Source organism: Nonomuraea sp. NPDC049419, assembly GCF_040676995.1.
Taxonomy (GTDB): Bacteria; Actinomycetota; Actinomycetes; order Streptosporangiales; family Streptosporangiaceae; genus Nonomuraea; species Nonomuraea salmonea.
Map to the genome: position 1 here is coordinate 1 of NZ_JBFAQB010000031.1, position 85,164 is coordinate 85,164.

An 85,164-nucleotide genomic window follows, 5' to 3' on the forward strand; every position below is an offset into this window, starting at 1 on the left:
ATCTTTTCAGCCGCTCAAGTCCCTGTCAAATTGACCGGACCGGCTCGACTTTCCAAGAATTAAGCCGCGCCCCCTTTCGGAGACAACCCCTCTAACTTACCAGCCCGTCGAGCGATCTGCGAATCGATCTGCGAACCGGCGCGTCACAAGGGATTGCCGACGATCAGTGACACAACACATCGCAGTCACCTGAGTGAAGGATGTGGGTTGTGCCGCTCCGCGTCGGCTCTTAAAGATTAGCAGCGCCCTTCCACCGCTCGTGCCGGTTCTCCTGCTTCGACGGCAACAGAACGATCACAACCGAACATAGACTCCCCACGTGAGCAGCAACACGCCGCCAGTGGCGAAGAAGATCCCTACGGAGCGCACTCACCACGGCGACACCGTCATCGACGAGTACGCCTGGCTGAGCAACAAGGACGATCCCGACACCACCGCCTATCTGGAGGCGGAGAACGACTTTCTGAAGAAGGAGACCGCTCACCTTGCCGACCTCCAGGAGCAGGTGTTCCAGGAGATCAAGGGCCGCACCCAGGAGACCGACCTGTCGGTGCCGAGCCGCAAGGGCTCGTGGTGGTACTTCTCGCGGACGGAGGAGGGCAAGCAGTATCCGGTGTCGTGCCGGGTGCCCGCCGACAGCGAGACCCCACCCGAGATCACCACCGGCGAGCGGCTCGACCAGGAGCAGGTCGTCCTCGACGGCAACGAGCTCGCCGGCGACAGCCCGTTCTTCTCGGTGGGCACCAGCGCGATCTCCCCCGACGGGAAGATGCTGGCCTTCTCGACCGACTTCACGGGCAACGAGCGGTTCACACTCAAGTTCAAGAACCTCGAGACGGGCGAGGTCCTGCCCGACGAGGTCACCGACATCTTCTACGGCGGCGCCTGGTCGGCCGACGCCTCAGCGTTCTTCTACACGCGCGTGGACGACGCCTGGCGTCCCCACCAGGTCTACCGGCACACCCTGGGCACCCAGGAGGACGTGCTCGTCTATGAGGAGAGCGACGAGCGCTACTGGGTGGGCATCGGGCTGACCCGCAGCGAGCAGTACCTCGTGCTGGGCGCGGGCAGCAAGATCACCAGCGAGGTCCGCATCCTCGACGCGAACGACCCGGGCGGCGAGTTCAAGCTCGTCCGGCCCAGGAAGACCGGCGTCGAGTACGGCGTCGAGCACGCGGGCGACTTCTTCTACGTCCTGCACAACGAGAACGCCGCGAACTTCGAGCTGTCCACGGCCCCCCTCGACGACCCCGGCACGTGGACCCCGCTCATTCCCCACCGCACCGACACCAGGCTGCTGGAGATCGACGCGTTCTCCGACCACGCCGTGGTGCACTTCCGCCGCGACGGCCTGACCGGCCTGCGGGTGCTCCCCTATCCGGCCGGCGGGGGCGGCTGGCGCGAGCGGGTGGAGGCGGCGGAGCGCAACGCGTACGAGATCGACTTCCCCGAGCCGCTGTACGACGTCGGCCCGGCCGGCAACGCGCAGTTCACCACGCGGCGGCTGCGCCTGGGCTACACGAGCATGGTCACCCCGGCCAGCGTGTACGACTACGACCTGGACACCCACGACCTGATCCTGCTCAAGCAGCGCCCGGTGCTCGGCGGCTTCGACGCGGCCGACTACGAGCAGGTGCGCGAGTGGGCCACGGCCGAGGACGGCACGAGGATCCCCATCTCCCTCGTCAAGCGCAAGGGCACCGAGACCCCCGCCCCCACCGTCCTGTACGGCTACGGCAGCTACGAGACCTCGATCGACCCGGGCTTCTCGGTGCCCAGGCTGTCGCTGCTCGACCGCGGGTTCGTGTTCGCGATCGCCCATGTGCGGGGCGGCGGCGAGATGGGCAGGCACTGGTACGAGCAGGGCAAGCTGACCAGCAAGCGCAACACGTTCACCGACTTCGTGGCGGCGGCCAGGCACATGAGGGCGGCGGGCTGGAGCAGCAGGATCGTGGCGAGGGGCGGCTCGGCGGGCGGGCTGCTGATGGGCGCGGCGACGAACCTCGCCCCCGAGGAGTTCGCCGGCATCGTGGCCGAGGTGCCGTTCGTGGACGCGCTCAACACCATCCTCGATCCGTCGCTTCCGCTGACCGTGATCGAATGGGACGAGTGGGGCGACCCGCTGCACAACCCTGACGTATACGCCTACATGAAGAGCTACTCGCCGTACGAGAACGTGGACGGCAGGCCGTACCCGCCGATTCTGGCGATCACCAGCCTGAACGACACGCGCGTGCTCTACCACGAGCCGGCGAAGTGGATCGCGAGGCTGCGCGCCACGGCGAGCGGCGGGCCGTTCCTGCTGAAGACGGAGATGGGCGCGGGGCACGGCGGGCGCAGCGGACGTTACGACGCCTGGCGGGAAGAGGCGTTCGCGCTGTCCTGGATCATTGAGAAAGGCACGTCATGACATATCAGGCCGACGAGCAGCGCTACGAGCGGCAGCCGTACAACCGCAGCGGGCGCAGCGGGCTCAAGCTGCCGGTGGTGTCGCTGGGGCTGTGGCACAACTTCGGCGACAACCGGCCGATCGAGAACTCCCGGGCGATCCTGCGGCGGGCGTTCGACCTCGGGGTGACGCACTTCGACCTGGCCAACAACTACGGGGTGCCGTACGGATCGGCGGAGAGCAACTTCGGCCGCATCCTGCGCGAGGACTTCCTGCCGTACCGGGACGAGCTGATCATCTCGACGAAGGCGGGCTACGACATGTGGCCGGGCCCGTACGGCGAGTGGGGTTCGCGCAAATACGTGCTGGCCAGCCTCGACCAGTCGCTCAAGCGCATGGGCCTCGACTACGTCGACATCTTCTACAGCCACCGTCCCGACCCGGAGACGCCGCTGGAGGAGACGATGGGCGCGCTCGACCGTGCGGTGCGCTCGGGCAAGGCGCTGTACGCGGGCATCTCCAACTACTCGGCGGAGCAGACGGCGCAGGCCGCGCGGATCATGCGCGAGCTGGGCACGCCGCTGCTCATCCACCAGCCGTCCTACTCGATGATCAACCGGTGGATCGAGGACGGCCTGCTGGACGCGCTGGAGGAGGCGGGCATGGGCTGCATCGTCTACTCGCCGCTGGCGCAGGGCCTGCTGACCGACCGCTACCTCGACGGGGTGCCGGCCGACTCGCGGGCGGCGACCAGCCGGTTCCTGAGCGCCGACAGGATCGACCGCGATCTCGCCCGCGACCTCAACGAGATCGCGCGCACGCGCGGGCAGACGCTGGCGCAGATGGCGCTGTCGTGGACGCTGCGCGACTCACGGGTGACGAGCGTGCTGATCGGCGCCAGCAGCGTCAAGCAGCTGGAGGACAACGTGGCGTGCGTGGACGGGCCCGCGTTCACGGAGGACGAGCTGGAGGCGATCGACAAGATCACCGCCGGGCGCCGCTGAGCCGGCCGTCAAAGGGCCTCGTGGCGCTGCAGGTAGGTGAACGAGGCCCAGCCGGGCAGCACCGGCAGCCAGAACGTGAGCAGCCGGTAGAGCAGCACGGCCGAGGTGGCCAGCTCCTTCGGCACCCCGGCCAGCACGAGCCCGCCGACCAGCGCCAGCTCGACCGCGCCCAGACCGCCGGGGGTGGGCGCGGCCGAGCCGATCGCGTTGGCGGTGAGGTAGACGACGGCGACGGCGGTGAAGCTGATGTCGTGGCCGAACGCGGCGATGCAGGCGTCGAGGCAGAGCACGAACATGAGGGTGATCATGAGCGTGCCGACCGCCGCCTCGATCATCTTGCGCGGCGACTGGAGCACGTCGAGCAGCCGCGGCAGCACGTTCGAGAACAGCTTGGAGAGCCGGCCGGTGATCAGGCGGCGCAGCGGCGGCACGCCGAGCACGGCGACGACCAGCACGGCGACGGCGAGCAGCGCCAGCACGAGCCCGCGTGACGGCGTGAACGAGGTGGCGGTGTTGGAGCCGGTGATGTAGGCGAACAGCGCCAGCAGCCCGATGTGGAAGATCAGCATGATGAGCTGCGACGCGCCCACGCTGGCCACCGCGCTGGCCGGAGGGATGCCGCGCTTTTGCAGGTAGCGGGTGTTGATCGCGACGCCGCCCACCGCGGCGGGTGCGACGAGCTTGACGAACGAGGACGCGAACTGCACGAGCACCGTGCGCCAGAGCGGGAGGCGCTCGGGCACGAACCCGCGCAGCATGAGCGCGGCGGCCACGAAGCTGGCGAACGAGGCCACCAGCGCCAGCCCCGACCAGGCCCAGTTGGCCGTGGTCACGACGTGGTAGACGTCGACCTGGCTGAGCTGGTAGAGCACGATGTAGGCGGCGATCGTGCTGGCGATGATCGTGATGAGCGTGCGGGGGCGGAAGCGCTCTAGGCGGATCTCCTCGACCTTGCTCTGCGGCTTGAGCGCGACGATCTGGTCGCGGATGCCGGGCAGCACGTGTTTGGCCTTGGCGAGCGCGGCGCGGGTCTCTCTGGTCAGCGCGATCTGCTGGAGCAGCGGCATGGCGGCGGCCAGCGCGTCGGGGCCCACGACGGCGGCCGCGGTGCGCACCGAGCGCTCGGGGCCGACGCGCAGCGCGAGGTAGGTGAGGAGCTGGGCGACGTCGAGCCGGAGCAGCAGGTCACCGGCGGCGACCTCGCCGCTGCGGGCGTCGGTGAGCACGACCCGGCCGGCGCCGTCGACGTGGATGCTGTCGCCGGTGAGCCTCCGGTGGGCGAGGCGCTGGATCTGCAGCAGCTCGACCTGCTCCCAGATCTGGGCGAGCAGCTCGTCGTCGATCTCGTCGTCGGACAGCTCGTCGAGTGAGCGGGTCTCGATGTGCTCGTAGGCGAGCAGGGCGGCCTCGGTGCCGATCTCGCTGGTGCCGAGCAGGCGGGGGGTGCTGGCGCCGGCGGCCTGGGCGGCGTACGCCATGAGGGCTTCGCGTTCGAGCTCGGCGCGCAGCGACCTGATGGCGCGGCGCCTGGTCTCGGAGTTGAGCCTGATGCGCCGCCACAGGCGGTAGGGCAGGCCGGCGACCTGCCGGTCGCGGTCGAGGACGGTGACGTCGAGGCTGCTGCCGTCTTTGAGTCCGACGGCGTAGCGGCGGCTGCCCTGGTGGTCGTCCTCGACGCGGCGGGCGGAGACCGGGGAGAACGAGAGCTTGCGCAGGGCGGCCACGACGGCGCTGCCCGGCGGGCGGGTGTTGGGGCTGCCGACGCCGTAGAGGGTGGCGTAGCCGATGGCCATGCCGACCAGGACGGTGACGATGGCGCTCGGGATGGTGATCTGGCGGCCGGAGAAGAAGGCCAGGACGTAGAGGGCGATGGTGGTCCACATCAGCATCCGCCAGGTGGGGCGGCGGGAGATGCGGACGGCGGTCGCGTACGCGACGACCGAGGTGAGCAGGGTGTTGAGCGGCTCCATCTCACGGCCGCCGGTGAGCAGCACGCGCAGGTCGTTCATGTTGCCCGCGACCAGCCACTGGCCGAGCAGGAACGAGCCGGCCATGCCGACGATGGCGGCGATCAGCCCCTCGGCGACGCGCAGGCCGTCGCGGTGGAAGACGCGCTCGACCGCGAACGCGACGGGCACGATGAGCACGGCCGCGCCGCCGAGGAAGGCGGCGATCCTGCTCAGCAGCGGCACCAGCTCGGCGCCCTCCTTGACGTCGGCCTCCAGCCCGATGAGGGTCTGCTTGGCGACGAGGGCGAGCAGGATGACCGCGCCGAGCACGAGCAGCGTGGCGATGAAGCGCAGCAGGTCGGAGGGGCGGCGCAAGCGCTGGGGCAGCAGCGGCTCTACGACGTAGACGTCGGTTTCCGCGCGTGACTCAGCCACGGCTGGATCCCCCTCCGCGAGGTCCTCCGTGTCATCTCGTTCCCTGATATCGGCCACCGACAGCGATTCTGCACCTTCCCGTGGCGGACTGTACGATCTCCAGGCGTTCAATGTGCCCGACCGTCCCCCCGCAGTCGTCGCAGGGGGCAGGCTACACGGTGGGCTTCCCCGGGTTCACCTTTGAATTCCTGTCCACGTGGCGACATAGGCTGTGTCGCATGTCGGGTGCATTGAGAGTTCTGGGGGCTTGTCCGCTTGACTGCCCGGACACCTGCTCGTGGGTGGTCGGTGTGGAGAACGGTCAGGCCGTCTCGTTGCGCGGCAATCCCGATCAGCCCTACACCAGGGGCGCGCTGTGCGTGAAGGTCAACCGTTACCTGGAGCACACACGGGCCGCCGACCGCATCCTGCACCCGCTGCGCAGGGTCGGGCCGAAGGGGTCCGGTCAGTTCGAGCGGATCACGTGGGACGAGGCGCTCGACGAGATCGCCGTACGGCTGCGCGCCATCGTGGACGAGCACGGCGGCGAGGCCATCTGGCCGTACGTGGGCACCGGCACGCTCGGCTATCTCCAGGGCTGCGAGGGCGTGGCGGGCCGGCGGTTCTGGAACGTGCTGGGCGCCGGCAAGCACTGGCTGAACATCTGCTCGGGGGCGGGCAACAGCGGCCTGCGCCGTACGAACGGCACGGCGGCCGGCATGGACCCCGAGGACTTCGCGCTGTCGAAACTCATCCTGCTCTGGGGCACGAACACGCTGACCAGCGGCCACCACCTGTGGAAGTTCATCCAGGAGGCGCGCGCGAACGGCGCCCACGTCGTGGCGATCGACCCCATCCGCACCAGGACGGCGGACCAGGCGGACGAGTGGCTGGCGATCAGGCCGGGCACGGACGCGGCGCTGGCGCTGGGCCTGCTCAACGTGGTGCTGGCGGAGAACGCCCAGGACGAGGAGTTTCTCGCCGCGCACACCGAGGGCTGGGCCGGCTTCCGTGAGGAGATCATGAGCCACCCGGTGGAGAAGGTGGCGGAGATCACGGGGATCCCGGCCGAGGCCGTCCACAGGCTGGGGATGAGGCTCGCGCACACGCGCCCGACGGGGCTGCGCGCCACGCACGGGCTGCAGCGGCACGCGGGCGGCGGCACGGCGCTGCGGACGATCTCCGCTATCCCGGCGGTGACCGGCGACTGGCGGCATCCCGGCGGCGGCATGGCCTTCTCGACCAGCGATCACGTGCACCTCGACATCGACACCCGGGAGGACCTGCTGCCTGGCCCGGTGCGCACGCGGGTGATGACCAAGCTGGCCTCGCAGCTGGACGAGTCGGTGAAGTGCCTGTTCGTGTACGCGGCCAACCCGGTGGGCTCCTCCCCCGACTCCAACGCGATCAGGCGCGGCCTCATGCGCGAGGACCTGTTCACGGTCGTCATGGAGCACTTCCCCACCGACACGGCGGACTACGCCGACATCGTGCTGCCCGCGACCATGCAGACCGAACATCACGATCTGCACGCCGGCTACGGGCACCTCTATCTGATGTGGAACGAGCAGGCCGTGCAGCCGCCCGGCGAGTGCCTGTCGACGACGGAGACGTTCCGTCGGCTGGCGGCCCACATGGGGCTGACCGAGCCCTCGCTGTACGACTCCGACCTGGAGCTGGCCGAGCAGCTGCTGAACAGCGGGCATCCGTCGCTGGAGGGCGTCACCCTCGACCGGCTGCGCAAGGAGGGCTGGGTGCGGATGAACTATCCCAAGCCCTTCACGCCGTTCGCCGCCGGCTTCCCGACGCGGTCGGGCCGGCTGCGCTTCCCGCCGAAGGGCCAGGCGTACGTGCCGCCGCACACGGCCGTGGCGGACGGCTCGCCGTACCGGCTGCGGCTGGTGACGCCGGCCGCGCACACGTTCCTCAACACGACGTTCGGCAACAACCCCGAGCTGCGGCGGCGGGCCAAGGACCCGGTGGTGCTGGTCAACAGGGCCGACGCCGAGGCCAGGGGGCTGACGGACGGGCAGCGCGTACGGGTGCACAACGACGGCGGCGCGTTCGTCGCGGACGTGGAGATCAGTGACCGGGTCTCGCCCGGCGTGGTCGCCTCGACGAAGGGCCGCTGGCCCAAGCTCAGCCCGGGCGGCGCGAACCCGAACGCCGTCGTGGCCGAGCGGGACGCCGACATGGGCCGCGGCGCCGGGTTCCACGACAACTGGGTGGAGATCAGTCCAGCTTGAGCTTGTAGCCGACGTGGGAGTCGGTGAAGCCGAGCGAGTCGTAGAAGCGGTGCGCGTCCGTACGGGTCTTGTCGGAGGTGAGCTGCACCATGGCGCAGCCGCGGGCCCTGGCCCGGTCGATCGCCCAGGTGATCATCTTGCGGCCGAGGCCCTGGCCGCGGACGGCGGCGGAGACCCTGACGGCCTCGATCTGGCAGCGTTCGGCGCCCAGGCGGGACAGGCCGGCGAGGTAGGTGAGCTGCATCGTGCCCACGACCTTGCCCTCCTGCTCGGCCACGATCAGCTCGTCGTGCGGGTTGGCGTCGATGCGCTCGAAGGCGGCGAGGTAGCGCGCGTCGGCGGGGTCGCCCTCGCGCTGCGCGCCGAGCGGGTCGTCGGCCAGCATCGCGACGACGGCGGGCACATCGTCCCTGCGGGCGGCGCGGAAGATCAAGGACAGCACGTAGTGGGACTCCATGAGCGCGGGGTTGGAGGGCAGGGCCATGACCTTGCCACTCGGGGTGAAGCCCTTGCGAGCGTACAGGGCGCGGGCGGCCTGGTTGGCGTCCACCGCCCACAGGCCCATCTCCTCGGCGCCGGTGCTCCGCGCCCACTCCACGGCCGCGTCCACCAGGCGGGACGCCGCGCCGTGCCGCCTGGCCTCGGGGGCGACCCACATGGACAGCAGGTGGGCGTGCCTGCCCTCGTCCTCCAGCAGCACGCACACCAGGCCGACGTCCGCCGCTGCTGACGTCGCCACCCAGTAGCGGGCGCCGGGGTTGGCCAGTCGCTCGGCCCACTGCTGCGGGGTGAACGCGACCTCGCGCTCGTACGAGGAGCCGAACGCGCCGGGCGCGTCCTGGAGTGCGCGCAGGCGCAGCGCGCGCAGCCGCTCGCCGTCATCGGGGCCGAGGGTCACAAGCTGGATGTCCGTCATGGCGGCATCATGTCAGGGACAGCTCAGGGTCCGCCCCCGATGCCCCCGGGGATGGACAAAGGGCAGCATTGGTGACATGAACGAAATAACTCGACGCGACGAGGTCTCGCTGTCGGCCGCCGCGCTGCGCGGCGCCCCTTGGAAGACCGCCGCCATCACCGGCGGCGCCGTCGCCGCCGGCGGTTTCGGCCTGAGCCTGCTCACCGGCGGCGGCGACCTGGTGTGGGCACTGGGGCTGGGCACCGCCCTGTTCTCCCTGATCGCCGCCATCGGCGCGGTGTCCAAGCCCGACGTGGGCGACCGGGTGACCCGGCAGGCCAGGCTCTGGTCGCTGCAGCACCCGTGGCGGTTCTCGCTGCTGCCCGCCGGCATCGCCGCCGTGCTGAACTACCCCGTGCAGCTCGTGCTCGACGGCGAGGGCGTCTTCGGCGCCGGCTGGGACGCCCTGTGGCACGGCGCGCTGGTCTACCTGGTCTCCGGTGTCCTGACGCTCGCGATGCGGGGGCGTGCCCGATCTGCCCGTTGACCTTTTTGATCAGCCCTGAGTGGCGGCCCGCTCCTCAGGAGACCTGCACACGCAGAACTCGTTGCCCTCGGGGTCGAGCAGGGTGACCCACCCGGTGCCGTCGGGATTGCGCAGATCCTCGTGAACGGTCGCCCCCAGCTCGATCAGCCGCTCGACCTCCTGGTCACGAGTCCTGCCCTCGGTCGCGTTGACGTCGAGGTGCAGCCGGTTCTTCACCGTCTTGCCCTCGGGCACGCGGATGAACAGCACGTACGGGTCCTGCTTGGTGCGCAGCATCACCTCGTCGTCGCCCGGCTCGTCGCCCTCGCCCAGGGGCAGCCCGGTGGCCTTGCTCCACCAGCTCGCGATCTCGTACGGGTCGGCCGCGTCGAACGTGACGGCGTGGATTTCGATCATGATGTCACCCAATCCGACACCACCGAAGACGTCAAGCCAGTGTTCGCAGCCCGATGACGCCGGCCAGGATCAGGGCGATGGAGATCAGCCGCGCGGGTGACACCTCGTCCCCCATGGCGATCATGCCGAGGATGGCCGTGCCGGCCGCGCCGACGCCGGTCCAGACGGCGTACGCGGTGCCCACTTCCAGGCTTTTGAGCGCGTACGAGAGCAGCCCGAAGCTGAGCACGGCGGTGACGGCGAACGACAGCGTCCACCACAGATTGCTGAACCCGTTGCTGAGCTTGAGCGACAGGGCCATGACGATTTCGAACAGGCCCGCGAGCACCAAAAAGACCCACGCCACGATGACGGCTCCCTCGATGACGATGACTGACTCGGGTGCGTCGTCTTGGCGTACCGGGTACGGCGCGTCTCGTCCGGGAGCCTCATGGGCTCATCGAGGACAACGTGCCCGCGACCCCGTTATTCCCACCAGATGGTGACCCAGCGGTCGCGAGGCATCGGCCACATGCCCAGCTCCATCACGGTCGCGGCGACCTCCTCGGCCCGCGAAGGGTCGAGGCACACCCGGCGGCAGGCGCTCTGGGCCAGCTCCTCCAGCGAGGTGAAACGTTCCAGGGGGGATTCCCGCTCCTCCACCTGCACGGGAAAGCCCATCGCCGCCGCCAGCGCCACGCAGTCTTCGGCGATCGGGCGCACCGGGCGGTCGACGCCGTGGAAGTGCTGCCACAGCGGGGTCAGCCAGCTCATGGGGTGGCGGTGCGGCAGCTCGATCACCACCCGCCCCTGCGTGTGGTCGTCGAGCGCGCGCAGAAAAGGGGCCAGGTCCGGCACGTTGTAGACCACGTGGGCGGACACGGTGACGTCGGCGACCGGCACCCGCCCCGCCACGTCGGGCCAGCGGCCCTCGACCGTGGTGACCGGTACGCCGAGCTTGTCCGCCCTGGACGTCAGCCCTTCGAGCATGGAGGCCGAGGTGTCGACGGCATAGAGGTGGCCGATCCGCTCGTGCAGCGGCAGCGACGAGGCCCCGGGGCCGGAGCCGACGTCGAGCAGCGTGCCCTTGTCGGGCAGCGCCTCGGCCAGGCGGGTCATGGTGGGACCGTCGTCCGGCTCGGCCAGCGCCCGGTCCGTACGGGTGCCGAACCGCTCGGGCGAATGACTCCACGGGTCCGCGACGGCCTTGGCCAGAATCTCGTCCGGAATCGCCCAGGATTCGAGTCGCTCTCGCCAGCGTGCGGCGAGTTCTTCGGCGTCCATGGAGACGAGCATGCCATGCATGGCCTGGGTTACCCGCGGGTAGCATTTCAGAGTAAGGTTACTCACCAGTACAGCCACCTCGGTTCAAGGAGATCGACGCCCATGGGCCACTACAAGAGCAACGTGCGTGACCTGGAATTCAACCTCTTCGAGGTCTTCGGGAGACGCGAGATCCTCGGCGCCGGGCCCTTCGCGGAGATCGACGAGGACGTCGCCCGCTCCGTCCTGGACGAGATGAACCGCCTTGCGACCGGCGTGCTCGCCGACTCCTTCGAAGAGGGCGACAGGACCCCGCCCGTGTTCGACGCGGCCACCGCCACCGTGAAGGTCCCCGAGGGGTTCAAGAAGTCGTACAAGGCGTTGGTCGAGGGCGGCTGGGCGCACCTCGACCTGCCCTCCGACCTGGGCGGCCCCGGCATCCCGCGCAGCCTCGCGTGGGCCACCGCCGAGATGGTGCTGGGCGCCAACCCGGCGCTCTACATGTACGCCGCGGGGCCGAACTTCGCGTACACGCTGTGGCGGCTCGGCACCCCCGAGCAGAAGCGCTTCGCCGAGCTGGCCATCGAGCGCAACTGGGGCGCCACCATGGTGCTCACCGAGCCGGACGCCGGCTCCGACGTGGGCGCCGGGCGGACGAAGGCGGTGCGGCAGTCCGACGGCACCTGGCACATCGAGGGCGTCAAGCGCTTCATCACCAGCGCCGAGCATGACATGTCGGAGAACATCTTCCACCTCGTGCTGGCCCGCCCCGAGGGCCACGGCCCCGGCACCAAGGGCCTGTCGATGTTCCTGGTGCCGAAGTACCACGTGGACCTCGACAGCGGCGAGCTCGGCGAGCGCAACGGCGTCTACGTCACCAACGTCGAGAAGAAGATGGGCCTGAAGGTCTCCACGACCTGCGAGCTGACCTTCGGCGACAAGCACCCGGCGATCGGCTTCCTGGTCGGCGAGGTGCACGAGGGCATCAAGCAGATGTTCATGGTCATCGAGCACGCCCGCATGATGGTCGGCACCAAGGCCATCGCGACGCTGTCCACCGGCTACCTCAACGCCCTCGACTACGCCAAGGCCCGCGTCCAGGGCGCCGACCTCACCAGGTCGGGCGACAAGACCGCGCCCCGCGTCACCATCACCCACCACCCCGACGTGCGGCGCGAGCTCATGCTGCAGAAGGCGTACGTGGAGGGCATGCGCGCCCTGGTGCTCTACACCGCGACCTTCCAGGACGCCCTGCTCATCGACCCCGACGACCGCCACGCCTCCGAGATGAACGACCTGCTGCTGCCGGTCGTGAAGGGTGTCGGGTCGGAGCGGTCGTACGAGCTGCTGTCGCGCTCGCTGCAGACCCTCGGCGGCTCCGGCTACCTGCAGGAGTACCCGATCGAGCAGTACATCCGCGACGCCAAGATCGACTCCCTGTACGAGGGCACCACCGCGATCCAGGGCCAGGACCTGTTCTTCAGGAAGATCCTGCGCAACCAGGGCTCGGCCGTCGGCTCGCTGCTGGCCGAGATCAACGCGTTCGCCGGCTCCGAGGCGGGCAACGGCCGGCTCAAGGAGGAGCGCGAGCTGCTCGCCGAGGCCGCCGCCGAGGTCAAGGCGATGGGCGACACCATGGCGGCCTGGGCGCTCGGCTCGCTGGAGAAGCCGGAGGAGGTCTACAAGGTCGGCCTGAACACCACCAGGTTCCTGCTCGCGCTGGGCGACCTGGTAATCGGCTGGCTGCTGCAGCGCCAGGCCGAGGTGGCGCTGGCCCGGCTGGCCGAGGGCGAGGACCCGTTCTACCTCGGTAAGGTCGCGGCGGCCTCGTTCTTCGCCAAGACCGTGCTGCCCCGCCTCGCGGCCGAGCGCCGCACGCTGGAGTCCACCGGCCAGGAGCTCATGGAGCTGCCGGAGGACGCCTTCTGACAACGGGTGCGCCCCTGGTCGAAGTGTCGTGAACGGCACAGACCGGGGGCGCCGCCGGGAGTACCTTGCCCGGCATGAGCTCCTCACCGCACGACCACCCGCTACCGCCGCCTCGCGTCGAGGAGGTGTCGGACGGTGTGTACGCCTACGTCCAGCCCGACGGCAGCTGGTGGATCAACAACACCGGCTTCCTCGCCGGGCGGCGCGGCGTCGTCGTCATCGACGCCTGCTCGACCGAGCGCCGCACCCGCGCCTTCCGGGCGGCCATCGGCAAGGTCACCGACCGGCCGATCACCACGCTGGTCAACACCCACCACCACGGCGACCACACGTTCGGCAACTGGCTCTTCCCCGAGGCCACGATCGTCGGGCACGAGGGCGTGCGCGAGCAGATCATCGCCGACGGCGTGCCCGCGTACCGGGCGGCGTGGTCGCCTGAGGTCGAATGGGGACGGATGGAGCCGGCACCGCCGTTCCTGACCTTCACCGACCGCGTCACGCTCCACTCCGACGACCTGCGCTGCGAGGTCAGGCACGTCGGCCACGCCGCCCACACCGCCAACGACTCCTACGTGTGGATCCCGGAGCGGCGGCTGCTGTTCGCCGGTGACCTGGTCTTCAACGGGGGCACGCCGTTCGTGCTGATGGGCTCGGTGCCGGGGGCGCTGCGGGCGCTGGAGCAGCTCAGGGAGCTGGGCGCGGAGACCGTCGTGCCGGGGCACGGGGAGGTGTGCGGGCCTGAGGCGTACGAGCCGGTCGAGAGGTACCTGCGGTTCGTGCAGGCGACCGCCGAGAAGGGGCTGGCGGCCGGGCTGACGCCGCTGGAGGCGGCCAGGGAGACCGATCTCGGCGAGTGGGCCGGCCTGCTCGACGCCGAGCGCATCGTGGGGAACCTGCACCGCGCGTACGCCGATCTCGGCGGGCCGCCGATGGACCTGGTGGCGGCGATCCTCGACATGATCACGTACAACGGCGGGGAGCCGCTGTCCTGCTTGGCGTGATGATCGGCTTTAGCCGGGTATGACGGTGCCTGTACGCGTTCTTTGCCGGGAGGTCGCCATGGGTGTCGGGGTCAGCATCTTCTTCCTCACGCTTGGCGCCATCCTCAGGTTCGCGATCGAGCCCGACGTCTTCGGCAAGAGCGTGCACATGGACATCATCGGCCTGATCTTCATGATCGTCGGCGGCGTGGGGATCGTGCTGAGCATCGTGCTGGCCCCTCGGCGGGGCCAGACGTCGGAAGGCCGGCTGATGCACCGGGAGAACCGTCCGCCCGAGGTCTGAGACCTACAGGCTCAGCTGGACGGCGGCGCGCGAGGCCACGATCGGCTTGATGCGCTCGGCGATGACCGCCTGGTGGTCGGGGTGGTCGCGGTAGACCAGGTAGTCGTCCACGCTGTCGAAGTCCGCCACCACCCCGAAGTCGTGGTTGCCCTGGTTGATGCCCGCGTCCTGGCCGAACGTGTACGACCGCAGCTGCGGGATCAGGCCGGGCAGCGTGCCCAGCGCCTCGGCCACGGCGGCCTTCTGCTCGTCGGTGGCGTCGTCGGTCCAGGTGAACAACACGATGTGGCGAATCATGCAAGTCACTTTATCCATGTATCAACGGGACATCCTGGAGGCTCTGACGTCGTGGGTGCGGGTGTCCCCCGCCGTACGGCGGTCGCCGGGAGAGGGGTCCTCCCGGCGGCCGTCGTACCGGTGCGTCAGCTCCAGGCGAGCATCCTGATGGGGTCCTCCAGCATCGCGCCCACGTCGCGCAGGAACAGCGAGCCCAGCTCGCCGTCCACGATGCGGTGGTCGAACGACAGCGACAGCGTCGCCACCTTGCGCACCGCGAGCGCGCCGTCCACCACCCACGGCATGTCCCTGATCTGACCGAAGGCGAGGATCGCCGCCTCGCCCGGGTTGATGATCGGGGTGCCGCCGTCGACGCCGAAGACGCCGACGTTCGTGATCGTGAACGTGCCTCCGGCCATCTCCGCCGGCTGCGTGCGGCCCGCCCTGGCGACCTCCGTCAGCTCCGCCAGCCGCCCGGCCAGCGCGGGCAGCGACAGCTCATGGGCGTCCTTGATGTTCGGCACCACCAGGCCGCGCGGGGTGGCGGCGGCGATGCCCAGGTTCACGTAGTGCTTGACCACGATCTCCTGGGCCTCCTCGTCCCATGAGGAGTTGATCATCGGGTGCCTGGCGATCGCCGTCAGCACCGCCTTCGCCACCAGGAGCAGCGGCGAGACCTTGACCTCGCCGAACTCCGGGAGCGTGCGCAGGCCGCGCACGGCGTCCATGGTGGCCGTCATGTCCACCTGGAGGAACTCGGTGGCGTGGGGGGCGGTGAAGGCGCTGGTCACCATGGCCTGGGCGGTCATCTTGCGTACGCCCTTGACCGGGACGCGCTCCTCCCTCTCCCGCCGCTCGCCCGTCGTGACGGGCCGCTCCTGTGTCCTCGCCGCCGCCGCGTGGACGTCGTCGCGGGTGATCGAGCCCTGGGGGCCCGTGCCCGTGAGCGCGGCGAGGTCCACGCCCAGGTCCTTGGCGAGCTTGCGTACGGGGGGCTTGGCCAGCGCCCGCGCCGCCCCAGGACCCTGCGCTCCGGCCGGAGCCGCAGGCGCCGAGGCCGGGGCTGGCGCTGGCGCTGGGGCTGGGGCTGGGGTCTGCGGCGGGGCGTCCAGGCCGACGCGGGCCGGGTTCGCCACCGGGTTGGTCGGGTGGCCGGGAGCGGCCTGGCGGCGCGGGCGGCGCTTGGTGGCGCCGGTCTTGACGCCGTAACCGACCAGGACCGCCTGGCGCTCCTCCTTGGGGGCCGGGCTGCCGTGCGCGCCCGGCTCCACCGCGCCCTCCGCGGGCGGCCTCGGCACCATGTCGTCGGCCAGCGCCTCGATCCCGGACGCCGGCGCCGTCCCGCCGTTGGCGGGCGCGGCCGCAGCGGGGGCAGTGGGAGGGGCCGCAGAGGGCGCGGCGGCCTTCTCAGTCGCCGCGCCGGTCGCTCCCGGTGAAGGAGCCTCGCCCTCGCCGTCGGTGTCCACCGCGATGATCGGGACGCCCACGTCGACCGTCTCGCCCTCGCCGGCCATCAGCCCGGCCACCACGCCGTCCCACGGGATCGGCAGCTCGACGATCGACTTGGCGGTCTCGATCTCCACCACGATCTGGTTGACCTTGACGTCGTCGCCCGGCTTGACGTGCCAGCGGACGATCTCCGCCTCCGTCAGCCCCTCGCCGACGTCGGGCAGCTTGAACTCGCGTCGCATCGTCTGCCCCCTCAGTATCCGAAGGTCCGGTCGACGGCGTCGAGCACGCGGTCAAGGTCGGGCAGGTAGTGCTCCTCCAGCTTCGACGGCGGGTAGGGGGTGGAGAAGCCGCCGACACGCAGCACGGGCGACTCCAGGTGGTAGAAGCACTGCTCGGTGATCCTGGCCGCCAGCTCCGCGCCGAAGCCGCTGTTGACGGGCGCCTCGTGCACGACCACGGCCCGGCCCGTGCGGCGTACCGACTCCATGACCAGCGGCTCGTCCAGCGGGTTGAGCGAGCGCAGGTCCACGACCTCCAGCGAGCGCCCGTCCTCCTCGGCCGCCGCGGCGGCCTCCAGGCAGGTCTTGACCATGGGGCCGTAGGCCAGCAACGTCACATCGGCGCCAGGACGTACGAGCTTGGCGGCGTGCAGCGGCGGCCACCAGTCGGTGGAGCCGGTGTCGATCTCGGCCTTCTCCCAGTAGCGCCGCTTGGGCTCGAAGAAGATCACCGGGTCGTCGCTGCGGATGGCCTGCTGGATCATCGTGTACGCGTCCGCCGGGTTGGAGCAGGCCACCACCCGCAGCCCCGCGGTGTGCGTGAAGTACGCCTCCGGCGACTCGCTGTGGTGCTCGACCGCGCCGATGCCGCCGCCGCACGGGATGCGGACGACGACCGGCAGCTTGATCGCGCCGAGCGAGCGCATCGGCATCTTGGCGAGCTGGGTGATGATCTGGTCGGCCGCCGGGAAGACGAACCCGTCGAACTGGATCTCGCACACCGGCCGGTAGCCGCGCAGCGCCAGCCCGATCGCGGTGCCGATGATGCCGGACTCGGCGAGCGGCGTGTCGATGACGCGGTCCTCGCCGAAGTCCTTCTGCAGCCCGTCGGTGACCCGGAAGACCCCGCCCAGCTTGCCGACGTCCTCACCCATGATGAGGACCTTGGGGTCGTCCTCCATGGCCTTGCGCATGCCCTCGTTGAGCGCCTTGGACAGGCTGAGTACGGTCACGACGCCTCCTTCGCCCCGAACCGGCCGCTGCGGTCGCCTCGCTCAGTCACGGAACCCCTCCAAGTACGCGGCGAACTGGGCGCGCTCCTGGTCGATCAGGGCGTGGGGCTCGCTGTAGACGTGGTCGAAGATGTCGAGCGGCTCGGGGTCCGGCATGGCCAGACAGCGTCTGCGCAGGTCGGCGCCGAGCTGGTCGGCCTCGGCCTCGATCGCGTCGAAGAACGCCTGGTCGGCGTGCTCGTTCTTGAACAGGTACGACTTGACCCGCTCGATCGGGTCCTTCAGCTTCCAGGCCTCCAGCTCGCTGGCCACCCGGTAGCGGGTCGGGTCGTCGGTGGTGGTGTGGGCGCCCATCCGGTACGTGAACGCCTCGATCAGCGTGGGGCCCTGGCCCGTACGCGCGGCCTCCAGCGCCTTGCGTGTGACGGCGAGGCAGGCGAAGACGTCGTTGCCGTCGACCCTGATGCCGGGGAAGCCGAATCCGGAGGCGCGCCGGTAGAGCGGGATGCGGGTCTGCTTCTCCAGCGGCTCGGAGATCGCCCACTGGTTGTTCTGGCAGAAGAACACGATCGGCGCGTTGAACACGCTGGCCCAGATGAACGACTCGTTGACGTCGCCCTGCGAGGTGGCGCCGTCGCCGAAGTAGACGATGGTGGCCGCGTTGGCGTCGTCGCGCTGGATGCCCATGGCGTAGCCGACCGCGTGGAGCGTCTGGCTGCCGATGACGATCGTGTAGAGGTGGAAGTTGTGCTCCTTGGGGTCCCACCCGCCGTGGTTGACCCCCCTGAACAGGCCGAGCAGCTTCACCGGGTCGACGTCGCGGCACCACGCCACGCCGTGCTCGCGGTAGGTGGGGAAGGCCATGTCGGAGTCGGTCAGCGCGCGCCCCGACCCGATCTGGGCGGCCTCCTGGCCGAGCAGCGAGGCCCAGATGCCCAGCTCGCCCTGGCGCTGCAGCGCGACGGCCTCGAGGTCGACGCGCCGGACGAGCACCAGGTCGCGGTAGAGCGACCGGACGTCCTCCGGGGTCAGATCGATGTCGTAGTCGGGATGCTCGACCCGCTCTCCCTCGGGGGTGAGCAGCTGGACGAGCTCAGGAGGTGCGTCAGCACCACGAGAGGCGTCTTGTGTCACGTGCCACTCCTGTGGTCGGGGCCGGTCCGAGATGGGGTTGCCACCTTAGGCCAGCCTTCGTAGCGCCGAACCGGGAGGTGGAGGTTCGTACGCTTTTGGGGCCATCGTGGCAGACGTCACAGCCCTGTGCGCAAGCCCCATGTCCTCCCCGTTCCCGTTGTGTCGGCGGCCACACGCGCCGGTAGGCTGTGCTTCCCACCACCCACCGCACCCAGGAGGAACGCAGTGGCCCGCGTCATCGTGGACGTCATGTTGAAGCCCGAGATCCTCGATCCGCAGGGCCAGGCCATCGCCAGGGCGCTGCCCAGGCTCGGCTTCTCCGGCGTCTCCGCCGTGCGCCAGGGAAAGCGGTTCGAGCTGGAGATCGAGGGCGAGGCCGACGAGGCCGCGCTCGCCGAGGTGCGCAAGATGGCCGAGACCCTGCTCGCCAACACCGTGATCGAGGACTACGTCGTCCGGGTTGAGGGGTAGAAGGCACTTTTGGGGGCTGGATTTCCCCTCGGGTGGTTAAAGCCGGGTTCGGTCATGCCACAATGCCACGGGCTTGCCAACACTAAATAACAACAACGTGATTTTGCGGTTAGCCCCGTTTTCTCAGGGAAACCTACTCCAGGTGACATTCCGGAGCCCGGAGGAGTCCGGTGGATATTGAGTTCTCGTTGGCACTGCCTCGGGATGCGATCGGCATACCGATGGTCAGGCGAGTGCTGGGCGATGCGATGCGTTCACTCAACGTGAGCGAGACGTGCATCGCCGACATGCTGCTCGCCGTGTCCGAGGCGTGCTCCAACGCGGTCCGGCACGGAGGGCCGGCCAACCGCTACGAGGTGACGGCGGCCATCGGGGCCGGCCAGTGCGACGTCCGCGTGGCCGACAACGGCGATGGCGTGCCGACCATGCCTCCGCACTTTCCTCCTCCCGACACCGAGAACGGCCGCGGCCTGCTGATCATGCGATCCGTCGTCGACGAGATCTCGTTCGGCGTCACGCCGGGCCGGGGCACCACGGTCCACCTGCGCAAGCTGCTCGACTGGGACGACGACGCCGCCGAGGCCCGTCCCCGCGAGCTCGCCGCCGTGTAAGCGCCGCGTGAGCCGCCGCGTGAGCCGCCGCGTGAGCCCGCGCCAGTCCCGCGTTCCCGAGCCGATGCGGACCACCGGAGCGCACCCGATAACCTGGTGATACCGCCGTCCACCCCGATCGGACGGTGGCGCGCGCATTCACCCGGAGGGGACGACTGTCATGAGCGCTGCCCGTGTGGGCGTTGTCACGTTTCCAGGAACTCTCGACGACCAGGACGCAGCCAGAGCCGTGCGCCTCGTGGGCGCGGAGGCGGTCCCGCTGTGGCACGCCGACCACGACCTGAAGGGAGTCGACGCCGTCTTCCTGCCCGGCGGCTTCTCCTACGGCGACTACCTGCGCTGCGGCGCCATCTCCCGCTTCGCGCCGATCATGGACGAGCTGGTCCCCGCCGCGAAGGCGGGCCTGCCGGTCATCGGCACCTGCAACGGGTTCCAGATCCTCTGCGAGGCGCACCTGCTGCCCGGCGCGCTCACCCGCAACGCCTCGCTCCACTACGTCTGCCGTGACCAGCGGCTCAAGGTCGAGCAGACCGCGACGGCGTGGACCAACGGCTTCACCGCCGGCCAGGAGATCGTGCTGCCGATCAAGCACGGCGAGGGCCGCTACGTCGCCTCCGACGACACGCTCGCCGCGCTGGAGTCGGGCGGCCACGTGGTCTTCCGCTACGTCGGCAACCCCAACGGCTCGCTCAACGACATCGCCGGCATCCGCAACGAGGCCGGCAACGTCGTCGGCCTCATGCCGCACCCCGAGCACGCCGTCGAGGAGCTGGTCGGCGCCCCGAGCACCGACGGCCTCGGCATCTTCACCTCCATCCTGAAGAACCTGGTGAACGCATGACAGACAGTGTCCAGCGGGCGGCGGAGACTCCCGACGAGCCGATGCCCTTCGCCGAGCTGGGGATGAAGCAGGACGAGTACGACCGGGTCAAGGAGATCCTGGGCCGCCGTCCGACCGGCTCCGAGCTGGCCATCTACAGCGTCATGTGGTCCGAGCACTGCTCGTACAAGTCGTCCAAGGTGCACCTGCGGCAGTTCGCCACCAAGGCGCCCAAGTCCGAGGCGCTGCTGGTCGGCATGGGCGAGAACGCCGGCGTGGTCGACATCGGCGACGGGTGGGCGGCCACGTTCAAGATCGAGTCGCACAACCACCCCTCCTACGTCGAGCCGCACCAGGGCGCGGCCACCGGCGTCGGCGGCATCGTGCGCGACATCATGTCGATGGGCGCCCGCCCGATCGCGGTCATGGACGCGCTGCGCTTCGGCGCCGCCGACGCGGTCGACACCCGGCGGGTGCTGCCCGGCGTGGTCGAGGGCATCAGCAGCTACGGCAACTGCCTCGGCCTGCCCAACATCGGCGGCGAGGTCTCCTTCGACCCCTGCTACATCGGCAACCCGCTGGTCAACGCGCTGTGCGTGGGCCTGCTGCGCAAAGACCAGATCAAGCTGGCCACCGCGCCCGGGCCGGGCAACAAGGTCGTGCTGTTCGGCGCCTCCACCGGCCCCGACGGCATCGGCGGCGCGTCGGTGCTGGCCAGCGCCACGTTCGAGGACGAGTCGCAGGCCAAGCGGCCCGCCGTGCAGGTCGGCGACCCGTTCATGGAGAAGCTGCTCATCGAGTGCTGCCTTGAGCTGTACGCCGCCGACGTCGTCGTCGGCATCCAGGACCTCGGCGCGGCCGGCGTCTCCTGCGCCACCACCGAGCTGGCCGCCAAGGGCACCGGCGGCATGACCGTCGACCTCAACCTCGTCCCGCTCCGCGACCCCTCGCTCAGGCCCGAGGAGATCCTGATGAGCGAGTCGCAGGAGCGCATGATGGCCGTGGTCCGGCCCGACGACATCCCCGCGTTCATGGCGATCTGCCAGAAGTGGGACGTCCCCGCCACCGTCATCGGCGAGGTCACCGACACCGGCCGCCTCGTGATGACGTGGGACGGCGAGGTCATCGTGGACATCCCGCCGGGCACCGCCGCCGACGACGGGCCCGTCTACGAGCGGCCCTACCACGAGCCCGCCGGGCAGGCCGCGCTCAACGCCGACACCCCCGACCGGCTCGAGCGGCCCGCCGACCTGCGGCAGACGCTGCTCAAGCTGCTCGGCTCGCCCAACCTCGCCTCCAAGGAGTGGGTGACCGGCCAGTACGACCGCTACGTGCGCTCCAACACCGTGCTGGCCCAGCCGGCCGACGCGGGCATGCTGCGCATCTCCGAGGCCATCGCGGGCGCCGAGCCGACCACCCGGGGCATCGCGCTGTCCACCGACGGCAACGGCCGCTACGCCAAGCTCGACCCCTACGCCGGGGCGCAGCTCGCGCTGGCCGAGGCGTACCGCAACGTCGCCGTCACCGGCGCCAAGCCGCTGGCCGTCACCAACTGCCTCAACTTCGGCTCCCCCGAGGACCCCGAGGTCATGTGGCAGTTCGCCGAGGCCACGCGCGGGCTCGCCGACGCCTGCAGGACCCTCGGCGTGCCGGTGACCGGCGGCAACGTCTCCTTCTACAACCAGACCGGCTCCACCGCCATCCACCCGACGCCGGTGGTGGGCGTGCTCGGCGTCATCGACGACGTCGCCCAGCGGGTGCCGACCGGGTTCGTCGCCGAGGGGCTGCGCGTCGTGCTGCTCGGTGACACCCGCGAGGAGCTGGGCGGCTCGGAGTGGGCTCACGTCGTCCACGGTCACCTGGGCGGGCTGCCGCCGCAGGCCGACCTGGAGGCGGAGCAGGCGCTCGGCACCGTCCTCGTCGAGGCGGCGCGGCGCGGGCTGCTCGCGGGCTCCCACGACCTGTCCGACGGCGGGCTCGCCATCGCGCTCGCCGAGTCGTGCCTGGCCAAGGGCGTCGGGGCGACCGTCGAGCTGACCGGCGACGCCTTCACCGACCTGTTCAGCGAGTCGGCGGCGCGGGCGCTCGTGGTGGTCCGGCCCGAGGCGTACGACGAGCTGGCCTCCCTGTGCGGCCGCCACGACGTCCCCTGCTACGGCCTGGGCACGACCGGCGGCTCGTCCCTGGTCGTCAAGGACGTCTTCGAGGTCCCGGTGGAAGAACTCCGCACCACGCACACGGCGGCCCTGCCGGCGCTGTTCGGCTGACGCGAGTTTCTCAGGGCCGGTGCGAGCTCCCTCGCACCGGCCCCTTTTCCACACGATCGCCGCGCCGGCGCTGTTCTGCGCGCTGTCCGCGGTGCGCCCGGAATCGCCGTAGCCGTTAACCGGCACGTGGCTTGCACGTGCCGGCCCCTTCCTTCCTGCCGTGGTTCTCCGGGCGCTCGGCGTTGTGCGGAAGCCTTACTTCTTCAGGCAGACGGCGTAGACCGTGCCGCCGCTGCCGCTGCCGCCGCCGAGGCCCTGGCTGGAGACCTCGGCGGTCTTCATGTCGTTCTTGGTGACGCTGACCGACCAGCCGTTGCCGGACGGCATGCTGCTCGTCACCTGGGAGCGGGAGTCCACCTGGAAGCCGCCGCCGGTCACCAGGTCGCCCGCCTTGCACTTCGCGGTGCCGCTGGAGCCGGAGAAGCGCTCGGAGACGGTGTAGGTGCTCAGGTTCGCGCCGGTGCCGGGCTCGCCCTTCGGGCCCTGGGGCCCCGCGGGGCCGCGCGGTCCGGTGTCGCCCTTCGGGCCCTGGGGGCCAGGGGTGCCGGGCTTGCCGGGAGCGCCCTGCTCGCCCTTGGGGCCCTGCTCACCCTTCGGACCCTGCTCACCCTTCGGGCCCTGTTCCCCCTGCTCGCCCTTCGGGCCCTGGGGGCCGGCGGGGCCGGGCGCGCCCTGCTTGCCCTGGATGCCGTGGCGGCCCTGCGGACCGCGGTCGCCCTTCGGGCCCTGGGGACCGGCAGGGCCGGCCGGACCCGCGGGCCCCTGCGGGCCGGTCTCGACGGTGGTGGTGGACGTGCCGCCGCCCCCGATGACCATCCGCTGCTCGCTCTTACGGCACTTGGCCGTGACGTTGACGATGCGGACGTACCGCGACTTCTCGTGGACGCAGGCGTGCACCGTTCCCGCCGCGGCGCCGGCCGAGACGGCGGAGGCCGCGGACGATGCGGTGGCGACGCCGCCCGCGGCCAGGAGCGAGGCGGCCAGCGCCCCGACGGTGGCGAGTGTCAGCGTGCCCCCACGACGAACCTTGATGGCCACGATGCCCTCCAGAGGGTCGAGTGTTGCGCGTGTGATGCAAGAGATTCACGCCTCAAACGTTCCAAAGGATGACCGTGATTACGTAACGCATTTATCTCGAAACAGAGGGTTACTGACGGCGATGACGGATTGTCGATGACGTGGGTGAGTAAAACGACGCAGTCGCGACAGCGATCGCCCGTGGATAATCGGTCTGTGTCAACCCCTGGTCCCACGTACCTCCCACCGGCCACCCAGCCCGTTCGCGGCGTTGTCTGGGGGATCCACCTGGCGCTGCCCATGCTGGGCCTCTGGCTGCTGCTGGCCAACGACCACATCAACATCCCGTGGCAGCACAACCCGAGCCACTTCTGGCTGATCATCCTGGTCGCCGGCGTCAACCTCGTGCTCGGCGTGCTCATCAGCGAGGCGTCGCGGCGGCGCGCCGACGCCCGCCTGTTCCTCGTCTCCATGGTCTTCGTGACCAACGCCGGCTTCTTCTTCCTGCACGGCCTGGCCACCCCCAAGGTCATCCTGCCCGGCGGCTCGGTGGGCTTCGACGCGGGCCAGCAGGTCGGGCTGTCGATCGCGGCGGTGTTCGCGTTCGTCTCGGCGCTGCCGCTGGGCGAGCGGGTGGCGAAGGTCGTGCTGTCGTGGCAGCACTTCATCAGGGGCGCGCTGCTCGGCGCCATGGTGCTGTGGGGCATGGTGTCGCTGGTGCCCGGCCTGACCGCGCTGAGCGAGCCGCCCGAGGTCTCGCCGATCGACTGGCTGGTCTGGGCGTCGATCCCGGGCCTGCTGCTGTACGGCGCGGCCGGCGTGATGATGTTCCTGCTGCACAGGCGCCGCCCGTCGGCGATGCTGATCAGCCTGCTCACCGCGTACGCGCTGCTGGCCGAGTCGATGGTGGCCGGCATGTCGCAGCTCAACTGGCACCTGTCGTGGTGGGAGTGGCACCTGCTGCTGACCCTGGCCTTCATGTTCGTCGCCTACAGCGCCTACCTGCAGTTCAGGCGCGAGGGGTCGAGCGCGGGGCTGTTCGACTCGGTGGCGCTGTCGGCGACCGTGGCCCGCATCAAGCGCGACTACGACCAAGCGCTGGAGGAGCTGGTCGAGCACGTACGCAAGGGCGAGCCGCTGGCCGCGACCCGGATGTCGGGCAAGTTCCGGCTCAACGAGGGCCAGGCGGCGGTGCTCGACCGGGCAGGACGGGCGCTGGCCGAGGAGCGCGAGCTGTCGGAGCGGCTGTCGGCGCTGGTGGCGGTGAGCGTGCAGACGCGGGTGGGCCTGCCGGAGGACCAGCTGCTGACGACGTCTCTTGAGCGGGTGCGGCAGGCGTACGGGGATGTGAAGATCGCGCTGGTGTCCGAGGGCAAGACGCAGGTGGGCTCGCGCGACTACGCGTTCATGGGTGACGACCCGATCAGGCGTGACGGGCTGCTGGCCTTCCCGCTGACCGTCAAGGGCAACCTGGCGGGCGTGCTGGAGGTGCCGATCGGGCGGACGAGCCAGGACGAGGCGCTGGCCGCGACGCTGGCCGGGCAGCTGTCGATCTCGCTGGAGAACGCCCGGCTCTACCAGGAGCTGCACACGCTCTTCCACCAGTACATGTCGCCGGACGTGGCGCACGCGCTGCTCGCCGACCCGGGGCAGGCGGCGCTGGGCGGCGAGGTGAAGGAACTGACGGCGCTCTTCGCCGACCTCAAGGGCTTCACGACGTTCTCGGAGAAGGTGACGCCGGGCGAGATCGTCGAGATGCTCAACCGCTACCACACGGCGGCCGTCCCCTGCATCCTGAACAACGGCGGCACGATCGTGCAGTTCGTCGGCGACGCGCTGCTGGCGCTGTTCAACGCGCCTGCCACGCAGGCGGGGCACGCGCGGGCGGCCTGCAAGGCGGCGCTGGAGATGCAACGGGCCGCCGCCGAGGTGGCCGAGGAGATGGCCTGGCAGCGCTCCGACGAGGTGGAGTGGCCGACGTTCCGGGTGGGCGTCAACACCGGGCCCGCGCTGGTGGGCAACATCGGCAGCCCCGAGCTGCGCGGCTTCAACGCGATGGGCGACTGCGTCAACGTGGCCGCCCGCCTCCAGGCGATCGCCGAGCCCGGCACGGTGGTCATCGGCGAGACGACGTACCGGCAGCTCGGGGATGACGTGACAGTGAATTCCCTGGGCGCGCTCAACCTCAAGGGCAAGGAGGAGCCGGTCACCGCGTACGTTCTGACGGATTTGGAATAGAACCAGGGTTCCGTTTGCCGCCATAATCGGGCGCATGGCCCCAGAACCTGGCGAGTTTCTCACCCTGCTGACCAACGAGGAGGTCGAGTCGCTGAAAGCGGCCGGCCGCCTGCGGCGGTGGGATCGCGGCACGACCATCATGACCGAGGGCGACACGTCCGACTGGGTCCTGGTGCTGCTGGACGGCCGGGTCAAGTGCTCGTCCCACACGAGCGCGGGCACCGAGGTGGTGCTCGCCGTACGCGGTCCCGGCGCGCTCATCGGCGAGCTGTCGGCCATCGACGGCTCGCCCCGCTCGACCACGGTCACCGCGCTGGAGCCGATCTCCGGCATCGTGGTCCGCGACTTCGCCACGTTCCTGGAGTCGCACGGCCGCATCGCGGTGCTGCTCATGCAGCAGGTCAGCGCCAAGCTGCGCGACTCCGACAGGAAGCGCATCGAGTACGGCGCCTTCGACACCACCGGCCGGGTCGCCACCCGCCTGCTGGAGCTGGCCGAGCGCTACGGCGAGAAGACCACCACGGGCGTCCGGGTGGCGCTGCCGCTCTCGCAGGACGAGCTGGCCGGCTGGACCGGCGCCTCCCGCGAGGCCGTCAGCAAGGCGCTGCGCACGCTGCGCGACCGCGGGCTCATCGAGACCGGCCGGCGGCGCGTGGTCATCCATGACCTGGAGGGACTGCGCAAGCGCGCCAGGTGACCACATTCCGTGACGTACGTCGTACGTCATGATGGAGGTCATGGTCGCGGTCACCCCCCACGACGCCACCCGCCTGCGCTACGCCTGGCGGGTCTGCGCGGTCACCAGCCTGGGCCTGGTCCTCATCGGCATCGCCGGCAGCACGCTGAACGTGGCGCTGCCCGCGGTCGTGCGGCACTTCCAGGCGGGCCCGCTGGAGTCGGGCTGGATCCTGCTGGCGTTCCTGCTGGTCAACACCGCGAGTCTGGTGTTCTTCGGCCGGGTGGCCGATCTGCTGGGCCGGCGCGAGGTCTATCTGGCCGGGTTCGCGCTGTTCACGCTGGCCTCGCTGCTGGCGGGGCTGTCGCCGAGCGTCGGGTTCCTGATCGCGATGCGGGTGTTACAGGCGGTCGGCGCGGCCATGATCCTGGCGAACGGCACGGTGATCATCACTGACGCGTTCCCGCCCGAGCGGCTCAGCCAGGGCATGGGCGTCTACATCGGCACGATGTCGGTCGCCCAGCTCGCCGGGCCGACCGTGGGCGGCCTCATCGCGGAGACGGCCGGCTGGCAGTGGATCTTCTGGGTGAACGTGCCCGCCGGGCTGCTCGCGCTCGGCGTCGGCGCGGCGATCTTACGCAAGATGCCGCGGCGGCCCAGGCAGCCGGTGGACGCGCTGGGCAACGTGCTGGTGTTCGCCGCCCTGTCGGCGCTGCTGCTGGCGCTGTCGGAGGCCGGGTCGCGGGGGCCCGGCAGCCCCGTCGTGATCGCCGGGGTGGCCGTGTTCGTCGTGGCGGCGCCGCTGGTCGTGGTGGCCGAGCGGCGCTCCGCGAACCCGGTGCTGGACCTGCGGTTGTTCGGCGGGCGGCTGCTGGCGTGCGCGAACCTGGCCTCGTTCTGCAACGCGCTGGCCCGCTCCGCGCTGATCCTGGTCGTGGCGCTGTACTTCCAGGCGGCGCGCGGCGTGGGCGCGTTCGAGGCGGGGCTGAGCGTGCTGCCCGTGCCGGTGGGGATCGGGCTGGCCTCGCCGATCGTGGGCATGCTGGGGCGGCGGGTGTCGCCGTACGCGCTGTCCATCGGGGGCGCGCTGCTGAGCGCGGCCGGGCTCGGCACGCTGATGGTGACGGCGGAGGCGGGCACGCCGTACTGGGTGATCGGCATCGGGCTCTTCGTGGCCGGCTGCGGCAGCGGAACGTTCCTCACCGGCAACACCACGCAGGTGATGACCGCGCTGCCGGCCGGGAGCCTGGGCGTGGTCAACGGGCTGCGGGTGATGGTGATGAACGTCGGCATCGTGATCAGCGTCGGCCTGTCGCTCACCGTGCTGACCGCGTCGGTGGGGCCGGAGCTGCGTGCCCAGGTCTACGCGGGCACGCTCTCCACGCTCTCACCGGTGGCCGTGGGGCAGCTCATGGACGGCTTCCAGCGGGCGTATGCGGTGCTCTTCGCCGTGGCCCTGGCGGGCGCGGTGCTGGCGGCTCTGGCGCGGCCTCAGAGCGCGCCGGCCAGCCGCGCCTCGACCTGACGGTAACGGGCGACCGGGATGAGGTGCACCCCGGCGAACGCCCCGCTGTCGCGCAGCGCCAGCACCTGCTCGCACGCGGCCTCGACGCCCGCCGCCCGGTCGGCGGCCACCGCGGCCACGAGCTCGTCGGGGATCGCGATGTCGGGGATGGCCGCGCCCAGCGTGCGGGCGTGCCGCTCGCTGGCGAGGACCATCACGCCGGCATAGACCGGCACGTCGGCCGGGTGCTCCTCGCGCCAGCGCAGCTGGGCCTCCACCGAGAAGCTGACCTGGGAGAACAGGAAGTCGGCTGTACGCTTCCAGGCCGGCAGCGGGCGCAGCGCGGCGGCGGCGCCCACGTGGAAGTCGGGCGAGAACGCCCGCGCCTCCTCGATCATCGAGCGCACGGTCAGGTCGCTCGTGCGGTTGCCGCTGGTGGGCTTGTCGCCGTAGACGAACAGGAACCGCTCGACCCCGTACGCGGCGGCCGTCAGCAGGTCGCGGCGGAAGCCGAGCAGGTTGCGGTCGCGCGAGTTGAGGCACGCGATGCCCCGCCCGCCCATCGCCTCGACCTCGTGCGCCACGGCCACGCTCGACACGGTGGCCCGGCCGATGTGGTTGTCGGGGATGAGGAAGGCGCTCGCGATGGTGCTCAACGTGCCGATCTGGTGCCTGACGCGCTTCAGATCGGGCCGGGTGGGTGGTTCGATCTCACAGATCAGTTCGAAGGCCATGATCGTGACTGTAGCCTCCGGCCGCCGCCCCGAGGAGGGGTCAGGCGGCCGCCTCCGCCGCCGTCGGGTCCTCGAACTGGGTGCGGTAGAGCTCCTCGTAGCGGCCGCCCGCCGCGAGCAGCTCGGCGTGCGTGCCGCGCTCGACCACCCGGCCGTCCTCGATGACCAGGATCAGGTCGGCCGCCCGCACGGTGGACAGCCGGTGCGCGATCACCACGGCGGTCCTGCCCTCCAGCGCCTCGCCCAGTGCCGCCTGCACCGCCGCCTCCGAGGTCGAGTCGAGCGCCGCCGTGGCCTCGTCCAGGATCACCACGCGCGGCCTGGCCAGCAGCAATCTGGCGATCGTGAGCCGCTGGCGCTCGCCGCCCGACAGGCGGTAGCCGCGCTCGCCCACCACCGTGTCGAGGCCGTCGGGCAGCGACTGGATGAGCGTGGCCAGGCGGGCGCGGGTGAGCGCGTCCCACAGCTCGTCCTCGCTCGCCTCCGGCCTGGCCAGCAGCAGGTTGGCGCGGATGGTCTCGTGGAAGAGGTGGCCGTCCTGGGTGACCATGCCGAGCGTGTCGCGGATCGTGTCGGCGGTCAGGTCGCGCACGTCCACCCCGCCGAGCCGTACGGCGCCCGAGTCGACGTCGTACAGGCGGGGCAGCAGCTGCGCGATCGTGGACTTGCCCGCGCCGGACGAGCCGACCAGCGCCACCATCTGCCCTGGCTCGGCGCGGAACGACACCCCGTGCAGCACCTCCTCGCCGCCGCGCGAGTCGAGCACGGCCACCTCCTCAAGAGAGGCCAGCGAGACCTTGTCGGCCGAGGGGTAGGAGAAGCGCACGTCGTCGAACTCCACCGAGACCGGCCCCTCGGGCACCTCGCGGGCGCCGGGGCGCTCCTGGATGAGCGGCTTGAGGTCGAGCACCTCGAAGACGCGCTCGAAGCTGACGACCGCGCTCATGACGTCCACGCGGGCGCTGGCCAGCGCGGTCAGGGGGGCGTACAGGCGGGTGAGGAGCATGGCCATCGCCACGAGCGCGCCGGGGGCGAGCTGGCCGCGCAGGGCGTAGAAGCCGCCGAGGCCGTACACGAGGGCCAGGGCCAGCGCCGAGACCAGGGTCAGCGCGGTGACGAACGCGGTCTGCGTCATGGCGGTGCGCACGCCGATGTCGCGCACCCTGCGGGCCCTGCCCGCGAACTCGGCCGACTCGTGCGCGGGCCGGCCGAACAGCTTGATCAGCGTCGCGCCCGGGGCCGAGAACCGCTCGGTCATCTGCGTGCCCATGGCGGCGTTGTGGTCGGCAGCCTCGCGCCGCAGCCGGGCGATCCTGCCGCCCATCCGCCGGGCCGGCAGCATGAAGACGGGCAGGAGCACCAGTGCGAGCAGGGTGATCTGCCACGAGATGCCGATCATCGCGACCAGCGTCAGCACCAGCGTGACCAGGTTGCCCACCACGCCGGACAGCGTGTCGGTGAAGGCCCGCTGCGCGCCGATCACGTCGTTGTTCAGGCGGCTGACCAGGGCGCCGGTGCGGGTCCTCGTGAAGAACGCGATCGGCATCTTCTGGACGTGGTCGAAGACGGCCGTACGCAGGTCGAGGATAAGGTCCTCGCCGAGCCCCGCGGAGAACCACCGGTTGAGCAGGCCCAGCCCGGCCTCCGCGATCGCCAGCCCCGCGATCAGCAGCGCCACGGTCACCACCACGCCGAGCGGCTCGCCGTTGAAGATGGCGTCCACCACCCGGCCCGCGAGCAGCGGAGAGCCCACGGCGAGGCCCGCGAGCACCACGCTGAGCAGCAGGAACAGCGTGATCTTGGTGCGGTGGGGACGGGCGAACCCGGCGATGCGGCGGAGCGTCGCCCGCGACAGCGGACGACGCTCCTGCTGGTTGTTCATCGAGTAAAGCTGGTGCCAGGCGGTCATCTCCATGCTCATGACATGGACGGTACGACCTCGACTTAACTTGAGGTCAAGCGCCGATCTTCTTGCCCTTGCCGTGCCAGACCACCGCCACCGCAGGGCGCGGCTGGTCGCCGTCGGGCCAGCGGCTGCCCGGGTTGTCCGGCGTGGCGCCGTCGATCTCGCCCGGGTGCTGCACCGCCACGAACACGCTGCGCTGGTCGCTCGTCACCAGCGGGCCGCAGGTCTCCGCGCCCACCGGGACCGTCAGGAACTGGCGCAGGTGACCCCGCTCCTCACCCTTGACCGGCATCACGAACAGGCCGTCGTTGGAGCCCAGCTCGTTGCCGTCCGTGGAGATCCACAGATTGCCGTCCTTGTCGAACGTCACGTTGTCCGGGCAGGAGATCGGCGAGACCTTGCTCTTGTCGTACCCGGCGAAGTAGGTCGTGGGGTCCTTCGGGTCACCGCAGACCAGCACCAGCGACCAGGCGAAGCGCCGCGCGCCCGCGTCGTCGCGGCGCTCGGTGATCTCCAGCACGTGGCCGTGCTTGTTCGACGGACGCGGGTTCGCCTCGTCCACCTGGGCCGGGGTGCGGTTGGTGTTGTTGGTCAGCGCCACGAACACGCCGCCGGTGACCGGGTTGCGCTCGATGTCCTCAGGCCGGTCCATCTTCGTGGCGCCGACCTTGTCGGCCGCGACCCGCGTGTAGACCAGCACCTCGGCCGCCGACATGCCCTTCACGTACGACCGGTCGCCCGACACCAGCGGGATCCACTCGCCCGAGCCGTCGAACTCCTTGTCCTTCGGCAGCTTGCCGGACCCGTCGATCTCCTTGTCCGGGCTGTCGCCGGTGAGCTTGGCGACGTACAGGGTGCCCTCGTCCAGCAGCGAACGGTTGTGCCGGTCGTTGCCCGGCTTGTAGCGATCCTTGGAGACGAACTTGTAGATGTACTCGAACCGCGAGTCGTCCCCCATGTAGACGACCAGGTGGCCGTCGCGGGACAGCGTGGTCGTCGCCGCCTCGTGCTTGAACCGGCCGAGCGCCGTACGCTTGACCGGCGTGGAGTCGGGGTCGAACGGGTCGATCTCCACGATCCACCCGAAGCGGTTGGCCTCGTGCGGGTGCTCGGCCAGGTCGAAGCGCTCCTCCACCCGGTCGAAGCGGCGGCTCTCCTCGGGCACGCCCGTCGTGATCGTGTACCGCTCGATGTACGGCTTCTGCGCCGCCGGCACCTTGTCGCCGTTGACGAAGTACTGGTCGATGTTCTCCTCGGCGGTCAGCACCGTCTTCCACGGCGTGGTGCCGCCCGAGCAGTTGTTCAGCATGCCGATGGGCGTGCGGCCCTCCGGGTCGGCGGCCGTGCGCAGCAGCTCGTGCCCGGCCGCGGGGCCGCTGAAGCGCATCTTGGTCTGCGCCGTGATGCGCCGGTTGTAGCGGCGGCGCCCCTCGGTGACCAGCTTCCACTGGCCGCTGCCGCCGGCCCGCTCGATCTCCACGACCGAGCCGCCGTGCGCGGCCAGCCCGATTTTGATCTGCTCCTCGGTCGCCTCCGCGCCGCCGGTGTAGCCGCGGAACATGAGGCTCTCGTCGGTGTACTCGTGGTTGACCCACATCAGCGCCCGGTCGTCGCCCATGGGGAACAGCGTCACGTAGTCGCAGTTGTAGCCGAACTGCTTGCTCTGCGCCTCAGGCGTCTGACCGTCGAAGTCGAACGCGGGCGCGTCGGGCAGCACCGGGTCGCCCCAGCGCACCACCACCGAGGACTTGTAGCCGTCGGGGACGCGCAGCGCGTCCTCCTTGTTCGGCGGCACCGGGGTGAAGCGCAGGTCGGAACGGCCGCCGCCCGGCCTGCCAGGACGGGCCGCCGCCGGCTCCGCCTGCCCGTCCGCGAGCGCCGGCGCCGCCCCCGCGAGGCCCGCACCCGCGACCAGCGCGCCGAGCGCGCCCGCCCGCAGCACGCCGCGGCGCGACAGAACCTCCTTCACCACGTCGCCGAAGTAGGCGTTGTCCGTGGTGTTGGCCACGTCGTGAGCGCACGCGTTGCCGCAGCGGAACTGACAGGTCAGCGCGGAACGGCCACCTTTGTGCGGGGTGGACAGCAGCGGTAGCAGCCGGCCTCCCGCGTTGGGGTTCGCCACAGGTCCTCCAGAAAAAAGCGCAGTTGTACGGCGGGGAGGCTACGGGCGCCGTCGAAACCGCAGGTGAACGACGACCTCCATCCCGATGAACGCTGACAGGGAGACAACTGGCAGGGAGACAATGGTCAGGTGCCTCCACGCAAGCTGGACCAGGAAAAGCTGAGAGCCGCCCTAGACGGCCAGCTCGTCGCCCTCGACGAGCCCCCCTACGACGGCCCCGCCTCCGCGCTCCCCGACGCGCTCGTCGCCGCCGTGCTCGCCGCCTACGACCGCGGGCTGCGGCCGGAACGCGACGCCGCCAGGCAGGCCGTGCGCCATCTGCTCGACAAGCTCGCCACCGCCGCGCCGGGCCGCACCGTCGAGGTGCGCGTGCCGCCGTACGCCGCCGTCCAGGCCGTCGCGGGGCCCCGCCACACGCGCGGCACCCCGCCCAACGTCGTCGAGATGGACGGGCGCACCTGGATCGAGCTCGCGCTCGGGCGCCTCACCTGGGACGAAGCGGTCGCCAAGGGCGCCGTCTCCGCCAGCGGCTCCCGCGCCGACCTCTCGGACCACCTGCCGCTGTAGCCCCTACCTGGTGCCGCTCATCCACGGGAACTTCGACTCGAAGCACCGGTCCGCCATCGGGCTCGGCAGCTGGGCGCACTCCTGCACGACGTTCCAGAACCAGATCGCCACGATCGCGAACAGGACCAGCGACAGCACGCTGATCACGATGCCGGCGATCGCGCGGCCCTTGCCCACCCGCTTGGCCAGGGCCACGCAGCCGAAGATGATCGACAGGATGGCGGTGATCAGGCCCGTGAAGCAGACGAACACCAGGAATGGGCTGGCCACGCCCAGCACGAGCGAGGCCGTCGCCAGGCCGCTGCCGGGCCGGGGCTGCTGGTACGGGCCGTACTGACCGTACTGGCCGCCTGAGGGGCCGTAGGGGGTGCCTGGGGGCGGGGGCGGCGGGTAGCCGGGCGGGCCGCCGTACGGGCTGGAGGGCATCGTCCCCGGGATCGTCTGGTCCTCGTCCTGCCGGTACGCCTGGTCGTGCCGCTCCTGCTGCTCGCCGGGGTGCGGCTGGTCGCCGCGCTCCTCCCCCGCCGCGTGCGGCGGCGTGCCGGCCGGTCCTGCGCCGGGCGGCGGCGTGCCCGCCTGGCCGCCCTCCCAGCGCGAGCTCTCGCCCGGCGGCGCGAAGTGCGGCTGGTCGCCCTGCTCGTAGCGTGAGGGCTGCCTGCCCGGCGGCTCACCCTCCTCCCGCTCCCGCTCCCGGCCCCACCCTGGATAGGTGGGCGTCGCCCCGGGGATCGGGAACACCTGTGTCTCCTCCACGTCCCGCTGCACAGGCTGCACAGGCTGCGAGGTCTCGGACGGCCCCGCGCCGGTCGGCTGCGGCGTCTCGGGGGCGGTCGGCAGGTCGGGATGGGTGGGCTGCCCGGACGGCCTGGGCTCGTGGGTCGGCGGCACATCGGGGGGCGGCACCACGGGCGGCGCCGGCGCGATCGGCTCGTCCCCCGGCTCCCTGGGCTCAACACCGGGCCGCGGCTCCGCACCCGGCCGCCCGGGCTCCTCGCCGGGCCGCGGCTTTTCACCGGGCCGTCCGGGTTCCACACCGGGCCGCGGCTGCTCACCCGGGCGCTCAGGCTCCTCGTCGGACCGGTCGTCCGGCAAGGTGCCCTCGCTCCACCACTCTGATTCCTGCTGGTGCTCTGGACGCCGGTCCTGCCCCGGGCGGGGCTCGTTGGGGTCCCCAGGTGTGGTCACGTCTGCGTCTCCCGACGGGTCTGCATGCCGGATAGTTCACCCTTTCGCGGAGAGCGCCCGCTAAACCGCACGACACGGTAAGAGGATCCTCATCTCTGGGTCACCGTGTGACAAAACGTCAGGGAACGAGTAAGGAACGGCCGGGTGGCGGGCGCGTGACCGTACCGGAGCACGACGGGAGCGCGATACGAATGCGGCCAGGTCAACGCACACCCGCAGATTCACCCCCAGGTGTGCGAGCACGGAAGCGCCCAACCTAGACTGAGGCATGTGCTGAAGGGCGACGGCCGGCTCGGCCATGACCTGGACCCCCACGACCGCGCACCTAAAGACGCCTGTGGCGTCTTCGGCGTCTGGGCTCCGGGCGAGGAAGTTTCCAAACTCACCTACTACGGGCTGTACGCGTTGCAGCACCGCGGACAGGAGTCCGCGGGCATCGCGGTCAGCGAGGGCAGCCGCATTCTCGTCTACAAGGACATGGGCCTGGTGGCCCAGGTCTTCGACGAGTCGGTGCTCAGCACCCTGCGCGGCCACCTGGCCATCGGACACTGCCGCTACTCCACGACCGGTTCCAGCGTGTGGGAGAACGCGCAGCCCACGCTGAGCTCCACCGAGGAGGGCGGCCTCGCGCTGGCCCACAACGGCAACCTGATCAACACCCCTGAGCTGGCGCAGCGCCTCGCTCCCGGCTCCACACGCGCCACCACCGACACCGAGGTCCTGACGACCCTGCTCGCGCAGGACCGCAGCAGGTCCGTCGAGGACGCGGCGGCCGAGCTGCTCCCGCAGGTCAAGGGCGCCTACTCGCTGGTCTTCATGGACGAGCGCACGCTTTACGCGGCCCGCGACCCGCAGGGCATCCGCCCGATGGTGCTCGGCCGTCTCGAACGCGGCTGGGTGGTGGCCTCGGAGACGGCGGCCCTCGACATCGTGGGCGCGACGTTCGTCCGCGAGATCGAGCCGGGCGAGCTGCTGACGATCGACGAGCGCGGCGTCAGGTCCCGCCGCTTCGCGCTCGCCGAGCCGAAGGGCTGCCTGTTCGAGTACGTCTACCTCGCCCGCCCCGACACCACGATCGCCGGTCGCGGCGTGCAGGTGACCCGGGTCGAGGTGGGCCGCGTGCTGGCCAGGGAGCACCCGGTGGAGGCCGACCTGGTCATCCCGACCCCCGAGTCGGGCACGCCCGCGGCGGTCGGCTACGCCGAGGAGAGCGGCATCCCCTACGGCCAGGGCCTGGTGAAGAACTCCTACGTGGGCCGCACGTTCATCCAGCCCTCCCAGACCATCCGCCAGCTCGGCATCAGGCTCAAGCTCAACCCGCTGCGCGAGGTCGTGGAGGGCAAGCGGCTGGTCGTCGTGGACGACTCGATCGTGCGCGGCAACACGCAGCGGGCCATCGTCAGGATGCTGCGCGAGGCGGGGGCGCGCGAGGTGCACGTCCGCATCTCGTCGCCGCCGGTGGCCTGGCCGTGCTTCTACGGCATCGACTTCGCCACCAGGGCGGAGCTGATCGCGGGCTCGCTGACGGTGGAGGAGATCAGGGCCTCGCTGGGCGCCGACTCGCTCGGCTACATCTCCCTAGAGGGGCTGACCAAGGCCACCACCATCCCGTCCGACCGGCTCTGCCGGGCCTGCTTCACGGGCGAGTACCCGATCCCGATCGACCAGGACAACGTGGGCAAGTTCGTGTTGGAGAGCAAGGCGTGAGTACGTACGAGGCGGCGGGCGTCGACATCGAGGCGGGCGAGCGGGCCGTCGCGCTGATGAAGGACAAGGTGGCGCGCTCGCGGCGGCCCGAGGTGGTCGACGACGCGAGCGGCTTCGCCGGTCTCTTCGACGCCTCGGCGCTGCTGCGCTACAAGCGGCCGCTGCTGGCGTCGTCCACCGACGGCGTCGGCACCAAGGTGATGCTCGCCCAGCGCTACGGCAAGCACGACACGATCGGCATCGACCTGGTCGGCATGGTCCTCGACGACCTGGTGGTGTGCGGGGCCGAGCCGCTGTTCATGACCGACTACGTGGCCTGCGGCAAGGTGGTGCCCGAGCGCATCGCCGAGATCGTCGGCGGCGTGGCGGAGGGCTGCCGGCTCGCCGGGGCGGCGCTGGTGGGCGGCGAGACGGCCGAGCACCCCGGCGCGATGGGCCCCGACGAGTACGACCTCGCGGGCGCCGGCACCGGCGTCGTCGAGGCCGACGCGCTGCTCGGCCCCGACCGGGTCGAGGCGGGCGACGTGGTGCTGGGGCTGGCGTCGTCGGGGGTGCACTCCAACGGCTACTCCCTCGTACGCCACGTGCTGCGCGAGGCGGACCTGTCGCTCGACGCGGTCCTGCCCGAGCTGGGCCGGCCGCTGGGCGAGGAGCTGCTTGAGCCCACCCGCATCTACGCGCTCGACTGCCTGGAGCTGGCCAGGCGGGTGGAGGTGCACGCGTACGCGCACATCACCGGCGGCGGCATCGAGGGCAACCTGGCCCGCTCGCTGCCGGGGCACCTCGACGCGGTGCTCGACCGCTCGTCGTGGACGCCTCCGGCGATCTTCGGCGTGCTGGCGGGCCACGGCCGCATCGCCCAGCAGGACATGGACAAGACGTTCAACCTCGGCGTCGGCATGGCCGCGATCGTCCCGGCCGGCGCGGCCGACGCGGCGATCAGGCTGCTGGCCGGGCGCGGTCTCGACGCGTGGGTGCTGGGCGAGGTCGTGCCGGGCGGCGGGCAGGCCCGCTACCGCTGACCACGCACAGATGGCCCGGCCGTGGAACGGCCGGGCCATTGTGCTGAAGAACGTGACGAAAGCCCCACGGTCACCCGTGGGGCCCGACGAGCGTGAGCGAGAATCCGGCGTGCCCACGCCGGGCCCTCGATCACATCAACCGGTCAATCCAACCGGTCGCAGCAACCAGGAGAACGGCTATCGGCGGCCGGACGTACGGCCATCGTCGTCGTCTCCGGCGCCATAGTCATCGGCGTAATCGGCATAGCGATCAGCCAGCTCATCGTTGAGGTCGTCGGCGTCGTCATTGCGGCTGGAGTCTCCGACCCCGAGTTCGTCGCGAAGACGGTCAAGATCCGTGCCACCGCTGTTGTACTTCAGCTGGCGAGCAACCTTGACCTGCTTGGCCTTTGCTCGGCCGCGCCCCATTGGCTCGACCCCCTCGTGTGGGGTCGTCCCCGACCCCTCGTCGCTAACGCACCACTCACTGACGCCGCCTGACTTTGGGCGTCAGCCTATCGTTCGCCTATTACCGTACCTGTTTTGTGCCCAGCTCGGTACGTCGTATGGGCGCGGGGCGTCAGTGGCCCAGCCAAATGGCCCGAATACGCCCGACTTCCGACATTCTGCGCTCGGCCAGCCTATCCGCTGCCACGGCGGGAGGAACGCCCTCCTCGGCCGCGATCGCGAAGATCTTCAGAGTCGTGTCGTAGATCTGGGCCGCCTTCGACCTGGCGCGTTCCATGTCGAAGCCGCCGATCTCGTCGGCGACCTGGATCACGCCGCCGGAGTTGACGACGTAGTCGGGCGCGTAGAGGATGCCGCGTTCGGCGAGTTGCTTCTCGACGCCGGGATGGGCGAGCTGGTTGTTGGCCGCGCCACAGACGATCGTGGCGCGCAGCACCGCCACCGAGTCGTCGTCGAGCGCGCCGCCCAGCGCGCAGGGCGCGAACACGTCGATGTCGGAGGTCATGAGCGCCCGCGCGTCGGCCACCACGTCGACCTCGGGATGACGCAGCCGCACCCGCTCGATCGCCTGGGGCGAGACGTCGCAGATCACGACCTCGGCGCCGTCCTCGCGCAGCAGCTCGACCAGGCGGTGGCCCACCTTGCCGACCCCCTCGACGCCGACCCGCCTGCCGCGCAGCGACGGCGTGCCGTAGACCCGCTCGGCGGAGGCGCGCATGCCCTGGAACACGCCGAAGGCGGTGAGGATCGAGGAGTCGCCGGCACCGCCGTGGGCCACCGTGCGGCCGGTGACGAAGCGGCACTCGCGGGCGACGATGTCCATGTCCTCGCTGTAGGTGCCCACGTCGCAGGCGGTGATGTAGCGCCCGCCGAGCGACTGGACGAACCTGCCGTAGGCGCGCAGCAGCGCCTCGCTCTTGTCGCGGGCCGGGTCGCCGATGATGACGGCCTTGCCTCCGCCCAGGTCGAGGCCGGCCAGCGCGTTCTTGTAGGCCATGCCCTTGGCGAGGTTGAGCACGTCGGCCAGGGCCTCCTGCTCGCTGCCGTACGGGTAGAAGCGCGTGCCCCCGAGGGCAGGGCCCAGGGCCGTGTTGTGGATGGCGATGATGGCACGCAGGCCGCTCTGCTCGTCGGCGCAGAAGACGACCTGCTCGTGGACGTCCTTGTGGGACGCTCCGAAGACGTCGGTCACGGTAGTGACTCCCTGTCCGGTCCACCGCTCCTTCGCGGCGGAGATCACCTCACAGAGTAGTAAGAGACCGACGGTGCACGCAGGTTCGCTTCGTGACACGATGCCTCCGTGCTGCCCTATGCCGCCTACCTCCGTGTCTATGAGCCACTGACCGCGTTCGCCGAGTCCGAGCGCAAGGTGTGGGCCGACTACGCCGACTCACGTGACCGCCCGCGCCGCGCGAACGCGCTCAATGCGGAGCATGGCGAGTCGGTCATGCGTCTGCTCGGCACGCCCCCTCAACCCGTTCCCGCCCAGGAGAGCCCCAACGCCTATCTGCGGCGCGTTGAGGACCGTCTCTATGTCTGTCCTTGGCAGACACGTTTGCGCTCGTGGCTGGCGTTCTCACGGCTTCGTGGCACCACACCCCAGAAGATCATGGACCACCTCGTGCCCAAGGCGATCGCCGACCAGACGGCCGACGACTTCGACCGGTACAAGAGGAAGGCCGGTTCGGCCGCGTTGCGCACCCACATCCGCACCACGGCGTGGCATGTGCCGCCGTCGTGGTTCGTGCCGTTTGATGGGAACGAGCGCTGGCTGGTGCTCGGCTCCGCCAACCCGGGACAGGACGTGACGACCACTACGGGCCGTAACCTCATCTACGTCACCTCCATGGCACAGGCCAGGAGGCGGGCGGCCCGCGCACTCAACGTGCTGCGCCGGCATCTGGGCGACGCGGCGGCCAATCTTGAGGTCGAGGACATCGCCAGGTGGCTGGAGGAGTTCCACCCGCACTCCCTCGTCGAGCTCGACTACGGCGGTCTCGTCCACCTGATGGACGACGACGCGCTGCAGGCCGACCAGTCGGTTGCGGAGCTTTCTGCCGCTTTGACGGGACTGGACACGGGTCAAGAAGAACTTGCCTACGCCATGTACCAGAGGGTCATCCTGCGGTGGAAGTCAATGCAACTGCTGGAATCTGCCAACTGAGCCCCAATACGGCCGTCTGACCTGCATGAGTAGGTCACGTCTCGCGGCTGCTCTCTTCTGCGAACTGAGTAGTTTGCCGTTTTCACTGCGATACCACGAACCGTGTCGCTAGAATCACCGAGCGTGACATGGCCACGGGGGCGGGCAGCTGGGTCAAAGAAGGGCTCGCCAATCGCTCTGAGTGGCGGTATGGTCACATCGGGTGATGCCGCATATGGCTCAGAAAAGCCGCACGCTCTGCGCCATAGGGGGACATCCGTGACACGCGCAAAGGCAGTCACAGGATCGCAAGCCGGTCCACACGGAGGAGAGGCCGCACAAATGTCAGCTCGTACACCCGAGGCCGAGCCACTGCTCACGCCCGCTGAGGTCGCGACCATGTTCAGGGTCGACCCCAAGACCGTTACGCGGTGGGCCAAGGCGGGCAAGTTGACGTCGATTCGTACCCTGGGCGGTCATCGGCGTTACCGGGAGACCGAGGTTCGGGCGCTGCTCGCGGGCATTCCGCAGCAGCGCTCCGAGTAGCGGGAAGGTCGTCACGGACCTCAGGGGGGTTTGATGGGGGTGGACCGGGTCGCCATTTGGGCCGGGTCCACCACTGTGACGACGAGACGTCGGATGGAAGTTGGCGCCGCCCGCCCGGCGCCACTCTTCCGTGACGTGTCACGCCCTCCGCCGCTACGCCGGCCGGTCGAGTAAACCGGCGACGCCGCCGTCATGCGACGCGGCGACTCCGAGCAGCGCGACCATCTGGTCGACCAGCAGCTTCTCCAGGGTGGGCCGGTCGATGTCGCGATGCTCCAGCCAGTCGAGCCCGGCGGTCTCGACGGAGGCGATCCACGACCGCAGGGTCGTGCGCAGCACCGGGCTCGGTTCTTCGACGCCCATCTGCTTCTGGATGAGGAGGAAGAGCCGGCGGCGCACGCCGTCGACGATCTCCCCCACCTCGCCCGTCCTGTTGGCGGGGCCGCCGCGCAGCAGCGCCGCGAAGCCCGCCGCGTGCTCCTCGACGAAGTCGAAATAGCGCCTGAGCCCGGAGGCCAGCTCGTCGAGCGGACTGCCGCCCTCCTGCGGCCGCAGCCGCGACTCCAACTGCTCCGCCGCGCTTCTCAGCGCCGCCACGTAGAGCTCCTGCTTGCCACCGAAGTAGTGGTAGACCAGGGCCCGCGAAGCCCCCGCCGCCGATGCGACGTCGTCGATCGACACATCTTCCGCGTCGCGGGTGGAGAACAACTCCAGCGCCGCCGCCATGAGCTCTTCCCGGCGGCGGTCCACACTGAGCCTGCGCCGAGCCGGCCGTGCCGTCTCGGCTGACTTCCCGGGTGTCACCCCAGCACAGTATCCGACCGGCCCCCGCCGGGATCCCGCACGTCCCGCGCCCGTTACGCGACAGGTTGCGGCAATCCGTGACGCAGGCCGTACCCTGCGGTCAACTCGATCGTTTGGTGAGACAGGTGCCCATATCCGCATCGCGGGGGAGACACATGTCAGGACCGCCCGTCAACACATCCACCATCCCTGAGCTAAGAGAGGTAGACGCGCTGCCTCGGCCCAGACCGACCATCCGTAACGTCGCCGAACGAGCCGGCGTGTCCAAATCGCTGGTCTCACTCGTGCTGCGCGGATCCCCGCACGTGAGCGAGCACCGGCGCCAGGCCGTGCTGCAGGCGGCCCGCGAACTCGGCTACCGGCCCAACGCGGTCGCGCGGAGCCTGGTCGAAGGACGTACCCATCTGGTGGGCGCACTGGTCGCCGACCTGCACAACCCGTTCTACGCGGAGTTCCTCGACGGCCTGCAGGAGAGCCTGCACGGCGACGGGCTGCGCATGCTGATCGGGAACAGCCAATGGGACCCCGCGTTCGAGGACGAGGCCGTGGAGGCCTTCCTCGAGCTGAGGGTCGACGGGCTGGTCCTGCTCGGCATCGCCCCGACCAGCGAGACGCTGATCGAGGCGACCGCCTACACCCCCACGGTCGTCGTGGGGGAACGTGACATCGAGCTCGACGGCGTCGACATCGTGGTCGACGACGACCAGCTCGGCGCGCGGCTGGCCATCGACCACCTGGTCGAGCTGGGCCACAAGCGCATCGCCCACATCGAAGGCCGGCGGGCGTCGCGCTGCGAGGGCTACCTCGTGGCGATGCGCAGGCACTCGCTGGCGCCGTACATCATGGTCGAGGCCGCTGACTCGACGGAAGAGGGCGGCAGGGAGGCGGCGCTCGCGCTGCTCACCCGCGACCCCAGGCCCACGGCGATCTTCGCCGCCAATGACGTGACCGCGCTCGGTGTGCTGTCGGCCGCGAGCGAGCTGGGCCTGCGCGTCCCCGAGGACCTCTCGGTGGTCGGCTACGACAACACCCACCTGTCGGCCTCCCGGCACATCTCGCTCACCTCCGTCGACCAGCCTCGCCGCACCATGGGCAGGTCGGCGGCCGCGCTGCTGAGCGACAGGATCGGCGATCCCGGCAAGGTCGCACGCCTGCGGGAGGTACGCCCTGAACTGATCGTCCGGCGGAGCACGGGACCCGCCTAAGAGAGCATCAAACCTGGGTCAAGCCGTGTGGCGGCGGCGCCACACGGCGGTTTACTCGGCAGGGTCATGCTAGGTGTGGCCGGATCCGATCCGGCCACGATCTGATCCGGGGGAACAGCTATGCGTGATCCGGAACTGGTGTCCTGCGCCCAGCGCGCCGCCGCCGAGCTAGAGCGCGCCTGGGGGCACTGGCGGGCGGGCAGGGGACGGGGCACCGACGGCGCCGCGGAGTCGGTCGCCAGCTACGTCGCCCACTCGCTCGACCACCCGTGGGGCCGTCCCCGCGTCGTCCTCGGCCTCGACGCCGAGGACGCGCGGGAGCTCGCCGCCCTGCTCGAACGTCAGGAGGCCGGCGAGCGCGTCTGGTGAGGACGTACGGCGTGCCGTGGCACGCCGCGCTTGGCATAAGTCGAGTTCGCATGCGTGGATTGCCGTAAGTTGGACGGCATGCGTGCTCTACCAGCCACAGTCCTCGCCGTCTGCGGCCTGATCGCCTCCGCGTGTGGCGGCACCGGCACCGGTGGCGCCGCGGCAGGTCAGGCCGCCCCAGCGACCACGGCAGGTCAGGCACCCGCCGCCACTCAGGCCAAGGACGCACCGCCCGAGGCAAAGGACGCACCGCCCGAGGCAAAGCCGCTCGACGGCAAGGTGGTCGTCATCGACCCCGGCCACAACGGCGGCAACTACCGGGCGCCCAAGGAGATCAACCGCAAGGTCAACGTGCTGACGCAGATGAAGGCCTGCGACACGACCGGCACCTCCACCAATGACGGCTACAGCGAGGCCGCCTTCACCTGGGACGTCTCCAAGCGCCTGCAGAAGATCCTGAAGAAGCGCGGCGCGACGGTGAAGCTCACCCGCTCGAGCAACGACGGCGTCGGGCCGTGCATCACCGAGCGGGCCGCGATCGGCAACAAGGCCGAGGCGGACGCCGCGATCTCGGTGCACGCCGACGGCTCGGCCCCGGCCAACAGGGGCTTCCACGTGATCATGCCCAAGAAGATCAACGGTCCCGTCGACAAGGTCGTGGACGACTCCAGCAGTCTGGGCGTGGCCGTACGCGACGCCTTCCGCAGGGGCACCGGGCTGCCCTACTCCACCTACATCGGGCGCAAGGCCCTCGATTACCGCAGCGACCTGGGCGGGCTCAACCTGTCGACGGTGCCGAAGATCTTCGTGGAGGCCGGCAACATGCGCAACGCCACCGAGGCGGCCAAGTTCCGTGACCCGAAGTTCCGGCAGAAGATCGCTGTGGCGCTGGCGAACGGATTGCAGCACTATCTGCAAGCATGATTCCTCGCCCAGAGCTGCTTCGTGACCTTTCCTCCTCCTTCGAGCTGACGGCCTCTCCCACGGTCTCCGGTGACCTGGTCGCCTCCGTACGCACGGCGCTGGCCGGGCTCGACCCGCTGCCCGGCGACTCCGGTGAGATCGACGTGCGCCGTGACCCCGGGCTGGGCGAGGAGGCGTACCGGCTGACGGTCGGGTCGCGGGGTGTGGAGATCGTGGCGGGCGGGCCGGCGGGCGCGTTCTACGCGGCGCAGTCGCTGCGCCAGCTCCTGCCGCCGGCCGCCTACCGGTTCTCCTCCGGCGCCTCGTGGCCGGTGCGCGGGGTGCGGATCGAGGACGCGCCGCGCTTCGCCTGGCGCGGCCTGCACCTCGACGTGGCCAGGCACTTCTTCCCCAAGCGTGAGGTGCTGCGGCTGATCGACCTGATGGCGGTGCACAAGCTCAACCGGCTGCACCTGCACCTCGTGGACGACCAGGGCTGGCGGGTGGAGAGCCGGGCCTATCCGCTGCTGCACGAGGTCTCCTCGCACCGGCCGCGGACGGCGGTCAACCACTACCGCGAGCCCGACGCGTACGACGAGGTGCCGCACGGCGGCTACTACACGCTCGACGACCTGGCCGAGCTGGCCGCGTACGCGCGCTCGCGGCACGTGACGATCGTGCCGGAGATCGACGTGCCGGGGCACGCGTCGGCGATCCTGGCGGCCTATCCGGAGTTCGGGGCCACGGGTGAGCCCCATGACGTGCTGGACCGGTGGGGCATCTCCCCCGCGATCCTGTCGCCGCTGCCGGCGACCGTGGAGTTCCTGACCGCGATCTTCGACGAGCTGATCGGCGCGCTGGGCGAGACCCCCTACGTGCACATCGGCGGCGACGAGGTGGTGCTCGACCGGTGGGCGGCCTCCGACGAGATCACCGCGTACCGGGAGTCGCTCGGCCTCGGCGGCGTGGTGGAGCTGCAGGCGTGGTTCCTGCGGCGGCTGGCCGACGTGCTGGCTGAGCGGGGCGCGCGGGCCGTGGTGTGGGACGAGGCGTTCGTGAGCGGCGGGCTGCGGCAAGACACGATCGTCATGCCGTGGCGCGGCATGAACGTGGGCCGCAGGGCCGCCGCGGCCGGGCACGACGTGGTGGCCACGCCGGTGTTCCCGCTCTACTTCGACTACGCCGAGGCCGGCTCGCCGGACGAGCCGATGGCGATCGGCGACGCGATCACCGTGGCGGACGTCGCCGCGTTCGACCCCGCGCCGGCCGGGTGGAGCGACGAGGAGCGGGCGCGGGTCATCGGCGTGCAGGCGCAGCTGTGGACCGAGCGGGTGCCCGACCCGCGGACCGTCGACTACCGGATGTGGCCCAGGGCCTGCGCGCTGGCCGAGGTGGCGTGGGCCGGCGCGGCGGGCGACGACTTCGACGGGCGCCTGGGCGAGCACCTGGGGCGGCTGGACGCGCTCGGCGTGGAGTACCGTCCGGCGGCGGGGCCGCACCCGTGGCAGCGCCGCCGCCCGCACCGCCCCTCCACCGTGCGGGTGACCGAGGTGATGGAGCGCATCGACGCCTTGACCCACGACGCCGAGTCCACCAGGCCCAGCCTCTAGCTGAAGGTCAGAAGGCCGGGCGGTCGTTGAGTATGCGCTGCCAGAGCAGGTGGTGCTGCCAGCGGCCGTCGATCTCCAGATAGTCCGGCGCGGTGCCGTACGGCTCGAAGCCGCACTTGCGCAGCACGCTCTGCGAGGCGGCGTTGTCGAGCAGGGTGCCGGCCGCGACGCGGTGCAGGCCGATCTCCTGGTCGGCCTGCCTGCACACCTCGCGCACGGCCGCGGTCGCGAGGCCGCGGCCGTTGTACTCGGCGTCGATCCAGTAGCCGACGTCGGCGCTGAGCCAGGGGCCGCGGACGATGTTGCTGAGCGTCATGCGGCCGACCACCCGCTCGCCGTCACAGAGCAGCCACGGCACCACCTGGCCCCTGCCGTGCGCCTGGAGCTGGCCCTTGAGTCCCTCGGCCTGCCCGGCGAAGGTGAAGAACCCCTCGGAGCGGCGCGGCTCCCACCGCTTGAGGTGGTCGCGGTTGCGGAGGTAGGCGGTGGCGAGCGCCTCGGCGTCCTGCTCGGTCGCCAGGCGCATGACCACGCCGCCGGTGAGCGTCACGGGTCTGATCATTCGGCCCACCTTAGATCACGCCGTACGGCCGACGGCTTCCATGACCGAGCTCAGGCCGTGGCGGCGGACCCGGCGCAGCAGCTGCCGGTGGATGCGGGCGGCCCACAGCGGGCCCCCGTAGATCCAGCCGGTGTAGCCCTGGACGAGGGTGGCGCCGGCGAGGATGCGCTCCCACACGTCGTCGACGTCCTCGACGCCGCCGACCGAGACCAGCGTGAGCCGGTCGCCGACCTTGGCGCGCAGCCGCCGCAGCACCTCCAGCGAGCGGGCCTTGAGCGGGCGGCCCGACAGCCCGCCGCGCTCGCCGTCGTGCTTGATCGTGGTGTTGGTGGCGATGATGCCGTCGAGGCCCAGCTCCATGGCCAGCTCGGCGACCGCGTCGACGTCCTCGTCGGCCAGGTCGGGCGCGATCTTGACGAGCAGCGGGGTGCGGCGCGGGGTGGCGTCGCAGACCTCCTTGACCGCGGTGAGCAGCGGCCGCAGCAGCGAGACGGCCTGGAGGTCGCGCAGCCCGGGGGTGTTGGGCGAGCTGACGTTGACCACGAGGTAGTCGGCCAGCGGGGCGAGCTTCTTCGCGCCGGCGACGTAGTCGGCGGTGGCGCCCGGCTCGGGGATCACCTTGGTCTTGCCGATGTTCACCCCGACCACGACGGGCACGCCGCGCGGGCGGCGCAGCCTGCGGGCCGCGGCGTGGGCGCCGGCGTTGTTGAAGCCCATCCGGTTGATCACCGCGCGCTCGCGTACGAGACGGAACAGGCGGGGGCGCGGGTTGCCCGGCTGGCCGTGGGCGGTGATGGTGCCCACCTCGACGTGGCTGAAGCCGAGCGCGGCGACGGCCTCGGCGCAGGCGGCGTCCTTGTCGAAGCCGGCGGCCAGGCCGAGCGGGCCGGGGAAGTGCACGCCGAACGCGCTCACGCGCAGGGCCGGGTCGTGCGGCGCGTACGCCCGGTGCAGCAGCCGCTTGAGCAGCGGCAGCCGGGCGAGGAGCGCGAGGGCGCTCACGGTGAGTCGGTGCACGGCCTCGGCGTCGAAACGCCGCAAGACCTGCGAGAACACGAGGCGATACATCACGCGTCAGGCTACCAAGCCGGCCTCGTGGGCGATGATCGCGGCCTGCACGCGGTTGCGCACGTCGAGCCGGGTGAGGATGGCGCTCACGTACGCCTTCACCGTGCCCTCCACGATGTGCAGCTCGCGCGCGATCTCCGCGTTGGACAGGCCCCCGCCGAGCAGCGCGAGCACCTCGCGCTCCCGCTCGGTGAGCACCTCGATGCGGTCGCGCGCCTGCGCGCCCTTCGCCATGCGCCCGCCGGACAGCTGCGCGATCACCCGCTGGGCGACCTTCGGCGACAGGTACGCGGCCCCCTCGGCGACCGCGTGGATGCCGGCCAGCAGCTCGCGCGGGTCACCCGACTTGAGCAGGAACCCGTTCGCGCCCACGTCGAGCGCCTTGGCGATGTAGTCGTCCTCGCCGAACGTGGTCAGCATCACCACCGCCGTGCCGGGCGCCGCCCTGCGGATCTCGGCGGCGGCGGCCAGGCCGTCGAGGCGCGGCATGCGGATGTCGAGGAGCGCGACGTCGGGGTGGTGGCTGATGGCGAGGTCGACCGCCTGCCTGCCGTCGCCCGCCTCGGCCACGACGTCCAGCTCGGGGTCGGATTCGAGGATCGCCCTGACCCCCGCTCTGATCATGGCCTCGTCGTCGGCCAGGAGTATGCGGATCACGCCCTCTATAGTGGCGGCATGGCGCAGGTGAAGGTGTACGGCCGCAGGGACGTGTGGGCCGGGCGGCAGCGTGAGGTCTCCGATCTCATCCAGGCGTGCCTGGTGAAGGCGTGGGGGCTGCCCGAGGACAAGCGGTTCCACCGGTTCCTGCTGCTCGACGCCGACGACTTCGTCTGCCCGCAGCGGAGTGAGCGTTATCTCATCATCGAGATCGTCTGCTTCACCGGGCGCAGCACCGAGGCCAAGAAGGCGCTGATTCGCGAGATCTACGCCAGGTCGGGGTACGATCCCGAGGACGTCGAGATCACGATCATCGAGATGCCCACACACAACTGGGGCATCCGGGGCGTTCCCGCAGATGAGCTCAGCCTGCCGTACAAGGTGGAGGTCTGAGGTCAGGGGCAGGTACGCCCGGGCGGTATGGTCCGACTCATGAGCACTCACTATGACGTCGTCGTCCTCGGCGCGGGTCCTGGAGGTTATACGGCCGCGGTCCGCGCCGCCCAGCTCGGCCTGCGCACCGCGGTCGTCGAGGAGAAGTACTGGGGTGGCGTCTGCCTGAATGTGGGCTGCATTCCGTCCAAGGCGCTGCTGCGCAACGCCGAGCTCGCCCACATCTTCCACCACGAGGCCAAGACCTTCGGCATCAGCGGCGAGGTCACCTTCGACTACGGCGCGGCCTTCCAGCGCAGCCGCAAGGTGGCCGACGGGCGGGTCAAGGGCGTTCACTACCTGATGAAGAAGAACGCCATCACGGAGTACGACGGGCGCGGCACGTTCCTCGACGCCAACACGCTCCAGGTCAACGGCGAGACCATCACGTTCTCCCACTGCATCATCGCGGCCGGCGCGACCACCCGGCTCATCCCCGGCACGCAGCTGTCGGAGCGCGTGGTGACGTACGAGGAGCAGATCCTCTCCGAGGAGCTGCCCAGCAGCATCATCATCGCGGGCGCGGGCGCGATCGGCGTCGAGTTCGCGTACGTGCTGCACAACTACGGCGTCAAGGTGACGATCGTCGAGTTCCTCGACCGCATCGTGCCGCTGGAGGACGAAGAGGTCTCGGCCGAGCTGGCCAAGCGCTACAAGCGGCTCGGCATCGAGGTGCTGACCTCCACCCGCGTCGACTCGATCGAGGACAACGGCTCCTCCGTCAAGGTCACCGTCACGCGCGGCGACCAGACGCAGGTGCTGGAGGCCGACAAGGTGATGCAGGCCATCGGGTTCCAGCCGCGGGTCGAGGGCTACGGCCTGGAGAAGACCGGCGTCGAGCTGACCGAGCGCGGCGCGATCGCCGTCGACGGCCGGTGCCGCACCAACGTGCCGCACATCTTCGCCATCGGCGACGTCACGGCCAAGCTGATGCTGGCCCACGCGGCCGAGTCGATGGGCATCATCGCCGCCGAGACCATCGCGAACGCCGAGACGATGGAGCTCGACTACGTGATGATCCCGCGCGCGACCTACTGCCAGCCGCAGGTGGCGAGCTTCGGCTACACCGAGGCGCAGGCCCGCGAGCTGGGCTACGACGTGAAGGTGTCGAAGTTCCCGTTCACCGCCAACGGCAAGTCCCACGGCCTCGGCGAGACGGCCGGCTTCGTGAAGATCATCAGTGACGACACCCACGGCGAGCTGCTCGGCGCCCACCTGATCGGGCCCGAGGTCACCGAGCTGCTGCCCGAGCTGACGCTGGCGCAGCAGTGGGACCTCACCGTGCACGAGGTGGCGCGCAACGTCCACGCCCACCCGACGCTCGGCGAGGCCGTCAAGGAGGCCGTCCACGGGCTCGCGGGTCACATGATCAACATGTGAGCCACCGACCTCCGGCCGCGGCGCGTCAGGCCCCCTGTACGCGTATGCGCTCCATGGCCTCAAGAGCCGCGGCGGGGTCTCGGTGCAGCGCCGGATTGTCGCGCAGGTAGGCCGCCTGCCGCGGGGTCAGCTCCATGCCGACGGTCGTCCCGTCGATCTTCATGGCCAGCAGGTTGCCGACGAAGACCAGGCCGATGGTGGCGTCCCCCAGCGAGTCCAGCAGCGTGGCGATCGCCTCTGCGTTGGTCTTGGTGATCGCCGCCTGGGTCTCGAAGTACAGCTTGTTCTCCCCCGCCGAGACGGCCAGCCCGACCGCCGACTCGACGCGCTCGGCGCCGGCCTGTCGCTTGAAGACGGTCAGCACCGCCTGCCACAGGCTGCCGGTGAAGATCACGCTGCCTCTGACGACGTCGCCGCCGAGTTCGCGCAGCGCCTGGTGCACGCGGCGCAGGGTGAGCTCCTCGTCGCCGCCCGCCACGTACACGACGGCGACCGCCGGCGCGGCGCCGGCGTCGCCGCGCGCGAGCCTGCGGGCGGCGAAGGCGAGCCCGGCGAGCTGCCGCCGCGCGGCCGGCGTGCCTCGGTACGGCACCCGCTCGGCCGTGGCCGGGTCGGCCCTGGTCACGGGGCCTGCGGGGGCGTCGGGGTCACCAGCGAGGGCGCCCGCGTACGTGCCCGGCTCGTGGGTGGCTTGCGGGGGCGTGGATTTGGCCATGGGGGGTCTCTCCGGGAGTCTCCGGTGCGGCGCGTACCAGGGTAGGCGCATCGGAGGCGTGAACCAGAGAAATCCGCGCTTTAAGCGTCCCTGGGGATGTCGCGAGCCGCGGCGTGGAACGTGTGCAGGCATGGGAGTCCCCGCGAGGCGCCTGCCGGTGTCCGAGGTGCGCCGGGCGCAGATCACGTCGGCCACGATCACCGTGCTGGCGCGGCGGGGGTTCGCGGGCACCAGCTACGACGCCATCTGCCGGCAGGCGGGGCTCAGCAGCAAGCGGCTGATCTCCTACCACTTCGCCGACAAGGAGGAGTTGCTGGCGACCGTGGCGCGGGTGGTGCGGGAGGAGGAGGCGGCGTTCGTCCGCCGGGCGGCCTCGGGCGTCTCGGGGGTGCGGGAGCGGCTGTCGGCGTACATCAGGGGGCGGCTCGACTTCGCCGCCGCCCGGCCCGAGCGCGTACGGGCGCTGCGGCAGATCGTCTGCAACACCTCCGAGTCGGGCTCCGACGGGTGGTGTCCCGCCGAGCTCTTCGCGGAGGGGCAGCGGGAGGGGGCCTTCCGTGCGTTCGACGCCGAGGTGATGAGCGCGGCGCTGCGGGGGTCGATCGAGGCGCTCGCCCTGTCGGACGATCCGCGGGCCGGGGCCGACGAGCTCGTACGCGCCTTCGACCTCGCCACCAGGCCCTCCTAGCTGCACTTCTCACCAGATCTTCACATTCCACTGAGAAATATCTGAGGATGCACGGCGACCTTGGAGGGGACGAAGACCCCTCGTACCGGACGGTGGTCCCCGCACATGACCTCAACCTCCTCACGAACGACCGCGCGGCCCAGCCGCCGCCGCGGATCCGCAGGCACCGCGATGCTGCGGCTCGGGTTGCTCGCCCTGGTGGCGATCGGCCTCGTGGGCGCCGCTCTCGAGCTGGCCTTCGAGCGCCACTGGCAGACCCCGCCCCAGCTGATCCCCTGGGTGGCCATCGCGCTGCTCGCGGTCGCGCTGCTCATGCTCGCCCTGCGCGACGCGGGGCCCGTGCTCACCGTGGTGCGCGTGCTCGCCGTGATCGTGCTGCTGGCCTCGGCGTACGGCGTCCTCATGCACGTGGTGGCCAACCACGGCATGGGCGCGATGGATCCCGACTGGGACTCGCTGTCGCCGCTGTCGCAGTGGTGGTCGGCGCTGACGAAGTCGGTCGGCGGCGCGCCGCCGCTCGCGCCCGGCATGCTCGCCCAGGCCGCGCTGCTCCTGCTGCTGGCCAGCGTGACCCCCAAGCGGCGGGAGCTGCCGGCCTGACCAGGCAGGCGTCGCGGTGACCGGCCCGACGGGTGGGGGGCCGGTCACCGCCGTCCGCGCTTGTCCGGAACCTTCCTCCGGTATTTCGCGTCACATCCAGGCATGGCAGGAAGTGACACGAGAGGTTGGTGGGTTCGGTGATGTTACGTCGTACCATCCTGGCGGCGGTCGTACTGGCGGCCACCGCGTTGAGCGCCGACGGGGCGGTGGCGGCCGTACCGTCGGCGGCGGTGTCTCCGACGCCGGTGGCCATCGCCGCCACGGGCACCACGGACGACGAGCCGGTGTGCGCGCGTCTCAAGGGCGTGGAGGCGTGCGTGGGCCCCGACGGGAGCGCCCGCCCCGGCATCACCGTCGAGGACACCCGTGACGACGGCTACCACCCGGCCGTCGAGTACTACCTGAACGGCTACCTCGGCACCAAGTACGTCATCCACAACCTGGCCCGCAACGGCGAGGTGCGCGGCAGCAGGGAGATCGGCAAGACGATCACGTTCCGCGCCGCGCTCTACCGCGGCGGCAAGCGCGTCAAGTACGGCCGCTGGAAGACCGTCAGGAACGTCGCCAAATACCCGGTCAAGCGCGACACCCGCACCACCCCGGCGGCAGCCCGCGCCAAGTCCGAGATCTGCACCTCCACCAAGGGCGGCGCCACCCTCTGCTTCGGCGAGCGTCCCACCTTCGTCTACGCCTGCGACACCCGCGCCGACCGCTTCCAGGCCCGCGCCGAGTACTTCATCGCCGGCGACCCCACCGCCCGCTTCGAGATCCACCAGCTCGCCGGCACCGGCACCTGCGGCAAGGCGGAACACGGCGACCTGGCGATCAGCATGTATCGCGCCTCGCTCTTCGACGGCGGCCGGCGCCAGGCCACCCGACTCTACAAGTACAACTGAGCTCCAGCCCTGCTGTCATGTTCGCGACATGTCGTCATTTGACCAGGCTGTTCGACTGCTTCTGACCGGCAGGATCCCCCATTCTCTTGAACGGGTAAAGCCGCACGAAAGATCGGTTCGTTCATGAGATGGATCCCCCTCTTCGCCGCCACCGGCGTGGGCCTGGCGCTGCTCGCGGCTCCGGCCCAGGCCGCGGAGCCAGGCCAGCCGGGCGGCGGGGAGCAGCACCGGGTGACGTTGATCACCGGTGACGTGGTCACCGTACAGGAGTTCGCCGGCGGGAAGCGCGCCGCGACCGTGAAACCGGCCGAGGGCCGCGAGGACGTCAGGTTCTTCACCCGCGAGGAGAACGGCGACCTGGTCGTCACGCCCGCCGACATGGTGCCGTACCTGTCGCGCGGCCTCGTGGACGAGCGACTGTTCTCGGTCGGCGAGCTGATCGAGCAGGGCTACGACGACGAGAGCAGCGACGTGCTGCCGCTCATCCTGTCCTACCGCGACGGCGCCGCGAAGGGCGTCACGCTGCGCAGCGTCAACGCCGCCACGATGCGCGCCGAGAAGGACGACCTGCCCACGCTGTGGAGCGCGTCGGGCGAGCCGAGGCTGCGCGACGGGCTGGCCAAGGTGTGGCTCGACGGCAAGGTCCACGCGACGCTGGAGCACAGCGTCCCGCAGGTGGGTGCGCCGCAGGCGTGGCAGGACGGCTACGACGGCACGGGCGTCAAGGTCGCCGTGCTGGACACCGGCATCGACGAGAACCACCCCGACGTCGCCGGCAAGATCACCGAGACCAGGAACTTCACCGACGACGAGTCGGTGAAGGACGAGCACGGCCACGGCACCCACGTCGCCGCGACCGTGGCGGGCACCGGCAACGGCGCCGGCGGGCAGCGCAAGGGCGTGGCCCCTGGCGCGCAGCTGGCCATCGGCAAGGTGCTCGACAAGCGCGGCAGCGGCACCGAGTCGCAGGTGCTGGCCGGCATGGAGTGGGCGGCGCGCGAGAGCGGCGCCGACATCGTCAGCATGAGCCTCGGCGGCGGCGCGACCGACGGCACCGACCCGCTCAGCGTCGCGGTGGACCGGCTGACCGAGGAGACCGGCAGCCTGTTCGTGATCGCGGCGGGCAACGAGGGCGACGACTACACCGTCGGCTCCCCCGGCGCGGCCAGTTCGGCGCTGACCGTCGGCGCCGTGGACGGCGACGACGCGCTCGCCTCCTTCTCCAGCCGGGGCCCGCGCCTGGACGAGGCGATCAAGCCGGACATCACCGCGCCCGGTGTGAACATCACCGCCGCCAGGGCCTCGGGCACCACCCTGGGCACCCCGGTTGACGACCTCTACACCCGGCTCGACGGCACGTCCATGGCCACGCCGCACGTGGCGGGCGCGGCGGCCATCCTCGCCCAGCGCCACCCGGACTGGAAGGCGGGCCGGCTCAAGGACGCCCTGGTGTCCACGGCGAGGACGATCGACGGGCAGACCCCGTTCGAGCAGGGCGGCGGCCGCCTCGACGTGACGCGCGCCCTGCGCCAGACCGTCACCGCCACGGCCTCGCTGAGCCTCGGCGTGTTCGAGGACGGCGGCACCGCCGTCCCGTCCGGCACGATCACCTACAGCAACGCCGGCGACTCCCCCGCCACGCTGACGCTCACCCCTGCGCTGTCCAACCTGGACGGCACCGCCCCCGGCGACGGCGCGCTGACCCTGTCGGCCACGACCGTCACGATCGAGCCGGGCGCGAGCGCCACCGTGGACCTCCAGGTGGACCTCGCGAAGCTCCAGCACGGCAGGCACGCCGGTTACGTCACCGCCACCACCGCGGACGGCTCCGCGCTCGCGCACACCACGCTGGCGCTGACCAGGCGCGGCAAGATGCACAAGGTCCACTTCACCGCGATCGGCCGCGACGGCCAGCCGTCCCGCGTCCCGGTGATCATGATGTACGGCGCCTCCAGCAGGGACGACGCCTACGGCTACATCCTCGACGAGGCCGAGGGCTGGACGGTGGAGATGCCCGAGGGCGTCTACCACACCCAGGCCATCATGGGCGAGACCAGCGACGAGCTGCCCATGGACACCCTGATGGTCTTCCCCGAGCTGCAGCTGCAGCAGGACATGGAGGTCGTGCTCGACGCCAGGACCGCCGTGCCGGTCGAGATCAGGACCTCGCAGCCGGTGATCCAGGACGGCATCGCCACCTACTTCACCTACCGCACGTACGGGAACAGGAAGATCGCGCTCGGCGCGATGAACTTCCCGTCCGTCGAGGGCCTGGCCGTCACCCCGACGGCGCCCGTCAGGAACGGCACGTTCGAGTTCGCCTCCCGCTGGCAGCTCGCCGCGCCCCGGGTGAGCGCCCGGCTCGGCCGCGACGACCTGGTGGTCAGACCGACGATCAGGTCTCCTGAGATCTCCGGCACCCAGCACTGGAAGCTCGCCGACGGCGACGCGGGCGGCACGCTCAAGGGCAAGGCCGCGGTCATCACCAGCAGCTCGTTCGGCGACTGGTCGAACAAGATCGACGACCTCAAGGCGGCCGGCGCGGTGGCGGTGATCGTCGTCGGCCCCGACGGCCGCGCGATGTGGCAGCCGTGGAACCCCACGGGCGCCCGCGACCCGCTGCCCACCCTCATGATCACCCACGACCGCGGCCAGGTGCTGCTCGACCGGGTGCGCAAGGGCGGCGGCACGCTGCGGGTGACGGGCCGCTTCCAGACCCCGTACCTGTACGAGGTCATGCAGGTCTCCCAGGGCCACGTGCCCCAGAAGATCGTCCATGACGTGAACTGGCGCAACACCGCCCTCGTCGACTCCCACTACCAGGAGTCGGGCGGCGAGCGGTACGGCAAGGACCAGCGCTTCGGCTGGCGGCCCTGGCAGCAGTACAGCCTCGACAGCCAGATGGAGACCCAGCGCTACCTGCCGACCGGCAACCGCAGGGCCGAGTACGTCAGCTCGGGCGACACCCAGTGGCAGCACATCGTGCAGCACATGCTCACCTGGGAGTCCAGCTCGCGGCTGCGCGGCGGGCTGACCGACGTGCCCCGGACGTACCGGGCGGGCGAGACGGTCAGGGAGACCTGGTTCGCGCCCGTCGTCCGGCCGGTCGCGCGAAGCGCGAGCCGTACGGGTGACGTGCTGAGCGTCGAGGTGCCCGAGTTCGTGGACGCCGCCGGGCACATCGGGTACGCCGGCGGCAGCGGCGACAAGGACACCACCGCCGCCCGCTTCTACCGCGACGGCGAGCTGGAGGAGGAGCGCGCGACGCTGAGCGGCACCTACCCGGCCACCGAGCAGGACGCCGAATACCGCATGGAGCTGTCCACCACCCGCACCTCCGAGAACTGGCGCTACGCGACGGCGACCGAGTCCGCGTGGACGTTCAGGTCGGGCCGCGCCGAGGGCACGAAGGAGCTGCCGCTGCTCGGCGTGGACTACACGATCCCCGCCGACCTCGAAGGCAGGGTGCCGAGGACGCTCCCGGTCCCGCTCGGCTTCACCGCCAAGGGGGCGAGGACGCTGAGCGCCGAGCTGTCCTACGACGACGGCAAGACCTGGAAGCGCATCCCGGTGCTGCCGCTCGGCCAGGGCCGCTACTCCGCCCTCGTCGCGCACAAGCGCACCGACATCGGCGTCTCGCTGCGGGTCACCGTGACGGGTGACCGGGGCAGCCGGTTCGAGCAGACCGTGACCAGGGCGTACGGCGTGCGCTGACCGATCACAACCAGTGCTCGCGGGCCGCATGCCAGGCAAGTTGCATCCTGGTCTGCGCGCCCGCGAGCCGCATGAGGTGGTAGACGCGGCGCTGCACCGTACGCAGGCTGAGCCCGAGCTGGCTCGCGATCGTCTTCTCCGGCACGCCGGCCACCAGCAGTGACAGCAGATAGAGCCCGTCGGCGTCCAGGGGGCACGACCCGGTGTCGGCCACCTGGCCGTCCTCCGAGAACCTGATGGGCGTCGCCCGCTCCCACTGCGCCTCGAACAGCGCGATCAGCGCCTCCAGCAGGCTGCTGTCGCGCACCAGCGCGGCCGTCAGCTCCGTCATCCCGCCGACGTGCTGGACCAGCGGCAGCAGCGCGGTCTCCCGGTCGGCGATCATCATCCGCACCGGCAGCGTCCGTACGGCGCGGGCCTGCTCGCCCAGCTTGATCCCGTACGCCACGTTGGCGACCATGCCGGGCTCCTCCAGCAGGGCCCGCTCGTAGATGACCCGATAGCCCACACCCCTGCCGAGCGCCTGCAGCTCCTCGTCGTTGTCCTGCGACGGCATCACCACGTGGCCGGCGCGGCAGAAGTACAGGACCTCCTCGCGGGCGCTGTCCTGGAGGTGGCGTACCTGCTCGCGCAGCGCGGCCCGGCTCGGCAGCACCTCGATCAGGCGGTGGGCGTCGCGCCTGCGGGCACTCGCGCGGTACTCCTCCGAGAGCTGCTCGACCGCCTGGCGGGCCCAGTCGATGGCCTCCTGGCCGCGTACGAGCCGGGGTCCCAGCGCCACCTCGGGCGCCACGGGCGCGAACCTGCCCGGCGCCACCTCTCTGACCAGCCCTGACTCGCGCATCCCGGCCAGCGCGCGGCCCGCCTCCGTCTCCCCGGCGCCCAGCTCGGCGGCCAGGCCCGCGGTGTCGGCCTCGCCCGCTCGTACGAGTGCCCGGTAGACCCGTTCCTCCAGTTCGTCCAGCCCCGCAGCCTTCAACATGCCGTCCATCATGGCATCCGGGACATTTCATGAAAGTTTCAGCCGCGATTGACGGGCGCGCGGCGACCCGCTGATGATCGCACTGCTTTCCCGGTGTCCCCTTCCCAGCATGAGGTGCGCCCGATGCCGAAAGTCCCGTTACGAGCCGCGCTGGCCGTCCTGCTGACGCTGACCGCGCTCAACGCCCCTGCGACCGCGTACGCGGCCGACGACGAACCCGTGGCCGTGACCGTCAACGCCCGCGCGGGCCTGGCCGCCGTCCCCGAGACGGGCATCGGCGCCAACCACGCCATCTGGGACACGAACCTGGGCACGAACGCCACCGCCGACCTGCTCAAGGACGCCGGCGTGAAGCTCCTGCGCTATCCCGGCGGCTCCTACTCCGACATCTACCACTGGGCCGACCACACCGCCCCCGGCGGCTACGTGGCGCCGAACACCGACTTCGACACGTTCATGGCCGGCGTACGCAGGACCGGCGCGCAGCCCATGGTCACCGCCAACTACGGCACCGGCACCGCCGAGGAGGCCGCCGCCTGGGTCCGCTACGCCAACGTCACCAAGCGCTACGGCGTCAAGCTGTGGGAGATCGGCAACGAGAACTACGGCAACGGCCACTACGGCGCCGCCTGGGAGGCCGACGACCACGAGGACAAGAGCCCGCACGAGTACGCCCGCCACGTCGTCGCCTACTCCGACGCGATGAAGGCCGTGGACCCGACCATCAAGATCGGAGCGGTGCTGACCACCCCCGCCAACTGGCCCGACGCCATCGTGGCCGAGGGTGACAGCGGCTCGTGGAACCAGGTCGTCCTGTCCACCGCCGGCTCGAAGATCGACTTCGTGATCCTGCACTGGTACCCGGGAGCCCTCGACAAGACCGGCCACGTCCCCGACATCATCCAGCTCACCCGCGAGCAGATCGCCGCGTACGCGGGGTCTGGCGCCGAGCGCATCGGCATCGCGATGACCGAGTTCAACACGGGGTCGAGCAGCAACGGCACCAACACGCAGCCGGGCGCGCTGGCCGCCGCCGACGCGTACGCGACGCTGCTGGCCGGCGGCGTGTTCACGGTGGACTGGTGGAACGTGCACAACGGCATCGGCGAGGTCACCGAGGTTGCGGGACACACCGACTACGGCGACTTCGGCCTGCTGTCCAGCGCCGGCTGCACCGCCGACGGCAGCGTCTGCGAGCCGCCGCTCAACACGCCCTTCGCGCCCTATTACGCGCTGCAGATGGTCGGGAAGTTCGCCCGGCCCGGCGACCACTTCGTCCGCGCCGCCGCCTCCCGGCCCGACGTCCAAGCTCACGCCGCCCGGCGGCCCAACGGCGACCTGGCCGTCCTGCTCATCAACACCTCGGCCGACGCGTCGTACCCCGTCGAGCTCGACTACACCGGCTTCTCCCCCGCGGCCGGCGCCCCCACCGTGCTGAGCCACACCAACGGCGCCACCGCCATCACCACCGGCTCGACCGGCAGCGCCACCGCGCAGACGCTCCCGCCGCTCTCGATGACCACCGTCATCCTGCGGCCCGCGAAGCCGCAGGCCCCCCGCCCCGGCACCCCTGGCCGGCCGAAGCTCACCTCCGTCACGGACACCACCGCCACGATCACCTGGCCCGCCGTTCCCGGCGTCGCCAAGTACGAGCTGGTCCGCCAGCACGGCGCCGTCACCGAGCAGCTCGGCGAGACCTCCGGCACCCGGCTCACCGTACGCAACCTTGAGCCCGGCACCCGCTACACCGTGAACGTGCTCGCCCGCACCCACGCCGGCGCCCAGTCCTATCCGTCCCTCCCGCTCACCTTCACCACCGGCACCCCGGCGACCAGCACGTGCAGCGTCAAGCTGACCGTCCAGTCCGACTGGGCCAGCGGCTACGTCGGCGCCCTCGACGTCACCAACCACGGCCCCCCGCTCGACGGCTGGACCCTCTCCTTCGCCTGGCCGCGCTCCTGGCAGAGCCTGGGCAGCGGGTGGAGCGCCGTGTGGACGGAGGACGGCGGCGAGGTCCGCGCCGTCAACGAGCCCGCCAACCCGACGCTCGGAACGGAGGCCACGGCGTCGATCGGCTTCGTCGGCAACTACACCGGCCCGAACGTCCTGCCCCGCGTCTTCACCCTGAACGGCACGACCTGCACCCTCCGCTGACCCTGGTCGGGCAGCCGGGCCCGCCCCGCATCGGGCCCGGCTCCCCTCAGACGTTGGGGTTGTCGAGGAAGCCCGACCTGACGCAGGTGTCGCTCCCCGCGTCGTCGACGCAGCCGATCACCCTGATGCCGGTGACGTCGACCGTGTACCTGAGCGGCAGGCCCGTGGAGGACACCGTGCCGTTGTTGCAGCCGTTGGAGTCGTAGTGCTTCGTCGTGTCGACGCCGTCGGGGCGAGAGGTGAGGTACACCCGCAGGCGCACGTACACGTCATTGTCGTCGCAGGCGGTGTCGGTCACCCTGAAATTGATGCCGTCGATCGTCGAGCGCCCGTTCCAGTTCCATGAGGCGTAGGCGTTGACTCCGGTCCGGCTGACCGAGGCGCTGGCCGCGTGCGCCGTCCCGGTCATGACGACGAACGTCATCATGCCCACCGCCAGGGCGAAGAGCGTCTTGATCCCTCGGCTCACTGATCTCACGAATCACTCCTCATCGTGTACAGAAATGTCCGTGCGGCACCGCTCGAAAGGCCATCCTGCTCCCGCGGCCCGGCGGTCCCCCGTCACGTGATCAGGAGCATGCCATTGCGGAGGGTAAAGGCCTTGACGCGCCGCGACCGACTGTTTGACCATGAGCGCCATGCACGGTGACACGTGTCCCGCGACGCGGAGACGGCCACCGTTCTCCGGCTTGGGGCGATGATGCCGGCGGCACGGGGGACGCACGCCACGGTGGTCCGGCTCGACACGGTGCCGGTGCGGGAACGCTTCGACTTCTGGTGGCAGACGGTCTCCGAGTCCGTCGTGTCCGTCGACGCGTCCAGCGACCGCGCCGCCGATTACTGGGCGGAGATGCACCTCATCGACCTGGGCCGATTACAACTGTCCCGGGTCCGATGCCACGGATTCCACGCCCGCAGGACCGCGAGCCGCATCCGCCGCTCCGACCCGGAGACGTACCAGCTCTCGGTCACGATGAGCGGCCGGTCGGTGCTCCGGCAGGAAGGCCGCGAGACGCCCCTGGCGTCCACGGACATCACCATCTACGACGCCTCCCGCCCCTTCGACGCCTGGAACACCCCCATCGGCCCATCCGCGCCCGGCGCTCGGACCGGCCCGCGCGCGCCCGGCGCTGAGAGCGGCCCCGTCGGCCCATCCGCGCCCGGCGGCGACGTGTCCGAGGGGCTGATCCTGAGCGTCCCCCGCGACATGCTGGCCCTCCCGCACCGGCACGTACGCCATCTGCTGGCCAGGCGGATTCCCGGACACGACGGCCTCGGCTCCCTGCTCCGCGGCCTGCTCCAAGGTCTGACCCACGCCGAGCACCTCTCACCGGCCGACCTCACCCGCCTGTCAGGCGTGACCGTCGACCTCCTCACCGCCGTCCTGGCCCACCAGATCGAGACCAACCCGGCGCCGAACGTGGCGGACCCCGCCGCCCTGCTCCTCCTCCGCATCCGGGCGTACATCGACCGCCACCTGCACCAGCCGGACCTGTCCCCCGCCGGCATCGCCGCCGCCCACCACATCTCGCTGCGCCACATGCAGCGCCTGTTCGCGCAGGAGGGCGACACCGTAGGCGGCTGGATCCGGAGCCGCCGCCTCGAACACAGCCGGCGCGCCCTGGCCGATCCCGCACTCGCCACGCTGCCGGTGAACGTCATCGCCGCCCGCTCGGGCTTCACCAGCGAAGCCCACTTCAACCGGCTGTTCCGCCACGTCTACGGAGTGCCCCCGGCCACCTACCGCCGTCAGACCGCCCGCACCTCGGCGAGCCGCTTGACCGAGTAGTCGTCATCCCAGCAGACCGCGGCCTCCCACGCCGCCGACGCCTGATAGGCGACGTCGTACGCGTCCTCATCGAGCCCAGCGGCATTGTCAGGCAGCACCAGGTCAAGCTCAGGCACATCGACGTGCGCCTCATCCCAGTCGATCAAGGTGACCCGATCCCCACTGATGAGGACATTGCCCACATTGTTGGGATCACCATGCACCACACAGGTGGCCCGCCCAGCCAACCGCGCCCAGGCCGCCCGGCACCGAGCAACGGCCTCCGCCGGCATCTCCCGCAGATCGACCTTCGTCCCGCTCTCGGCATGCAGCAGGTCTGTGGACGACCGCCACCCCGGCCGCTGCGGCCACTCAGCCGTCAGCCGATGCAACTCCCGAAGCACCTCAGCCACCCGCCGCCAGTCATCCGTCGTCTCAGGCGCCCGGCCCTCCACGTAGGACATCACCACAAGCCCATCCACGAACAACCGTCCATCCATGGTCGGGACGGGCACCGGCACACTCAACCCCGCCCGATCGAGATGAACCAGCAGCTCGGTCTCCCAGGCAAGATCATCATCACTCCGGCCACCCAGCCGCCCCACCGCGAGCCGCCCGTCAACGCGCACACTCCACACGTCATTGGCGACGCCTCGCGTGAACGGCTCAACCCGGCGAACGTCCGTACCCCACTGCTCGAGCGCTTCCCACCCCATCGCTGAATCCTAGCCAGCCCCGGTACGTTCGCCCCCATGCGCCGACGCTCGCCTCGGCCCCGATCGCTGCCGGCTCTCGCGAGCCGGATGGACGACCCTCATGACGACGTGCGACGAGTGGCCGCCCACCTGGTGGCCGTCATAGGGGCGTTCCGCAGCGAAATCATCGACGCCCTGGCCCGGATCGGCAAACCTGAGCACCTCACTCATCCTCATCCTCATCCTCATCCTCAGCCGCTCGGCCGCTCGGCCAGGAAAGGCTTTCATGGCGTCATGACCTGCGCGGTTTCAGCAAATCTTCACCTTGTCGAATATCGCGGACTGCTGCGACTGGCTTCTCCTCGTCTCGCCCTGCTTGATCGGCATGCAGGGACTGTCGAGCCCGAGCTTCCATACAACGATGATGTTGTAGTTCCAGGCGCAGTTGTTCTTCACCTTGACCCAGGGCTCCAGAGCAATGGTGTAGCCCTGGTCAACCACCTTGAAACAGTCCGCCGCCTGCGCGGTCTGCGCATTCGCGGAGCTCGCCCCGGAAATCAGCAGGAGCGCGGTCCCCGAGGCGACGGCCAGTGCTTTCACGCATGCCTTCTTCATCGCGAGTCCTCTCGACTTTCGAAGATCATCTGGCGTTGCGGCCAAGAGTAGGGGACGGCCTCCTGATCCGCTAGGGGTGATCACTGAAAACGTTCCCCGGCCTGCCGCTCCGCTATCACCGCAGCTCAGAGCCCCTGCAAACCGATGGTTGACAATCGTGAACACTTGTTGCCAAGATCGACATCAACTTCGGGCCAGAGCGCCCGCTTTCCCATGCGAAGAGGGTCGATGAGGAAACTCGCGATTGCCGGCATCACTCTGATCACGTCATTCTCCGTACTCACCGTCAGCCCCGCGGAAGCGCAGATGGCCGACAGGAACCTCATCACGCTCTGGGAGCACGACGACTACACAGGCGCACGCAAAGACGTCACCTGCGTCACCCAGATCCGTGACGACCTGGGCGCACTGGAAAACCAGGCCAGCTCCATGGCCAACGCCTCCTACTCGGGCATCGACCTCTACAGCGGCGACAACCTGACCGGCATCAGGTATTACGCGGCCCCGCGCAGCAACGACAGCGACTTCACCAACAACGGGTTCGACAACACCGTCGAATCTCTGCGTTTCAGGACCGTTCCCTGCGCCTGAGCACCGCACGATGGGCGCGGGGTTGCGTGCTGCTGGCGCTGATGTCCGCCGCCGCGTGCGCGGCCCCCGCCCCGCAGGCGCCCGCGCCGCCCGTCATCGATCCGTCCGACGAGGCGCGGGCGCTCCGCCTGCCCTTCGACGCCTACAAGCGCACCGAGGCCGACATCGAACGCGCCGAGCGCGCCGTAGACGTCCTGACCAGCGGGTGTCTGCAGCAGAAGGGGTACGACCGGGCGCCCCTGCCCGCGATCCCCGTGGTCGAGGCCCCCAACCGCCGCCGCTACGGCGTCGTCGAGCCCGTCGTGGCCGAGCAGGCGGGCTATCGGGCCCCGTACACCACCGCCGAGAAGGAGCGCGAACGCGCGGACCGCGCCCGCGGCGGCCCCCGCACCAGGACGGAGCAGTCGGCGGCCAACGCCTGCATCCAGCAGAGCACGGCCCGCGTCTACGTCACCGCCGCCGACTCCCCTCTCCTGACCCGCCTGGAACGGGAGATCTTCGAACAGACCCGGACGAAGGACGCCCGCGTCAGGTCGGCGTTCGAAGCCTGGCGATCATGCCTGCGTGCCCGCGGCCACAAGGACTACCCCGACCCGCTCGCCGCGGCCGCCGACGAGCGCTGGCAGGACCCGAGCACGGCCCAGACCGAAACCGCCACCGCGGTGGCCGACGTCGCCTGCAAGAAACAGACGGATCTCGTCACCATTTGGTCCGGCGCGGAACGAAAACTGCAGACCGCCGCCCTGAAAGAGCACGCCACCGAATTCACCGCCATCCGCCAGGCCCTCGAAAGAGAACGCACCGAGGCCGCCCGCATCGTCCAGGACGCGTGACACCCTTTTTCACCGAAGGTGCTTCCATCTGGCCCGCTCCCGGAGCACCCGGACGTGATCGAACCCCTGCGCATCGAGCCGCTCGCGAACCCACTGAGCCGCGAGGTCGTCGGGGCGTCATCCTAGGCCCGCCGGACTTGTACGGCGTCAGACGCCTTCGATGAAATCGAGGAACGCCTTCGCCAGGGCCTCGGGGGCCTCCATCGCGACGTAGTGGCCCACGCCGTCGAGGTGCACGGACGTGATCTCGGTAGACGCGGCCTGGGACATGGTGTCCGCCGTGAAGGGCCCGCCGCCGGCGCCGACCGCCAGCACGGGCGTCCGCAGCCCGGGAGACTCCGCGAGGGCCCTGATCTCGGAGCCTTCCCGCAGCATCGACCGGTAGAGGCCGATCGCGCCGCGCCAGCCGTCCGGCCGGGCGTAGGCGCGGGCGAATTCGTCGAGGTCGGCGTCGGTGAACGCGCCCGGGGTCGCGGTCATTGACGGGAACGCGTACCGGCCGAGGAACTCGCGCTCGCGGCCGGCCAGCAGCAGCTCAGGGATGCCGGGTGCGGCGAGTGCCCCGATGTGCCAGGCGCCGCCGCGCGTGACGTCGGCCAGCGTCTCCAGGCCGAACCCGGCCAGACCCATCTCGATGGCGGTGAGGCTGAGCACGTCCTCGGGGTGCGTGGTGGCCAGGCGGAAGACGGTCGCCCCGCTGATGTCCTGCCCCGTGAGATGGACCGGGCCGACGCCGAGGTGCTCGATCAGCAGGTGGAGGTCTTCGGCCGCGGTCGCGCTGTCGTACTCGCCCGGCCCGTTGTCCGAGTCGCCGAACCCGCGCAGATCGACGGCGAAGACGCGGTGACCGGCCGCGAGCAGAGGGATGAGCTCGTGAAAGGTCCACCAGGTCTCGGGGAACCCGTGGACCAGCAGGATCGGGGAGCCACTGGTGCCGGCGGCGACGTAGTGCAGCGTGGTCCCGTTGACCGCGACGCGGTGGTGGGTGACGTCCGGCAGCGTGGCGCCGGCTGGCGTGACGGTCATGGCTCTCCTCAATTAGACAGGCAAGGTGTCGAATATTAGACACCCAGACTGTCCTTTGTCCAAACGGGTGCCGTAGGCTTCTCCCCATGTCTCGCTCTGGCGCCGATCTCGCGTTGCTGCTGCTGGGAGGTTTCCGCACACTGGTGGACGCCGCGATCGCCGAGTTGGCCCGGCGCGGCCACGAGGACGTGCGCCCCGTCCACGACTTCGCCATGCGAGCCATCGCCGCCGGCGCCGACAGCGCCTCAGAGCTGGGCCGCCGCCTGTCCATCTCCAAGCAGTCGGCGGCGAGGACCATCGCGGTCCTGCAGGAGCGCGGCTACGTCGCCCGCGACACCGACCCGAACGACGCCCGCCGCAAACGCCTCCAGGTGACCGCGCTGGGCTTCGAGGTCCTGCACCAGGGAGAAGCGATCTTCGACGAGCTACGCGACCAGTGGGCCCGCCAGATCGGCGCCGGCGAACTGGAAGCCTTCGAGGCCCACCTGACAGCCCTGGTGGGCAAACAGCCCGTACGCTTCGACACCCCCGGCTGGATCACCCACGACCTCGGCGGCTGACGCCCTCAGGCCACGCGCCTGCCGGCGGAAATGAAAAGCCCCGAACGATGATCCGATCGGGGCATTCTTGCTGGTGAAGTCTTGTGGTCAGGGGGCAATGACGGGCTGGGGCCGAGGACCTGCTGGCCCGGATCGAACGACACGAACAGAAGGAGTCGAACCTCAAGCAGCCGGTGGCTGCGACCATCAGCCTGCCGTACCAAACCTCGCCGCATAACCCCCGAAGGATCTACGAAGTCGACCACTAAGGTTTCGTGGGGGCGCGGTTGGCGGTGGTCAGCTCGCAGCGACCGTCCGTGCAGGATCGTTGCAGGCGGCCCAGTGAGATCGTCTGCGCCAGTCCGATCAGCCAGCAGGTCGGGCAGCCGCGGAACGCGAACGCTCCGACCGGCGCCAGCAGCAGGCTGATCGGCCCCGTGAGCGGGATGAGCGCGACCGAGGCGATCAGCGCGCCGAACCCGATCGCGCCGCGTGCCAGGTGCCGGGGGAGCGAGGTGCTCGCGAAGTTCGCGCCGGTGTCAGGCATCGGGGCCGCCTCCTGTCCGGGCCGGGTCGGACAGGAGGTGGTGCAGAGTCGCGCGGGCGCGGTGGAGGCGGGACTTCATTGCCGGTGTGCTCAGGCCCAGGGCGTCGGCGACCGTACGGCCGCTGAGTCCTTGTATGTCGCGCATGATGAGCACCCGGCGCTGGTCGGGGGGCAGCTTGGCGATGGCGGCGGCCACCCGGGCGGCCTCCAGGCGTTCGAACACCTCTTCCTCGGCCGATGCCGCGGCGGCGAGGGGCTGCGCCACCGGGTGGGGGCGCAGCATGAGCCGGGTGCGGCGGATGCATTCGTTGCGAATGATGCGGAACATCCACGAAGCCAGCGCTCCGGACGCGCGCAGGGTCCCGATCTTGCGGTACAGGACGATCAGGGCCTCCTGCGCGGCGTCCTCGGCGTCCTCGGGGGTGGCGCACAGCGTACGGGCGAAGCGCTGGACGTGCGGGTGGGCGCCCGACACCAGCGCGGCAATGGACTCGGCGTCGCCATCGCGGGCCGCCGTGACCAGCCGCTCGTCGGACCAGGTCAGGTCAGCCACGTTCACGTCCCCTCCGGCGCAGCACGATGACACTACAGGTGCAGATCAGTACGGCGGCCACGCCCACCGCTATGCCCACGACCATGACGACCTCCATGTTTTAGGGTGTCCGAACGTGTATGAGAGGCGGTGGCGGGCCGAAAGGATTCAGGAAGTGCGCCTGAAGTCGGCGGTCCAGTTCGTCTCCCAGGCGGTGCCGCCGTCGGTGGAGAACACGTCACCGGCCTTGACCGGGTCGAAGACCGGCTGATCGCCTTCGAGCGCCGCTACAACGAGACCGCCCGGCCCTTCAGATGAAAATTCACCCCGGCCGACCTCGAGGACCTGCTGACCCGGATCGAGTGAACCGCCCCGGGTTTCGTGGAGGCCCTGGTGTGCCCCGAACCCACCAGCCACGGCCAACCCGAAGGTGGTGCGGACGTCGGGTTCCGCTCACCTCGGGTTGGGAATGCCTCCGCACAGGTAGGTGGACTCCTCCAGCAGCTGCGGCGTCAGCGTGATCCCGGTGAGACGCTCGGCCAGGAGGAACGCCGGCCCCTCGTGGGGGTAGATGTGTGGTGGGTAGACGGAGTCGATCCGCTCCATGGTCTCTGCGAGTTCGTCCGGCATCTCCGCTGAGTAGCGTTCCGGGTATGAGAACTCAAGCTGGATCTTTCCGTCTTCAATCCAGTGGGAGTAGCCGTCCTGGTTCATGTACTCGAACCGGATCTTTCCGTCTTCGATCCAGTAGAAGTAGTCCATGCACTTGATGTCGAGGTAGTACTGGGAGACGAGGCGGGTGCTCGCCGACAGCGGCATGATGATCTCTTCGGTGACGCCGAGCGAGCCGAGGGGCTCGACGAGGAGTACCCAGTCTTCGATGGCGACGGCACCGAAGAACATGTTCTTCCAGTCGTAACGGGAGTAGGCGACCCCGGCCAGTTCCTCGAGCGTCATGGGTGTGAACTCCTCTAACCGGCCGCCGAGCCGGGTCGCTACTTCCTCGGGTGCCAAGCCGCGGACATAGGTGAAGCAGTAGCCGTCCCCCATGGCAGAGCTCACATCGGAGAACCGGGTGTTGTCGTCAGGAGTAGCGATCATGTCGTCATGCTCGCAGCCCGCCGTGAACAGGAGATAGTGCAGGCGCCCCAACCGCGTCACCGGTCGCTCCTCCGCCGCAATGCTTTGTGAATTCGCATGTGCTCCCGGGGCATTGCCCGTGTTCAGGTCAACCCATGGATGTCGTATCTGTGTGAGCACTCACTCGGGGACGTTGCTGTCACAGACACGAAAACGCCCCGGAGCGATCTTCGCTTCGGGGCATCTTGGCTGTTCAAGACTGGTGGTCAGGGGCAGGGTCGAACTGCCGACCTTCCGCTTTTCAGGCGGACGCTCGTACCAACTGAGCTACCTGACCCAGAGCGGTCCTGACGGGACTTGAACCCGCGACCTCCACCTTGACAGGGTGGCGAGCACTCCAAACTGCTCTACAGGACCTTGCGTTTCTTGCTGTTTGCGCTCGCTTAGCTTACCAGCTCTTCGGTGGTCTTGAGACCAGCCGTTTCGCGGTGCGCTAGGCGCTCGCAGTGCCCCCAACGGGATTCGAACCCGTGCCGCCGCCTTGAAAGGGCGGTGTCCTAGGCCGCTAGACGATGGGGGCTCAGGATTCCCTGTCGCCTTCCGTCGGAGACCTCTGAAGCATAGGGGACGATTGCCCCTGATGCCAAAGTGGCGGACCGGCGGTCGATGACCCGGTGCCTGTGATCGTTCCCGTTGGCGACGGGGCGTTCGTTGGCTCCGGGGAAATCATACGTTGCGGGTCGGGCTCCACGTGACGCTGGATGTACACCGACTGCTCGCCGAGCCCGCCGAGCGTGATGTCGTCCCAGGCCCGCAGGCGTCTGGTCTCCTTGTCGAAGTACAGGACGGACGCCTGGACGGGGGTGGGCTGGGCGTGTTCGAGCGCGCGCAGGCCGGCGCCGCCGGTGGAGCCCTGGATGAGGATGCGGGTGCCGGTCGGGAGCATGTTCGTGCGGCGGGCGTGGGTGTGCCCGGACAGGATCATGGGGGTGAGGCCGGTGAAGCCGCGGGCGACGTCGGGGTCGTGTACGGCAATCAGGTCGGGTTTGCCCACCTTGCCGAGGTGGGCGCGGGCGAATTCGCCGAGTTCCTGAGGGTTCGAGTAGGCGTCGGTGGTCTTGTCCGGGGTGAAGCGGGGGTCGCCGAGGCCGTAGATGGTCAGGCCGGCGACCTTCTTGCTGCTGTCGTCGAGGACGATGGCGTTCTTCTGCTTGGCCACGGCCTTCTGGGTCGTCATCGAGTCGTGGTTGCCGCGGACGTACACGTACGGGACCTTCAGCCCGCTGATCTCGTCCACGAACTTGTTCTCCGCCTTGGTGCCGTGGTCGGAGATGTCGCCGGTGTCGATGATCATGTCGACGGCGAACTGGTCCTTGAGCGAGCGGATGACGTTCCAGGCGATGGGGTTGATGTGGATGTCGCTGACGTGCAGGACCCTGATGGTCTTGGGGTCGGCCTCGTACAGGGGCAGGGTGGAGACCGTTTCGTAGAGCTTCGAGACGTTCGTCACAAGTTTGGTGAGCTGCGACCTGTACGACTCGAAACGCGTCACGATCGACTCCGCGCTGCCGACCAGCGACGGCGCCGCGGCCACCAGACCCGAGTAGCGCGGCTCCACGAGCGAGTTGGGGCGGAACGTGAGGACCGCCAGCGCCCCCGTGGCAGAAAGGGCCACAGAGGCCGCCAGAAGGCCCATCAGGGCCACTCTGGGGCGCCGGTGGACGAGCAGGACGGCGACGAGGGCCCCGGCCCCCGCGCACAGCAGCGAGCGGACGAGGAGGGCGCGCACGCCGCCGAGGAGGTCCTCCTCGATGATCCCGGGCAGGCGGTCGGCCAGCCGCGGGTCCTCGATGAGGGCCTTGGCGCGCTCCTGGTCGATGTTCTCGAGCGTGATGCGCAGCCGCAGGGGCGCGCTGTGGGTGCGGAAGGTGAGGGTGCCGAGCGGGCTGGCGTCCACGACGGTCTCGCCGTGCCAGGCCGGGCGCAGGGACATCCCGGTCTCCACCGGGCCCACCTGCGTGGTCACGGTGCCGCTGAGAAAGATCCCGAGCCACGCGCCCACCGCGGCCACGAAGAGGACGACCACGGCCTTTGCGGCTCGTGACCGGAGAATAACCTTTGACCTCTGCACGAACTTCATACAGATTCTTGCTTACCTGAACGACGGGGCAGAATGGCAAGTGTGATCGAGGTATCGCGGCAGAGATTCGAGGAACTCGTGGCCGAGGCATTGGACACGATTCCCCCAGACCTCACCCGTGCCATGAGCAACGTGGTCGTCACCGTCGTCGATGATGCGCCTGAGCCTGATCTGCTCGGCCTGTACACCGGGGTCCCCCTCACCGAACGCGGCGACTGGTACTCAGCGGTTCTGCCCGACCGGATAGAGATCTACCGCAACCCGATATGTGAGATTTGCGACTCGGAACAGGACGTGATCGACGAGGTCCGCATCACGGTCATCCATGAAGTCGGGCATCACTTCGGCATCGATGACGCCCGCCTTCACGAATTGGGCTGGTAACCCTTTGCTTTTGGTTGGCTGCTTCCGGTTGCGGCCGACGGGCTCGGTCAGGCACCTTAGGTGACATAGCGAACACCCTGAGTCAGGCACAGCGGAGTCCAATGGGGGCCATGCGGGCGCGACGGCACCCGGGACGGCATCGCCGTGCCGGAGAAGCAGCACAAGTCACATATCGGGAAGTCATCGCCATCCGGGAGTTCCGCTCCCTCTGGTACGGCCAGGGCCTGTCGCTTCTCGGCGACCAGCTCGCCCAAGTGGCGCTCGCCGTGCTCGTCTTCGACCGCACCGGCTCCCCGCTCGCCACCGCCGCCGTCTACGCGCTGACCTACCTGCCCTCCATCGTCGGCGGGCCGCTGCTGGCCGGGCTGGCCGACCGGTTCGCGCGCCGCGGCGTCATGCTGACCTGCGACCTCATCAGGGCGGCGCTGGTGGCCGTGATGGCGGTGCCGGGGGTGCCGTTCTGGGCGCTGTGCGCGCTGGTGTTCCTGGTGGTGCTGCTCAGCGCCCCCTTCTCGGCCGCGCGGGCGGCGCTGCTGCCCGAGGTGCTCGAAGGCGACGCGTACGTCATCGGCTCGGCGTTGCAGAACATGACGAACCAGGCCGTACAGATGCTCGGTTTCGCGGCGGGCGGAGCGCTCATCGCCGGCATGGGCCCCTACCGCGCGCTGGCCCTTGACGCGGCCACCTTCCTCGGCTCCGCGCTGATCATCGTCTCCGGCGTCCGCCGGCGTCCAGCCCCCCACACCGACGGCGCCAAGCCGTCCATGTGGCACATGACCGCGAGCGGCGCCCGGCTGGTGTTCGGCTCGCGCAAGTTGCGGACGCTCGTCCTGTTCGCCTGGTTGTGCGGCTTCTACATCCTGCCCGAGGGCATCGCCGCCCCCTACGCGGCCCGGCTCGCCACCGACGACCTACCCGCACCCGTGATCACCGGGCTGCTCATGGCCGCCATGCCCGCGGGGACGGTCGTGGGGGCGTTCCTGTTCAGCAGGTTCGTCTCACCTGCGCGGCGGCTGCGGCTCATGGGGTGGATGGCCATCCTGAGCTGTGCGCCGCTCATCATCACCGCGATCAAGCCGCCGCTCGCGGTCGTCCTGGTCGCGTGGGTTCTGTCGGGGATCGGCGGGGCGTACCAGCTCGCCGCCAATGCCGCTTTCGTGCAGCACGTACCGGCCGAACGTCGCGGCCAGGCGTTCGGGCTCGTGCAGTCGGGGCTGATGGCCGTCCAGGGGGTGGGGATCCTGGTGGGCGGGTTCGCCGCCGAGAGACTCGGCCCTGAGCCCGTGGTCGCCATGGCGGGGGTCGCCGGGGTGGTCAGCGCCGCCGCGCTCTCCCTGGTGTGGGCCGAGTCCCGTGGCAAGGGCCGGGTACGCGCCCAGGCCACCGCCTGATCACGGCTGCGGCTTGTGCTCGCCGCTCCAGTCGGTCGTCGATTTGCTCTGCTGCTGCTTGGCGATGAGGTCCTGGACGATCGAGGTGTCGTGCTCCTCATCCGGCATGAGCAGCCAGCCGATCGCGTAGACGCCGACGCCGAGCCCGCCGAACAGCGTCGCGATCGCGAGGCCGATCCGCACGAGGTTCGCGTCGATCCCGACGTACTCGCCGATGCCCGAGCAGACGCCCGCGATGATCCGGCCCTTGTGAGTCCTGCGCAGCTTCTTGACGTTGTATTCGCTCATGCCTCAAGACTGCCCGGCGCCCTGGTGTTCGCACATCAGGATTGGCCCTGGTAGAACCCTGGTAGTCCCCTAGCCGAGGGAGAGGGCCCCGCGATGGACGACCTGCTGCGCCTCGACGACGAGCTCGACGCCGACCAGCGCCTCATCCGCGACACCGTCAGGTCCTTCGTCGCCGACCGCGTCCTTCCGCACGTCGGAGACTGGTTCGAGGAGGCCGTCTTCCCCGCGCGCGAGCTCGCGCCCGAGCTCGGCGCGCTCGGCCTGCTCGGCATGCACCTCCAGGGGTACGGCTGCGCCGGCACCGACGCCACCTCCTACGGCGTCGCCTGCCGCGAGCTCGAAGCCGGCGACTCGGGGCTGCGCTCGTTCGTGTCCGTGCAGGGCTCGCTCGCCATGTTCCCCATCTGGAAGTACGGCTCCGACGAGCAGAAGGAGGAATGGCTGCCGCGCATGGCCGCCGGCCAGGCCATCGGCTGCTTCGGCCTGACCGAGCCCGACCACGGCTCCGACCCCGCCGGCATGCGCACGTACGCCAAGAAGGACGGCTCCGACTGGATTCTCAACGGCTCCAAGATGTGGATCACCAACGGCTCCATCGCGGACGTTGCGGTCGTCTGGGCGCAGACCGACGACGGCGTACGCGGCTTCGTCGTCCCCGCCGGCACCCCCGGCTTCACCGCCCCTGAGATCCACAAGAAGATGTCCCTGAGGGCGTCCGTCACCTCCTCCCTCTACTTCGACGACGTACGCCTGCCCGCCACCGCCGTCCTGCCCGGCGTCACCGGCCTGCGCGGCCCGCTCTCCTGCCTGTCGGAGGCCCGCTACGGCATCATCTGGGGCGTCACCGGCGCCGCCCGCGCCTGCCTCGAGGCCGCCGTCGACTACGCCAAGACCCGCGTCCAGTTCGGCAAGCCGATCGGCGCGTTCCAGCTCACCCAGGAGAAACTCGCCTGGATGTACGTCGGCCTCGCCCAGGCCGGCCTCACCGCACTCCACCTCGGCCGCCTCAAGGACGCCGGCACCCTGGAGCCCCGGCAGATCAGCTTCGGCAAGCTGGCGAACGTACGCGCCGCCCTCGACATCGCCCGCCAGGCCCGCTCCATCCTGGGCGGCAACGGGATCACCCTGGAGTACCCTGTGATCAGGCACATGAACAACCTGGAAAGCGTGCTGACCTACGAAGGCACCCAGGAGGTCCACACCCTGGTGCTGGGAGAGGCGCTGACCGGGCTGGCGGCTTACCGGTGATGGTGGCGTCGCGGACAGCGCGGTAATCTCTGTACCCTTGCTGTTGCTAGGGGCGTTAGCTCAATTGGCAGAGCTGCGGACTTTTAATCCGTAGGTTCCGGGTTCGAGCCCCGGGCGCCCTACCACTCCACACCCTATCTGACCTGGGATTTCTCGGTTCTTGTACGCCTGGTGCGAGGCGAATATGGCCGAGTTCATGCTCGTCTGATGCTCTTCGGCACGCGTCCGGCCCGCGGGTAGGCCGATAGCAACCGGCCGGTGCGCCCCCGGGTCGTCGAGGCGTTCTTCGACCTGGCCGATGCGATCATCACTGTCCGCAGTCTGATCCGCCGCTCATGGGCGCACCGCTGGGACGGCCGCTCGGATCGGCGACGATGACGGTCACCATTCCGCGCGACCTCTTAGTCTCGCGGGTCACCTGTCGTCGGCGGCGAGTTCGCGTACGACCTGGGCGAACCCCCGTACGAGCGGGTTGCCCGAGCCATCGACCCAGGCGAGGGCCACCTGGAGTGGTTCGACGTCAGTGAGCAGCACCCAGGACAGATCGGGGCGCGCGTAGTAGCGGGCCATACTGAGGGGCGCGAAGCAGACGGCGGCGCCCTCAGCGACCTGTTCGAGCATCTCCTCCACGTTGTTGTTGGTCGGTCCCCATCGAGGGGTGGATCCGTCCGGCCTGGGATTGACCGCCCACCAGTCCACCCAGACGCGTGGCGCCCGTTCGGTCCACATCAACGGCTCGTCGTTGACGTCGAGCACGGAGACGCCGTCACGACCGGCGAGCGAGTGACCGGACGGCAGGCCGACCACGCGGGGCTCCCTGTGCACGATTTCGGCGTACAAGCCGGTCAGGTCGTTAGGCAGCCAGACAAAGGCGACGTCCACCCGGCCGTCCCGCAACGCGGTCGCTTCCTCACCCCAGTCGAAGCGCTTCGGCTCGACCCGGACGCCGGGGTGGCGGCGGGCGAACTCGGCCCGCGCGCGTGTGGTGAGTTCCCCGGCTCCGCTGGCCTCGAAGCCCACCCGCAGCACGCCGGTCCTGCCCAGCAGGTGACGTTCCGCGGCCGCCGTCACGCGATCGGCCTGGTCAAGGAGGCGTCGGGCCTCCGCCACGATGTCACGCCCGGCTGCCGTCTCGATGACACCCCCCGCGTGCCGCTCGAACAGCCGCACCCCGAACTCCTTCTCCAGGCTCTTGAGCGCGTAGGAGAGGGCGGGCTGGCTCACGTACAGCAGTGTCGCGGCCCTGCCGATGTTGCCCTCATCGGCAATGGTGACCAGATAACGCATTTGGCGGAGCTCCACCCAGGAACTATAAGTCCTCTTTATGAAGTCGCCGATGTTCTGTCTTGGATGTCCACCGGTGGCCACTGGCATAACAGGAGGCGCCCACCACGTGATTGAGGAGTTTGGAATGAGCACAGAGCAGACGCCCACCCGTGAACCGGCCGGCCGGGTCTGGCTGATCACCGGAGCGTCCTCGGGTTTCGGCCGGGCGATCGCCGAGGCCGCCCTGGCGGCCGGCGACACCGTGGTGGCCACCGCGCGTAAGCCGGAGACCCTGGACGATTTGGTCGCGCTCCATCCCGATCGGGTGAACGCGGCACAGCTGGACGTGACCGACAGTGCCCGGATCACCGCCGTCGTCGCCGAGGTGCTGCTCTGGTACGGGCGGATCGACGTCCTGGTCAACAACGCGGGCCTTGGTCTGGTCGGGGCGGTCGAGGAGACCAGCGACCAGGAACTGCGGGACCTGATGGAGTTGCACTTCTTCGGCCCGGCCGCGCTCACCCGCGCTGTGCTGCCGCACATGCGGCGCCAGGGTGCCGGCGCCGTCGTGCAGATGAGCAGCATGGGCGGGCGGTTCTCCTTCCCGGGCGTCGGCGCGTACTCGGCGACGAAGTTCGCCCTGGAAGGTATGTCCGAGGCGCTGGCGGCCGAGGTCGCGCCGTTCGGGATCAAGGTGCTGATCGTCGAACCCGGCGCCTTCCGTACCGGCTTCGCCAACTCCGGTGTGCTGCGGCAGAGCGCGGCCATCCCGGCGTACGAGGAGACGGTCGCCCCGGCCAGGGCGCTCCCGAGCACCGACGGCAGGCAGCCCGGCGACCCGGCCAAGGCCGCCGCGGCCATCCTCGCCGCTTTGGAGTCGGACAAGACCCCGCTGCGCCTGGCGCTGGGCAACGACGCCGCCGACGGGATATTCGCCGCTCTCGACGCGTCCCGCGCCGAGGCGCTCGCGTGGGAGTCCGTCAGCCGCGGCGCCGACTTCGCCGGCTGACGGCATCGCGGCGGGTCGGTAAAGGCGACCCCCGACGGGCGATGTTGTCGGCGCCGGTCAGGCGTAAGGCGCCGATGGCGAGGTTGCGCCGGGTGGTTACGGCGCGGGGCGCGTTGCGGTGCGGACCTGGCTGTGATCTGACCGGAAAATACACCGCCGTCCGCAGCCAGTAACGTTCCTGATCGCAACGCAGCAGGACCTGCGCCACCGCCACGACCACCGCCTCGGCCGAGGTCAGCACCGGGGGCCGGCCTCGTTTGCGAGGCTGTGCCGGCGAAGGCATCACATGATCGTCCAGATAGACATAGAGTGCCGTCAGAAGGGCGTCCAGCTCAGTCTTCACAAACCGATCTTGGACGCCCTTCGCTGTGCCCGCAGACGATCAGCGAATTTCACATCAACAATCTATGCGGCGGTGGAGCTTGAGCCAGCCCAGGATGCGTTCGACGACCCAGCGGCGTTTTTGAAGCCGGTGTCCACCCAGGCCTTGGTGATGGGACCGGGTGCTGGACACCCCGATCTGGGGATATCGCCGGGTGCATGGTGAACTGGTCCGGCGGAGCTGACCATCGGCCGGAGCGCACAGGTCGCGAGCCAACGTCTTAGCCACCTTCGTGCCGTCGACATCGTCCTGAACGGAGCTGAACGGACGCCATACCTGTGCGGCCTCTCGCCACTGATCCCGACCGTGGTGTTTGCTTCGGCAGGGGCTTTGAGGCGCCGAGCCACAGCACACGGCCCCAGGACCTTCCGAAGACCCGGCGAGCGGTATCCGTCCGTAAGTTCATGGCTGCCGCCAGCGCACCGCGAAAGCGCGGGCCGGGTTCTCGGTGAAGATCGCGGATGCGAGGTCCTGACCGAGTTCCCGCTCGATCCGCGGGCGCAGGCCGCTGAGGAGGAACGGCATGCCCGGACCATCGGAGTCGGACCGGGCGGCCGAGGTGACCGTGTCGGCTCCGAGCAGGATCTGCTGAGCATGGCCGGCGTCGGCGAGGGCTGCGAGGGTGTCCAGTAGGCGCCAGTCGGTGGCGTGATGAGCCCGTGACGGGCCGTCGAAGGCGAGGAACGCGTGCGCCTCAGCGGCCTGCCGGTGGATTCTGGTGTCGGGAAATCGGTGCAGGTGCCCGAGGATCACGCGGTGCGGGGCGACCCCGTGGGTACTGCACAACAGGTCGAGCACGTCCAATGCGGCGCTTCCGGCCTCCAGGTGGACGCCGATGGGTGCGTCGGTGGCGTGGTGGGCCTCGGCGGCGGCGGCCATGACATGCCGGGCGTGGGCGTCGAGGCGGTGATAGGCCCCGGCGACCTTGATCATCCCCGCCTTTACGGGAGCGCTGGTCAGCTCGCGGATGAACAGCTCGGCCAGCCTGTCACGAACGCGTTCCAGTTCACCTGGGTCATAGTGCTTGCCCTGATGCATTCCGGTCGCGGCGATGATGTGGACGCCGGACCGTCGTGACAGAGCGGGTAGCTCTTCGCTTCGTGCCCCCATTCCCCATGGCGTCCACTGCACCACGGCCCGACCACCGAGAGCAGCGAAGGCGTTCAGTTCCGCGAGGGCCGCGTGCGCGTCGTCCAGTTCCTGGCCCGGCAGTGCCGGCGAGCCGATGAACAGATGGTCGTGAGCGTCGCAGACCCCCAACCCTTCGGGCGGGATGTCCCCGAGCACCGTCCGTATCATCGCGTTCATCGTCCGGCTTCCTCCGCTTCGGCCAGCGTGGCCGCGGCTACCCGCAGCCCGGCCAGCGCCTTGGGAACGCCGAGGTAGGGCGCCAGGTGCACGAAGATCTCGATCACTTCCTGGCGGGTCATCCCGACCCGGAGCGAGGTCCTGACATGACCGGCCAGCTGTGGGTCGACACCGCCGACTGCGGTGAGGGCGGCCAGATTGATGAGCTGCCGGTCGCGCAGCGACAATCCGTCGCGCAGGTAGGTGCCGCCGAACAGAGCGGTGATGATCCAGTCCGCGTAGCCGGGGGCGATCTGCTCGAGACCGGGAAGAGTCGCCTGCTGAGTGGCCTCGTCCTGGAGAAGGTCCAGCATCCGGTAGCCCTCGTCACGATCCAGCCGCGCCGGAGTCAGTTGTTCCGACAACGCCTGGCCTGCCGCCTTGGCCATTTCCTCACTCCTCAATGAGATCCGTAACGCTTTGGGCGTTACGGTGACGCTAGCAGATGTAACGGCTGAGGCGTTACGCTTGGCTCATGGTCAATGAGGACAAGCTCGCCTTCCGCTTCGACTGCGGTGCCGTGTGGTTGAACCTCCTCGCCACCAAAGGCCGCACGTTCAGCACGACCCCGGTAGAACGGCTCGCCACGCCCGGCCGTCTCGCCGAGTGGCTGGAGCACTGTGAGCTGTCTCCGGCTCAGCCACCCGATCAGGACGACCTGCACCAAGCGCGGGCGCTGCGCGAGTTGCTGCGCACCCTCGCGCTGGCCACCGTTGAGGAGCAGCCGCCCCCCGCCGACGCCGTATCGGCCCTGGCGGCGTTCTTGGCCGGACACGACGATCTGATCCAGCTCACTGTGGGGGGCCGATTGCGACGCAGACCGCCGGCGAGCACGGCGCATGCCCTGGCTCGGATCGCCCGCCAGGCCGTAGATCACATGACCGGCTCTGATCGCCTGGCTCTCAAGCGCTGCCCGGAAGATGACTGCAGAGGTGTCTTCGTCGACCCGCCAGGGCGCCGACGTTGGTGCCCCTCCCCGGCGTGCGCGACCCGGGGACGGGTCCGCGCCCTCCGCGCCCGCCGCAACGCCGCCGCCCTCAGATCGAACGACGATCAGACTCCGGCGCCGGCACAGTGAGGGGGCAATGCCGTGCGATCGTTACCGCCACCGCCGGGCATGCTCGGGTATGAAGCCCGCGGCGAGCCGGGCCGTCAGACGTGCAGCACCACGGCAAGCAAGGTGTTCGATCGCAAAAGAGACGCGACGTGCCGGCCTTCGGAAGGTCGGTGGTCCTACCAGCAACAAGGGGAAGCCGAGCTGCCGCGAGCCCGTCTCTCCTGCGGCGTCTCGGGAGACTCCGTGCTCCCGGGGGGCACAGTGCTGGGTACGGTCGCGACCGTCGCTGCCACGACCACGAAGGGCGCCCCGTTGGCCTGCCCTGACTGACCGCGCATGCTGATCCCTCTCAGTGAGACGACCTACCGCTCACCGGCGGGACGAAACCCCCGGCTCATCTTGTTCAGGCCGTCGCGAAATGGTTCAGCTCCGAGCCGGCAAAGCCAGGCGATCAGCGGCGGCTTCCAGCCATACCTCGGCTCGATCCGTCTTTCGCGGCACCCCGAAGGAACGACACGCCATCTATCCACCCAAGCCGAGGCCGTTCACCCTCACTGAGCTTTGATGGGCACTGCTCAGTGAGCTCTGATCACCGGCTCTGATGATGGCTAACCCGAAGATTCTCGCTCAGAAGGGTATGAAATATGAATATTGTGACCGCTCGGGCGTTCACCGGAGAAGCGGGCAATCATGGCAATGCCGTACGAGTCATCCTTGTTGAAGGGACTCTGCCTGCCGCTGAGGCTCGGCAGGATGTCGCCGCTGCGGTGCCCGAACCAGCCACCGTCTTCGTGGCCCAGAACCTTCGGACGGTACGCCTCCACAACCGTAAGCTCGAACGGCGTTTCATCGGCCAGCGTTTCATTAGCCACGCACTTTTGGGAGCAGCCGCCGTCCTGCGCTCCCTGGGCCATCAACCGGAGCTTTTCATGCCCCGGCCGAATGGTCACCGAACGATCGTCACCGGCAGGTCGCCGACGCCGCCGAGGTCGAGGCCCTCAAGGGAGCGCCACCCGACGAACCGGTTCAGGTATGGGCCTGGATGGACCAGGAGGCGGGGAGCGTCAGGGCCCGGCAGTTCAAACCCAGCGAGGGTGTCCCCGAGGACGAGGCATGCGGCTCGGCCTCGATGGTTCTCGCCCGATCCCCAGGGCGGGACCTTGTGCTACTCCATGGCCGCGGCTCTCTGATCCGGGTTCGACCTCGCGGAAACGGCGTAGACCTCGGCGGAACCTGCGTTGTCGACGGCGTCCCCGCGACAACAGCCGCATCTCAACTCCCGAACCTCCGCGCCTGATCCGCGTCCACGGCGCCGGGTGGTGTGGTGCCCAGGCTGCTGCGGCTTCGAAGTAGTCTCACGCGGCGTGAACGTCGAACGAAAGGAGGCGCGGTGCTGATCGACGGCTACGTCACCTTGCTGCTGGATCTCGACGGGGTCGTCTACCTCGGCGGCCGAGCGGTACCTCATGCGCCGGAGTCCCTCGCTGAGGTGGGCCGACGGGGGGTGCGGTTGGCATATGTCACCAACAACGCCTCCCGAACTTCCGCCGCCGTCGCCGCTCATCTGCGTGAACTTGGGGTCCCCGCCACTGCCGCCGACATCATCACTTCGGCGCAGGCCGTGGCTCGACTGGTCGCCGCGCCCATGGCCACGGCATGTACGGCGATCTCCTGGTCGTAGGGGCGGCCGTTCGGCGGCCCGCCGTAGCGCGGTCTCTTCTCTTCGCCGCGCTGTACCGAGAACCCCTCGGGTGATACGGCGAGCGATCGAAGATCTCGGCCAGCCAATCCTCAAGGGCTCCGGCCTCGGACCGCCAGCTCAACCGCCCCACCTGGCATCCCACCTTTCCGCGATCACCGTACATCCTCGCAGTCAGAGCAGCCAGCAGCCCGGAATCGGGCAGCCGTCGGTAGGGATCTCGGTTCAGTTACCGGCAGTGCATGAGGGCTCCGCTGTGATCAGGTCGGAGATGGAGATCGATTCTGCGGTCTGGACGCAGGCGGATGGGCTGTTATCCGAGGTAATGGGTCGGTTTTTTCTATCGGCGGGAGCCGAGACTGGCAGCCAGAATCTCCATGATCTCCTCATTGGTCCTCACCGGCCGTCACAGCGCCTGAGAGAGGTATCAGCTCGCGTGGGCAGTGCGTGTGGTGGTCCGCTTATGCGGGATGTGCCCGTCCTGCCGTGCGGAGGTCGGCGATGCTGCGGCGGTGTCGCGTGGGGGTATCGCCGGTGTCTGCCGTGCCGATCGCGGTCATGGTGAGAATGCGCCAGCCAGGTGCCACGTGGAGGGCATCGTGGAGCCCCTCGAGGTCGAAGGCTCGGAACTGCCGGCACGCCAGTCCCATGGAGTGTGCCTGCAGGGTCATGTGCGCGACAGCCTGGCCGAGGTCGTAGTCGGCGAACTCGGAGTACTGCATACCGCTGTCGTCCACTTCATGATGTGCGAGGTTCACGACCAGAGCGCTTGCATCCGGTACCCACGGGCGTGAGCTGGGCGCGAGATGGTCGACCAGTTCGCTGTGTCCGGTGTCACCGCGTCGGCGGACAAGGAACGCCCAGGGTTGGGAATTGCCGGCCGAGGGCGCCCACCGGGCCGCCTCGAGCAAGGACTCGATATCCGCCTCGGTCAGTTGGTGATCACGGTTGAATCGCCGTGGGCTGAATCGGCCGTACAGCACCGGCAGGATTCTCGGTGCGGTCATGCCTGGTTCCAGTGGGCCGGATCGTGCGCCTGCAGGAGTCGGGTCAGCGCTGACATGAGGTGCCCGGCCTCGCTCGGCGCGAGCGGTCCGAGGAAGCGCTGGGTGGCCGCGCCGAGGACCGTGTCGGCGTGGTCGAGTAGCTCGCGGCCGGCCGGCGTCAGGTCGATGACCCGGCGACGGCGGTCACCCGGGTCCGGTGCACGACTGATTGCCCCGCGGGCCTCCAGCTTGTCGAGGTAGGCGATGAGGTCTCCCGGGTCCAGCGCGAGCAGTGCCGCGATCTCCCGTTGGATGAGCGCGCCGGAGTCACGCAGGCAAGCCAGGATGCCGTGCTCCGCCTGCGTCAGATCAACCTCGGCGAGCGCCGCGCTGCACGCACGGCGAGCCATGGTGGCCACTCGCGCGAGAACGAATGTGGGCTGCCGCCGAAGTGAGTCCGGATGTGTTGACATCACTCCACCTTAGCCTATTCTTGGGCCATCCAACGATTGGCATTCCCAAGCACTTTGTCTTGGCGCAGCTCGTTGATCCACGAAGGGAACTCGCGATGACCTCCACTCGTACCGTGACTGTGACCGGTGGGCAGCTCGCCTACACCGAGTCCGAGTCCCCAGGCGGTCCGGTGTTGGTGCTGCTGCACGGCTGGCCTCAAACACGCGGCTGCTGGGACCAGCTTGCCGTGCTCGCGGCGCCTACCCACCGGGTGATCGCGTTCGACCTGCCCGGCATCGGCGACTCCGCGGGCGTACACACCGACGGGACCAAGCATCAGATCGCCGCCGTGCTTCATGAAGCACTGGCCGCCCTCGGTGTGGCCGAGGCGGTGTTCGTCGGACACGACATCGGCGGCATGGTCGTCTACGACTACATCCACCACTACGACAACGCCGCACGCGCAGTCATCCTGGATGCGATCATCCCCGGTGTCGATCCGTGGGACCAGGCCATGGCCAACCCTCGCCTGTGGCACTTCGCCTTCCACGCCACGCCCAGCCTCCCCGAGACCCTGGTCCGTGGCCGCGAGCTCGCGTACTTCAGCCACTTCTTCGACCCGCTCACCCACCCCGACCACCTCATCCCCGAGGCACGGCAGAAGGACTACGCCGCCGCTTATGCGACCCCCGCCCCCTTGACCGCAGGCTTCGACCTCTATCGGGCGTTCCCTGCCGACAGCGAGCACAACCGAAAGCTCAATGCCTGCACAACACCGCTGCTCTACCTCCGCGGCGCGTACGGCATTGGGAAGGCGACCACAAACCTCAGCACCTACCGTGACGGACTCGCCGTCGCCGGCAACCAGGCCGTCACCGCCTCCCTCGTCCCCGACTCCATCCACTACCTCCCGGAAGAAAACCCCGCCAGCACCTGGCAAGCGATTAGCCACTTCATCGCCGACTGAACGTGCCCCCGGGTGGACAACGTCGCCCCTTACATGGGCCGCTGACCACCGTCAGGTCGTCGGCGTCTCAGGTGTAATGCCAGGTACGCGGGCCCCTTCGACAGGCCCTTGCGGCGGCGCGCGATGACCCTGCCCTGGCCGTCGTACTCGTAGCGGTCCTGCCCCGCCTTACGGATCAGGGTACCGGTGTAGGCGCGTTCGCCCAGGTCCGGTGAGGGGTGGCCCAGGAGGCGCGGGTGATCTGGCCGGCCGGGTCGTAGGCGTAGCGTTCGTCGAAGCCGTTGCCGTGTACCGCGGTGACGCGGCCGATGGGGTCGAGGTCGAAGCGGCGACGGCCGGACAGCAGGTCGTTGATGACGCTTACGTGACCGTCGGCGCGGTAGTCGTAGCTGCGGCACTGGCGGACGCGGCCGGAGAAGTTCCAGGTCTGGGTACGCAGCCGGGAGTCGGAGTCCCATGTGCTGGACAGGGTCAGGTCGGGACCGATCTGGCGGGTGATCTCCCGGCCTGCCGGGACGTGGGTGAAGCTGATGGTGTGCCCGCTGGTGTGAAGTGCTTGCGGAAGATCGCGGTGGTCGTACTCCCATCGGCTCTGCGCGCCGGAGGGGGTACGGCGGCCGAGCCGGTCGTAGGCCGTGATCACGGTGGCGCCGGTGCAGGTCTCGGCGATGACCCGGCCGTGGGCGTCGCTGACTTTAGCTTCGATGCGCCGCTTGAAGGGCAATCTCGAGCTGGGAGAGAAGTCGCGAACGTAGGGATTGCGTTGACGGCGGCGCAACTCTACAGCCGGACGCCGGAGCAGTCCCTGCTCCGACCACCGTCGGCGCCACCGTCTCGGTCACGACCGGGGAGTGACGCGACCGCACTGACCAACCCCAGGCCCGCGCCCCGGCGGGTTCCCTTCTTCTGGACCCCTCGCAGTCGGGACCCGCGGAAGTTCAGGGTCTTTGTGTGCCGCCGACGTTCCTAAAGGGAAAAGGCTGGTCGAAGGTGCCGAATGATCCGGTGCGAAACCTCTGGTCTGGCTATTCTTGATCTTGTCCTGAACTGGGACCTTGGAGATGAGCGTTGATGGCTGCAGGACCTCGCGGGGTCGGTCCGTTCGAAGCCGTGGAGTGCCTGTTCAGGTTGTGGTTGCCGGGATGGCGGCTCGCGCTCGTCGGAGGCGAGGCTCCTGAGGAGGAGTGGACCTCCACTCTCTCTCTGACTGAGGTGACGGAGTACGAGGCGTTCCCGAGAACGTTCCATGGCCCAGACGGGCAGCGCCACCCGCTGGCGGTCGAGCGGTTCGACACCGATGACCCGGATGAGACGTCCGACAGCCCTCTACACGCGTCCTGGGGGCTGCCCACCGAGGGTGCGAAACAGGCGTACAAGTTCTTGATGGAAGCATTGGAATCTGGTGGCAACCTCAACCGGCGAGGCCGGGCGCTAGCCGGATACGCCGCCGGCTACCTTGCCGCCGACGCCACAGACCTACTGCGGATCGCAGTCGCAGCCGAACCAGGCAGCCCCGCGCTTGACGATGAGCTGCACCTATTGGTTCGCAGTTGGAGGACCACGTGGCGGCTGTCGCTGGCCTCAGCCTCGATCTTCCCCGATATCCCTGTTGAGGCCGAGTATCGAATCGCCTGCATAACGACCCTTTTGGGTGAATTTCTCAGGATCAACAACACCGACCAGGTGACCTTCGAGGTTAGCTTCGGGACCCACGATGTCGACCTCGACGTCGCTGATCCCTACGACGCCTTCCGGACAGGCTGGATCGGAGACGGGCAATGGCTGATTGCCAAGGAGGGAGACGACGAGGATGACGACGTCCTCTGGGCGCTGGACACAGCCTCCTTGGAGGCTGCGCTGATCGATTCGGAACGGAACATCGTCCAAGCGGCCCGAGCCGCGACCGTGCTCTGGGAATTCGACGATACGATCCCTGAGATTCCCGGTGACGAACTCGTCTCCTGGCTGGCCCGCGACCTCTACGAGACGATCGCCACCGAGGTCACGGGTACATCCGGACCTCTGCTCGCCTTCGCCAAGAAGTTCCCTCTCGATGAGGTCCTGTGCGGCGAAGGGGACTCCTGCCTCCTCTTGGTCGGCCCGGAACGCACTGCCCTCGTCTACGTCAGCGGCTAATCGGCACCAGCGAGTTCACCCAGGACCTTCGAGGCAGGTCATCGCGCAAGACTCAGCGGCCCGTTAACTTGATCATCAACAGAGCGGCCGCGGAGTTCATTGTGCACCATGCCAGTGCGCCTGCCGAGACTTCGCCGGATCGACCGCCCGCCGGCGCCTGCCCTCGGGAATCAATGCCTCGTTGGCCACCGCGTCGATCGGAACAGTCATGGCCGGCCCGCGTTCGCCAGTGACACCCAGGAGCATGCTTCGCCGCTTTCGGACGGTCACGAATGTCCCTGGGATACCAGGACAGGGGCCAAACTCAAGATCCGGGATATGCGATCCGGCTCACCTCAGCCACTGATGGCCTTCTGCTCGTCGCGAGCATCTCGGAGCCTGAGGCCCCGCCGGAGGCTTGCTCCAGGGGCACCCTTGGAGAGGTGTCAGTTGTGATTAAGTAACGATCATCGCCTAACTGCACCTGTAGCCGCGGTCGTCCCAGCAGGAGTCAGCCGCGGTCACATTGACCCACAAGCCCTCTTGTTGGCCTTCTGGAGCGGTGTCAGTGATCTCTTCAATGGCGACCCCGATAAGCCGCTGGTCCACTTGGTGGACGAGCTGAAATGCGGTGCAGCGTGGAGTGCATGCCTCCGAGGCAGGCGACCACCCCGCCTCGACGAACGCTTTCCACAACTCGTCATGTCGGAATTTCGGGTTCACCAGAACGGATAGTGAGGCTCCGTTGTTAGCTGAGTCGCATCCATTCCATTCGTCAACACTCAGACGCTTGCCCGACGGCAGAACAGCACTGACCGCCTTCAGATACAGAGCGTTCTCCTGCTTCGCCCGGTCTACGCAGACCTGGCCGCCACCGTCCATGCCCTCATAGCCAGATGTGCAGCCGATCAGACCGCAGGCCAAGACCATCAAGGCGCTCACCGTGCAGAGCCTTCTGGATGGCGGAATCGAGCGACGTAACCCCATAGGCCGAGTAGATCGGTCGCGTCCGAGATGCGGTGTAAAAGTGAACGAGCGTAGGTTGCCGTGCTGAACCGACCAAAGTTCGCACAACGCTAGGACCTACGCTCGTGGC

At 69.7% G+C, this 85,164-nt stretch carries 83 protein-coding genes, 4 tRNA genes, 2 pseudogenes and 1 riboswitch; of the genes and pseudogenes, 44 read left to right on the top strand and 45 right to left on the bottom strand.

Annotation, left to right across the window (positions count from 1 at the left end; genetic code table 11):
* Positions 1-319 precede the first annotated feature (319 nt).
* Positions 320-2,410, top strand: coding sequence for a S9 family peptidase (locus tag AB0K12_RS45365; protein WP_364575028.1), 2,091 nt, complete (start codon positions 320-322; stop codon positions 2,408-2,410).
* Complete coding sequence (gene mgrA / locus AB0K12_RS45370) at positions 2,407-3,393, top strand: L-glyceraldehyde 3-phosphate reductase (RefSeq protein WP_364575030.1); 987 nt, start codon at positions 2,407-2,409, stop codon at positions 3,391-3,393. Before AB0K12_RS45365 ends, mgrA begins: the two co-directional genes overlap by 4 nt.
* A gap of 8 nt (positions 3,394-3,401) precedes the next feature.
* Here the strand turns inward: mgrA and AB0K12_RS45375 are convergent, their stop codons facing one another.
* A complete protein-coding gene (locus AB0K12_RS45375) occupies positions 3,402-5,777 on the bottom strand; it encodes a lysylphosphatidylglycerol synthase transmembrane domain-containing protein (protein WP_364575032.1) in 2,376 nt (791 codons plus the stop codon).
* Positions 5,778-5,995: 218 nt separating this feature from the next.
* On the opposite strand from AB0K12_RS45375, the gene AB0K12_RS45380 reads away from it, so the two are divergent.
* Entirely contained in the window at positions 5,996-8,002 is a 2,007-nt protein-coding gene (locus AB0K12_RS45380) for a molybdopterin-dependent oxidoreductase (protein WP_364575034.1), read from the top strand.
* Here AB0K12_RS45380 and AB0K12_RS45385 read toward each other — a convergent pair.
* Together AB0K12_RS45385 and AB0K12_RS45390 are read right to left on the bottom strand one after the other, a co-directional pair.
* Positions 7,989-8,459, bottom strand: coding sequence for a GNAT family N-acetyltransferase (locus tag AB0K12_RS45385; protein WP_364575169.1), 471 nt, complete (start codon positions 8,457-8,459; stop codon positions 7,989-7,991). The genes AB0K12_RS45380 and AB0K12_RS45385 overlap by 14 nt on opposite strands.
* 42 nt (positions 8,460-8,501) lie before the next feature.
* Positions 8,502-8,918 (bottom strand): annotated as a pseudogene (locus tag AB0K12_RS45390) (GNAT family N-acetyltransferase); the annotation flags it as partial.
* Between the two features lie 76 nt (positions 8,919-8,994).
* Here AB0K12_RS45390 and AB0K12_RS45395 point away from each other — a divergent pair.
* Positions 8,995-9,444, top strand: coding sequence for a hypothetical protein (locus tag AB0K12_RS45395; protein ID WP_364575036.1), 450 nt, complete (start codon positions 8,995-8,997; stop codon positions 9,442-9,444).
* Positions 9,445-9,453: 9 nt separating this feature from the next.
* Here the strand turns inward: AB0K12_RS45395 and AB0K12_RS45400 are convergent, their stop codons facing one another.
* The 3 genes from AB0K12_RS45400 to AB0K12_RS45410 all read right to left on the bottom strand — a co-directional run bounded on the left by AB0K12_RS45400 (position 9,454) and on the right by AB0K12_RS45410 (position 11,103).
* A complete protein-coding gene (locus AB0K12_RS45400; protein ID WP_364575038.1) occupies positions 9,454-9,840 on the bottom strand; it encodes a VOC family protein in 387 nt (128 codons plus the stop codon).
* A gap of 31 nt (positions 9,841-9,871) precedes the next feature.
* Entirely contained in the window at positions 9,872-10,186 is a 315-nt protein-coding gene (locus AB0K12_RS45405) for a multidrug efflux SMR transporter (RefSeq protein ID WP_364575040.1), read from the bottom strand.
* A gap of 34 nt (positions 10,187-10,220) precedes the next feature.
* Positions 10,221-10,281: riboswitch (guanidine-III (ykkC-III) riboswitch) on the bottom strand.
* 24 nt (positions 10,282-10,305) lie between these two features.
* Positions 10,306-11,103, bottom strand: a complete 798-nt coding sequence (locus AB0K12_RS45410) for a class I SAM-dependent methyltransferase (RefSeq protein ID WP_364385513.1) — start codon at positions 11,101-11,103, stop codon at positions 10,306-10,308.
* Positions 11,104-11,205: 102 nt separating this feature from the next.
* Here AB0K12_RS45410 and AB0K12_RS45415 point away from each other — a divergent pair, with 102 nt between their 5' ends.
* The 3 genes from AB0K12_RS45415 to AB0K12_RS45425 all read left to right on the top strand — a co-directional run bounded on the left by AB0K12_RS45415 (position 11,206) and on the right by AB0K12_RS45425 (position 14,295).
* Positions 11,206-13,011: an acyl-CoA dehydrogenase gene (locus AB0K12_RS45415; RefSeq protein ID WP_364575043.1), complete on the top strand. Its 1,806-nt coding sequence runs from the start codon at positions 11,206-11,208 to the stop codon at positions 13,009-13,011.
* A 74-nt stretch (positions 13,012-13,085) separates the two neighbouring features.
* Complete coding sequence (locus AB0K12_RS45420; RefSeq protein ID WP_364575045.1) at positions 13,086-14,012, top strand: MBL fold metallo-hydrolase; 927 nt, start codon at positions 13,086-13,088, stop codon at positions 14,010-14,012.
* A 58-nt stretch (positions 14,013-14,070) separates the two neighbouring features.
* Positions 14,071-14,295 (top strand): hypothetical protein, encoded by a 225-nt coding sequence (locus AB0K12_RS45425; protein ID WP_355412054.1) that lies wholly within the window; start codon positions 14,071-14,073, stop codon positions 14,293-14,295.
* A gap of 3 nt (positions 14,296-14,298) precedes the next feature.
* Here the strand turns inward: AB0K12_RS45425 and AB0K12_RS45430 are convergent, their stop codons facing one another.
* From AB0K12_RS45430 to pdhA, 4 genes are all read right to left on the bottom strand, one after another.
* Positions 14,299-14,592: a Dabb family protein gene (locus AB0K12_RS45430; RefSeq protein WP_364575047.1), complete on the bottom strand. Its 294-nt coding sequence runs from the start codon at positions 14,590-14,592 to the stop codon at positions 14,299-14,301.
* Between the two features lie 125 nt (positions 14,593-14,717).
* On the bottom strand, positions 14,718-16,262 hold the full coding sequence (locus tag AB0K12_RS45435) for a dihydrolipoamide acetyltransferase family protein (protein WP_364575049.1): 1,545 nt from the start codon (positions 16,260-16,262) through the stop codon (positions 14,718-14,720).
* Positions 16,263-16,273: 11 nt separating this feature from the next.
* On the bottom strand, positions 16,274-17,254 hold the full coding sequence (locus AB0K12_RS45440; protein ID WP_364575051.1) for an alpha-ketoacid dehydrogenase subunit beta: 981 nt from the start codon (positions 17,252-17,254) through the stop codon (positions 16,274-16,276).
* A gap of 42 nt (positions 17,255-17,296) precedes the next feature.
* Positions 17,297-18,388 carry a pyruvate dehydrogenase (acetyl-transferring) E1 component subunit alpha gene (pdhA, locus tag AB0K12_RS45445; RefSeq protein ID WP_345391359.1) on the bottom strand — a complete coding sequence of 364 codons (1,092 nt, stop codon included), beginning with the start codon at positions 18,386-18,388 and terminating at the stop codon, positions 17,297-17,299.
* 225 nt (positions 18,389-18,613) lie between these two features.
* Between pdhA and purS the strand changes: the two genes are divergently transcribed.
* The 4 genes from purS (at position 18,614) to purL (ending at position 22,557) form a co-directional block, all read left to right on the top strand.
* Positions 18,614-18,859 (top strand): phosphoribosylformylglycinamidine synthase subunit PurS, encoded by a 246-nt coding sequence (purS, locus tag AB0K12_RS45450; RefSeq protein WP_345391362.1) that lies wholly within the window; start codon positions 18,614-18,616, stop codon positions 18,857-18,859.
* Positions 18,860-19,080: 221 nt separating this feature from the next.
* Complete coding sequence (locus AB0K12_RS45455; RefSeq protein ID WP_355412063.1) at positions 19,081-19,470, top strand: ATP-binding protein; 390 nt, start codon at positions 19,081-19,083, stop codon at positions 19,468-19,470.
* Positions 19,471-19,630: 160 nt separating this feature from the next.
* Complete coding sequence (purQ, locus tag AB0K12_RS45460; RefSeq protein ID WP_364575055.1) at positions 19,631-20,311, top strand: phosphoribosylformylglycinamidine synthase subunit PurQ; 681 nt, start codon at positions 19,631-19,633, stop codon at positions 20,309-20,311.
* On the top strand, positions 20,308-22,557 hold the full coding sequence (purL, locus tag AB0K12_RS45465) for a phosphoribosylformylglycinamidine synthase subunit PurL (protein ID WP_364575057.1): 2,250 nt from the start codon (positions 20,308-20,310) through the stop codon (positions 22,555-22,557). The genes purQ and purL overlap by 4 nt, the downstream gene beginning before the upstream one ends.
* A 195-nt stretch (positions 22,558-22,752) precedes the next feature.
* Here purL and AB0K12_RS45470 read toward each other — a convergent pair whose 3' ends face one another.
* On the bottom strand, positions 22,753-23,595 hold the full coding sequence (locus AB0K12_RS45470; protein WP_364575059.1) for a hypothetical protein: 843 nt from the start codon (positions 23,593-23,595) through the stop codon (positions 22,753-22,755).
* Between the two features lie 195 nt (positions 23,596-23,790).
* Between AB0K12_RS45470 and AB0K12_RS45475 the strand changes: the two genes are divergently transcribed.
* Genes AB0K12_RS45475 through AB0K12_RS45485 form a run of 3 tightly spaced genes read left to right on the top strand, consistent with a single transcriptional unit; the run spans position 23,791 to position 28,013 of the window.
* Positions 23,791-25,812, top strand: a complete 2,022-nt coding sequence (locus AB0K12_RS45475) for an adenylate/guanylate cyclase domain-containing protein (protein ID WP_364575061.1) — start codon at positions 23,791-23,793, stop codon at positions 25,810-25,812.
* 34 nt (positions 25,813-25,846) lie between these two features.
* The gene (locus AB0K12_RS45480) at positions 25,847-26,509 is read left to right on the top strand and encodes a Crp/Fnr family transcriptional regulator (RefSeq protein WP_364575063.1); all 663 of its coding nucleotides are present in this window, start codon (positions 25,847-25,849) and stop codon (positions 26,507-26,509) included.
* A gap of 28 nt (positions 26,510-26,537) precedes the next feature.
* Positions 26,538-28,013, top strand: a complete 1,476-nt coding sequence (locus AB0K12_RS45485) for an MFS transporter (protein ID WP_364575065.1) — start codon at positions 26,538-26,540, stop codon at positions 28,011-28,013.
* On the opposite strand, the gene AB0K12_RS45490 is transcribed toward AB0K12_RS45485, so the two are convergent.
* The 3 genes from AB0K12_RS45490 to AB0K12_RS45500 are packed head-to-tail and all read right to left on the bottom strand — an operon-like array spanning position 27,980 to position 32,754.
* Positions 27,980-28,726 (bottom strand): methylenetetrahydrofolate reductase, encoded by a 747-nt coding sequence (locus AB0K12_RS45490; RefSeq protein WP_364575067.1) that lies wholly within the window; start codon positions 28,724-28,726, stop codon positions 27,980-27,982. The genes AB0K12_RS45485 and AB0K12_RS45490 overlap by 34 nt on opposite strands.
* Before the next feature lie 40 nt (positions 28,727-28,766).
* On the bottom strand, positions 28,767-30,647 hold the full coding sequence (locus tag AB0K12_RS45495) for an ABC transporter ATP-binding protein (RefSeq protein ID WP_364575069.1): 1,881 nt from the start codon (positions 30,645-30,647) through the stop codon (positions 28,767-28,769).
* 34 nt (positions 30,648-30,681) lie between these two features.
* Positions 30,682-32,754 carry a PhoX family phosphatase gene (locus tag AB0K12_RS45500; RefSeq protein ID WP_364575071.1) on the bottom strand — a complete coding sequence of 691 codons (2,073 nt, stop codon included), beginning with the start codon at positions 32,752-32,754 and terminating at the stop codon, positions 30,682-30,684.
* 129 nt (positions 32,755-32,883) lie between these two features.
* Here AB0K12_RS45500 and AB0K12_RS45505 point away from each other — a divergent pair, with 129 nt between their 5' ends.
* Positions 32,884-33,321, top strand: a complete 438-nt coding sequence (locus AB0K12_RS45505; protein ID WP_364575073.1) for a sterol carrier family protein — start codon at positions 32,884-32,886, stop codon at positions 33,319-33,321.
* A gap of 3 nt (positions 33,322-33,324) precedes the next feature.
* Here AB0K12_RS45505 and AB0K12_RS45510 read toward each other — a convergent pair whose 3' ends face one another.
* On the bottom strand, positions 33,325-34,506 hold the full coding sequence (locus tag AB0K12_RS45510; protein WP_364575075.1) for a hypothetical protein: 1,182 nt from the start codon (positions 34,504-34,506) through the stop codon (positions 33,325-33,327).
* A 270-nt stretch (positions 34,507-34,776) separates the two neighbouring features.
* On the opposite strand from AB0K12_RS45510, the gene purF reads away from it, so the two are divergent.
* Positions 34,777-36,213 (top strand): amidophosphoribosyltransferase, encoded by a 1,437-nt coding sequence (gene purF / locus AB0K12_RS45515; RefSeq protein ID WP_364384210.1) that lies wholly within the window; start codon positions 34,777-34,779, stop codon positions 36,211-36,213.
* Complete coding sequence (gene purM, locus AB0K12_RS45520) at positions 36,210-37,235, top strand: phosphoribosylformylglycinamidine cyclo-ligase (RefSeq protein WP_364575077.1); 1,026 nt, start codon at positions 36,210-36,212, stop codon at positions 37,233-37,235. Before purF ends, purM begins: the two co-directional genes overlap by 4 nt.
* A 177-nt stretch (positions 37,236-37,412) precedes the next feature.
* Here purM and AB0K12_RS45525 read toward each other — a convergent pair whose 3' ends face one another.
* Both AB0K12_RS45525 and AB0K12_RS45530 read right to left on the bottom strand, forming a co-directional pair.
* Positions 37,413-37,643, bottom strand: a complete 231-nt coding sequence (locus AB0K12_RS45525; RefSeq protein ID WP_080047438.1) for a DUF3073 domain-containing protein — start codon at positions 37,641-37,643, stop codon at positions 37,413-37,415.
* A gap of 151 nt (positions 37,644-37,794) precedes the next feature.
* Positions 37,795-38,874 (bottom strand): Glu/Leu/Phe/Val dehydrogenase dimerization domain-containing protein, encoded by a 1,080-nt coding sequence (locus tag AB0K12_RS45530; protein WP_364575080.1) that lies wholly within the window; start codon positions 38,872-38,874, stop codon positions 37,795-37,797.
* Between the two features lie 108 nt (positions 38,875-38,982).
* Between AB0K12_RS45530 and AB0K12_RS45535 the strand changes: the two genes are divergently transcribed.
* Together AB0K12_RS45535 and bldC are read left to right on the top strand one after the other, a co-directional pair.
* The gene (locus AB0K12_RS45535) at positions 38,983-39,846 is read left to right on the top strand and encodes a hypothetical protein (protein WP_364575082.1); all 864 of its coding nucleotides are present in this window, start codon (positions 38,983-38,985) and stop codon (positions 39,844-39,846) included.
* A gap of 321 nt (positions 39,847-40,167) precedes the next feature.
* Positions 40,168-40,371, top strand: coding sequence for a developmental transcriptional regulator BldC (bldC, locus tag AB0K12_RS45540; protein WP_013133571.1), 204 nt, complete (start codon positions 40,168-40,170; stop codon positions 40,369-40,371).
* Between the two features lie 153 nt (positions 40,372-40,524).
* Here the strand turns inward: bldC and AB0K12_RS45545 are convergent, their stop codons facing one another.
* Complete coding sequence (locus AB0K12_RS45545; protein WP_345391410.1) at positions 40,525-41,121, bottom strand: TetR/AcrR family transcriptional regulator; 597 nt, start codon at positions 41,119-41,121, stop codon at positions 40,525-40,527.
* Positions 41,122-41,408: 287 nt separating this feature from the next.
* Here AB0K12_RS45545 and AB0K12_RS45550 point away from each other — a divergent pair, with 287 nt between their 5' ends.
* The 4 genes from AB0K12_RS45550 (at position 41,409) to AB0K12_RS45565 (ending at position 45,262) form a co-directional block, all read left to right on the top strand.
* Complete coding sequence (locus AB0K12_RS45550; RefSeq protein ID WP_355412852.1) at positions 41,409-42,380, top strand: LacI family DNA-binding transcriptional regulator; 972 nt, start codon at positions 41,409-41,411, stop codon at positions 42,378-42,380.
* Between the two features lie 120 nt (positions 42,381-42,500).
* On the top strand, positions 42,501-42,749 hold the full coding sequence (locus AB0K12_RS45555; RefSeq protein WP_355412099.1) for a hypothetical protein: 249 nt from the start codon (positions 42,501-42,503) through the stop codon (positions 42,747-42,749).
* A 78-nt stretch (positions 42,750-42,827) separates the two neighbouring features.
* On the top strand, positions 42,828-43,673 hold the full coding sequence (locus AB0K12_RS45560; RefSeq protein ID WP_364575085.1) for an N-acetylmuramoyl-L-alanine amidase: 846 nt from the start codon (positions 42,828-42,830) through the stop codon (positions 43,671-43,673).
* On the top strand, positions 43,670-45,262 hold the full coding sequence (locus AB0K12_RS45565; RefSeq protein ID WP_364575087.1) for a beta-N-acetylhexosaminidase: 1,593 nt from the start codon (positions 43,670-43,672) through the stop codon (positions 45,260-45,262). The genes AB0K12_RS45560 and AB0K12_RS45565 overlap by 4 nt, the downstream gene beginning before the upstream one ends.
* A gap of 7 nt (positions 45,263-45,269) precedes the next feature.
* Here the strand turns inward: AB0K12_RS45565 and AB0K12_RS45570 are convergent, their stop codons facing one another.
* Genes AB0K12_RS45570 through AB0K12_RS45580 form a run of 3 tightly spaced genes read right to left on the bottom strand, consistent with a single transcriptional unit; the run spans position 45,270 to position 47,549 of the window.
* Positions 45,270-45,824, bottom strand: coding sequence for a GNAT family N-acetyltransferase (locus AB0K12_RS45570; RefSeq protein WP_364575089.1), 555 nt, complete (start codon positions 45,822-45,824; stop codon positions 45,270-45,272).
* 15 nt (positions 45,825-45,839) lie between these two features.
* Positions 45,840-46,892 (bottom strand): quinone-dependent dihydroorotate dehydrogenase, encoded by a 1,053-nt coding sequence (locus AB0K12_RS45575; RefSeq protein ID WP_364575091.1) that lies wholly within the window; start codon positions 46,890-46,892, stop codon positions 45,840-45,842.
* A gap of 6 nt (positions 46,893-46,898) precedes the next feature.
* Complete coding sequence (locus tag AB0K12_RS45580) at positions 46,899-47,549, bottom strand: response regulator transcription factor (RefSeq protein WP_364575093.1); 651 nt, start codon at positions 47,547-47,549, stop codon at positions 46,899-46,901.
* Between the two features lie 18 nt (positions 47,550-47,567).
* On the opposite strand from AB0K12_RS45580, the gene AB0K12_RS45585 reads away from it, so the two are divergent.
* Together AB0K12_RS45585 and lpdA are read left to right on the top strand one after the other, a co-directional pair.
* The gene (locus tag AB0K12_RS45585) at positions 47,568-47,942 is read left to right on the top strand and encodes a tautomerase family protein (protein WP_364384193.1); all 375 of its coding nucleotides are present in this window, start codon (positions 47,568-47,570) and stop codon (positions 47,940-47,942) included.
* Positions 47,943-47,981: 39 nt separating this feature from the next.
* Positions 47,982-49,361: a dihydrolipoyl dehydrogenase gene (gene lpdA, locus AB0K12_RS45590; RefSeq protein ID WP_364575095.1), complete on the top strand. Its 1,380-nt coding sequence runs from the start codon at positions 47,982-47,984 to the stop codon at positions 49,359-49,361.
* A gap of 25 nt (positions 49,362-49,386) precedes the next feature.
* Here the strand turns inward: lpdA and AB0K12_RS45595 are convergent, their stop codons facing one another.
* Positions 49,387-50,076 carry a hypothetical protein gene (locus AB0K12_RS45595; RefSeq protein ID WP_364575097.1) on the bottom strand — a complete coding sequence of 230 codons (690 nt, stop codon included), beginning with the start codon at positions 50,074-50,076 and terminating at the stop codon, positions 49,387-49,389.
* Between the two features lie 130 nt (positions 50,077-50,206).
* Between AB0K12_RS45595 and AB0K12_RS45600 the strand changes: the two genes are divergently transcribed.
* From AB0K12_RS45600 to AB0K12_RS45615, 4 genes are all read left to right on the top strand, one after another.
* A complete protein-coding gene (locus AB0K12_RS45600) occupies positions 50,207-50,764 on the top strand; it encodes a TetR family transcriptional regulator (protein WP_364575099.1) in 558 nt (185 codons plus the stop codon).
* 105 nt (positions 50,765-50,869) lie between these two features.
* A complete protein-coding gene (locus AB0K12_RS45605; protein WP_364575101.1) occupies positions 50,870-51,364 on the top strand; it encodes a hypothetical protein in 495 nt (164 codons plus the stop codon).
* Between the two features lie 140 nt (positions 51,365-51,504).
* Positions 51,505-52,260, top strand: a complete 756-nt coding sequence (locus AB0K12_RS45610; protein ID WP_364575103.1) for a hypothetical protein — start codon at positions 51,505-51,507, stop codon at positions 52,258-52,260.
* Positions 52,261-52,383: 123 nt separating this feature from the next.
* Positions 52,384-55,974 carry a S8 family peptidase gene (locus AB0K12_RS45615; RefSeq protein WP_364575105.1) on the top strand — a complete coding sequence of 1,197 codons (3,591 nt, stop codon included), beginning with the start codon at positions 52,384-52,386 and terminating at the stop codon, positions 55,972-55,974.
* Positions 55,975-55,978: 4 nt separating this feature from the next.
* On the opposite strand, the gene AB0K12_RS45620 is transcribed toward AB0K12_RS45615, so the two are convergent.
* On the bottom strand, positions 55,979-56,956 hold the full coding sequence (locus tag AB0K12_RS45620; protein WP_364575107.1) for a helix-turn-helix domain-containing protein: 978 nt from the start codon (positions 56,954-56,956) through the stop codon (positions 55,979-55,981).
* Positions 56,957-57,079: 123 nt separating this feature from the next.
* Here AB0K12_RS45620 and AB0K12_RS45625 point away from each other — a divergent pair, with 123 nt between their 5' ends.
* The gene (locus AB0K12_RS45625) at positions 57,080-59,110 is read left to right on the top strand and encodes a cellulose binding domain-containing protein (protein ID WP_364575109.1); all 2,031 of its coding nucleotides are present in this window, start codon (positions 57,080-57,082) and stop codon (positions 59,108-59,110) included.
* A 46-nt stretch (positions 59,111-59,156) separates the two neighbouring features.
* Here AB0K12_RS45625 and AB0K12_RS45630 read toward each other — a convergent pair whose 3' ends face one another.
* The gene (locus AB0K12_RS45630) at positions 59,157-59,588 is read right to left on the bottom strand and encodes a hypothetical protein (RefSeq protein WP_364575111.1); all 432 of its coding nucleotides are present in this window, start codon (positions 59,586-59,588) and stop codon (positions 59,157-59,159) included.
* A 174-nt stretch (positions 59,589-59,762) separates the two neighbouring features.
* On the opposite strand from AB0K12_RS45630, the gene AB0K12_RS45635 reads away from it, so the two are divergent.
* Positions 59,763-60,899: a helix-turn-helix domain-containing protein gene (locus tag AB0K12_RS45635; protein ID WP_364575113.1), complete on the top strand. Its 1,137-nt coding sequence runs from the start codon at positions 59,763-59,765 to the stop codon at positions 60,897-60,899.
* Here the strand turns inward: AB0K12_RS45635 and AB0K12_RS45640 are convergent.
* Together AB0K12_RS45640 and AB0K12_RS45645 are read right to left on the bottom strand one after the other, a co-directional pair.
* Complete coding sequence (locus AB0K12_RS45640) at positions 60,860-61,594, bottom strand: hypothetical protein (RefSeq protein WP_364575115.1); 735 nt, start codon at positions 61,592-61,594, stop codon at positions 60,860-60,862. The genes AB0K12_RS45635 and AB0K12_RS45640 overlap by 40 nt on opposite strands.
* Before the next feature lie 288 nt (positions 61,595-61,882).
* Positions 61,883-62,173 carry a hypothetical protein gene (locus tag AB0K12_RS45645; RefSeq protein ID WP_364575117.1) on the bottom strand — a complete coding sequence of 97 codons (291 nt, stop codon included), beginning with the start codon at positions 62,171-62,173 and terminating at the stop codon, positions 61,883-61,885.
* Positions 62,174-62,416: 243 nt separating this feature from the next.
* On the opposite strand from AB0K12_RS45645, the gene AB0K12_RS45650 reads away from it, so the two are divergent.
* Both AB0K12_RS45650 and AB0K12_RS45655 read left to right on the top strand, forming a co-directional pair.
* Entirely contained in the window at positions 62,417-62,779 is a 363-nt protein-coding gene (locus tag AB0K12_RS45650; protein WP_364575119.1) for a hypothetical protein, read from the top strand.
* A gap of 26 nt (positions 62,780-62,805) precedes the next feature.
* On the top strand, positions 62,806-63,612 hold the full coding sequence (locus AB0K12_RS45655; RefSeq protein ID WP_364575121.1) for a hypothetical protein: 807 nt from the start codon (positions 62,806-62,808) through the stop codon (positions 63,610-63,612).
* 147 nt (positions 63,613-63,759) lie between these two features.
* Here AB0K12_RS45655 and AB0K12_RS45660 read toward each other — a convergent pair whose 3' ends face one another.
* Positions 63,760-64,638 (bottom strand): alpha/beta hydrolase, encoded by an 879-nt coding sequence (locus AB0K12_RS45660; RefSeq protein WP_364575123.1) that lies wholly within the window; start codon positions 64,636-64,638, stop codon positions 63,760-63,762.
* Positions 64,639-64,724: 86 nt separating this feature from the next.
* Here AB0K12_RS45660 and AB0K12_RS45665 point away from each other — a divergent pair, with 86 nt between their 5' ends.
* Positions 64,725-65,198 carry a MarR family transcriptional regulator gene (locus tag AB0K12_RS45665; RefSeq protein WP_364575125.1) on the top strand — a complete coding sequence of 158 codons (474 nt, stop codon included), beginning with the start codon at positions 64,725-64,727 and terminating at the stop codon, positions 65,196-65,198.
* Positions 65,199-65,442: 244 nt separating this feature from the next.
* Here AB0K12_RS45665 and AB0K12_RS45670 read toward each other — a convergent pair whose 3' ends face one another.
* The 8 genes from AB0K12_RS45670 to AB0K12_RS45705 form a co-directional block, all read right to left on the bottom strand.
* Positions 65,443-65,724: a hypothetical protein gene (locus tag AB0K12_RS45670; protein ID WP_364575127.1), complete on the bottom strand. Its 282-nt coding sequence runs from the start codon at positions 65,722-65,724 to the stop codon at positions 65,443-65,445.
* Positions 65,717-66,283 (bottom strand): RNA polymerase sigma factor, encoded by a 567-nt coding sequence (locus AB0K12_RS45675; RefSeq protein ID WP_364575129.1) that lies wholly within the window; start codon positions 66,281-66,283, stop codon positions 65,717-65,719. Before AB0K12_RS45675 ends, AB0K12_RS45670 begins: the two co-directional genes overlap by 8 nt.
* A 141-nt stretch (positions 66,284-66,424) precedes the next feature.
* Positions 66,425-66,673, bottom strand: coding sequence for a hypothetical protein (locus AB0K12_RS45680; protein WP_364575131.1), 249 nt, complete (start codon positions 66,671-66,673; stop codon positions 66,425-66,427).
* A 36-nt stretch (positions 66,674-66,709) separates the two neighbouring features.
* Positions 66,710-67,417 carry a DUF6461 domain-containing protein gene (locus tag AB0K12_RS45685; protein ID WP_364575133.1) on the bottom strand — a complete coding sequence of 236 codons (708 nt, stop codon included), beginning with the start codon at positions 67,415-67,417 and terminating at the stop codon, positions 66,710-66,712.
* A 179-nt stretch (positions 67,418-67,596) separates the two neighbouring features.
* Positions 67,597-67,673: transfer RNA gene (locus tag AB0K12_RS45690), tRNA-Phe, on the bottom strand.
* A gap of 5 nt (positions 67,674-67,678) precedes the next feature.
* Positions 67,679-67,753, bottom strand: a tRNA-Asp gene (locus AB0K12_RS45695).
* A 90-nt stretch (positions 67,754-67,843) separates the two neighbouring features.
* Positions 67,844-67,916: transfer RNA gene (locus AB0K12_RS45700), tRNA-Glu, on the bottom strand.
* Positions 67,917-69,422, bottom strand: coding sequence for a metallophosphoesterase (locus tag AB0K12_RS45705; protein WP_364575135.1), 1,506 nt, complete (start codon positions 69,420-69,422; stop codon positions 67,917-67,919). It lies immediately after the preceding tRNA gene.
* Between the two features lie 96 nt (positions 69,423-69,518).
* On the opposite strand from AB0K12_RS45705, the gene AB0K12_RS45710 reads away from it, so the two are divergent.
* Both AB0K12_RS45710 and AB0K12_RS45715 read left to right on the top strand, forming a co-directional pair.
* Complete coding sequence (locus AB0K12_RS45710) at positions 69,519-69,860, top strand: metallopeptidase family protein (RefSeq protein WP_355412154.1); 342 nt, start codon at positions 69,519-69,521, stop codon at positions 69,858-69,860.
* 110 nt (positions 69,861-69,970) lie between these two features.
* Entirely contained in the window at positions 69,971-71,251 is a 1,281-nt protein-coding gene (locus AB0K12_RS45715) for an MFS transporter (RefSeq protein ID WP_364575138.1), read from the top strand.
* Here AB0K12_RS45715 and AB0K12_RS45720 read toward each other — a convergent pair whose 3' ends face one another.
* Positions 71,252-71,539 (bottom strand): PspC domain-containing protein, encoded by a 288-nt coding sequence (locus AB0K12_RS45720; protein WP_345391491.1) that lies wholly within the window; start codon positions 71,537-71,539, stop codon positions 71,252-71,254.
* A gap of 93 nt (positions 71,540-71,632) precedes the next feature.
* Between AB0K12_RS45720 and AB0K12_RS45725 the strand changes: the two genes are divergently transcribed.
* From AB0K12_RS45725 to AB0K12_RS45735, 3 genes and pseudogenes are all read left to right on the top strand, one after another.
* A complete protein-coding gene (locus tag AB0K12_RS45725) occupies positions 71,633-72,787 on the top strand; it encodes an acyl-CoA dehydrogenase family protein (protein ID WP_364575141.1) in 1,155 nt (384 codons plus the stop codon).
* A gap of 49 nt (positions 72,788-72,836) precedes the next feature.
* Positions 72,837-72,912, top strand: a tRNA-Lys gene (locus AB0K12_RS45730).
* Positions 72,913-73,057: 145 nt separating this feature from the next.
* Positions 73,058-73,165, top strand: a pseudogene (locus AB0K12_RS45735) (IS5/IS1182 family transposase); the annotation flags it as partial.
* A gap of 36 nt (positions 73,166-73,201) precedes the next feature.
* Here AB0K12_RS45735 and AB0K12_RS45740 read toward each other — a convergent pair.
* The gene (locus tag AB0K12_RS45740) at positions 73,202-74,089 is read right to left on the bottom strand and encodes a LysR family transcriptional regulator (RefSeq protein ID WP_364575143.1); all 888 of its coding nucleotides are present in this window, start codon (positions 74,087-74,089) and stop codon (positions 73,202-73,204) included.
* A gap of 109 nt (positions 74,090-74,198) precedes the next feature.
* On the opposite strand from AB0K12_RS45740, the gene AB0K12_RS45745 reads away from it, so the two are divergent.
* The gene (locus AB0K12_RS45745) at positions 74,199-75,062 is read left to right on the top strand and encodes an oxidoreductase (protein WP_364575145.1); all 864 of its coding nucleotides are present in this window, start codon (positions 74,199-74,201) and stop codon (positions 75,060-75,062) included.
* Here the strand turns inward: AB0K12_RS45745 and AB0K12_RS45750 are convergent.
* From AB0K12_RS45750 to AB0K12_RS45760, 3 genes are all read right to left on the bottom strand, one after another.
* Positions 75,034-75,405: a hypothetical protein gene (locus AB0K12_RS45750; RefSeq protein ID WP_364575147.1), complete on the bottom strand. Its 372-nt coding sequence runs from the start codon at positions 75,403-75,405 to the stop codon at positions 75,034-75,036. The genes AB0K12_RS45745 and AB0K12_RS45750 overlap by 29 nt on opposite strands.
* Before the next feature lie 441 nt (positions 75,406-75,846).
* Positions 75,847-76,752 carry a hypothetical protein gene (locus AB0K12_RS45755; RefSeq protein WP_364575149.1) on the bottom strand — a complete coding sequence of 302 codons (906 nt, stop codon included), beginning with the start codon at positions 76,750-76,752 and terminating at the stop codon, positions 75,847-75,849.
* A complete protein-coding gene (locus AB0K12_RS45760; protein ID WP_364575151.1) occupies positions 76,749-77,180 on the bottom strand; it encodes a carboxymuconolactone decarboxylase family protein in 432 nt (143 codons plus the stop codon). The genes AB0K12_RS45755 and AB0K12_RS45760 overlap by 4 nt, the downstream gene beginning before the upstream one ends.
* A gap of 86 nt (positions 77,181-77,266) precedes the next feature.
* Between AB0K12_RS45760 and AB0K12_RS45765 the strand changes: the two genes are divergently transcribed.
* Positions 77,267-77,869, top strand: a complete 603-nt coding sequence (locus AB0K12_RS45765; protein WP_364575153.1) for a CGNR zinc finger domain-containing protein — start codon at positions 77,267-77,269, stop codon at positions 77,867-77,869.
* Between the two features lie 587 nt (positions 77,870-78,456).
* On the opposite strand, the gene AB0K12_RS45770 is transcribed toward AB0K12_RS45765, so the two are convergent.
* Positions 78,457-78,798, bottom strand: a complete 342-nt coding sequence (locus tag AB0K12_RS45770; protein ID WP_364575155.1) for a hypothetical protein — start codon at positions 78,796-78,798, stop codon at positions 78,457-78,459.
* Positions 78,799-79,238: 440 nt separating this feature from the next.
* On the opposite strand from AB0K12_RS45770, the gene AB0K12_RS45775 reads away from it, so the two are divergent.
* Positions 79,239-79,529 carry a hypothetical protein gene (locus AB0K12_RS45775; protein ID WP_364575157.1) on the top strand — a complete coding sequence of 97 codons (291 nt, stop codon included), beginning with the start codon at positions 79,239-79,241 and terminating at the stop codon, positions 79,527-79,529.
* Between the two features lie 479 nt (positions 79,530-80,008).
* Here the strand turns inward: AB0K12_RS45775 and AB0K12_RS45780 are convergent, their stop codons facing one another.
* Together AB0K12_RS45780 and AB0K12_RS45785 are read right to left on the bottom strand one after the other, a co-directional pair.
* The gene (locus tag AB0K12_RS45780; protein ID WP_364575159.1) at positions 80,009-80,554 is read right to left on the bottom strand and encodes a nitroreductase family protein; all 546 of its coding nucleotides are present in this window, start codon (positions 80,552-80,554) and stop codon (positions 80,009-80,011) included.
* Entirely contained in the window at positions 80,551-80,943 is a 393-nt protein-coding gene (locus AB0K12_RS45785; protein WP_364575172.1) for a MarR family transcriptional regulator, read from the bottom strand. Before AB0K12_RS45785 ends, AB0K12_RS45780 begins: the two co-directional genes overlap by 4 nt.
* Before the next feature lie 158 nt (positions 80,944-81,101).
* Between AB0K12_RS45785 and AB0K12_RS45790 the strand changes: the two genes are divergently transcribed.
* A complete protein-coding gene (locus tag AB0K12_RS45790) occupies positions 81,102-81,953 on the top strand; it encodes an alpha/beta hydrolase (protein ID WP_364575161.1) in 852 nt (283 codons plus the stop codon).
* A gap of 175 nt (positions 81,954-82,128) precedes the next feature.
* Here AB0K12_RS45790 and AB0K12_RS45795 read toward each other — a convergent pair whose 3' ends face one another.
* Entirely contained in the window at positions 82,129-82,677 is a 549-nt protein-coding gene (locus AB0K12_RS45795) for a hypothetical protein (protein ID WP_364575163.1), read from the bottom strand.
* A gap of 347 nt (positions 82,678-83,024) precedes the next feature.
* Here AB0K12_RS45795 and AB0K12_RS45800 point away from each other — a divergent pair, with 347 nt between their 5' ends.
* Complete coding sequence (locus tag AB0K12_RS45800) at positions 83,025-84,089, top strand: hypothetical protein (RefSeq protein ID WP_364575165.1); 1,065 nt, start codon at positions 83,025-83,027, stop codon at positions 84,087-84,089.
* A 453-nt stretch (positions 84,090-84,542) separates the two neighbouring features.
* Here AB0K12_RS45800 and AB0K12_RS45805 read toward each other — a convergent pair whose 3' ends face one another.
* Positions 84,543-85,010, bottom strand: a complete 468-nt coding sequence (locus tag AB0K12_RS45805; RefSeq protein WP_364575167.1) for a hypothetical protein — start codon at positions 85,008-85,010, stop codon at positions 84,543-84,545.
* Positions 85,011-85,164: the final 154 nt, after the last annotated feature.

Bases quoted from the DNA above. Each gene is read 5' to 3' on its own strand.
- mgrA (WP_364575030.1), top strand. From the start codon at position 2,407: ATGACATATCAGGCCGACGAGCAGCGCTACGAGCGGCAGCCGTACAAC.
- AB0K12_RS45380 (WP_364575034.1), top strand. From the start codon at position 5,996: ATGTCGGGTGCATTGAGAGTTCTGGGGGCTTGTCCGCTTGACTGCCCG.
- AB0K12_RS45385 (WP_364575169.1), bottom strand. From the start codon at position 8,459: ATGGAGTCCCACTACGTGCTGTCCTTGATCTTCCGCGCCGCCCGCAGG.
- AB0K12_RS45395 (WP_364575036.1), top strand. From the start codon at position 8,995: ATGAACGAAATAACTCGACGCGACGAGGTCTCGCTGTCGGCCGCCGCG.
- AB0K12_RS45400 (WP_364575038.1), bottom strand. From the start codon at position 9,840: ATGATCGAAATCCACGCCGTCACGTTCGACGCGGCCGACCCGTACGAG.
- AB0K12_RS45410 (WP_364385513.1), bottom strand. From the start codon at position 11,103: ATGGACGCCGAAGAACTCGCCGCACGCTGGCGAGAGCGACTCGAATCC.
- AB0K12_RS45415 (WP_364575043.1), top strand. From the start codon at position 11,206: ATGGGCCACTACAAGAGCAACGTGCGTGACCTGGAATTCAACCTCTTC.
- AB0K12_RS45420 (WP_364575045.1), top strand. From the start codon at position 13,086: ATGAGCTCCTCACCGCACGACCACCCGCTACCGCCGCCTCGCGTCGAG.
- AB0K12_RS45425 (WP_355412054.1), top strand. From the start codon at position 14,071: ATGGGTGTCGGGGTCAGCATCTTCTTCCTCACGCTTGGCGCCATCCTC.
- AB0K12_RS45430 (WP_364575047.1), bottom strand. From the start codon at position 14,592: ATGATTCGCCACATCGTGTTGTTCACCTGGACCGACGACGCCACCGAC.
- AB0K12_RS45435 (WP_364575049.1), bottom strand. From the start codon at position 16,262: ATGCGACGCGAGTTCAAGCTGCCCGACGTCGGCGAGGGGCTGACGGAG.
- AB0K12_RS45455 (WP_355412063.1), top strand. From the start codon at position 19,081: ATGGTCAGGCGAGTGCTGGGCGATGCGATGCGTTCACTCAACGTGAGC.
- purQ (WP_364575055.1), top strand. From the start codon at position 19,631: ATGAGCGCTGCCCGTGTGGGCGTTGTCACGTTTCCAGGAACTCTCGAC.
- purL (WP_364575057.1), top strand. From the start codon at position 20,308: ATGACAGACAGTGTCCAGCGGGCGGCGGAGACTCCCGACGAGCCGATG.
- AB0K12_RS45480 (WP_364575063.1), top strand. From the start codon at position 25,847: ATGGCCCCAGAACCTGGCGAGTTTCTCACCCTGCTGACCAACGAGGAG.
- AB0K12_RS45485 (WP_364575065.1), top strand. From the start codon at position 26,538: ATGATGGAGGTCATGGTCGCGGTCACCCCCCACGACGCCACCCGCCTG.
- AB0K12_RS45490 (WP_364575067.1), bottom strand. From the start codon at position 28,726: ATGGCCTTCGAACTGATCTGTGAGATCGAACCACCCACCCGGCCCGAT.
- AB0K12_RS45495 (WP_364575069.1), bottom strand. From the start codon at position 30,647: ATGAGCATGGAGATGACCGCCTGGCACCAGCTTTACTCGATGAACAAC.
- AB0K12_RS45525 (WP_080047438.1), bottom strand. From the start codon at position 37,643: ATGGGGCGCGGCCGAGCAAAGGCCAAGCAGGTCAAGGTTGCTCGCCAG.
- bldC (WP_013133571.1), top strand. From the start codon at position 40,168: ATGTCAGCTCGTACACCCGAGGCCGAGCCACTGCTCACGCCCGCTGAG.
- AB0K12_RS45555 (WP_355412099.1), top strand. From the start codon at position 42,501: ATGCGTGATCCGGAACTGGTGTCCTGCGCCCAGCGCGCCGCCGCCGAG.
- AB0K12_RS45560 (WP_364575085.1), top strand. From the start codon at position 42,828: ATGCGTGCTCTACCAGCCACAGTCCTCGCCGTCTGCGGCCTGATCGCC.
- AB0K12_RS45565 (WP_364575087.1), top strand. From the start codon at position 43,670: ATGATTCCTCGCCCAGAGCTGCTTCGTGACCTTTCCTCCTCCTTCGAG.
- AB0K12_RS45570 (WP_364575089.1), bottom strand. From the start codon at position 45,824: ATGATCAGACCCGTGACGCTCACCGGCGGCGTGGTCATGCGCCTGGCG.
- AB0K12_RS45575 (WP_364575091.1), bottom strand. From the start codon at position 46,892: ATGTATCGCCTCGTGTTCTCGCAGGTCTTGCGGCGTTTCGACGCCGAG.
- AB0K12_RS45585 (WP_364384193.1), top strand. From the start codon at position 47,568: ATGGCGCAGGTGAAGGTGTACGGCCGCAGGGACGTGTGGGCCGGGCGG.
- lpdA (WP_364575095.1), top strand. From the start codon at position 47,982: ATGAGCACTCACTATGACGTCGTCGTCCTCGGCGCGGGTCCTGGAGGT.
- AB0K12_RS45595 (WP_364575097.1), bottom strand. From the start codon at position 50,076: ATGGCCAAATCCACGCCCCCGCAAGCCACCCACGAGCCGGGCACGTAC.
- AB0K12_RS45600 (WP_364575099.1), top strand. From the start codon at position 50,207: ATGGGAGTCCCCGCGAGGCGCCTGCCGGTGTCCGAGGTGCGCCGGGCG.
- AB0K12_RS45605 (WP_364575101.1), top strand. From the start codon at position 50,870: ATGACCTCAACCTCCTCACGAACGACCGCGCGGCCCAGCCGCCGCCGC.
- AB0K12_RS45610 (WP_364575103.1), top strand. From the start codon at position 51,505: ATGTTACGTCGTACCATCCTGGCGGCGGTCGTACTGGCGGCCACCGCG.
- AB0K12_RS45615 (WP_364575105.1), top strand. From the start codon at position 52,384: ATGAGATGGATCCCCCTCTTCGCCGCCACCGGCGTGGGCCTGGCGCTG.
- AB0K12_RS45620 (WP_364575107.1), bottom strand. From the start codon at position 56,956: ATGTTGAAGGCTGCGGGGCTGGACGAACTGGAGGAACGGGTCTACCGG.
- AB0K12_RS45625 (WP_364575109.1), top strand. From the start codon at position 57,080: ATGCCGAAAGTCCCGTTACGAGCCGCGCTGGCCGTCCTGCTGACGCTG.
- AB0K12_RS45640 (WP_364575115.1), bottom strand. From the start codon at position 61,594: ATGGGGTGGGAAGCGCTCGAGCAGTGGGGTACGGACGTTCGCCGGGTT.
- AB0K12_RS45650 (WP_364575119.1), top strand. From the start codon at position 62,417: ATGAGGAAACTCGCGATTGCCGGCATCACTCTGATCACGTCATTCTCC.
- AB0K12_RS45660 (WP_364575123.1), bottom strand. From the start codon at position 64,638: ATGACCGTCACGCCAGCCGGCGCCACGCTGCCGGACGTCACCCACCAC.
- AB0K12_RS45665 (WP_364575125.1), top strand. From the start codon at position 64,725: ATGTCTCGCTCTGGCGCCGATCTCGCGTTGCTGCTGCTGGGAGGTTTC.
- AB0K12_RS45670 (WP_364575127.1), bottom strand. From the start codon at position 65,724: ATGCCTGACACCGGCGCGAACTTCGCGAGCACCTCGCTCCCCCGGCAC.
- AB0K12_RS45715 (WP_364575138.1), top strand. From the start codon at position 69,971: ATGCGGGCGCGACGGCACCCGGGACGGCATCGCCGTGCCGGAGAAGCA.
- AB0K12_RS45720 (WP_345391491.1), bottom strand. From the start codon at position 71,539: ATGAGCGAATACAACGTCAAGAAGCTGCGCAGGACTCACAAGGGCCGG.
- AB0K12_RS45725 (WP_364575141.1), top strand. From the start codon at position 71,633: ATGGACGACCTGCTGCGCCTCGACGACGAGCTCGACGCCGACCAGCGC.
- AB0K12_RS45745 (WP_364575145.1), top strand. From the start codon at position 74,199: ATGAGCACAGAGCAGACGCCCACCCGTGAACCGGCCGGCCGGGTCTGG.
- AB0K12_RS45755 (WP_364575149.1), bottom strand. From the start codon at position 76,752: ATGAACGCGATGATACGGACGGTGCTCGGGGACATCCCGCCCGAAGGG.
- AB0K12_RS45760 (WP_364575151.1), bottom strand. From the start codon at position 77,180: ATGGCCAAGGCGGCAGGCCAGGCGTTGTCGGAACAACTGACTCCGGCG.
- AB0K12_RS45765 (WP_364575153.1), top strand. From the start codon at position 77,267: ATGGTCAATGAGGACAAGCTCGCCTTCCGCTTCGACTGCGGTGCCGTG.
- AB0K12_RS45780 (WP_364575159.1), bottom strand. From the start codon at position 80,554: ATGACCGCACCGAGAATCCTGCCGGTGCTGTACGGCCGATTCAGCCCA.
- AB0K12_RS45785 (WP_364575172.1), bottom strand. From the start codon at position 80,943: ATGGCTCGCCGTGCGTGCAGCGCGGCGCTCGCCGAGGTTGATCTGACG.
- AB0K12_RS45790 (WP_364575161.1), top strand. From the start codon at position 81,102: ATGACCTCCACTCGTACCGTGACTGTGACCGGTGGGCAGCTCGCCTAC.
- AB0K12_RS45800 (WP_364575165.1), top strand. From the start codon at position 83,025: ATGGCTGCAGGACCTCGCGGGGTCGGTCCGTTCGAAGCCGTGGAGTGC.